Source organism: Enterobacter cloacae complex sp. P24RS, assembly GCF_014982165.1.
GTDB lineage: Bacteria > Pseudomonadota > Gammaproteobacteria > Enterobacterales > Enterobacteriaceae > Enterobacter > Enterobacter quasihormaechei.
Genome location: NZ_JADCKU010000012.1, coordinates 1 through 114,801 on the forward strand (window position 1 = coordinate 1; position 114,801 = coordinate 114,801).

General features: G+C 56.2%; 104 protein-coding genes, 1 other RNA gene, 3 pseudogenes and 1 other annotated feature. Of the genes and pseudogenes, 53 read left to right on the plus strand and 55 right to left on the minus strand.

Translation table 11 applies throughout. The features are described from left to right. Positions 1 to 143 precede the first annotated feature (143 nt). The 4 genes from INF58_RS13680 to xseB form a co-directional block, all read right to left on the minus strand. Positions 144 to 1,118 carry an aldo/keto reductase gene (locus INF58_RS13680; RefSeq protein WP_193527882.1) on the minus strand — a complete coding sequence of 325 codons (975 nt, stop codon included), beginning with the start codon at positions 1,116 to 1,118 and terminating at the stop codon, positions 144 to 146. Between the two features lie 62 nt (positions 1,119 to 1,180). Continuing rightward, the gene (gene dxs / locus INF58_RS13685) at positions 1,181 to 3,043 is read right to left on the minus strand and encodes a 1-deoxy-D-xylulose-5-phosphate synthase (protein WP_193527883.1); all 1,863 of its coding nucleotides are present in this window, start codon (positions 3,041 to 3,043) and stop codon (positions 1,181 to 1,183) included. Positions 3,044 to 3,067: 24 nt separating this feature from the next. Next, on the minus strand, positions 3,068 to 3,967 hold the full coding sequence (gene ispA, locus INF58_RS13690) for a (2E,6E)-farnesyl diphosphate synthase (RefSeq protein WP_112791899.1): 900 nt from the start codon (positions 3,965 to 3,967) through the stop codon (positions 3,068 to 3,070). Further along, the gene (xseB, locus tag INF58_RS13695; protein ID WP_193527884.1) at positions 3,968 to 4,210 is read right to left on the minus strand and encodes an exodeoxyribonuclease VII small subunit; all 243 of its coding nucleotides are present in this window, start codon (positions 4,208 to 4,210) and stop codon (positions 3,968 to 3,970) included. 178 nt (positions 4,211 to 4,388) lie between these two features. Here xseB and thiI point away from each other — a divergent pair, with 178 nt between their 5' ends. Then, positions 4,389 to 5,837 carry a tRNA uracil 4-sulfurtransferase ThiI gene (thiI, locus tag INF58_RS13700; protein WP_112791900.1) on the plus strand — a complete coding sequence of 483 codons (1,449 nt, stop codon included), beginning with the start codon at positions 4,389 to 4,391 and terminating at the stop codon, positions 5,835 to 5,837. Positions 5,838 to 5,924: 87 nt separating this feature from the next. On the opposite strand, the gene yajL is transcribed toward thiI, so the two are convergent. Continuing rightward, complete coding sequence (gene yajL, locus INF58_RS13705; RefSeq protein WP_193527885.1) at positions 5,925 to 6,515, minus strand: protein deglycase YajL; 591 nt, start codon at positions 6,513 to 6,515, stop codon at positions 5,925 to 5,927. After that, entirely contained in the window at positions 6,478 to 7,389 is a 912-nt protein-coding gene (panE, locus tag INF58_RS13710) for a 2-dehydropantoate 2-reductase (RefSeq protein WP_193527886.1), read from the minus strand. Before panE ends, yajL begins: the two co-directional genes overlap by 38 nt. Positions 7,390 to 7,514: 125 nt before the next feature. Between panE and INF58_RS13715 the strand changes: the two genes are divergently transcribed. Beyond that, the gene (locus tag INF58_RS13715; protein WP_063451798.1) at positions 7,515 to 8,006 is read left to right on the plus strand and encodes a YajQ family cyclic di-GMP-binding protein; all 492 of its coding nucleotides are present in this window, start codon (positions 7,515 to 7,517) and stop codon (positions 8,004 to 8,006) included. 32 nt (positions 8,007 to 8,038) lie between these two features. Here INF58_RS13715 and INF58_RS13720 read toward each other — a convergent pair whose 3' ends face one another. From INF58_RS13720 to INF58_RS13755, 8 genes are all read right to left on the minus strand, one after another. Next, positions 8,039 to 9,400, minus strand: coding sequence for an MFS transporter (locus INF58_RS13720; protein WP_107534797.1), 1,362 nt, complete (start codon positions 9,398 to 9,400; stop codon positions 8,039 to 8,041). 148 nt (positions 9,401 to 9,548) lie between these two features. After that, the gene (gene cyoE / locus INF58_RS13725) at positions 9,549 to 10,436 is read right to left on the minus strand and encodes a heme o synthase (RefSeq protein WP_003859062.1); all 888 of its coding nucleotides are present in this window, start codon (positions 10,434 to 10,436) and stop codon (positions 9,549 to 9,551) included. 11 nt (positions 10,437 to 10,447) lie between these two features. Then, positions 10,448 to 10,774 (minus strand): cytochrome o ubiquinol oxidase subunit IV, encoded by a 327-nt coding sequence (locus tag INF58_RS13730; protein ID WP_006809888.1) that lies wholly within the window; start codon positions 10,772 to 10,774, stop codon positions 10,448 to 10,450. Beyond that, positions 10,774 to 11,388, minus strand: coding sequence for a cytochrome o ubiquinol oxidase subunit III (locus INF58_RS13735; protein WP_063451697.1), 615 nt, complete (start codon positions 11,386 to 11,388; stop codon positions 10,774 to 10,776). The genes INF58_RS13730 and INF58_RS13735 overlap by 1 nt, the downstream gene beginning before the upstream one ends. Then, on the minus strand, positions 11,378 to 13,369 hold the full coding sequence (cyoB, locus tag INF58_RS13740; protein WP_063869066.1) for a cytochrome o ubiquinol oxidase subunit I: 1,992 nt from the start codon (positions 13,367 to 13,369) through the stop codon (positions 11,378 to 11,380). The genes INF58_RS13735 and cyoB overlap by 11 nt, the downstream gene beginning before the upstream one ends. 16 nt (positions 13,370 to 13,385) lie before the next feature. After that, on the minus strand, positions 13,386 to 14,333 hold the full coding sequence (cyoA, locus tag INF58_RS13745; protein ID WP_003859054.1) for a cytochrome o ubiquinol oxidase subunit II: 948 nt from the start codon (positions 14,331 to 14,333) through the stop codon (positions 13,386 to 13,388). Between the two features lie 478 nt (positions 14,334 to 14,811). After that, entirely contained in the window at positions 14,812 to 16,287 is a 1,476-nt protein-coding gene (gene ampG / locus INF58_RS13750; protein ID WP_063451695.1) for a muropeptide MFS transporter AmpG, read from the minus strand. Between the two features lie 45 nt (positions 16,288 to 16,332). After that, the gene (locus tag INF58_RS13755; RefSeq protein ID WP_006809883.1) at positions 16,333 to 16,911 is read right to left on the minus strand and encodes a lipoprotein; all 579 of its coding nucleotides are present in this window, start codon (positions 16,909 to 16,911) and stop codon (positions 16,333 to 16,335) included. Between the two features lie 303 nt (positions 16,912 to 17,214). Here INF58_RS13755 and bolA point away from each other — a divergent pair, with 303 nt between their 5' ends. From bolA to ppiD, 7 genes and pseudogenes are all read left to right on the plus strand, one after another. After that, positions 17,215 to 17,532: a transcriptional regulator BolA gene (gene bolA, locus INF58_RS13760; protein ID WP_003859051.1), complete on the plus strand. Its 318-nt coding sequence runs from the start codon at positions 17,215 to 17,217 to the stop codon at positions 17,530 to 17,532. Between the two features lie 331 nt (positions 17,533 to 17,863). Further along, on the plus strand, positions 17,864 to 19,162 hold the full coding sequence (gene tig, locus INF58_RS13765; RefSeq protein ID WP_063869062.1) for a trigger factor: 1,299 nt from the start codon (positions 17,864 to 17,866) through the stop codon (positions 19,160 to 19,162). Positions 19,163 to 19,422: 260 nt separating this feature from the next. Continuing rightward, positions 19,423 to 20,046, plus strand: a complete 624-nt coding sequence (gene clpP / locus INF58_RS13770) for an ATP-dependent Clp endopeptidase proteolytic subunit ClpP (RefSeq protein ID WP_063451693.1) — start codon at positions 19,423 to 19,425, stop codon at positions 20,044 to 20,046. Between the two features lie 127 nt (positions 20,047 to 20,173). Further along, positions 20,174 to 21,448: an ATP-dependent protease ATP-binding subunit ClpX gene (clpX, locus tag INF58_RS13775; RefSeq protein WP_006809879.1), complete on the plus strand. Its 1,275-nt coding sequence runs from the start codon at positions 20,174 to 20,176 to the stop codon at positions 21,446 to 21,448. A gap of 184 nt (positions 21,449 to 21,632) precedes the next feature. After that, positions 21,633 to 23,987, plus strand: a complete 2,355-nt coding sequence (lon, locus tag INF58_RS13780; protein ID WP_063451692.1) for an endopeptidase La — start codon at positions 21,633 to 21,635, stop codon at positions 23,985 to 23,987. A gap of 210 nt (positions 23,988 to 24,197) precedes the next feature. Continuing rightward, positions 24,198 to 24,470 carry a nucleoid-associated protein HU-beta gene (gene hupB / locus INF58_RS13785; protein WP_002444653.1) on the plus strand — a complete coding sequence of 91 codons (273 nt, stop codon included), beginning with the start codon at positions 24,198 to 24,200 and terminating at the stop codon, positions 24,468 to 24,470. A gap of 215 nt (positions 24,471 to 24,685) precedes the next feature. After that, a pseudogene (gene ppiD, locus INF58_RS13790) lies at positions 24,686 to 26,485 on the plus strand (peptidylprolyl isomerase); the annotation flags it as partial. Here ppiD and INF58_RS21105 read toward each other — a convergent pair. Then, positions 26,441 to 26,632: pseudogene (locus INF58_RS21105) on the minus strand (hypothetical protein); the annotation flags it as partial. The pseudogenes ppiD and INF58_RS21105 sit on opposite strands and share 45 nt — an antisense overlap. Positions 26,633 to 26,702: 70 nt before the next feature. Between INF58_RS21105 and INF58_RS13795 the strand changes: the two are divergent. From INF58_RS13795 to INF58_RS13810, 4 genes are all read left to right on the plus strand, one after another. Then, positions 26,703 to 27,083 carry a helix-hairpin-helix domain-containing protein gene (locus tag INF58_RS13795; protein WP_063869058.1) on the plus strand — a complete coding sequence of 127 codons (381 nt, stop codon included), beginning with the start codon at positions 26,703 to 26,705 and terminating at the stop codon, positions 27,081 to 27,083. Positions 27,084 to 27,180: 97 nt separating this feature from the next. Beyond that, on the plus strand, positions 27,181 to 27,579 hold the full coding sequence (locus tag INF58_RS13800; RefSeq protein WP_063451689.1) for a YbgC/FadM family acyl-CoA thioesterase: 399 nt from the start codon (positions 27,181 to 27,183) through the stop codon (positions 27,577 to 27,579). Positions 27,580 to 27,626: 47 nt separating this feature from the next. Next, positions 27,627 to 28,007 (plus strand): type II toxin-antitoxin system RelE/ParE family toxin, encoded by a 381-nt coding sequence (locus tag INF58_RS13805; protein WP_193527887.1) that lies wholly within the window; start codon positions 27,627 to 27,629, stop codon positions 28,005 to 28,007. Next, positions 27,964 to 28,293 carry a DNA-binding protein gene (locus INF58_RS13810; RefSeq protein WP_193036431.1) on the plus strand — a complete coding sequence of 110 codons (330 nt, stop codon included), beginning with the start codon at positions 27,964 to 27,966 and terminating at the stop codon, positions 28,291 to 28,293. The genes INF58_RS13805 and INF58_RS13810 overlap by 44 nt, the downstream gene beginning before the upstream one ends. Before the next feature lie 2 nt (positions 28,294 to 28,295). Here the strand turns inward: INF58_RS13810 and queC are convergent, their stop codons facing one another. Both queC and INF58_RS13820 read right to left on the minus strand, forming a co-directional pair. Further along, entirely contained in the window at positions 28,296 to 28,991 is a 696-nt protein-coding gene (gene queC / locus INF58_RS13815) for a 7-cyano-7-deazaguanine synthase QueC (protein WP_045142053.1), read from the minus strand. Between the two features lie 66 nt (positions 28,992 to 29,057). Continuing rightward, on the minus strand, positions 29,058 to 30,758 hold the full coding sequence (locus INF58_RS13820) for an SgrR family transcriptional regulator (RefSeq protein ID WP_193527888.1): 1,701 nt from the start codon (positions 30,756 to 30,758) through the stop codon (positions 29,058 to 29,060). Between the two features lie 101 nt (positions 30,759 to 30,859). Here INF58_RS13820 and cof point away from each other — a divergent pair, with 101 nt between their 5' ends. After that, entirely contained in the window at positions 30,860 to 31,678 is an 819-nt protein-coding gene (gene cof, locus INF58_RS13825; RefSeq protein ID WP_063451685.1) for an HMP-PP phosphatase, read from the plus strand. 40 nt (positions 31,679 to 31,718) lie between these two features. Here the strand turns inward: cof and INF58_RS13830 are convergent, their stop codons facing one another. Continuing rightward, positions 31,719 to 32,765, minus strand: a complete 1,047-nt coding sequence (locus INF58_RS13830) for a PLP-dependent cysteine synthase family protein (RefSeq protein WP_131636081.1) — start codon at positions 32,763 to 32,765, stop codon at positions 31,719 to 31,721. 115 nt (positions 32,766 to 32,880) lie between these two features. Here INF58_RS13830 and INF58_RS13835 point away from each other — a divergent pair, with 115 nt between their 5' ends. The 5 genes from INF58_RS13835 (at position 32,881) to amtB (ending at position 38,770) form a co-directional block, all read left to right on the plus strand. Continuing rightward, a complete protein-coding gene (locus INF58_RS13835) occupies positions 32,881 to 33,339 on the plus strand; it encodes an Lrp/AsnC family transcriptional regulator (protein WP_022647254.1) in 459 nt (152 codons plus the stop codon). 30 nt (positions 33,340 to 33,369) lie between these two features. Further along, positions 33,370 to 35,124 carry a SmdA family multidrug ABC transporter permease/ATP-binding protein gene (locus tag INF58_RS13840; RefSeq protein WP_112791906.1) on the plus strand — a complete coding sequence of 585 codons (1,755 nt, stop codon included), beginning with the start codon at positions 33,370 to 33,372 and terminating at the stop codon, positions 35,122 to 35,124. Next, positions 35,117 to 36,898 carry a SmdB family multidrug efflux ABC transporter permease/ATP-binding protein gene (locus tag INF58_RS13845; RefSeq protein ID WP_193527889.1) on the plus strand — a complete coding sequence of 594 codons (1,782 nt, stop codon included), beginning with the start codon at positions 35,117 to 35,119 and terminating at the stop codon, positions 36,896 to 36,898. Before INF58_RS13840 ends, INF58_RS13845 begins: the two co-directional genes overlap by 8 nt. A gap of 211 nt (positions 36,899 to 37,109) precedes the next feature. Beyond that, positions 37,110 to 37,448, plus strand: a complete 339-nt coding sequence (gene glnK, locus INF58_RS13850) for a P-II family nitrogen regulator (RefSeq protein ID WP_006809867.1) — start codon at positions 37,110 to 37,112, stop codon at positions 37,446 to 37,448. 35 nt (positions 37,449 to 37,483) lie between these two features. After that, the gene (gene amtB / locus INF58_RS13855; RefSeq protein ID WP_193032652.1) at positions 37,484 to 38,770 is read left to right on the plus strand and encodes an ammonium transporter AmtB; all 1,287 of its coding nucleotides are present in this window, start codon (positions 37,484 to 37,486) and stop codon (positions 38,768 to 38,770) included. A 94-nt stretch (positions 38,771 to 38,864) separates the two neighbouring features. Here the strand turns inward: amtB and tesB are convergent, their stop codons facing one another. Continuing rightward, on the minus strand, positions 38,865 to 39,725 hold the full coding sequence (gene tesB / locus INF58_RS13860) for an acyl-CoA thioesterase II (protein ID WP_193527890.1): 861 nt from the start codon (positions 39,723 to 39,725) through the stop codon (positions 38,865 to 38,867). A gap of 203 nt (positions 39,726 to 39,928) precedes the next feature. Here tesB and INF58_RS13865 point away from each other — a divergent pair, with 203 nt between their 5' ends. Further along, positions 39,929 to 40,456, plus strand: coding sequence for a YbaY family lipoprotein (locus tag INF58_RS13865; protein ID WP_063869041.1), 528 nt, complete (start codon positions 39,929 to 39,931; stop codon positions 40,454 to 40,456). Positions 40,457 to 40,493: 37 nt separating this feature from the next. On the opposite strand, the gene INF58_RS13870 is transcribed toward INF58_RS13865, so the two are convergent. Continuing rightward, on the minus strand, positions 40,494 to 40,805 hold the full coding sequence (locus INF58_RS13870; RefSeq protein WP_063869039.1) for an MGMT family protein: 312 nt from the start codon (positions 40,803 to 40,805) through the stop codon (positions 40,494 to 40,496). Positions 40,806 to 40,975: 170 nt separating this feature from the next. On the opposite strand from INF58_RS13870, the gene ffs reads away from it, so the two are divergent. Further along, an RNA gene (gene ffs / locus INF58_RS13875) (signal recognition particle sRNA small type) lies at positions 40,976 to 41,072 on the plus strand. 114 nt (positions 41,073 to 41,186) lie between these two features. Here the strand turns inward: ffs and INF58_RS13880 are convergent. After that, positions 41,187 to 43,676: a BsuBI/PstI family type II restriction endonuclease gene (locus INF58_RS13880; protein WP_227415094.1), complete on the minus strand. Its 2,490-nt coding sequence runs from the start codon at positions 43,674 to 43,676 to the stop codon at positions 41,187 to 41,189. Positions 43,677 to 44,088: 412 nt separating this feature from the next. On the opposite strand from INF58_RS13880, the gene INF58_RS13885 reads away from it, so the two are divergent. Beyond that, positions 44,089 to 44,340, plus strand: coding sequence for a hypothetical protein (locus INF58_RS13885; protein WP_063451676.1), 252 nt, complete (start codon positions 44,089 to 44,091; stop codon positions 44,338 to 44,340). Beyond that, positions 44,337 to 44,552 (plus strand): hypothetical protein, encoded by a 216-nt coding sequence (locus INF58_RS13890; RefSeq protein WP_015571263.1) that lies wholly within the window; start codon positions 44,337 to 44,339, stop codon positions 44,550 to 44,552. The genes INF58_RS13885 and INF58_RS13890 overlap by 4 nt, the downstream gene beginning before the upstream one ends. A 70-nt stretch (positions 44,553 to 44,622) precedes the next feature. On the opposite strand, the gene INF58_RS13895 is transcribed toward INF58_RS13890, so the two are convergent. Next, on the minus strand, positions 44,623 to 46,044 hold the full coding sequence (locus INF58_RS13895; RefSeq protein ID WP_193527891.1) for a PLP-dependent aminotransferase family protein: 1,422 nt from the start codon (positions 46,042 to 46,044) through the stop codon (positions 44,623 to 44,625). Between the two features lie 84 nt (positions 46,045 to 46,128). Between INF58_RS13895 and INF58_RS13900 the strand changes: the two genes are divergently transcribed. The 3 genes from INF58_RS13900 to INF58_RS13910 all read left to right on the plus strand — a co-directional run bounded on the left by INF58_RS13900 (position 46,129) and on the right by INF58_RS13910 (position 51,081). Continuing rightward, on the plus strand, positions 46,129 to 46,740 hold the full coding sequence (locus INF58_RS13900; protein WP_193527892.1) for a YitT family protein: 612 nt from the start codon (positions 46,129 to 46,131) through the stop codon (positions 46,738 to 46,740). A gap of 77 nt (positions 46,741 to 46,817) precedes the next feature. Then, a complete protein-coding gene (locus tag INF58_RS13905) occupies positions 46,818 to 47,888 on the plus strand; it encodes a LacI family DNA-binding transcriptional regulator (protein WP_193527893.1) in 1,071 nt (356 codons plus the stop codon). Between the two features lie 103 nt (positions 47,889 to 47,991). After that, positions 47,992 to 51,081: a beta-galactosidase gene (locus INF58_RS13910; RefSeq protein WP_193527894.1), complete on the plus strand. Its 3,090-nt coding sequence runs from the start codon at positions 47,992 to 47,994 to the stop codon at positions 51,079 to 51,081. Positions 51,082 to 51,100: 19 nt separating this feature from the next. Here INF58_RS13910 and INF58_RS13915 read toward each other — a convergent pair whose 3' ends face one another. Continuing rightward, a complete protein-coding gene (locus tag INF58_RS13915; RefSeq protein ID WP_193527895.1) occupies positions 51,101 to 52,669 on the minus strand; it encodes an EAL domain-containing protein in 1,569 nt (522 codons plus the stop codon). A 226-nt stretch (positions 52,670 to 52,895) separates the two neighbouring features. Here INF58_RS13915 and INF58_RS13920 point away from each other — a divergent pair, with 226 nt between their 5' ends. Next, positions 52,896 to 53,156: a type B 50S ribosomal protein L31 gene (locus INF58_RS13920; protein WP_063451670.1), complete on the plus strand. Its 261-nt coding sequence runs from the start codon at positions 52,896 to 52,898 to the stop codon at positions 53,154 to 53,156. Between the two features lie 2 nt (positions 53,157 to 53,158). Then, a complete protein-coding gene (ykgO, locus tag INF58_RS13925; protein WP_063451669.1) occupies positions 53,159 to 53,299 on the plus strand; it encodes a type B 50S ribosomal protein L36 in 141 nt (46 codons plus the stop codon). A 37-nt stretch (positions 53,300 to 53,336) separates the two neighbouring features. Here ykgO and INF58_RS13930 read toward each other — a convergent pair whose 3' ends face one another. From INF58_RS13930 to acrA, 6 genes are all read right to left on the minus strand, one after another. After that, positions 53,337 to 53,804 (minus strand): YlaC family protein, encoded by a 468-nt coding sequence (locus tag INF58_RS13930; RefSeq protein WP_063869025.1) that lies wholly within the window; start codon positions 53,802 to 53,804, stop codon positions 53,337 to 53,339. A 116-nt stretch (positions 53,805 to 53,920) separates the two neighbouring features. Further along, positions 53,921 to 54,472 (minus strand): maltose O-acetyltransferase, encoded by a 552-nt coding sequence (gene maa, locus INF58_RS13935; protein WP_193527896.1) that lies wholly within the window; start codon positions 54,470 to 54,472, stop codon positions 53,921 to 53,923. 207 nt (positions 54,473 to 54,679) lie between these two features. After that, positions 54,680 to 54,898 (minus strand): HHA domain-containing protein, encoded by a 219-nt coding sequence (locus INF58_RS13940; RefSeq protein WP_010428174.1) that lies wholly within the window; start codon positions 54,896 to 54,898, stop codon positions 54,680 to 54,682. Between the two features lie 27 nt (positions 54,899 to 54,925). After that, complete coding sequence (gene tomB / locus INF58_RS13945) at positions 54,926 to 55,300, minus strand: Hha toxicity modulator TomB (RefSeq protein ID WP_006809850.1); 375 nt, start codon at positions 55,298 to 55,300, stop codon at positions 54,926 to 54,928. Positions 55,301 to 55,809: 509 nt separating this feature from the next. Next, entirely contained in the window at positions 55,810 to 58,956 is a 3,147-nt protein-coding gene (acrB, locus tag INF58_RS13950; RefSeq protein WP_063451666.1) for a multidrug efflux RND transporter permease subunit AcrB, read from the minus strand. A 22-nt stretch (positions 58,957 to 58,978) separates the two neighbouring features. Continuing rightward, positions 58,979 to 60,172: a multidrug efflux RND transporter periplasmic adaptor subunit AcrA gene (acrA, locus tag INF58_RS13955; protein WP_063451665.1), complete on the minus strand. Its 1,194-nt coding sequence runs from the start codon at positions 60,170 to 60,172 to the stop codon at positions 58,979 to 58,981. Positions 60,173 to 60,313: 141 nt separating this feature from the next. On the opposite strand from acrA, the gene acrR reads away from it, so the two are divergent. Together acrR and mscK are read left to right on the plus strand one after the other, a co-directional pair. Beyond that, entirely contained in the window at positions 60,314 to 60,967 is a 654-nt protein-coding gene (gene acrR, locus INF58_RS13960; protein ID WP_193527897.1) for a multidrug efflux transporter transcriptional repressor AcrR, read from the plus strand. A gap of 113 nt (positions 60,968 to 61,080) precedes the next feature. Next, complete coding sequence (mscK, locus tag INF58_RS13965) at positions 61,081 to 64,428, plus strand: mechanosensitive channel MscK (protein WP_063869022.1); 3,348 nt, start codon at positions 61,081 to 61,083, stop codon at positions 64,426 to 64,428. 1 nt (position 64,429) lies between these two features. Here mscK and rsmS read toward each other — a convergent pair. Both rsmS and priC read right to left on the minus strand, forming a co-directional pair. Next, positions 64,430 to 64,616 (minus strand): annotated as a pseudogene (rsmS, locus tag INF58_RS13970) (pleiotropic regulatory protein RsmS). 14 nt (positions 64,617 to 64,630) lie between these two features. Then, a complete protein-coding gene (priC, locus tag INF58_RS13975) occupies positions 64,631 to 65,158 on the minus strand; it encodes a primosomal replication protein N'' (RefSeq protein ID WP_193527898.1) in 528 nt (175 codons plus the stop codon). A 50-nt stretch (positions 65,159 to 65,208) separates the two neighbouring features. On the opposite strand from priC, the gene INF58_RS13980 reads away from it, so the two are divergent. The 9 genes from INF58_RS13980 to INF58_RS14020 all read left to right on the plus strand — a co-directional run bounded on the left by INF58_RS13980 (position 65,209) and on the right by INF58_RS14020 (position 74,576). After that, a complete protein-coding gene (locus INF58_RS13980) occupies positions 65,209 to 65,586 on the plus strand; it encodes a DUF454 family protein (RefSeq protein ID WP_063451660.1) in 378 nt (125 codons plus the stop codon). 151 nt (positions 65,587 to 65,737) lie between these two features. After that, positions 65,738 to 66,289, plus strand: a complete 552-nt coding sequence (gene apt / locus INF58_RS13985) for an adenine phosphoribosyltransferase (protein WP_000127359.1) — start codon at positions 65,738 to 65,740, stop codon at positions 66,287 to 66,289. An 88-nt stretch (positions 66,290 to 66,377) separates the two neighbouring features. Beyond that, positions 66,378 to 68,306 (plus strand): DNA polymerase III subunit gamma/tau, encoded by a 1,929-nt coding sequence (dnaX, locus tag INF58_RS13990; protein WP_063869016.1) that lies wholly within the window; start codon positions 66,378 to 66,380, stop codon positions 68,304 to 68,306. Then, positions 67,636 to 67,700, plus strand: a sequence feature (DnaX frameshifting element). (Overlaps the previous gene by 65 nt.) A 53-nt stretch (positions 68,307 to 68,359) precedes the next feature. After that, entirely contained in the window at positions 68,360 to 68,692 is a 333-nt protein-coding gene (locus INF58_RS13995; RefSeq protein ID WP_003858972.1) for a YbaB/EbfC family nucleoid-associated protein, read from the plus strand. Then, positions 68,692 to 69,297 (plus strand): recombination mediator RecR, encoded by a 606-nt coding sequence (gene recR, locus INF58_RS14000; RefSeq protein ID WP_006809843.1) that lies wholly within the window; start codon positions 68,692 to 68,694, stop codon positions 69,295 to 69,297. The genes INF58_RS13995 and recR overlap by 1 nt, the downstream gene beginning before the upstream one ends. A gap of 110 nt (positions 69,298 to 69,407) precedes the next feature. Then, positions 69,408 to 71,282 carry a molecular chaperone HtpG gene (htpG, locus tag INF58_RS14005; protein WP_193527899.1) on the plus strand — a complete coding sequence of 625 codons (1,875 nt, stop codon included), beginning with the start codon at positions 69,408 to 69,410 and terminating at the stop codon, positions 71,280 to 71,282. Between the two features lie 195 nt (positions 71,283 to 71,477). Continuing rightward, the gene (gene adk / locus INF58_RS14010; protein ID WP_006809841.1) at positions 71,478 to 72,122 is read left to right on the plus strand and encodes an adenylate kinase; all 645 of its coding nucleotides are present in this window, start codon (positions 71,478 to 71,480) and stop codon (positions 72,120 to 72,122) included. A gap of 124 nt (positions 72,123 to 72,246) precedes the next feature. Further along, positions 72,247 to 73,209, plus strand: coding sequence for a ferrochelatase (gene hemH / locus INF58_RS14015; protein WP_063451657.1), 963 nt, complete (start codon positions 72,247 to 72,249; stop codon positions 73,207 to 73,209). A gap of 62 nt (positions 73,210 to 73,271) precedes the next feature. Beyond that, positions 73,272 to 74,576 carry an inosine/guanosine kinase gene (locus INF58_RS14020; protein WP_063451656.1) on the plus strand — a complete coding sequence of 435 codons (1,305 nt, stop codon included), beginning with the start codon at positions 73,272 to 73,274 and terminating at the stop codon, positions 74,574 to 74,576. Between the two features lie 80 nt (positions 74,577 to 74,656). On the opposite strand, the gene ybaL is transcribed toward INF58_RS14020, so the two are convergent. Beyond that, positions 74,657 to 76,333, minus strand: coding sequence for a YbaL family putative K(+) efflux transporter (gene ybaL, locus INF58_RS14025; protein ID WP_112791913.1), 1,677 nt, complete (start codon positions 76,331 to 76,333; stop codon positions 74,657 to 74,659). 232 nt (positions 76,334 to 76,565) lie between these two features. Continuing rightward, positions 76,566 to 77,786: an MFS transporter gene (locus tag INF58_RS14030; RefSeq protein ID WP_063451654.1), complete on the minus strand. Its 1,221-nt coding sequence runs from the start codon at positions 77,784 to 77,786 to the stop codon at positions 76,566 to 76,568. A gap of 164 nt (positions 77,787 to 77,950) precedes the next feature. Between INF58_RS14030 and ushA the strand changes: the two genes are divergently transcribed. Next, positions 77,951 to 79,603, plus strand: a complete 1,653-nt coding sequence (gene ushA, locus INF58_RS14035) for a bifunctional UDP-sugar hydrolase/5'-nucleotidase UshA (protein WP_193527900.1) — start codon at positions 77,951 to 77,953, stop codon at positions 79,601 to 79,603. Positions 79,604 to 79,691: 88 nt separating this feature from the next. Here the strand turns inward: ushA and ybaK are convergent, their stop codons facing one another. The 3 genes from ybaK to copA form a co-directional block, all read right to left on the minus strand. Continuing rightward, on the minus strand, positions 79,692 to 80,171 hold the full coding sequence (gene ybaK, locus INF58_RS14040) for a Cys-tRNA(Pro)/Cys-tRNA(Cys) deacylase YbaK (RefSeq protein WP_193527901.1): 480 nt from the start codon (positions 80,169 to 80,171) through the stop codon (positions 79,692 to 79,694). A 198-nt stretch (positions 80,172 to 80,369) separates the two neighbouring features. Beyond that, positions 80,370 to 81,164 carry a TraB/GumN family protein gene (locus INF58_RS14045; protein ID WP_193527902.1) on the minus strand — a complete coding sequence of 265 codons (795 nt, stop codon included), beginning with the start codon at positions 81,162 to 81,164 and terminating at the stop codon, positions 80,370 to 80,372. A gap of 50 nt (positions 81,165 to 81,214) precedes the next feature. Beyond that, complete coding sequence (gene copA / locus INF58_RS14050) at positions 81,215 to 83,713, minus strand: copper-exporting P-type ATPase CopA (RefSeq protein ID WP_193527903.1); 2,499 nt, start codon at positions 83,711 to 83,713, stop codon at positions 81,215 to 81,217. A gap of 108 nt (positions 83,714 to 83,821) precedes the next feature. On the opposite strand from copA, the gene cueR reads away from it, so the two are divergent. Then, the gene (gene cueR / locus INF58_RS14055) at positions 83,822 to 84,232 is read left to right on the plus strand and encodes a Cu(I)-responsive transcriptional regulator (protein ID WP_063869000.1); all 411 of its coding nucleotides are present in this window, start codon (positions 83,822 to 83,824) and stop codon (positions 84,230 to 84,232) included. Here the strand turns inward: cueR and INF58_RS14060 are convergent. The 3 genes from INF58_RS14060 to INF58_RS14070 form a co-directional block, all read right to left on the minus strand. After that, the gene (locus tag INF58_RS14060; RefSeq protein ID WP_063868998.1) at positions 84,229 to 84,681 is read right to left on the minus strand and encodes an NfeD family protein; all 453 of its coding nucleotides are present in this window, start codon (positions 84,679 to 84,681) and stop codon (positions 84,229 to 84,231) included. The genes cueR and INF58_RS14060 overlap by 4 nt on opposite strands. Further along, complete coding sequence (locus tag INF58_RS14065) at positions 84,678 to 85,592, minus strand: SPFH domain-containing protein (protein WP_063451647.1); 915 nt, start codon at positions 85,590 to 85,592, stop codon at positions 84,678 to 84,680. The genes INF58_RS14060 and INF58_RS14065 overlap by 4 nt, the downstream gene beginning before the upstream one ends. A gap of 154 nt (positions 85,593 to 85,746) precedes the next feature. Next, positions 85,747 to 86,601: a hypothetical protein gene (locus INF58_RS14070; protein ID WP_063451646.1), complete on the minus strand. Its 855-nt coding sequence runs from the start codon at positions 86,599 to 86,601 to the stop codon at positions 85,747 to 85,749. A 142-nt stretch (positions 86,602 to 86,743) separates the two neighbouring features. Here INF58_RS14070 and fetA point away from each other — a divergent pair, with 142 nt between their 5' ends. Continuing rightward, positions 86,744 to 87,415, plus strand: coding sequence for an iron ABC transporter ATP-binding protein FetA (gene fetA / locus INF58_RS14075; RefSeq protein ID WP_193527904.1), 672 nt, complete (start codon positions 86,744 to 86,746; stop codon positions 87,413 to 87,415). Next, positions 87,408 to 88,190, plus strand: coding sequence for an iron export ABC transporter permease subunit FetB (fetB, locus tag INF58_RS14080; protein ID WP_047051105.1), 783 nt, complete (start codon positions 87,408 to 87,410; stop codon positions 88,188 to 88,190). Before fetA ends, fetB begins: the two co-directional genes overlap by 8 nt. A gap of 49 nt (positions 88,191 to 88,239) precedes the next feature. On the opposite strand, the gene INF58_RS14085 is transcribed toward fetB, so the two are convergent. From INF58_RS14085 to tesA, 3 genes are read right to left on the minus strand one after another with little or no spacing between them, the layout of a single operon-like run. Further along, positions 88,240 to 89,094 (minus strand): co-chaperone YbbN, encoded by an 855-nt coding sequence (locus INF58_RS14085; RefSeq protein ID WP_063451644.1) that lies wholly within the window; start codon positions 89,092 to 89,094, stop codon positions 88,240 to 88,242. Positions 89,095 to 89,152: 58 nt separating this feature from the next. After that, positions 89,153 to 89,962 carry an SDR family oxidoreductase gene (locus INF58_RS14090; RefSeq protein WP_107534829.1) on the minus strand — a complete coding sequence of 270 codons (810 nt, stop codon included), beginning with the start codon at positions 89,960 to 89,962 and terminating at the stop codon, positions 89,153 to 89,155. Further along, positions 89,943 to 90,575, minus strand: a complete 633-nt coding sequence (tesA, locus tag INF58_RS14095; RefSeq protein ID WP_063451796.1) for a multifunctional acyl-CoA thioesterase I/protease I/lysophospholipase L1 — start codon at positions 90,573 to 90,575, stop codon at positions 89,943 to 89,945. The genes INF58_RS14090 and tesA overlap by 20 nt, the downstream gene beginning before the upstream one ends. Here tesA and ybbA point away from each other — a divergent pair. The 3 genes from ybbA (at position 90,546) to INF58_RS14110 (ending at position 94,971) form a co-directional block, all read left to right on the plus strand. Next, complete coding sequence (ybbA, locus tag INF58_RS14100) at positions 90,546 to 91,232, plus strand: putative ABC transporter ATP-binding protein YbbA (protein ID WP_063451642.1); 687 nt, start codon at positions 90,546 to 90,548, stop codon at positions 91,230 to 91,232. The genes tesA and ybbA overlap by 30 nt on opposite strands. Further along, positions 91,229 to 93,643, plus strand: a complete 2,415-nt coding sequence (gene ybbP / locus INF58_RS14105; protein WP_193527905.1) for a putative ABC transporter permease subunit YbbP — start codon at positions 91,229 to 91,231, stop codon at positions 93,641 to 93,643. Before ybbA ends, ybbP begins: the two co-directional genes overlap by 4 nt. A gap of 182 nt (positions 93,644 to 93,825) precedes the next feature. Continuing rightward, positions 93,826 to 94,971, plus strand: a complete 1,146-nt coding sequence (locus INF58_RS14110) for a porin (RefSeq protein WP_063451640.1) — start codon at positions 93,826 to 93,828, stop codon at positions 94,969 to 94,971. 73 nt (positions 94,972 to 95,044) lie between these two features. Here the strand turns inward: INF58_RS14110 and mnmH are convergent, their stop codons facing one another. The 5 genes from mnmH to ppiB all read right to left on the minus strand — a co-directional run bounded on the left by mnmH (position 95,045) and on the right by ppiB (position 99,113). After that, positions 95,045 to 96,115, minus strand: a complete 1,071-nt coding sequence (gene mnmH / locus INF58_RS14115) for a tRNA 2-selenouridine(34) synthase MnmH (protein ID WP_193527906.1) — start codon at positions 96,113 to 96,115, stop codon at positions 95,045 to 95,047. Between the two features lie 84 nt (positions 96,116 to 96,199). Next, entirely contained in the window at positions 96,200 to 97,267 is a 1,068-nt protein-coding gene (gene purK / locus INF58_RS14120; protein ID WP_193527907.1) for a 5-(carboxyamino)imidazole ribonucleotide synthase, read from the minus strand. Continuing rightward, positions 97,264 to 97,773 carry a 5-(carboxyamino)imidazole ribonucleotide mutase gene (purE, locus tag INF58_RS14125; RefSeq protein ID WP_193527908.1) on the minus strand — a complete coding sequence of 170 codons (510 nt, stop codon included), beginning with the start codon at positions 97,771 to 97,773 and terminating at the stop codon, positions 97,264 to 97,266. The genes purK and purE overlap by 4 nt, the downstream gene beginning before the upstream one ends. Positions 97,774 to 97,892: 119 nt before the next feature. Continuing rightward, positions 97,893 to 98,615 (minus strand): UDP-2,3-diacylglucosamine diphosphatase, encoded by a 723-nt coding sequence (gene lpxH / locus INF58_RS14130; RefSeq protein WP_193527909.1) that lies wholly within the window; start codon positions 98,613 to 98,615, stop codon positions 97,893 to 97,895. A gap of 3 nt (positions 98,616 to 98,618) precedes the next feature. Further along, positions 98,619 to 99,113 carry a peptidylprolyl isomerase B gene (gene ppiB, locus INF58_RS14135; protein WP_000256009.1) on the minus strand — a complete coding sequence of 165 codons (495 nt, stop codon included), beginning with the start codon at positions 99,111 to 99,113 and terminating at the stop codon, positions 98,619 to 98,621. Positions 99,114 to 99,288: 175 nt separating this feature from the next. Between ppiB and cysS the strand changes: the two genes are divergently transcribed. Further along, positions 99,289 to 100,674 carry a cysteine--tRNA ligase gene (cysS, locus tag INF58_RS14140; protein WP_193527910.1) on the plus strand — a complete coding sequence of 462 codons (1,386 nt, stop codon included), beginning with the start codon at positions 99,289 to 99,291 and terminating at the stop codon, positions 100,672 to 100,674. Positions 100,675 to 100,762: 88 nt separating this feature from the next. On the opposite strand, the gene INF58_RS14145 is transcribed toward cysS, so the two are convergent. From INF58_RS14145 to folD, 5 genes are all read right to left on the minus strand, one after another. Next, positions 100,763 to 101,284 (minus strand): metal-dependent hydrolase, encoded by a 522-nt coding sequence (locus INF58_RS14145; protein WP_063451634.1) that lies wholly within the window; start codon positions 101,282 to 101,284, stop codon positions 100,763 to 100,765. 73 nt (positions 101,285 to 101,357) lie between these two features. Then, entirely contained in the window at positions 101,358 to 102,374 is a 1,017-nt protein-coding gene (gene malI, locus INF58_RS14150; protein ID WP_193527911.1) for a Mal regulon transcriptional regulator MalI, read from the minus strand. 83 nt (positions 102,375 to 102,457) lie between these two features. Continuing rightward, positions 102,458 to 103,957 (minus strand): PTS transporter subunit EIIC, encoded by a 1,500-nt coding sequence (locus INF58_RS14155; protein WP_063451632.1) that lies wholly within the window; start codon positions 103,955 to 103,957, stop codon positions 102,458 to 102,460. Positions 103,958 to 104,239: 282 nt separating this feature from the next. Further along, on the minus strand, positions 104,240 to 104,452 hold the full coding sequence (ybcJ, locus tag INF58_RS14160) for a ribosome-associated protein YbcJ (protein WP_063451631.1): 213 nt from the start codon (positions 104,450 to 104,452) through the stop codon (positions 104,240 to 104,242). Positions 104,453 to 104,454: 2 nt separating this feature from the next. After that, positions 104,455 to 105,321, minus strand: a complete 867-nt coding sequence (folD, locus tag INF58_RS14165; protein ID WP_063451630.1) for a bifunctional methylenetetrahydrofolate dehydrogenase/methenyltetrahydrofolate cyclohydrolase FolD — start codon at positions 105,319 to 105,321, stop codon at positions 104,455 to 104,457. Positions 105,322 to 105,630: 309 nt separating this feature from the next. On the opposite strand from folD, the gene fimA reads away from it, so the two are divergent. From fimA to sfmF, 6 genes are all read left to right on the plus strand, one after another. After that, entirely contained in the window at positions 105,631 to 106,194 is a 564-nt protein-coding gene (gene fimA, locus INF58_RS14170) for a type 1 fimbrial major subunit FimA (RefSeq protein WP_074161078.1), read from the plus strand. Positions 106,195 to 106,263: 69 nt separating this feature from the next. Continuing rightward, positions 106,264 to 106,806, plus strand: coding sequence for a type 1 fimbrial protein subunit FimI (fimI, locus tag INF58_RS14175; RefSeq protein ID WP_063451628.1), 543 nt, complete (start codon positions 106,264 to 106,266; stop codon positions 106,804 to 106,806). A 34-nt stretch (positions 106,807 to 106,840) separates the two neighbouring features. Then, entirely contained in the window at positions 106,841 to 107,533 is a 693-nt protein-coding gene (fimC, locus tag INF58_RS14180) for a type 1 fimbria chaperone FimC (protein ID WP_193527912.1), read from the plus strand. 14 nt (positions 107,534 to 107,547) lie between these two features. Beyond that, entirely contained in the window at positions 107,548 to 110,106 is a 2,559-nt protein-coding gene (locus tag INF58_RS14185) for a fimbrial biogenesis usher protein (protein ID WP_193527913.1), read from the plus strand. After that, on the plus strand, positions 110,099 to 111,106 hold the full coding sequence (fimH, locus tag INF58_RS14190; RefSeq protein ID WP_063868959.1) for a type 1 fimbria D-mannose specific adhesin FimH: 1,008 nt from the start codon (positions 110,099 to 110,101) through the stop codon (positions 111,104 to 111,106). The genes INF58_RS14185 and fimH overlap by 8 nt, the downstream gene beginning before the upstream one ends. 9 nt (positions 111,107 to 111,115) lie before the next feature. Continuing rightward, a complete protein-coding gene (gene sfmF / locus INF58_RS14195) occupies positions 111,116 to 111,637 on the plus strand; it encodes a fimbria assembly protein (RefSeq protein WP_063868955.1) in 522 nt (173 codons plus the stop codon). Positions 111,638 to 111,687: 50 nt separating this feature from the next. Here sfmF and fimZ read toward each other — a convergent pair whose 3' ends face one another. The 3 genes from fimZ to INF58_RS14210 form a co-directional block, all read right to left on the minus strand. Then, positions 111,688 to 112,320, minus strand: a complete 633-nt coding sequence (gene fimZ, locus INF58_RS14200; protein WP_063451623.1) for a fimbria biosynthesis transcriptional regulator FimZ — start codon at positions 112,318 to 112,320, stop codon at positions 111,688 to 111,690. Between the two features lie 808 nt (positions 112,321 to 113,128). Continuing rightward, positions 113,129 to 113,845, minus strand: a complete 717-nt coding sequence (locus INF58_RS14205) for a response regulator transcription factor (protein WP_193527914.1) — start codon at positions 113,843 to 113,845, stop codon at positions 113,129 to 113,131. Positions 113,846 to 113,869: 24 nt separating this feature from the next. Then, the gene (locus INF58_RS14210; protein ID WP_193527934.1) at positions 113,870 to 114,532 is read right to left on the minus strand and encodes an EAL domain-containing protein; all 663 of its coding nucleotides are present in this window, start codon (positions 114,530 to 114,532) and stop codon (positions 113,870 to 113,872) included. Positions 114,533 to 114,801: the final 269 nt, after the last annotated feature.

The following is a 114,801-nucleotide window of genomic DNA, read 5'->3' on the forward strand; positions in this document are numbered from 1 at the left end:
CAGAGTGTGCTCCGGATAGACTAAAAGTGTTACCTATGTTCCCGGTCTGATCTGTCACCTATGTATCCGGTCATACACTACGCTTACCCGGCCTACAAATAGTGTGCGATCGTAGGCCGGGTAAGCCGCCACCCGGCAAGTGTTTACTTAAACCCCACCACCGGATGCTGCTGATACGGTGTCTCCAGCTCGGCAACCTGCTCCGGGGTCAGCGATAAATCCACCGCGCTTAACAACTCATCCAGCTGTTCTTCCCGCGATGTACCAATAATCGGTGCGGCGACACCCCGCTTGCCCAGCAGCCACGCCAGCGCCACCTGCGCGCGCGTTGCGCCGATATCGTCGGCGATGCCGGCTAAACGTTCGGCAATCAGCGCATCGCTGGCTTCCGTGTTATCGTACAGATTTTTACCCACTTCATCCGATACCAGCCGCGCCGTGGTTTCTCCCCACGGACGGGTTAAGCGTCCGCGCGCCAGTGGGCTCCACGGGATCACCGCCACGCCTTCCTGGTCGCAGAGCGGCAGCATTTCGCGTTCTTCTTCCCGATAAATCAGGTTGTAATGATCCTGCATGGTGACAAAGCGCGCCCAGCCGTGCTGCGCCTGGAGATCGAGCGCCTGAGCAAACTGCGACGCGTGCATGGACGACGCGCCGATATAGCGCGCTTTACCCGCTTTTACGACATCGTTCAGCGCTTCAAGCGTCTCTTCAGTCGGCGTGTTGTAATCCCAGCGGTGGATTTGCAGCAGGTCGACGTAATCCATGTTCAGGCGTCTGAGGCTGTCATCGATGGAACGGAGGATCTGCGCGCGAGAAAGGCCTTCAGTCAGATCGCCTGACGGGTAGTAAACCTTGGTGGCGACCACAATCTCATCCCGACGGGCAAAATCACGCAGGGCGCGGCCCACAATCTCTTCGCTGCTGCCGTCAGAGTAGCTGTTGGCGGTATCGAAGAAGTTGATGCCGCCGTCTATGGCGCGCTTGATGATAGGGCGGCTGCTCTCTTCCGGCAGCGTCCAGGCGTGATTTCCCCGGTCAGGCTCGCCAAAGGTCATGCAGCCCAGGCAAAGCCGGGACACCCTGAGGTCCGTTTTTCCTAATGTCGTGTATTGCATGGTTCCGCTCCTGCTGTTTAAACAATACGTTTAAGCATAGCAGGAGCAGAAAAGGGGAGGGATCAGGCCAGCCAGCTGCGGATTCTGGCTTCGATACCGGCGGCGTCCAGGCCGATGTCGGCACGCGCCTCGTCCTGAGTACCTTGCGGGATAAAGTGGTCCGGCAGGCCGAGATTCAGCACCGGAACCCATTTACGGTTCGCCATCAGTACCTCGTTCACGCCGCTACCCGCGCCACCCATGATGGCGTTCTCTTCCAGCGTGACCAGCACGTCATGGCTTTCCGCCATGCTCAGAATCAGAGATTCATCGAGCGGCTTCACAAAGCGCATATCCACCAGCGTCGCGTTCAGGGTTTCAGCAACTTTTGCCGCTTCCGGCATCAGCGTACCAAAGTTCAGGATCGCCACTTTTTCGCCGCGACGTTTCACCAGACCTTTACCGATGTCCAGCTTTTCCAGCGGCTGAAGTTCAACGCCAAGGGCATTGCCGCGCGGATAACGTACCGCGCAGGGGCCGTCCTGATAGTGGTAGCCGGTATACAGCATCTGACGACACTCGTTTTCGTCGCTTGGCGTCATGATGACCATGTCCGGGATGCAGCGCAGGAAGGAGAGATCAAACGCCCCCTGGTGCGTCTGACCGTCGGCCCCCACGATGCCCGCGCGGTCGATAGCAAACAGCACCGGCAGCTTCTGGATGGCAACGTCATGGATCACCTGATCGTAGGCGCGTTGCAGGAAGGTGGAGTAAATCGCCACCACCGGCTTGTAGCCGCCAATCGCCAGCCCTGCCGCGAAGGTAACCGCATGCTGCTCGGCAATGGCGACGTCGAAATACTGGTCCGGGTATTTTTTGGAGAACTCGACCATACCGGAGCCTTCACGCATGGCAGGCGTGACCGCCATCAGCTTGTTATCTTTTGCCGCCGTTTCGCACAGCCAGTCGCCAAAGATTTTTGAGTAGCTCGGCATTCCGCCGCTGCTTTTCGGCAGGCAGCCGCTGGTATGGTCAAATTTGGGCACCGCGTGGAAGGTGATCGGATCTTTTTCCGCCGGTTCGTAGCCACGCCCTTTTTTGGTCATGATGTGCAGGAACTGCGGGCCTTTCAGATCGCGCATGTTTTTCAGCGTGGTCACCAGACCCAGCACATCGTGCCCGTCCACCGGGCCAATATAGTTAAAGCCCAGCTCTTCGAACAGCGTGCCCGGCACGACCATGCCTTTGATGTGTTCTTCGGTACGCTTGAGCAGCTCTTTGATCGGCGGCACGCCGGAGAAAACTTTTTTCCCGCCTTCCCGCAGGGAGGAGTAAAGCTTGCCGGAAAGCAGCTGCGCCAGATGGTTATTCAGCGCGCCGACGTTTTCGGAGATCGACATTTCGTTATCGTTGAGGATAACCAGCATGTCCGGCTTGATATCGCCCGCGTGGTTCATGGCTTCAAAAGCCATCCCGGCGGTGATCGCCCCGTCGCCAATGACGCAGACGGTACAGCGTTGCTTATTCTCTTTTTCGGCGGCAACGGCAATCCCGATGCCCGCGGAAATGGAGGTGGAGGAATGACCGACGCTTAACACGTCAAACTCGCTCTCGCCGCGCCACGGGAACGGATGCAGGCCACCCTTCTGGCGAATGGTGCCAATTTGATCGCGACGTCCGGTCAGAATTTTGTGCGGATAGGCCTGGTGGCCCACATCCCAGATCAGCTGATCGAACGGCGTGTTATAGACGTAATGCAACGCCACGGTCAGCTCAACCGTGCCAAGCCCGGAGGCGAAGTGGCCGCTGGAGCGGCTAACGCTGTCGAGCAGGTAGCGACGCAGCTCGTCACACAGCTTCGGCAGACTCTCTTTCGGCAACAGACGTAACTCCTGAGTGGAGTCAACTAACGCCAGTGTCGGGTATTTGGCAATATCAAAACTCATCAAAGGCTCATCGAGATATATAGTTTATTTATCACGCTGGATTATGTAGTCCGCTAGCGCTTCCAGTGCCGAGGTATCCAGCGATTGCGCGGCCAGCTCATTCAGCGACCGGCGGGCATCGTCTATCAGATCCCGGGCTTTACGTTGGGCATGCTCAAGGCCCAGCAGGGCGGGGTAGGTACTTTTGCCAAGCTGCTGATCCGCACCCTGACGTTTTCCCAATGTTGCAGTATCGCCCACCACATCCAGAATGTCATCCTGAACCTGGAATGCCAGACCGATACTTTCTGCGTATCTGTCCAGAATCGGCAGGGCTTTGCGCCCACGTTCACCCGCGCTCAGCGCGCCCAGGCGAACGGCTGCCCGAATCAGTGCGCCCGTTTTGTGACGGTGGATGCGCTCCAGCTGTTCCAGCGTCACCTGACGACCTTCAGCTTCTAAATCCAGCGCCTGGCCGCCGCACATGCCGGCGACGCCGCTGGCCATCGCCAGCTCGGACACCATCGCCAGACGATCGCGATCGCTTACCTCAACCATCGGCGCATCGCTCAGAATTGAGAACGCCAGGGTTTGCAGAGCATCGCCCGCCAGAATGGCATTCGCTTCGCCGAACTTAATGTGGCAGGTCGGCTGACCGCGACGCAGATCGTCATCGTCCATCGCCGGGAGATCGTCGTGGATCAGCGAATAGGCGTGAATACACTCCACGGCGGCTGCCGGGGCGTCCAGCGTGTTATCGCTGATGCCAAACATGTTGCCCGTGGCATACACGAGGAACGGACGCAGGCGTTTACCTCCTAAGAGTGCGCCATAGTGCATGGCTTCAACCAGTGGAGTGTTCTGAAAAGGCTGCGGCTCAATAAAACGGCGCAGGGCGTCGTTGGCGCGAACGACGCGCGCCTGAAGCGCGTTGGAAAAATCCATTTACTCGGCGTCCGGTGTGAATGGCGTGGTTTTAGCGTCTTCGCTGTCGGAAAGCAGGATCTGCACACGCTGCTCGGCCTGCTGGAGCTTTACCTGCCCCTGGCGCGCAAGCTGCACACCGCGTTCAAATTCGTTAAGGGCATCTTCCAGCGGTAATTCGCCGCTCTCGAGGCGGGTAACAATCTGCTCAAGCTCACTCAGCGCAGTTTCAAAACTGGCCGGTGCGTCGTTCTTCTTCGGCATAGTGAATTAACTCTTATATTCTTCGCCCCAACATGGTAACGGACTCGGGGCAATTATCAAATAACGCGAGTGGCGCGATGGTGGTATACTTGCGCGCCTGGATGCAGCCACGGGTGTGGGCTGCTGTATCATTTTCCACTACAAGCCTTTATAAGCTTGCCTAAGAAACATTGCCGCCATGAAGTTTATCATTAAATTGTTCCCTGAAATCACCATCAAAAGCCAATCTGTGCGTTTGCGCTTTATTAAAATTCTCACCGGGAACATTCGTAACGTATTAAAACACTACGACGAAACGCTCGCCGTGGTGCGTCACTGGGACCACGTTGAAGTCCGCGCGAAAGACGAAAGCAAACGTCTTGATATTCGCGACGCGCTGACCCGTATTCCTGGTATTCATCATATTCTGGAAGTGGAAGACGTTCCGTTCAGCGATATGCACGATATCTTCGAAAAGGCGCTGGTACAGTACCGCGACCAGATCGAAGGCAAAACCTTCTGCGTACGCGTGAAGCGTCGCGGTAAGCACGAGTTTAGCTCGATTGAAGTTGAGCGCTACGTCGGCGGCGGTCTGAACCAGCACGTTGAGACGGCGCGCGTGCGCCTGACTAACCCGGACGTCACCGTTAACCTTGAGATCGAGAACGATCGTCTGCTGCTGGTTAAGGGTCGTTATGAAGGTATTGGCGGTTTCCCGATCGGCACGCAGGAAGATGTGCTGTCGCTGATCTCCGGCGGCTTCGACTCCGGCGTCTCCAGCTATATGCTGATGCGTCGCGGCTGCCGCGTACACTACTGCTTCTTCAACCTGGGCGGCGCGGCGCATGAAATTGGCGTCCGTCAGGTGGCGCATTACCTGTGGAACCGTTTCGGCAGCTCCCACCGCGTGCGTTTTGTGGCGATCAACTTTGAGCCGGTAGTGGGCGAAATCCTTGAAAAAGTGGATGATGGCCAGATGGGCGTGATCCTCAAACGTATGATGGTACGCGCGGCGTCCAAAGTGGCCGAGCGCTACGGCGTGCAGGCGCTGGTCACTGGCGAAGCGCTGGGCCAGGTCTCCAGCCAGACGCTGACCAACCTGCGTCTTATCGACAACGTATCAGATACGCTGATCCTGCGTCCGCTGATCTCGCACGATAAAGAGCACATCATCGATTTGGCGCGCAAAATCGGTACTGAAGATTTTGCCCGTACCATGCCGGAATATTGCGGTGTGATCTCAAAAAGCCCAACCATCAAGGCGGTGAAGGCGAAGATCGAAGCGGAAGAAGAGAACTTCGATTTCAGCATTCTGGAAAAAGTGGTGGCGGAAGCGTCCAACATTGATATCCGCGAAATTGCCCAGCAGACCGAGCAGGATGTGGTTGAGGTGGAAACCGTCAGCGGATTCGGCGCTAACGATGCCATTCTGGATATCCGCTCGATTGACGAGCAGGATGACAAGCCGTTGCAGGTGGAAGGCGTGGACGTGGTTTCTCTGCCGTTCTACAAGCTGAGCACCCAATTTGGCGATCTCGACCAGAGCAAAACGTATCTGCTGTGGTGTGAGCGCGGGGTGATGAGCCGTTTGCAGGCGCTGTACCTGCGTGAGCAGGGCTTCGCGAACGTGAAGGTGTATCGCCCGTAGCCTATTGCCCGGTGGCGCTTCGCTTACCGGGCCTACGGTACCGTGCACTTGTAGGCCGGGTAAGGCGTAGCCGCCACCCGGCTTTTTTTACTCGTAGTAGTTATAAATCCCCGCCGCCATCACCAGCGATGACGCCACTTCGTACGCTTTCTCGCGACCGACCAGCAGGTCAATAATCTTTAAGCCAAAATCAATGGCGGTGCCCGGCCCCTGGCTGGTGAGCAGGTTAACCCGCGGATCCCAGACCACGCGCTTATCCACCCACTGCTCTTGCGGAATGGTGTCCTTAAGGCCGGGGAAGCCGGTCATATTGCCGATGGGGAAGATGTCGTGTGGAACCAGCACCGTACCAGCGGCAGCACAGATCGCCGCAACGATACGCCCGGAAAGATGAAACTGACGAACGGTTTCAACCAGCAGCGGGCTGTCGCGGAAACACTCCGCGCCCTTCAGCCCACCCGGCAGGACAATAATGTCGTAATCGCCGTCTGCCACCTGTACAAGCGGTGCATCCGCCAGGATCTTCATCCCACGGGAACAAACGATCGTCAGATCGCCGTCGCTGGCGACGCTGGCGGTGGTAACCTTAATACCGCCGCGCACCATTAAATCAATGGCGGTGACCGCTTCTGTCTCTTCGCTACCAGGGGCGAGGCATACCAGTGCCGATGCGCTCATACTCACTCTCCTTTCGTTTTACTGACTCAAACAGACGGCTGTTTTCGGCAACGGTAATGCCGTGTGCCCGGGCGCGTTTTAACAGATAACCGGTAATGTAATCAATTTCGGTATGCCGCATCGCCCGGACATCCTGCAACATTGAAGAGATATTTTCTGCCGTACTCTCAATGACCTGGTCGACATAATAACGTAAATCGGTTTCTGAGGTGTGGTAGCCTTCGCGCTCAATCACGTCGGCAACTTCCCGGCAAATCAGCGCCACCTGATCCGAATGCTGACGCAGTTCACCGTTAGGGCAGTCCAGCAGGGCGGTCAGGGGGTTGATCGCGCAGTTGACCGCCAGCTTGCGCCACAGTTCCGCACGAATGTTATTGTGCCAGGCGACGTCAGGCAGCGTGCATTGCAACGTATCGGCAAGATAGCTGTAATCGCCGGGCTGCTCACGCGCAGGACCGATATGGGTGATACCGCTGGCAACGTGGATAATGACGCTACCGTCGCGACGTGCCGCGTGGGTGGTTGTCCCTATTAGCAGCGGTTGCCGGACAGTTTTTAGCTCTTCAATGGTACCCATGCCGTTGTGGATCAGCAGGATTGGCGTGCTTTCAGGTAACTGGGCGGCCAGGCTTTTCACCGCATCGGAGACCTGCCAGGCCTTCAGCGTGACCAGCAGCAGATCGCTGGTGGCGAGAAATTCCGGATCGTTTGCCGTCAAAGACTCGTTAAAAATTGAACCGTCGGTACCCATCACGTTCACACTGCAATAGGGCTGAGGAATGCGCAGCCAGCCCTGTACGTCGTGTCCCTGTTTGCATAGCGCTGTAAGCCAGAGTTGGCCAAGGGCTCCGCATCCAAGCACTGTTACTTTCATTGTTCCTCCTCACCTGCAACGGTGCCAGGTGCTGTGACACTAAGTATAGCGGCATCAGCTAAGCTTCTCGTTATGCCTCGTTGCGGGTATTATGCAACGCAACAAAAATGAAGGGAGAAGAAAAGATGCCATCTTTCGATATTGTTTCTGAAGTTGATTTGCAGGAAGCGCGTAACGGCGTAGATAATGCTGTCCGTGAGGTTGAGTCACGTTTCGATTTTCGTGGCGTTGAGGCGACGATTGAACTGAACGACGCTAACAAGACGATCAAAGTCCTGAGCGAGTCTGATTTCCAGGTCAATCAGCTGCTGGATATCCTGCGCGCCAAGCTGCTCAAGCGCGGCATCGAAGGGACCTCACTGGATGTGCCGGAAGATTTCGTTCATAGCGGTAAAACCTGGTTTGTGGAAGCGAAGCTGAAGCAGGGCATTGAAAGTGCCGTGCAGAAGAAAATCGTGAAGCTGATTAAAGACAGTAAGCTGAAGGTGCAGGCGCAGATCCAGGGCGAAGAAATTCGCGTAACCGGAAAATCTCGCGACGATCTCCAGTCCGTCATGGCGCTGGTGCGCGGCGGCGATTTAGGTCAGCCATTCCAGTTTAAAAACTTCCGCGATTAAGACAATAATGCCCGGCTAAACCGGGCATTTTTTCAGGCCTTCAGCGCCTGCTCCACCTCAAAGCGGTTCGTCACTTTGCTGTCAATTTTGACGTACGCACTGCGCTCTTCCGGGACAATCAGCACTTCGCTCACGCCTTCTGTCGCTTCCAGACGCTGTTTTAACGCATCACCGATTGTCACCTCATCAGGAATTTCTACCCGCAGGCTACTCACATAGCGCGGCTCTTTCATGGTGCTGGCCACAAACAGCCAGAGCATCGCCAGCAGCGCACCGGCGAGAAAAACGGTCTGGGAATCAAACAGACCGTCCACCCAGCCGCCGAGCGAGCCGCCGATCGCCACGCCGAGAAACTGGCTGGTGGAGTAAATGCCCATCGCGGTGCCTTTGTATCCTGCCGGAGACTCTTTGCTGATAAGCGAGGGCAGCAGGGCTTCCATCAGATTAAACGCCAGGAAGAACAGCTGCACGCCTGCGATCAGCTCCCAGAAGTGCGGGCCGGCGCCCCACAGCACAATCTCGGCAATCAGCAGTAATGCCACGCAGCCCACGAAGACGCGTTTCATTTTGCGCTTCACTTCGGCGTAAATAATGAAGGGCACAACGGAGACAAACGAGATTAGCATTGTGACCAGATAAATTTTCCAGTGCTCGGCCGCCGGGAAACCTGCTGCGGCAAGCTGGCCGGGCAGGGCGACGAAGGTGGACATCAGCAGAATGTGCAGACACATAATGCCGAAGTTAAGCTTAAGCAGACGCGGCTCGGCGATGACTTTACTAAAGCAGCCTTTAACCATCCCGGATTCACGGTTGAGAACGTGATTTTTACTGTCTGGCACAACCCACAGCGTGAGTGCGATCCCGATGGTCGCCAGCACCGCAATCATCCAGAACAGAGCGTGCAGGCCGAGCGCATGCGTGATAATCGGCCCCAGCACCATTGCAATGGCAAAAGTGACGCCGAAGCTGACGCCAATAAACGCCATGGCTTTGGTGCGGTTTTGCTCGCGGGTTAAATCTGACAGCAGCGCCATCACGGCAGCAGCAATGGCACCGGACCCTTGCAGGGCGCGGCCAAGAATAATGCCCCAGATGGAGTGGGAGAGGGCGGCAATGACGCTGCCGAGGATAAATACCAGCAGACCGCCGACAATCAGCGGTTTGCGACCCACGCGGTCGGAGAGCAGGCCAAAGGGGATCTGGAATATTGCCTGCGCCAGGCCGTAGATACCGATCGCCAGACCAATCAGCGCTTCGCTGGCACCCTGTAACGCCATGCCATACGTGGTCAGAACGGGCAGGACCATAAACATGCCAAGCATCCGCAGCGAGAAAACAGTCCCTAAACCCCAGGTCGCACGCAGCTCGCCTGGCGTCATTTTATAATCGTTCATTACCACCTCAGTTCAAAAGCAGGCCATAGTGTAGTGCGGGGAAGGGGCGGGGTAAATAAAGGCTTATTTAACAAATATTACATGCGTGATTAATGGATTTGGTGAATAAAAAAGGGTGCCGAAGCACCCTTTTCATCATCACATAAACTTACCAGACGTAAGTCAGCAGGTTTTGCGAGTCCGGCACCATAAAGTCTACGGACATCATCACGGACAGGGAGGTGATGGCGACAATCGAAAACACAAACAGCTTGCGTGCCCAAACTTTGTCGTCTTCCACCTTGTAGCCGCGCAGGGCCATGCCGAGCCACCAGACGCTCACCGCGGCCGCTACCACCAAATATTTATATCCGGCGTAACCGCCCAGAGAGAGCATCAGCGTTGCCACGGCAAAGGCGATGATGTACAGCGTGATGTGGTTCTTGGCAACCGAGATACCTTTCACGACCGGGAGAACCGGAATGTTCGCCGCCTGATAATCCTTGAAGCGGAAAATCGCGATGGCGTAGGAGTGCGGCATCTGCCACAGGCTAAAGATAGCCAGCAGGATGAGCGCACCGCTGTCGAACTCGTTCGTGACGGCGCAGTAGCCAATCACCGGCGGCGCAGCGCCGGAGAGAGAACCAATCAGCGTGCCGTAGACGGAGTGACGTTTCATATACAGGCTGTAGACGCCTACATACACTACGAACCCCATCACCCCCAGCCAGCAGGCCAGCGGGTTAGCACCAAACCACAGCAGCATAAAGCCAGCAATACCCAGCAAGGTGGCGTACACCAGCGAGACGGAAGGGGCAATCAGGCCTTTAACCAGCACCCGATTTTTGGTCCTTTCCATCTTCTTGTCGATATCCATGTCGATGTAGTTGTTAAATACACAACCGGACGCAACCACCAGTGACACACCGACCAGCGTGTAAATAAAGAGGGTGTAATCAATGCTGCCTTTAGAGGCCAGCAGGAACCCTCCGATTACGGAGATCAGGTTGCCAAAGATGATGCCTGGTTTCGTGACTTGCAGGTATTGCTTAAACATACTCGCCGCTCTTAGTGAACCATCATGTTGTAGTTAAGGTTCCACATAATCCAGATGGAACCGACTACCAGGATAGCGATGATAATCACGGTAAAGATAAAGGCCGTCATGTTCCAGCCTTCATCGGACTTGGTGTTCATGTGCAGGAAGCAAACCAGATGCACCAGAATCTGAATCACTGCGGTCACCAGGATTGCTCCCAGGATAACCGGCTTGGATGCAGAACCGTTCATCACCATCCAGAACGGGATCACCGTCAGGATGATCGACAGGATGAAACCTGTCATGTAGGTTTTTACGCTGCCGTGGGAAGCGCCATGATCGTTAGAATGACTCATTACATCGCCCCCATCAGATAGACAACAGAGAACACACAGATCCATACCACGTCAAGGAAGTGCCAGAACAGGCTCAGGCACATAATACGGGTACGGTTAGTACTGGTCAGGCCACGACGGGAGATCTGGAACATTAGAACCGCCATCCAGATCAGGCCCGAGGTCACGTGCAGACCGTGGGTGCCGACCAGCGCAAAGAACGCCGACAGGAAGCCGCTGCGATCCGGACCGAAACCTTCCGCAATCAGGTGATGGAATTCATAGATTTCCATCCCGATAAAGCCAGCACCAAACAGCCAGGTCAACGCCAGCCAGGAGACAACCTGGCTCTTGTTGTTCTTGTACATGGCGATAGCCGCCATGCCGTAGGTGATGGAGCTGAATAACAGCAGTGCGGTTTCAACCAGAACGAACGGCAGCTCAAAGATGTCCTTACCGGTCGGGCCGCCCGCTGTGCCGTTCACCAGAACGGCATAGGTTGCGAACAGACAGCAGAACAGGATGCAGTCGCTCATCAGGTAGATCCAGAAACCGAAAACTTTATTCGGTCCTGCATCATGGTGCGCATGCTCATGCGCGTGGGCAGTTGAGTGCGCCAGAGTATCAGTTGCCATTTTTCAGCCCCGCTTTAGAAATCTCGTCAAAATGCTGATTTTCCAGCTTTTCAACTTCACGGACTGGTACGTAGTAGTCCACGTCCTCGTCAAAGCTCTTCACAATCCAGCTGATTACGATGCCAGCGAAGCCAACAATCGCCATCCACCAGATGTGCCAGATCATTGCGAAACCAAATACCGTCGCGAAAGCGGCAATCACAATGCCCGCAGCGCTGTTTTTCGGCATGTGGATCTCTTCGTAATGCTCAGGCTGCTTGTACGCTTCACCTTTTTCTTTCATTTCCCAGAATGCGTCGCGTTCATGGATCTGCGGCACAACGGCGAAGTTATAGAAAGGAGGTGGAGAAGAGGTTGCCCACTCCAGCGTACGGCCACCCCACGGGTCACCGGTCAGGTCACGGTTCTGGTCGCGGTCGCGAATAGAAACGTAGAACTGAATCAGCTGAGACGCGATACCGCAGGCAATCAGAACCGCACCGCCCGCTGCAACCATCAGCATTGGGTGGAACTGCGGGTCAATCTGCTGGCTCAGGCGACGGGTCATACCCATGAAGCCCAGCACGTACAGCGGCATAAACGCCACGAAGAAGCCGATGATCCAGAACCAGAACGCGCGTTTACCCCAGGTTTCGTTCAGCGTGAAGCCAAACGCTTTAGGCCACCAGTAGGTCACACCTGCGAAGCAGCCGAAGACGACGCCGCCGATGATAACGTTATGGAAGTGCGCAATCAGGAACAGACTGTTGTGCAGAACAAAGTCAGCACCTGGTACCGCCAGCAGTACGCCGGTCATCCCGCCTACGGAGAAGGTCACGATGAAGCCGATAGTCCACAGCATGGCTGAGTGGAACTGGATACGGCCCTGGTACATAGTGAACAGCCAGTTGAAGATCTTAACCCCGGTTGGGATCGCGATAATCATGGTGGTAATACCGAAGAAGGCGTTTACGTTCGCGCCCGCACCCATGGTGAAGAAGTGGTGCAGCCAGACGATGAACGACAGAACGGTAATACATACGGTTGCCCACACCAGCGAGGTGTAACCAAACAGACGCTTACGCGAGAAGGTTGCCGCGATTTCGGAGAACACACCGAACACAGGCAGAACCAGAATGTACACTTCCGGGTGACCCCAGGCCCAAATCAGGTTGATGTACATCATCATGTTGCCACCCATATCATTCGTGAAGAAATGGGTACCCAGATAGCGATCCAGGGTCAGCAGCGCGATGGTGACGGTCAGAATTGGGAACGACGCGATAATCAGTACGTTGGCGCACAGAGATGCCCAGGTAAATACTGGCATCTTGAACATCGTCATACCTGGTGCACGCATCTTCAGGATGGTCACGAAGAAGTTAATACCGGTCAGGGTGGTACCGACACCGGAGAGCTGAAGCGCCCAAATCCAGTAGTCAACGCCGACGCCCGGACTGTACTCAATTCCCGAAAGCGGCGGGTAAGCCAGCCAGCCGGTCTGAGCAAACTCGCCCACGCCCAGTGACAGGTTAACCAGGATAACGCCGACAACGGTGAACCAGAAGCTCAGGTTGTTCAGGAACGGGAACGCAACGTCACGCGCGCCGATTTGCAGCGGAACGACAACGTTCATCAGACCGATAACCAGCGGCATCGCCACGAAGAAGATCATGATAACGCCGTGGGCGGTAAAGATCTGGTCGTAGTGGTGCGGCGGCAGGAAGCCTGCTTCACCCGCAGAAGCGAGCGCCTGCTGGCTACGCATCATGATCGCATCCGCAAAGCCACGAATTAACATGACGATACCGACGATGCAGTACATGATGCCGAGTTTTTTGTGGTCGACCGAAGTCAGCCACTCGTTCCACAGGTAGCTCCACTTACCGAAGTAAGTGATAAGGCCCAGTAAGGCCGCGCCACCAATGATAATTGCAGCAATCGTAACCATGATAATGGGTTCATGGTACGGCACCGCATCCAATGTCAATTTTCCGAACATTTTCTTCCTCGGCCCCTTAGTGAGCGGTTTCCGCGTGGCTCATGTCCATGCCTTCCATACCCTGGTGCGTGTTGTGCTCGCCTTCAGGCTGGGTCATGTCCATGCTCATGCCGTGATCCATAAATTTGCCAATAACATCTTTGAACAGATTCGGTTTCACGTTAGAGAAGTACTCCACCTTGTTATATTCGCTAGGTGCAGCCACTTTTTCGAACGCCGCCATGTCAGACATGGTGTTGGTAGACTGCTTCGCTTTTGCAACCCACTGGTCGAAAGTCGCGCGGTCTGGCGTAGCGATAGCTTTGAACTTCATACCCGAGAAGCCCGGGCCACTATAGCTGGCGGAGATACCGTCGTAGGTGCCTGCTTCATTCGCGATCAGGTGCAGGTTAGTCTGCATACCGGCCATCGCGTAAATCTGGCTGCCCAGACGTGGGATGAAGAAGGAGTTCATTACGGAGTTGGAGGTCACTTTGAACTGAACCGGAGTGTTCGCCGGGAAGGCGATTTCATTCACGGTAGCAATGCCCTGCTCTGGATAGATGAAGAACCATTTCCAGTCCATGGAGACCACTTCAATGGTAATCGGTTTTTCATCGTGAACCAGCGGCTTGCTTGGCTCAAGTGCGTGAGTGGTTTTCCAGGTCAGCACGGCAAGGAACAGGATGATCAGAATAGGCACCGTCCAGACCACAGCTTCCACTTTATTGGAGTGTGACCAGTTAGGGCTATACTTCGCATCTTTATTGCTCGCACGATACTTCCAGGCGAAACCAACAGCCATCAAGATGGCAGGAATAACCACAATCAACATCAGGCCAAAAGCCGTCAGTATCAATGAACGTTGTTCCAGTCCAATCTGTCCTTTGGGGTCTAGTAGTGCAGAATCGCAGCCACTGAGTAATACAGTGCCTGCGAATAATGACAACCATCCCAAACTTTTATTGTATTTCCTGAGTCTCATTTAACGACCTCAATTCCACGGGAGTCTGGTGGCGTTTAAAGTGTGGGGGCATTTTACGGGAAGGTTACATTACTGTAAACATCATTAGCCCTGTGTCAGGAAGGTGTTACCGGGTTCTGCCGCACATGTCACAAGTGTTGCAAATTATGTCGCGTTTCAGGAGGGAAGCCGCACGGTGTGGGCGTTATAACGAAAGGGTGCCCCAGCATACCTTAAAAGGGACAATTGGTATAACCATTGTTGAAAATACACAAATAATTAACAATTAATTATCAATAAAAAGACAACTAAAAAACGAAAATTCAATCTTTCAAAAGCTGAATCGTTTAATGGAAAATAGCGTAGCGAAATAAGCTCCAATAATTTCCGAATGCTATCCCGCACAAAACAACAAATATTTTTTTTACCGAGGGCGGTTATTTCACCGTTATAATTTCGGGTCGTTATTACAACGGGAAATAACCTTTCGCTTTTTTCTTCAGGTCATCCGGGTTTTACGCAGCGACATGAAATCCAGCGTGCCGCCCGTCAGGATGCCCGCAAGGGCCAGTAGCGCGCCAATATCCAGCAGCAGCGCTTCAAAAGGCAGCGATAGACCGGTCGTTGCATTAATAATGAGCACCACCAGCCACAGTACCAGCGCAAGGCAGCCTACCATCATCAGACGCAGCGCAAACCGATAGGCGGCCTGATATTCCGTGCGCGGCATGAAATGTTCCGTCCGCTGGGTATATTCCAGCGTCTGACGACAAATCAGCAGCAATAAAATTCCCGGCACGGCCGCGACCACCGAGAAAAGATAAAACGTCGGCCAGCCGTGAGCTTCAACAAACCAGCCTGCGACAGGGCCAACGTAGACGCGCCCGACGGCGGAAAGCGCTGAGAGCAGCGCAAACTGGGTAGCGGAAAATGACTTATTGCACAGCGTCATCAGCAGGGCAACAAAGGCCGCGGTGCCCATACCGCCGCACAGGTTTTCAAAGAATACGGCCGTCGCCATGCTGATCATATTCTTGTCGGTTACCGACAGCAGCCAATAACCGGCATTCGATGCGCCCTGAAGAATGCCGAAGATCAGCAGAGCCCGGAACAGCGTCAGGCGCTGCATCAATACGCCGCCGTACAGCGCGCCGACGATGGTGGCAAACAGCCCCAGGGTTTTGTTCACCACGCCGACCTCGCCCGCATCAAAACCGACGCCGCGGATCAGGAAGGTGGTGGTCAGGCTCATGGCGAAAGCATCGCCGAGCTTATAAAGGACAATCAGCAGCAGGATCAGCCAGGCATTATTGCGACCGAAGAAGTCGCGGAGCGGTGCTACGACGGCCTGCTCCAGCGAGCGGGGGACCGGAATAACATCGCTCGGTTCAGGCGCAAATAGCGTGGCAATAATGCAGGGGATCAGCAGAGCGGCCATCAGCCAGTACATTCCCTGCCAGCCGAGATAGCGGTCGGCAAGCCAGAGTGCCAGGCCGCCGGAAACCAGCATACCCAGGCGGTAGCCCAGCACGCTGATTGCCGCACCGGCACCACGCTCTTCCGCGGGCAAGACGTCCGTTTTCCAGGCGTCAAAAACAATGTCCTGGGACGCGGAACAGAAGGCGATGACCACCGCAAGCGCGGCCATCCAGCGCAGCTGCGTTGACGGCTCAAGGAAACCCATTGCGGCGATCGCGATCAGCAGGAAAACCTGCGTCATTACGAGCCAGCCGCGACGGCGACCGAGGAACGGCGGGGTATAGCGGTCCATCACCGGCGACCACAGGAACTTGAAGACGTAGGCCTGACCGACAAGCGAGAAGAAACCAATGGTTTTAAGATCGATGTTCTCGACCGTCATCCACGCTTGTAACGTGCCGGAGGTGAGCGCAAGCGGTAAACCGGAGGCGAAACCAAGGATCAGCAGAATAGCTGATTTGGGTTGCTGGAAAATGCGTAAGTAGTGACTGGACATATTCTTATGAGCTGACCCGGTGAAGCACCGGGTCAGTCAGCAGGATTAACGGGCGTTCTGCTTGATGAAATCGTGAATGCTGGTGTCCTGTGCCATGTCGGCAATGGTATCAGTCAGCACGCTGTTAACCGCGTCAGCGATATTTTTGTTGGACGCCTGGAATGCGCCTTCAACAGAATAGCTTGCACGGTAGTTTTTATTCATTTTGTTGCCGTTCTTCGCGGTAGCGATGATGGCGATATCGGCTTTCGTCGCGATGTTGTAGCGAACGTTGCCCTGGGAAACGTCAGCGTACAGGTTGTTCACGATGATTTGCAGATCAACCGCGCCGCTCGGGCCAATCATGTAGCCACGGGAGGTCATCTGTTTCTCCAGCACTTCCTGCAACAGGAAGCGCAGATCGCGGGAGGCGGTCAGGGTGACCTGCTGGTTGTCGCGGGTCACTTTCGCCAGCGCCTGATCCTGACGCTGATCGGCACCATTAATGCTGACCGTGACGCCCATCAGGCTTGGGTCCTGCTGAGGCAGGGTAATTTTTGGTGAAACGTCGATCGTCGTCGGCGGGGTCGCGCAGCCGGCGAGCATAAAGAGTGCTACCAACGGAAAGAAGATTTTTTTTAACATTTTTGGGTTCTCAACGAATCGTAAGCAAATAGAGAAAAATTGCCGCCATCATAACATCGCCAACGGCCAGTGGAAGTGGTCAACGCATGTAAATTCATCGCCTTGTCCGAAAACTGACCAGCTTTCCGCTTTTCTCTGCCTGTGAGTGACAAAACGTATGAACTTCATAGTGAACTTCATTCGTTTGACTGAGAAAATCAGACGAAAGCTAAATATTTGTTGTCAAGGTGTAATGGAAACGGTAAAAGCGGCTAATATTTAAAGGGATGGGTGACATCTTAGCGTTGTCGGAGGAGTGATTTCATGATGATACGTGAACAGATAGAAGAAAAATTAAGGGCAGCGTTCAACCCTGTGTTTCTCGAAGTTGTCGACGAAAGCTATCGTCATAACGTGCCGGCAGGTTCTGAAAGCCACTTCAAAGTGGTTCTGGTCAGCGATCGCTTCACGGGAGAACGTTTCCTGAACCGACACCGCCTGATCTACAGCACCTTGACGGAAGAACTCTCCACAACCGTACATGCCCTGGCGCTGCACACTTACACCATTAAGGAGTGGGAAGGGCTACAGGATACGGTATTCGCATCTCCGCCTTGTCGCGGTGCAGGCACCATCGCCTGATAAATCGGATTTGCAACCGCCGGAGTTTTTCCAGTATGTTGCATACAGATTTCGTCAAAACGGCCTTCGGGCCGTTTTGTTTTGTCTGAGTTTTGAGCGGATGGTGCGTTTTTGAGGCTAAAAATAGCCTTAAAGTGTGAAAAAAGCCGCAGCTACATACGCCAACCGTTCTCGACTCACCTAAGTGATGCCGCTATAATGCCGCGTCTTAATGAATGTCTTCGGGATGATTCTGGCGACAGGGAATGTGAATCTGCACATAAGAGAGCATCCCGGTATAACAGACAGATTCAGAGTTGACCGAGCACTGTGATTTTTTTGAGGTAACAAGATGCAAGTTTCAGTTGAAACCACTCAAGGCCTTGGCCGCCGTGTAACGATTACTATCGCTGCTGACAGCATCGAAACTGCTGTGAAAAGCGAGCTGGTCAACGTAGCAAAAAAAGTACGTATTGACGGCTTCCGCAAGGGCAAAGTACCAATGAATGTTGTTGCTCAGCGTTATGGCGCTTCCGTGCGTCAGGATGTGCTGGGTGAACTGATGAGCCGTAACTTTATCGACGCGATCATCAAAGAAAAAATCAATCCAGCCGGCGCGCCGAACTACGTTCCAGGCGAATACAAGCAGGGCGAAGACTTCACCTACTCCGTAGAGTTTGAAGTGTACCCGGAAGTTGAGCTGAAAGGTCTGGAATCTATCGAAGTTGAAAAACCGATCGTTTCCGTGACCGATGAAGACGTTGACGGCATGCTGGACACCCTGCGTAAGCAGCAGGCGAACTGGAAAGAAAAAGAAGGCGCTGTTGACGCGGAAGACCGCGTAACCATCGACTTCACCGGTTCTGTAGACGGCGAAGAGTTCGAAGGCGGTAAAGCGTCTGATTTCGTACTGGCGATGGGCCAGGGTCGTATGATCCCAGGCTTCGAAGACGGTATCAAAGGCCACAAAGCGGGCGAAGAGTTCACCATCGACGTGACCTTCCCTGAAGAGTACCACGCTGAAAACCTGAAAGGTAAAGCAGCGAAGTTCGTCATCAACCTGAAGAAAGTGGAAGAGCGCGAACTGCCAGAACTGACTGAAGAATTCATCAAGCGTTTCGGCGTGGAAGATGGTTCTGTTGCGGGCCTGCGTACCGAAGTGCGTAAGAACATGGAGCGCGAGCTGAACGGCGCTGTACGTAACCGTGTGAAATCTCAGGCGATTGAAGGTCTGGTAAAAGCGAACGAGATCGACGTTCCTGCTGCCCTGATCGACAGCGAAATCGACGTTCTGCGCCGTCAGGCTGCACAGCGTTTCGGTGGCAACCAGCAGCAAGCGATGGAACTGCCGCGCGAGCTGTTTGAAGAGCAAGCGAAACGCCGCGTTGTAGTTGGCCTGCTGCTGGGTGAAGTGATTCGTACCCACGAGCTGAAAGCTGACGAAGAGCGTGTGAAAGGCCTGATCGAAGAGATGGCGTCTGCATACGAAGATCCATCAGAAGTGATCGAGTTCTACGGTAAGAACAAAGAGCTGATGGACAACATGCGCAACGTCGCACTGGAAGAGCAGGCTGTTGAAGCGGTACTGGCGAAAGCTAAAGTGACCGAAAAAGAGACCTCTTTCACCGAACTGATGAACCAGCAGGCGTAATTTCGCCCCAACGGTTTAAAGTTTGAACAAAAAACCCGTTGCCCTCCGGCGACGGGTTTTTTTTATCGCAGCTTGAGTCCTGGAAGGGTGCTAAAACGCCCTTTCAGTGTTAGCGTTACAACAAAACGTTGTTATGCTTGAAATAGGGCGTGGCGACCCCCATTAGTAAGTAATCACGATGATTGAGACTGGCTGATAATCCGTCCATAAGGTTACAATCAGTACAGCAGGTGTTTTCAATTTTGAACCAGGAGACGGAAATGTCATACAGTGGCGAACGAGATAACTTTGCACCCCATATGGCGCTGGTGCCAATGGTTATTGAACAGACCTCACGCGGTGAGCGTTCTTTCGATATCTATTCCCGTCTGCTCAAGGAACGCGTTATCTTTCTGACCGGCCAGGTGGAAGACCATATGGCTAACCTGATCGTGGCGCAGATGCTGTTCCTGGAAGCGGAAAACCCGGAAAAAGACATTTACCTGTACATCAACTCGCCAGGCGGTGTGATTACGGCGGGCATGTCTATTTATGACACTATGCAATTCATCAAGCCGGACGTCAGCACCATCTGTATGGGGCAGGCGGCGTCCATGGGTGCCTTCCTGTTAACCGCAGGGGCGAAAGGTAAGCGTTTCTGCCTGCCAAATTCCCGCGTGATGATTCACCAGCCGCTGGGTGGTTACCAGGGTCAGGCGACGGATATCGAAATCCACGCCCGAGAAATTCTGAAAGTAAAATCGCGCATGAATGAACTTATGGCGCAGCATACGGGTCAACCTCTTGAGCAGATCGAGCGCGATACCGAGCGCGATCGCTTCCTCTCTGCACCAGAGGCAGTTGAGTACGGCTTAGTCGACTCCATTTTGACCCATCGTAATTGATGCCCGCGACGCGAGTGTGCCGCTATACTAAGGTAGGGCGGCACGTTGCCAGTAAGCAGCTTGCGTCTGAGAATGGCATTTGCGTCGTCATGTGCGGCACATAGAACTTAAAAAGAGGTTTGGACTCATGACAGATAAACGCAAAGATGGTTCGGGCAAACTGCTGTACTGCTCTTTTTGCGGCAAAAGCCAGCATGAAGTGCGTAAACTGATTGCCGGGCCGTCCGTGTATATCTGCGACGAATGCGTCGATTTATGTAACGACATCATTCGCGAAGAGATTAAAGAAGTCGCGCCGCACCGTGAGCGCAGCGCGTTGCCAACGCCACACGAAATTCGCCACCACCTCGACGACTATGTCATTGGTCAGGAACAGGCGAAAAAAGTGCTGGCGGTGGCGGTATACAACCACTACAAACGTCTGCGTAACGGCGATACCAGCAATGGCGTGGAACTGGGTAAAAGTAACATTCTGCTGATCGGGCCGACCGGCTCCGGTAAAACGCTGCTGGCGGAAACCCTGGCGCGCCTGCTGGATGTTCCGTTCACCATGGCGGATGCCACCACCCTGACCGAAGCCGGTTATGTGGGTGAAGACGTTGAAAATATCATCCAGAAGCTGCTACAGAAGTGCGATTACGACGTGCAGAAAGCCCAGCGCGGGATCGTCTATATTGATGAGATCGACAAAATCTCTCGTAAGTCAGACAACCCGTCCATCACCCGTGACGTATCGGGCGAAGGCGTGCAGCAGGCGCTCCTGAAGCTGATTGAAGGTACGGTTGCGGCTGTTCCACCACAGGGTGGGCGTAAGCATCCGCAGCAGGAGTTCTTGCAGGTTGATACCTCCAAGATCCTGTTTATCTGCGGTGGTGCGTTTGCAGGCCTGGATAAAGTGATTTCTCACCGTGTTGAAACCGGCTCCGGCATTGGTTTTGGCGCAACGGTGAAAGCCACGTCTGAAAAACCAAACGAAGGTCAGCTGCTGGCGCAGGTGGAACCGGAAGACCTGATCAAATTTGGTTTGATCCCAGAGTTTATCGGCCGTCTGCCGGTGGTGGCGACCCTGAATGAACTGAGCGAAGACGCGCTGATTCAGATTCTGAAAGAGCCGAAAAACGCGCTGACCAAGCAGTATCAGGCGCTGTTCAATCTGGAAGGCGTTGAGCTGGAATTCCGTGACGAAGCGCTGGACGCGATTGCCAAGAAAGCGATGGCGCGTAAAACCGGCGCGCGTGGTCTGCGTTCTATCGTAGAAGCAGCGTTGCTCGACACGATGTACGATCTGCCTTCTATGGAAGACGTCGAAAAAGTCGTGATCGACGAGTCCGTCATTGGTGGCCAGACCAAGCCGTTGCTGATTTACGGCAAACCGGAAGCGCAGCAGGCATCTGGCGAATAATTCACCAACTCATACAATCAGTTAATCAAAAAGGGGGGATTTTATCTCCCCTTTACTTTTTCCGTATTCATGGCGTTGAATGTATGGGAAACATCCCCATATACTGGATTACATGTTAATGGTTGTGTGAAGCACAGTGACATGACCAGCTTACCTGGCGGACACTAAACTAAGAGAGAGCTCTATGAATCCTGAGCGTTCTGAACGCATTGAAATCCCCGTATTGCCGTTGCGCGATGTGGTGGTTTATCCGCACATGGTCATACCCTTATTTGTAGGGCGGGAAAAATCTATCCGTTGCCTCGAAGCCGCCATGGATCATGATAAAAAAATCATGCTGGTGGCGCAGAAGGAAGCATCAACGGATGAGCCGGGTGTAAACGATCTTTTCACCGTCGGGACCGTGGCCTCTATTTTGCAAATGCTGAAGCTGCCGGACGGCACCGTGAAGGTGCTGGTGGAAGGCTTACAGCGTGCGCGTATTACCACTCTGTCAGATGATGGCGAGCACTTCTCTGCGAAGGCGGAGTACCTTGATTCACCGGAACTGGATGAGCGCGAGCAGGAAGTGCTTGTACGCACCGCGATCAGCCAGTTTGAAGGCTATATCAAGCTGAACAAGAAAATCCCACCTGAAGTGCTGACGTCGCTGAACAGCATCGACGATCCTGCACGTCTGGCGGATACCATCGCTGCACACATGCCGCTGAAGCTGGCTGACAAACAGTCCGTGCTGGAAATGTCCGACGTTAACGAACGTCTGGAATACCTGATGGCGATGATGGAGTCTGAAATCGATCTGCTCCAGGTTGAGAAGCGCATTCGCAACCGCGTCAAAAAGCAGATGGAAAAATCGCAGCGTGAGTACTATCTGAACGAGCAAATGAAAGCCATTCAGAAAGAGCTCGGCGAGATGGACGACGCGCCGGACGAAAACGAAGCGCTGAAGCGTAAGATTGACGCGGCGAAAATGCCGAAAGAGGCAAAAGAGAAAGCCGAAGCCGAGTTGCAGAAGCTGAAAATGATGTCTCCGATGTCGGCGGAAGCGACCGTTGTACGCGGCTACATTGAGTGGATGGTACAGGTTCCGTGGAATGCCCGCAGCAAGGTCAAAAAAGACCTGCGTCAGGCCCAGGAGATCCTGGATACCGACCACTACGGCCTGGAACGCGTGAAAGATCGCATTCTTGAGTACCTCGCGGTACAGAGCCGTGTGAATAAAATCAAAGGCCCAATCCTGTGCCTGGTAGGACCGCCAGGGGTGGGTAAAACCTCTCTGGGTCAGTCCATCGCCAAAGCGACAGGACGTAAGTACATCCGTATGGCGCTGGGCGGCGTGCGTGATGAAGCGGAAATCCGCGGCCACCGTCGTACCTATATTGGTTCGATGCCGGGCAAGCTGATTCAGAAGATGGCGAAAGTGGGCGTTAAAAACCCGCTGTTCCTGCTCGATGAGATCGACAAAATGTCTTCGGACATGCGTGGCGATCCGGCGTCGGCGCTGCTGGAAGTGCTTGATCCAGAGCAGAACGTCGCGTTCAGCGATCACTATCTGGAAGTCGACTACGACCTGAGCGATGTGATGTTCGTGGCGACCTCCAACTCCATGAACATTCCGGCACCGCTGCTGGACCGTATGGAAGTGATCCGTCTGTCCGGCTATACCGAAGACGAGAAGCTGAACATTGCTAAGCGGCACCTGCTGCCGAAGCAGATTGAGCGTAACGCGCTGAAAGCTAACGAGCTGACCGTTGAGGACAGCGCCATTGTGGGCATCATTCGTTACTACACCCGTGAAGCGGGCGTGCGTAGCCTTGAGCGTGAGATCTCCAAGCTGTGCCGTAAGGCGGTGAAACAGCTGCTGCTGGATAAGAGCCTGAAACACATCGTGATTAACGGCGACAATCTGCATGCTTACCTCGGCGTCCAGCGCTTCGACTATGGTCGCGCGGACAACGAAAACCGCGTGGGTCAGGTGACCGGACTGGCATGGACGGAAGTGGGCGGCGATCTGCTGACCATCGAAACCGCCTGCGTGCCGGGCAAAGGCAAGCTGACCTACACCGGCTCGCTCGGTGAAGTGATGCAGGAGTCCATTCAGGCGGCGCTGACCGTGGTGCGCGCACGCGCGGAGAAATTGGGCATCAACGCTGATTTCTACGAAAAACGCGACATTCACGTTCACGTTCCGGAAGGGGCGACGCCGAAAGACGGTCCAAGCGCGGGTATTGCCATGTGTACGGCGCTGGTTTCCTGCCTGACGGGTAACCCGGTTCGTGCCGATGTGGCCATGACCGGTGAAATCACCCTGCGTGGCCAGGTTCTGCCAATCGGCGGGTTAAAAGAAAAACTGCTGGCGGCACACCGCGGTGGGATCAAAACCGTATTGATCCCTTACGAGAATAAACGCGATCTGGAAGAGATTCCGGACAACGTTATTGCTGATTTGCAGATCCATCCGGTGAAACGCATTGAGGAAGTTCTGACTCTCGCACTGCAAAATGAACCGTCCGGAATGCAGGTTGTAACCGCAAAATAGTGACCTCGCGCAAAGAGCGTCAATAAAAACAAGGCTGGTAAGTCATTTCGTACTTGCCAGCCTTTTTTTGTATAGCTAATTTAGATTGCTGATTGGGTAAGCCATCAACAACGGGTGTTGTAAGGTCATAGCAGGACTGATATAACTGCTGCGCGGTCGCGCTGTGAAGGATTCAGGTGCGATATAAATTATAAAGAGAGGAAGAGAACAGTGAATAAATCTCAACTGATTGACAAAATTGCTGCGGGTGCTGATATTTCTAAAGCTGCAGCTGGACGTGCTTTAGATGCTTTAATTGCTTCTGTTACTGAATCTCTGCAAGCTGGGGACGACGTTGCACTGGTAGGCTTCGGTACTTTTGCGGTTAAAGAGCGCGCTGCCCGTACTGGCCGCAACCCTCAGACCGGTAAAGAGATCACCATTGCTGCCGCTAAAGTGCCGGGTTTCCGTGCAGGTAAAGCGCTGAAAGACGCAGTAAACTGATTGCTTTCCCGCTTCAGGGAAGCTGAAAAGTACAAGGGCGCATCGTTTGATGTGCCTTTTTTGTTTGTCCAGGCCTGATTTGTGCGAGTTTATGCGAGTTGTGGGCTGACAATTGCCCTGTTTTCTTGTCACAATACGCCTTTACGCGCGACGGTCAGGATTTTCCGTCAGCGTCAGGTAACCAGTCACCTACAGCGGAGTGTTGTTACACCATGATGGACAGCTTACGCACGGCTGCTAACAGTCTCGTGCTCAAGATTATTTTCGGTATCATTATCGTGTCGTTCATATTGACCGGTGTGAGTAGTTACCTCATCGGCGGTGGCGCGAACTACGCCGCAAAAGTGAACGGCCAGGAAATTAGCCGTGGGCAGTTCGAGAACGCTTTTGCTGGTGAACGTAACCGCATGCAGCAGCAGCTGGGCGACCAATACTCTGAACTCGCAGCCAACGAAGGCTATATGAAAAACCTGCGTCAGCAGACGCTGAACCGCCTTATCGACGAAGCGCTGCTGGACCAGTACGCGAAAAGCCTGGGTCTGGGCATCAGCGATGAGCAGGTTAAAAAAGCCATCTTCTCGACGCAGGCTTTCCAGTCTAACGGGAAGTTCGACAACGCGCGCTATAACAGCATTGTTAACCAGATGGGTATGACGGCTGACCAGTACGCGCAGGCGCTGCGTAACCAGCTGACCACGCAACAGCTGATCAACGCTGTGGTGGGTACCGATTTCATGCTGAAAGGCGAAACGGAAGAGCTGGCGGCGCTGGTGGCGCAGCAACGCGTGGTGCGCGAAGCGACGATTGACGTCAACGCGCTGGCGGCGAAACAGCAGGTCAGCGACGCTGAAGTTAATGCTTACTACGAGCAAAACAAGAACAACTTCATCTCTCCTGAACAGTTCCGCGTAAGCTATATCAAGCTGGACGCGGCGGCGATGCAGGAAAACGCGACTGACGCGGAAATACAGTCTTATTACGATCAGCATCAGGATCAGTTCACCCAGCCGCAGCGTAACCGCTACAGCGTGATCCAGACCAAAACGGAAGCAGAAGCTAAAGCCGTGCTGGACGAGCTGAACAAAGGCGCAGATTTCGCGACCGTGGCGAAAGCAAAATCCACCGACATTATTTCTGCTAAAAACGGCGGGGATATGGGCTGGCTGGAAGACGCAACCACCCCGGACGAGCTGAAAAACGCCGGCCTGAAAGAGAAAGGCCAGCTGTCTGGCGTGATCAAATCCTCCGTTGGTTTCCTGGTGGCGCGCCTTGACGATATCACTGCGGCAAAAACCAAGCCGCTGGCTGAGGTGCGGGATGATATCGCTGCGAAAGTGAAGCAGGAGAAAGCGCTTGACGCCTTCTATGCGCTGCAACAGAAAGTGAGCGATGCCGCAAGCAACGACAACGAATCACTGGCGGGCGCGGAGCAGGCTGCCGGCGTTAAAGCGGTTGAGACGGGCTGGTTCAGCCACGAAAACCTGCCGGAAGAACTGAACTTCAAACCGGTTTCTGATGCCATCTTCAATGGGGGTCTGGTGGGCGAGAACGGTACGCCGGGCAGCAACTCAGACATCATTACCGTCGACGGTGACCGTGCGTTTGTTCTGCGCGTCAGCGAGCACAAAGCCGAGGCGGTGAAACCGCTGGCGGAAGTGAAAGATCAGGTGGTGGCGCTGGTGAAACATAATAAAGCGGCACAGCAGGCAAAACTGGATGCAGAGAAAATTCTGGCCGATCTGAAAGCCGGTAAGAGTGATGCGATGAAGGCGGCTGGCCTGAGCTTTGGCGAAGCCAAAACGCTGAGCCGTACCGGTCAGGATCCTGTCAGCCAGGCGGCGTTTGGTCTGAGCCTGCCGGCGAAGGACAAACCTGTCTTTGGTACCACGACCGATATGCAGGGTAATGTGGTTCTTCTGGCGCTGGATGAAGTGAAAGCCGGCACGCTGCCGGACGCGCAGAAGAAGGCTATGGTTCAGGGTATTACCCAGAACAATGCGCAGATTGCTTTCGAAGCGATGATGAGCAACCTGCGTAAAGAAGCCAAAATCAAGCTGGGTGATGTGGTTACCCAGGAGCAATAATTTCGTACCTGCTCGCAGATTTTCGTAACGCTCTGCAAAAACTAAAGGCCGCTTTCGCGGCCTTTTCCATTTCTGCAATCTGCTGTTTGTGCCTGTTTCCCCGTGCGGCTATCGTGGCGTGGCTGTCAACAAACAAGGAGAAAGCAGCATGAAATCTGGAATCAAAGCACTGTTAATTACCCTGGCGATTGCCACTTCCGGGATGAGTGCGGGAGCGCTGGCTGCAACCCCCGCCGCTAAAGCGCAGGCTGTACAAAACCAGGCGGATGCGACGTCGCAAGGTCATGTTAAAGCCAACGCGACGGCCAGCACCAAAGCGGCCGAGGACGAGGGTACGCGGGTCAGTATCAATACTGCCTCTGCGGAAGATCTGGCCCGGGCGATGAATGGCGTGGGGCTAAAAAAAGCGCAGGCGATCGTCAGCTATCGCGAAGAGTATGGCCCCTTTAAAACCATTGACGATCTCAAGCAGGTCCCGGGTATGGGCAGCGCGCTGGTTGAGCGCAATCTCGCACACCTGACGTTGTAATCGCGTAATCACTTGCACTGCGGCAAAAATTTGCCAGGATAAAGAGGTCATACCAGTTATGACCTCTGATCCTATAACAACGAAAGGCTATTGCGCTATGCAAACACAAATCAAAGTCCGTGGTTATCACCTCGATGTTTACCAGCACGTCAATAACGCCCGCTATCTGGAGTTTCTTGAAGAGGCGCGCTGGGACGGCCTGGAGAACAGCGAAAGTTTCCAGTGGCTGACTGCACACAACATCGCGTTTGTGGTCGCCAACATCAACATTAACTACCGACGTCCGGCCGTGCTGGGGGATGTGCTTACCGTGACCAGTCAGGTACAGCAGCTGAATGGCAAAAGCGGCGTGCTGAGCCAGGTCGTCACGCTGGAGCCTGAAGGACAGGTGGTGGCAGACGCGCTGATCACCTTTGTCTGCATCGATCTCAAAACCCAGAAAGCGTTGCCGCTTGAAGGGGAATTGCGCGAAAAGCTGGAGCTGATGATCGCGTAGACTTTTGTCTTTTATAAAAGACAAAAAGGATTTTCAGGGATAAAATAATGAACAGGGACTACGTTGTTGAACGCTACCGGACCCGTGACGGAAAAGTGCCGTTTGAGGATTGGGTAACAAAAATGAGGCGAAAGGATCCGGAGCTGGCGTTTCGGATCCTTCTGCGAATCGACCGCGCGGAGAAGGGAAACTTCGGTGATTACCGTTATCTCAGAGAGGGCGTCTGGGAACTGAAGATTGATTGTGGTCCCGGTTATCGAGTCTATTTTGCAGTACAACATCGGGAAATCTTATTGTTGCTGATCGGCGGTGACAAAAAGAGCCAGAAAGCGGATGTAAAGCTGGCAATAGACTACTGGAAGGATCATCAAAAGGATAAACCCAATGAGCAAAAGCGAGCGAAAATTCTCGAGTACCGTCAGCCATGATGAAGCCGTAGTGAAGATGCTGCGCGAAAATCCTTCTTACGCACAGCTGTATCTGCAAATTGCACTGGATGAAATTTACGAAGACCAGGGAATCCCGGCCTATTTGATTGCTCTTAGACGTGTCATCGAAGCGCGCGGCGGTATCGGAGAAATTTCAGCCAAAGCGGGACTCTCACGTCAGCAGCTATATCGAACCCTGTCCGAAGATGGCAACCCAACGCTGTCTACTCTGATGAAAATTACCCGTGCTGCCGGCGTAAAACTATTCGACAGCACGGTCAGGTAGCCCTATTTCAGCCCGGTCTTTTTCTGCATTGCGGCCATCACGCCCGCTTTATCCGCAAGATAATGATTCAGCCCGTTTGCGCGCAGGTTACAGGCGGCACACTGGCCGCAGCCGTCTCCTTTAATGCCGTTGTAGCAGGTCAGGGTCTCGTTGCGAACCACATCCAGCTTGCCCCAGTAGTCGGCCAGCGCCCAGGTCTCAGCTTTATCCAGCCACATCAGCGGCGTTTCGAAGCGGGTCTCTTTTGCCATTCCCAGATCCACGGCGTGATTGAGTGCTTTCACGAACTCATCCCGGCAGTCCGGGTAACCAGAGAAGTCGGTCTCACACACGCCGGTAATTACCGCTTCGGCTTTTACCTGGTAGGCATAGATTGCCGTCAGGGTCAGGAACAGAATGTTGCGGCCCGGTACGAAGGTATTCGGAATGCCGCTGGCATCCGGCTCGTAATCAGGGACCGGAATACTGTCACGGGTGAGGCTGCTGACGGCCAGTTCATTTAACAGCGTCACGTCCAGCACTTTATGCGCGCGGGCGCCCAGTTTCAGGGCCAGTTCACGAGCGACATCAATTTCAGCGCGATGACGCTGTCCATAATCAAAAGTGACGCAGTGAACTTCATCATACTGGTGAAGCGCCTGAATCAGGCAGGTTGTGGAATCTTGTCCTCCGCTGAACACGACGACGGCACGTTTCATAGATCATCTCGACAGTTACGGTAAAAGCGTCATGTTAACGCCTGGCTACAGCGGCGACCAGCTTCTTCACACGTTTGGGGGAGGGAGCCAGGCTTCGGTGAAGTCAAACCAGCCGCGGGTGTTAAGGCGTATCCCGTTGACGCCCGGAGGCGCGCTGATTTGATACTGATAGTTAAAGAGCGGCGTCAGGACGGCGGTTTCCATTAACCGGCTGAATATGGCCTGAAGCCCTGCGTGTCGGTCACGATCGTCGGCCTGCATCTGCACCGCATCCAGCGTGGCCTGTAAATGGGCGTATGCCGGTGCGCTCAGCAGATGCGGCCAGAGTGCATCGCAGCGGAGCCACTGCTCAAGCGTGTACGCCGGCGCTTCGCCAATCAGTCTGTCTCCCATCATTATGTCTGCCTCGGCAAGCGGCTGGCACCCGTCCCACGTCTTGGCGTCGTGAAAGATGACGGTCAACTCGCAACCCTGCCGCGCAAGGTATGCCTTTAACTGGCTGGCCATGGTGTGAAGCTCAACCGGCAGGTGGTAGACCAGCGTCAATGCCTCTGGCAGCGCAACGTCGGTTAAATCAGGCCATTGGGGGATCGCCCAGCCGGGAAGCAGTTCCCCGGTAGGCGTGATAAGCCCTTCGTTCAGCGGAAGCGTGTGCAGAAGCGTTGAGAGATGAATGATATTAATCAGCCGCTTTGCCTGAAGCTCGCTCAGGCGCGCGCTCTGCTTCAGCGTGAGGTAGCAGAAGCCCAGGCTGGTGCTGTTACTCACCAGCCGCAGACTGGCCAGCTCGTCGGCCTGACCAATGGCGATTTGCACCGGGTGGCGGCAGCTGGTGCCCAGGCTGTAGTCAAAAAGCTGCGGTGTGATCCAGTACTCTATAGCCTTAAGCAACGGATGGCAGATGTGATACTGCTCGTGGCTTTCCAGACGCACCAGCTCGGGCTCAAAAACGCTCAGACGGAAGGGGCCGCTGCCAACCCCGGGGAGACGGGGATGCGCCAGACGGCTACAGTAGGTCGCCAGCCTGTGCGCCAGCCAGTAGTCAGGCTGATGCAAAATAAACGTCAGGCACTGTGGATGCGTGGTTTCGATGCGAAGGACGCTCCGGAAAAGCGTGCCCATGCCGGGTTGCGATAACAGCGCCGTCAGGCTTTGCTGGAGCTGCGACGTCTCTATTTTATCGCCGTTATGCCAGTGCAGGGTGGAGCGAATATAGAAATGCCAGCGCAGGCCGTCAGCAGAAACGTCCCAGTGATGCGCCAGATCGCCCGTAGGTTCGCTGCTGTTACCGTTGAAACGCGTCAAGCCAGAGAACACCTGTCCCGCAAGATGCTGCTCCGCCCGGCCAGGTAAAAACCCCGGCTGAAGCGGCTCCAGCGAGCGATAGTAGGGGATACGCAGCGTCGGCGTATCGTTCTGCCACTGCCCGCCCAGAAACGGATGCAGCAGCGATCGCAAATCTTCAGGCGCGAGCTGGGCCAGCTCCAGGGCGTTATGCTGCTGCCCGCTTTTCAGCGCCTCTTCCATCATCGTATTACGCAACGAATCCGGGGTGACGTGAAAGAGTAACTCCCCTCGCTTTCCTCGTCCGGACCGGGCGTGCCAGCTTAGCCAGCCCGCCTCCTGCGCCTGACGCAGCAGGGTGCGAATGTGGCGCTCGCTGCAAAAGCAGCGGCTGGCAAGTTCACTGATGGTCACCTGCTGCGGTGCGCCGGCGGAGGGTTGCCACAGACGTTGATACTGGTTAAGACGGTTAAGCTGGCGCATGGAAAACCCGGAACAATAATTATCATCTATTCACTATTACTTCCGTATATCTCACGTAATACTGATGCACAAGTTAACCGCATCACATTTCGGGAGTAATCATGGCTCGGCTCGCTGCATTTGATATGGACGGCACGCTGTTAATGCCGGATCACCGTTTAGGGGAGAAAACCCTCAACGCCCTTAAGCGCCTGCACGAGCGTGAAGTCACCCTGACGTTTGCCACCGGTCGTCATGTCCTTGAAATGCGCCATCTGCTGGGAACATTTTCCCTCGATGCGTTCCTGATCACCGGCAACGGGACGCGCATTCACTCCGTCGACGGCGAGGTGCTGCACCGTCAGGATCTGAACCCGGAAGTGGCCGATATTGTCCTTCACAGCGCCTGGGATACCCAGGCCAGCGTGCACGTTTTTAACGATGAAGGCTGGTTTACCGGGCGTGAGATCCCGGACTTGCTGCACGCGCACGTCTACAGCGGCTTTAAGTATCAGCTTATCGATTTGCGCCGTATTCCGGCACACAAGGTGACCAAGATCTGCTTCTGTGGCGATCACGACGACCTCTGCCGCCTGCGCATTCAGCTTAACGAGGCGCTGGGCGACCGGGCACATTTGACCTTCTCAGCGGTGGACTGTCTTGAAGTGTTGCCGGTGGGCTGTAACAAAGGTTCTGCGCTGGCGGTGCTGAGCGACCATCTGGGGTTGACGATGCAGGACTGTATGGCCTTTGGCGATGCCATGAACGACCACGAGATGCTGGGCAGCGTTGGCCGTGGGCTGATCATGGGGAACGCGATGCCGCAACTTATCGCTGCGCTCCCTCATTTACCGGTTATCGGACACTGTCGTAACGAAGCGGTGTCCCATTTTTTGACACATTGGCTGGACAAAAATAACCTCCCATATTCCCCCGAATAGCGAGATCCTTCCAGCAAGCCAGGCTTAAGTCTGGCTTTTTTTATTTCACCAGCTGAGAAATCTGCGCTTTCCACGGTTCAACATCGCCAATATTGGCCTGTACCCATTGCGCGTTGTAATAGGTCTCCAGGTAGCGCTCTCCGCTGTCGCACAGCAGCGTGACGACAGAGCCGGTACGGCCTTCTTCACGCATCCTCACCGCCAGCTGTAGCGCGCCCCACATATTGGTGCCGGTTGAGGCCCCGACCTTACGGCCAAGCTGTGTCTCCAGCCAGTGCGCCGTCGCGACGCTGGCAGCGTCCGGTACGCGAAGCATCTCATCCACGACGTCCGGAATGAACGACGGTTCCACGCGCGGGCGGCCAATCCCTTCGATTTTGCTACCCACGGGGCTACGCAGGCCGGCATCGCGGGATTGCCAGTAATCAAGGAACACCGAGTTCTGCGGATCGACCACCATCAACTGGGTATCGTAGCCCTGACAGCGAATGTAGCGTCCGATAGTGGCGGAGGTTCCGCCCGTACCGGCGCTCATCACAATGTACGACGGAACCGGATGCGGTTCGTGGGTCATCTGGCGGAAAATACTGTCCGCAATATTGTTATTGCCGCGCCAGTCTGTGGCGCGCTCGGCGAAGGTGAACTGGTCCATATAGTGGCCGTTCAGCTCGCGGGCCAGCATTTCGGAGGCCGCATAAATTTCGCAGGCGCTTTCCACAAAGTGGCAGCGTCCGCCGTAAAATTCGATCTGTTCGACTTTGCGTTTCGCCGTGCAGGAAGGCATCACGGCGATAAACGGCAGGCCCAGCAGGCGGGCAAAGTAGGCCTCGGAGACGGCAGTAGAGCCGGATGAGGATTCAATAATCGTGGTGCCTTCTTTAATCCAGCCGTTACATAAACCGTATAAAAAGAGTGAACGCGCCAGGCGATGCTTCAGGCTACCGGTAGGATGGGTACTTTCATCCTTCAGATAGAGCTGAATACCGGGAAATCCCGGCAGAGGCAGGCGGATTAAGTGGGTGTCTGCCGAGCGCTGATAGTCGGCATTTATTTCGCTGATGGCATGTTTAACCCAGGTGCTATTCATCGTAGTTATCCGTTTGTCATTTTGTGCCCAGCATAGCGAAAAGCACAGAAAAAATTGTTGCTATCTGGCCTTTAAAATAGAATGCATGGAGAATAATTATCTCTGCGAGGTGGGTATGCTAGATAAAATTGACCGCAAGCTGCTTTCTTTGCTGCAAAGCGACTGCACCCTCTCTTTGCAGGCGCTGGCAGATGCCGTTAATCTGACCACCACGCCGTGCTGGAAGCGCCTCAAGAAGCTGGAAGATGATGGCATTCTGCTGGGACGCGTGGCGCTGCTGGATCCCGAAAAACTGGGGCTTGGGCTGACCGCCTTCGTCCTGATAAAAACGCAGCATCACAGCAGCGAATGGTACAGCCGCTTCGTCACGCAGGTTTCCGATATGCCCGAGGTGCTCGGCTTCTGGCGCATGGCGGGGGAATACGACTATCTGATGCGCGTTCAGGTGGCGGACATGAAGCGCTACGATGATTTTTACAAGCGGCTGGTCAACAGCGTACCGGGCTTGTCCGATGTCACCTCCAGTTTTGCCATGGAACAGATTAAATACACCACAGCATTACCCATTGAATAACATCATAAAATACCTTCAGGAAAATACCGCGTGCGATTATTTGCCCAATTAAGCTGGTACTTTCGTCGGGAGTGGCAACGCTACCTCGGCGCGGTGGCCCTGCTTATCATCATTGCCATCCTGCAACTGCTCCCGCCCAAAGTGGTGGGATACGTCGTGGATGGCGTTACCGAACAACATTACACCGCCGCACGGGTGATGATGTGGGTTGGCACGCTGGTGCTGACGGCCGTGGTGGTTTACCTGCTGCGCTATGTCTGGCGCGTGCTGCTGTTCGGCGCGTCCTACCAGCTTGCCGTGGAGCTGCGCGAAGATTTTTACCGCCAGCTGAGCCGCCAGCACCCTGAGTTTTATCTGCGTCACCGTACCGGGGATCTCATCGCCCGCGCCACTAACGACGTGGATCGCGTGGTGTTTGCCGCCGGCGAAGGGGTATTAACGCTGGTGGATTCCCTGGTGATGGGCTGTGCGGTATTGATTGTGATGTCTACGCAAATTAGCTGGGAGCTCACTCTGCTGGCGCTACTGCCGATGCCGCTGATGGCGCTGGCGATTAACCGCTACGGCGAGCAGCTCCATGAACGCTTCAAGCTGGCGCAGGCGGCGTTCTCGTCGCTGAACGATCGCACCCAGGAGAGCATGACCAGCATCCGCATGATCAAAGCGTTTGGTCTGGAAGACAGGCAGTCCGCGCTGTTTGCCGCAGACGCCGCCGACACCGGCGCGAAAAACATGCGCGTGGCGCGGATTGACGCCCGTTTCGATCCGACAATTTATATTGCGATTGGCATGGCGAACCTGCTGGCGGTTGGCGGCGGCAGCTGGATGGTGGTGCAGGGCACGATGACCCTCGGTCAGCTAACCAGCTTTGCGATGTACCTCGGGCTGATGATCTGGCCGATGCTGGCGCTGGCCTGGATGTTTAATATCGTTGAGCGCGGGAGCGCCGCCTACAGCCGTATCCGCGCCATGCTGGCGGAAGTGCCGGTGGTGAACGATGGCAGCGAGCCGGTACCGGAAGGTCCGGGTATCCTGAAGGCTGACGTTCGCGCCTTTATCTACCCGCAAACGGAACACCCGGTGCTTGAAAACGTCAGCTTCACGCTGCGGCCTGGTCAGATGCTGGGCATCTGCGGCCCGACGGGGTCCGGAAAAAGTACCCTCCTGTCACTCATTCAGCGCCATTTTGACGTGAGCGAAGGCGATATCCGTTTCCACGACGTCCCCCTGCCGCGCCTGCTGCTGGATGACTGGCGCAGCCGCCTGGCGGTCGTCAGCCAGACGCCGTTTTTGTTTTCCGACACCATTGCCAACAATATCGCGCTCGGGTGCCCGACGGCGACGCAGGACGAGATCGAGCACGTAGCGCGCCTGGCCAGCGTCCACGAGGATATTTTGCGCCTGCCGCAGGGCTACGACACGGAAGTGGGGGAGCGGGGCGTGATGCTCTCCGGTGGACAAAAGCAGCGTATCTCCATCGCCCGCGCGCTGCTGCTGAACGCTGAGATCCTGATTCTGGATGATGCGCTGTCGGCGGTTGACGGGCGTACCGAGCATCAAATTCTGCATAACCTTCGCCAGTGGGGAGAGGGGCGCACGGTCATCATCAGCGCGCACCGTCTGTCGGCGCTTACCGAAGCCAGTGAAATTCTGGTGCTTCAGCACGGACATATTGCCCAGCGTGGTCAGCATGAGCAGCTCGCCGGACAGACCGGCTGGTATCGGGATATGTACCGCTATCAACAGCTTGAAGCCGCGCTGGATGAGGAGGTGGCCGATGCGTAAGTTTGGACAGATGTGGCCGACGTTAAAACGGCTGCTCGCCTATGGCTCACCGTGGCGCAAACCGCTTTCCATCGCCGTGCTGTTGCTGTGGATCGCCGCGATTGCGGAGGTGACCGGCCCGCTGCTAATCAGCTATTTCATCGATAACATGGTGGCGAAGCGCTATCTGCCGCTGGGGCTGGTGGCGGGGCTGGGCGTGGCGTATGTCGGGCTACAGCTGACGGCGGCGGGGCTACACTATGCGCAGTCGCTGCTGTTTAACCGGGCCGCCGTGGGCGTGGTTCAGCAGCTACGCACGGATGTGATGGATGCCGCGCTGCGCCAGCCGCTGAGCGAGTTTGATACCCAGCCGGTCGGACAGGTTATTTCGCGCGTCACTAACGACACCGAAGTGATCCGCGACCTGTACGTCACCGTTGTCGCAACGGTTCTGCGCAGCGCCGCGTTGATTGGCGCGATGCTGGTGGCGATGTTCAGCCTGGACTGGCGTATGGCGCTGGTGGCGATCGCTATTTTCCCGGCAGTGCTGATTGTGATGGTGATTTACCAGCGCTACAGCACGCCGATTGTTCGTCGCGTGCGCGCTTATCTTGCGGATATAAATGATGGCTTCAACGAAGTGATCAACGGCATGAGTGTTATCCAGCAGTTTCGCCAGCAGGCGCGTTTTGGCGAGCGAATGGGGGAAGCCAGCCGCTCGCACTATATGGCGCGGATGCAGACGTTACGTCTGGACGGCTTCCTGTTACGCCCGCTGCTGAGCCTCTTCTCTGCGCTGGTGCTGTGCGGGCTGTTGATGCTGTTTGGCCTGACGACGCGCGGAACCATTGAGGTGGGGGTACTGTACGCGTTTATCAGCTACCTCGGACGCCTCAACGAACCGCTGATTGAACTCACCACGCAGCAGTCGATGCTGCAACAGGCGGTGGTCGCGGGCGAGCGTGTGTTCGAGCTGATGGACAGGCCGCGTCAAACCTATGGCGATGACGACCGCCCGCTGGAAAGTGGATCTATCGCGTTCGATCATGTTTCGTTTGCCTATCGCGACGACCAGCTTGTCTTGCAGGATATCAACCTGGATGTGCCGTCGCGCGGTTTTGTCGCCCTGGTTGGGCATACCGGCAGCGGCAAAAGCACGCTCGCCAGTTTGCTGATGGGCTACTATCCGTTGACGCAGGGGGAGATCCGTCTGGACGGACGGCCTCTTGCCGCGCTTAGCCACAACGCGTTGCGCAAGGGAGTCGCGATGGTGCAGCAGGATCCGGTGGTGCTGGCCGATACCTTTTATGCCAACGTGACGCTGGGGCGACCGTTCACGCCTGAGCAGGTCTGGGAGGTGCTGGAGACGGTACAGCTGGCGGATCTGGCGCGCGGGTTAAGCGAGGGGATCTATACCCGGCTGGGCGAGCAGGGCAACAATCTCTCCGTCGGGCAAAAGCAACTGCTGGCGCTGGCGCGCGTGCTGATTGAGACGCCGCAGGTGCTGATTCTGGATGAAGCGACCGCCAGCATCGACTCCGGTACCGAGCAGGCGATCCAGCAGGCGCTGTCTGCCGTGCGGGATCGCACCACGCTTGTAGTGATCGCCCACCGCCTCTCAACCATCGTCGATGCCGATACCATCCTGGTGCTGCACCGTGGTCAGGCCGTTGAACGGGGAACGCACAGGGAGTTGCTTGAGGCAAAAGGGCGCTACTGGCAGATGTATCAGTTGCAGCTGGCAGGCGACGAGCTGGCCGCCAGCGTACGCGAGGATGAGTCACTCAGCGCCTGATGCACCATTCCAAGGCAATGTGCTAACAGACATACCTGTTGGTGCAAAACGGAAACGCACCCTGCACCGTCATGGTGCGTTTTTTTTCACCCGTTCTCTGAGCATGCGCGCCGCGCCGCTTTCCTTCTCACATTTCACTTCTGGCACACCCTTTGCAATGTCCCTTTCGTGTTAGCTGCGGCCATTACCGAATTCTGACTGGAGGGGATTTATGAAGCTGGTTACGGTGGTAATCAAACCATTCAAACTCGAAGACGTGCGTGAAGCGCTGTCTTCCATGGGTATTCAGGGGCTGACCGTCACCGAAGTGAAAGGCTTTGGGCGTCAGAAAGGTCATGCCGAGCTTTATCGCGGGGCGGAATACAGCGTTAACTTCCTGCCAAAAGTGAAGATTGACGTGGCGATTGCCGACGATCAGCTTGATGAGGTGATTGATGTGGTCAGCAAAGCGGCCTACACCGGCAAAATTGGCGACGGCAAAATTTTCGTTGCTGAACTACAGCGCGTCATTCGCATCCGTACCGGCGAATCTGACGAAGCGGCGTTGTAAGTAACTCCTGGCACACAGTGATAGGGATCGAGAAAATGAAGAGAACAACAATGAAAACAGCTCTGGGGTCGCTGGCACTGCTGCCGGGCCTGGCAATGGCTGCACCTGCCGTGGCAGACAAAGCCGATAACGCGTTTATGATGATTTGCACCGCGCTGGTGCTGTTCATGACGATCCCGGGCATCGCGCTGTTTTACGGCGGCCTGATCCGCGGCAAGAACGTGCTCTCCATGCTGACGCAGGTTGCCGTCACGTTCGCGCTGGTGTGCGTGCTGTGGGTGGTTTACGGTTACTCGCTGGCCTTCGGCGAGGGTAACGCCTTCTTCGGCAACGTTAACTGGGTGATGCTGAAAAATATCGAGCTGACTGCGGTAATGGGCAGCTTCTATCAGTATATTCACGTCGCGTTCCAGGGCTCGTTCGCCTGCATCACCGTGGGGCTGATTGTGGGCGCGCTGGCCGAGCGTATCCGTTTCTCTGCGGTACTGATTTTTGTAGTGGTCTGGCTGACGCTCTCCTATATCCCGATTGCGCATATGGTCTGGGGCGGCGGTCTGCTGGCTTCCCATGGCGCGCTGGACTTTGCGGGCGGTACCGTTGTGCACATCAACGCCGCGGTAGCAGGCCTGGTCGGCGCATACCTGATTGGCAAACGCGTGGGCTTCGGGAAAGAAGCGTTCAAACCGCACAACCTGCCGATGGTCTTTACCGGCACAGCCATCCTCTACTTTGGCTGGTTCGGCTTCAACGCCGGTTCAGCCAGTGCCGCTAACGAAATCGCCGCGCTGGCCTTCGTGAATACCGTAGTGGCAACCGCCGGCGCTATCCTCTCGTGGGTATTTGGCGAGTGGGCCGTTCGCGGCAAGCCTTCGCTGCTGGGCGCCTGTTCAGGGGCGATTGCCGGCCTGGTGGGTATCACGCCAGCGTGCGGTTACGTGGGCGTGGGCGGCGCGCTGCTGATCGGCATCGTCGCCGGTCTGGCGGGGCTGTGGGGTGTTACTGCGCTGAAACGTATTCTGCGCGTTGACGATCCGTGCGACGTGTTCGGCGTGCACGGCGTGTGCGGCATCATCGGCTGCGTGATGACGGGTATCTTCGCGGCGCAGTCTCTCGGCGGCGTGGGCTACGCGGAAGGCGTGACCATGATGCACCAGGTGCTGGTCCAGCTGGAAAGCATTGCCATTACCGTTGTCTGGTCGGGCGTGGTGGCCTTTATCGGCTACAAGCTGGCCGATATGACCGTCGGGCTGCGCGTGCCGGAAGAGCAGGAGCGCGAAGGTCTGGACGTCAACAGCCACGGCGAGAATGCTTATAACGCATGATTTGCGTGCTTTGCCGGGTGGCGGCTTCGTCTACCCGGCCTGCAAAAACAGGATCCTCAGGCCCGGTAAGCGTAGCGCCACCGGGCTTTTTACATCATCCTCTGTTACGCATGACCCCTTCCTGGACCGTCGAGGCCACCAGCACGCCAGCCTGGGTATAAAACTCCCCGCGTACAAAGCCGCGCGCGCTGGACGCAGAGGTACTCTCCACGCTGTAAAGCAGCCATTGGTTCATATCGAACGGACGGTGGAACCACATAGAATGGTCAATCGTGGCAACCTGCATCCCTTTTTCCAGGAATCCCACGCCGTGCGGCTGTAGCGCAACCGGCAGGAAATTGAAATCCGACGCATACCCGAGCAGATACTGGTGCACACGCAAATCTGCCGGAACGCTGCCGTTGGCGCGGATCCACACCTGACGGGTGGGCTCGGAAGCGTGACCCTTCATGGGGTTATGAAATTCTACCGGGCGGATCTCCAGTGGCTTATCGCACAGAAACTTCTCTTTTACCTGCGGCGGCAGCAGATGCGCGAGCGCGCGCGCGATGTCGGTTTCCGATTTCAGATCGTCCGGCGACGGGGCAGGGGGCATCGTTTTTTGATGCTCATACCCCGGCTCTGGCGCCTGGAACGAGGCGGTCATGTAGAAGATGGGTTTACCGTGCTGGATGGCCGCCACGCGGCGGGCGCTGAAGCTTTGGCCGTCACGCAGAACTTCCACGTCGTACACAATCGGTTTAGCGCTGTCGCCAGGGCGTAAAAAGTAGCTGTGGAACGAATGCACCAGACGGTCTGCCGGGACGGTCTCCTTTGCGGCATACAGCGCTTGCCCCACGACCTGGCCGCCAAAAACCTGGCGTAAGCCTAAATCTTCGCTCTGTCCGCGAAACAGCCCTTCTTCTATTTTTTCCAGGTTCAGCAATGTCAGCAGATTGTTCAGTGCCTGACTCATAGTGGTCCTCAATAAACGCCGTGGCGAAAGATACGCAGAGTATAACGCAGAAACGAGAGTGGTCCGATGGGTGGAATTATCTTAATACCAGGCCAAAATTAGGCATTAATCCGTGATTTGTGCCACACTTGTTTACGTTATGTGAATAAAACGACATCGGATGGGATCGATCCCGCCGGTGCATTGATGATAAGGAGACTTCAATGAAACTCGTGCCTATGTTAAGCGGTGTTGCAATGGCGGTAGCGCTGTCCGCCTGTGCGGATAAGAGTGCCGATGTCCCGGTGCCAACGGCAACCCCAAACGGGATTAACACCCTTTCACAGCAAGCTATTCGACAGCCTAACGTATCCGGTACTATCTGGATCAAGCAGAAAGTTGCTCTGCCGCCGGACGCGGTACTCACGGTTACGCTGTCCGATGCCTCTCTGGCGGATGCACCGTCGAAAGTGCTGGCCCAGCGCGCGGTTCGTACAGAAGGTAAACAGGCACCGTTCAGCTTCGTGCTGCCGTATAACCCGTCTGACGTGCAGCCTAACGCACGTATCCTCCTGAGCGCGGCGGTAACGATCAACGATAAGCTGGTCTTTATCACCGATACCGTGCAGGAAGCGGTTAATAAAGGCGGTACCAAAATCGACCTGACCCTGGTTCCTGTCCAGCAAACGGCAGTGCCCGTTGCGCCACAGACCAACCAGCCGACTTTGCCAACAGCACCGACTCAGCTGTAATTTTCTTTCGCCCTCTTCAGGCCTCCTGAAGAGGGCGTCAGTACTCCCACCGATACTTCTGCATATCAATCTGTCCTGACCCGGACACCTGAACCCCTTCTGAGAGTAATGCCTGACGCTGGCGCTGCAAGTCTGGCCCGGTGAGAGAGATCGCGCCATGGCGGTTGACGACCCGATGCCATGGTAACGTGCTCCCCTCCGGTAGTCTTCTTAGCACACCGCCAACCTGACGCGCCGCGCGTGGAGAACCTGCGAGTCGGGCAACTTCACCGTAGGTAGTGACATAACCTTCCGGAATTGAGGCCACAATTTGCCACACTCGCTGTGGGAAAGTGTCATGTTCGTCCATTGTTTCTCCTGCGGAAAATCAGCGAAGGGGTAGGGTAAACGAAGATAAAGCAGATTGCCGGGGCAGTTTGCGCAATAATCCAGCATCCGGTTGCCAGCGGCTTGCAATTGTAGTGCTCCACAGGGATAATGCGCCAGCGCGTTGGTTATCAACGCTCTCAATGGGGGCTCTGTTGGTTCTCCCGCAACGCTACTCTGTTCACCAGGTCAGGTCCGGAAGGAAGCAGCCAGGGCAGACGACGTGGGTGCCGGGATGTAGCTGGCAGGGCCCCCACCCATTTGTGCTAACGCTATGGCTTAATAGCGCATTTCTTTGCCGACAATCGCTCTGATGCAGAGCCGATTATATCCGGCTCCACTAATCATAGATGACGCTTCAAGCTTAAGTATGGGGTCCAAGGAACCGATCGCCGTTCAGGTGGATCATATGCGTTGGCGCGTCAGCTACCCAAACCTCTGTTTCCCAGGATAATTCCATAAGATATTTCGCCATCACCTTCCGGTCTGGGAAGGCCGTAACGTATACCAGTCCAGGTTTAGCATTCGCAAATAATTTTGCTAACTCACCGTGACGCTTTCCATCGACGGGCCCATGCGAAGTGACCGATTCAATTAACAGTAACCAGTTGCGTTTTTGCCAATAAAGAACAACATCGGGCAGTTTACCTTTTCGATCAACGATAACGCCCAGTTCCGCAAGCCGCTCTTTTCTAAAATGATCATCCTTCGCACCCGTATCTCCGATGTAAATAACTTCTGCTTCAGGAGCGAAACGAGGACCAAACTCAACGATGATATCCTTGATAAGCTGGCTATGTGCGCCGGGGCTTAATTCTAATTCTGTACCGTCATTCAGTTTTAATGGCACCATTTCCATTTTTCGCGCCATAGCATACTGCTCAACTAAGGTTGGTACGTTGCCCCTGTGTTCCTCAAGCGCTTTTTCCCATTTAGCGGAACCATAGTTGAGTAACACTGTATGCAGTTCAGGCGCTATCTGATAGCAAGCCTTAGGTGAGTTGACAGGGCGATCGGGCTTATCCGGGTTATATATTGCTATTCCGCCATCACAAAACTGATGCAGCGTTTGTCGCCGGAAGGTTTCGCGCGTGTTTGGGGCGTACTCTTTGCCGTAGACGTCTCTACACCAATCCATGATCGGTGTCACACCCATCATCGGGCGTTCAATTTTCTCCCAATCGCCATCGGGATGAAGATCGAGCAATGCAAGCAAAGTTAAAGCTGAACGTTCGTTTATTTGCGCACGAGGCATTCCCAGTTGACGCAACACATCAAGCGCTTGCTCAATCTTTTCCTGCGCTTTCAGTGGGTCAGCTATTTTTCCTTTGGTCATGAGGTTCAACTCCCTGTTAATGATTTCGTCTATCTGATTCTGACTGAGCACTTCATCACCGAACTCACCACCCATCTTTCGCAGAACTTCCAGTGATGGATAATGAATTGCTCTTAAATCAGAGGCATTTATCTGAGTGTGCCCGCCAAACTGACGGTAATACTTGTCCAGCAAAGTGCAGTTCAGATAGACATAAAGCCCGCGGGCAAGATCCGCATCCATACCCGTCTTCTGCACATGGAAAACATTGGTCTTATTGTCGAAACCGATCAGCTCACCCGGTAAAGAGGAGTCATATAAGGTTGCTACAATGCGACGTTTTTCTTCTTTGCTGCTAAATCTTTTTACAATCAGGAAATTACCATGGTTTTTCCATAACCAGGGTCTTGATGAATCGGAAACCCTGATTGCATTAGGTTTTTTGCCATCAAGGGGCCAATTAACTTTTCCATGCAAATGCTGAGGAAAAAGAAGCGGCACTGATTCAGAATCCATGCTTTCTCTGAGATCTTCTCTAAGACGAAAGTCAACTACCGGTCCTGTACTAACCTGAACGCCAAGCTCGCCCAGAGTAGATGTAAAAGGGGATAATCTCTCGATTATGTCCTGTTCTCTGGGGCTGGCGGCGATATGAATGAACTTTTGCTTGTCCTCTGGGTTAACTATTTTGTCTATCGACACCTTGCGTTGCGTCATATCGGTGGCAGTGGTTTGCCCGGATTCTTCATCCAGATGAAAATCAGACGTTGGGCTGGATGTAATGATAACCTGCCCCTGCGGAACACCTTTTACACAGTGAATAATAATATTTTCCTGAAGCACTTCATCTTCAGAAAATGCCGCATTACGGGAGTCGAAAATGTGGATGTGCTTAATAGACGTTTCCGACAGTAATTGCTTACGAAAAGGCTGGTAGTACGGACCATTACAGAAAGAGCGTGGAATAATTGCCACTAACTCTCCTCCCATTTTCAGCTGTTTCAAAGCTAAGGCAACAAATCCAGAGTATAAGTTGACCGTTTCTATGCCAGCTTTGCGTAAAGAGTCCCGGTGTGCGCTCGAAGAGAGAATTTTTTTATAGGGTGGATTCATAATCACATGGCTATAAACCCCCGGCTCTTCACGGGTCGATATACTTTTGGCCGCAAGACTTGCCTCGAGTATATAATCTACCTTTCTGATTTTATGGGATAATTTCCCATTTGCAGCCTCATTGCAGGCTCTCAGCGTCTTTCTAAGATACGTCAGCATCACATCTTCAATGTCGATGGCGTCAAGCTCAATCTTTTCGACTTCAGCCATCAATGCCCGTTCTATGAAAGCCGCAGAGAGCGACCCCACTCCACAGCCTGGGTCAAGTAGCGTTATGTCACCTTTTATGTCGTCAAACAGGCTTGCCATGAACAGACAAATCGGAGCCGGGGTCATAAACTGACCAAATGCAGATTTTGTCTTTGGATTTAATAGCTTATTCGCTTCTTTTCTATGCTGATCGGCCAATTCCAACAAGCGCATCATATTTCCACTGGGTAACAAAAAAGTTCAAATTGCATACCGCTCCTGTGTAGCCCGGAAGTGTATCAAGAGTCAGAATGCTTTACATGCCGGCAATGTTACTACAAACAGAGAAGCGATCTGGAAGTCTTTGGTCTGTAGGAGGTTGCTTTGCAGACCGCTAACCTTCCCTGCACCACGGCTGGTCGCCAACTGTCCCATAACTGTTCAACGACTGCTTTACCAGGCCCGTTATTCTGTCGTGCAATATATCCTTCATTTAACTGAAATAATATTGTCATGAACCTGTAATAATAGACTGTCATTTTATTATCGGGCGTCTTTTTGTTGTCATAAGCAAAAAAATATATATCTGGATAACATACATATCTTCGTGTATTAAATTAAACACGTGTTCCGAAAGGATGTGACAATCATGGTTACTGCGGTTTTAAACGTTAAAATTGATGAAGCGCTAAAAGAAAGACTTCGCCACTATGCGGAAGATAATAATGAGAATTTAAGCGTGACCACAGAGAAACTGCTGCTGCTGGCATTTGAAGCGGTAGAAGAGGCGGGAGTATCGGAAGAGGATATTGATAATCAGCATACGGAAGAAGAGAGCGTAACTCCATTTACTCCTAAAGAAATCAAAGCACTACGTAAACTTCTGAAGAAGAGAAAATGAAACAACAACTATCGACGGCCAGCGACTACAACGAGGCCTGTAATCTGTTACGTTCCGGCTACGTGAAACATGTTCGTCTTGGCTGGAATGTAGGAAGTGACGAGTTCTTTCGAATTGCATCTGACTGGTGTGATACCGGTGCAAAAATAAAGAAAGAAGGGGATAATTTCATTATTTCACTGAAAGGCTTCCCGATTCCTCCTCAACATTAAGTTGTTCTTCATGAAAACTGCTGACTGCATGCGTTACAGTCAGCAGTTTTTATTGTTTCTGGCGAAAAATTTACACCAGGCTCCGTTTTACTGGCGGTGTACTTCTGTTTAAGGCAAGCCACAGCGGTTTGATCCGCAATAATGCCTCTTCAAGTTCTGGCGGATTGAGGGAGAAAGGCATGCGCAGGTAGCGGTCGAACGCGCCTGAAAGCCCAAAGCGCGTGCCGGTGCCCATAATGATGCCCGTCGTCTCGGCGCGTGCCGCCAGCTGCGTCGCCAGCATGCCGGGTAACTCTATCCAGTATGAAAGTCCTCCCTCCGCTTCCTGGAACCGCCATTCGGGAAAATGTTCCCGCAGCATCTGGCCGCAGCGGTCGCGCCGTTCTGCCAGCATTTTCCGGCGAGCGGGCAGAAAAGTTTCACTGTTTTCGATAAGCCACAGCGTGGCCAGCTGTTCCAGCACCGGTGAGCCCAGATCCAGCGTGTCGCGCGTCTGCGCGAGCGTGGCGATAGTGCGGGACGAGGCGCGGATCCAGCCGAGACGAAGCCCACCCCAGAAGCTTTTTCCAGCGGAACCCAGCGTTATGACGGCGGCCTCCGGGTTAAAGGCGGCCAGCGGCGGCGGCGGGGGAGCATCGAACCAGAGATCGACCATGGTTTCATCCACGACCAGCGTGGTGCGGGTTTGCGCGGCAATGTGGGTTATGGTCTGGCGCGTTGCGGCATCCATACAGCGCCCCGTCGGATTATGAAAATCCGGCATCAGATAGGCCAGACGCGGGGCGGTCTGGGCAAGCGTTGCGGCAAAACCGTCGGTATCCCAGCCCGTTTCAGGCAGCGAGACGCCCACGGGCCGGCAGAGCGCCCCCTGAATGGCGGCGATCGCCAGCGGGTAGGTAGGATGATCCACCACCACGCGATCCCCGGGACCGGTCATCATTCTTAAGATCAGGGCGAAGCCGCTGACGGCGCCGTTCACCACCATCACTTCGTCTGCCCGGGTCGGCAAACCCCGTGCGGTGTAGCGGGTGGCAATGGCTTCACGCAGGGCCGGGAGCCCGAGCTGATCGTACCCGGTTAGCGCCAGGTTCGGTGTGAGGGCCGTCAGCGCGTGGGCGTAGGCCTGGTGGATCTCGGGCCCCGCGTTGAGCGCGGCGGTAGAGAGATCAAGCGCCGCGCTGGCAGTGGAAAGGGTGGGCACCGCGCGGCTGTCGGGCAGGATCGCGCGCGAACCGCTGCCCTGACGGCTCTCCAGATACCCCTCTTCCCGCAGATGTGCCAGCGCGCTGCTGATGGTGGTGCGGCTGACGTCCAGTGCGGCGGCCAGCTCCCGCTCTCCGGGCAGGCGAGTGTTTAGCGCCAGCCTGCCATCCAGAATCAACAGGCGTAGCGCGTCAGCCAGCTGGCGCCACAGCGGGGTGCGGGAAGAGGCTTGCTGCCAGTGCCCTAACAGGCGAACCAGAGACTGGCTACCAAAACGACGTGATGACATGAGCAGTCCACTATTTGAAAACTGGACATTAATCATAGTGCCATTTTCACCGAAGATGGAACCGGGTTCTTCGGAGAAGAGAAAATGGTACGTCGTCTGGTACAACTTTATGTCGGTTTAGGCCTGTACGGGCTTTCAACCGCGATGTTTATTCGTTCGGATCTGGGGGTAGACCCCTGGAATGTCTTTCACCTTGGCGTCGCCATCCAGACCGGGATGAGCATCGGCACGGTGATTATTTTAACCGGAGCAGCGGTGCTGCTGCTGTGGATCCCGCTGCGTCAGCTTCCGGGGCTGGGTACGGTCAGTAACGTGATTTGTATCGGCCTGGCGGCTGATGCGTCAATGGCGCTGATCCCGGAACTCACCTCGCTGCCCGTGCGCATTATCCTGCTGGTTTCGGGCATTGTGGTTAACGCCCTTGCCACCGGGATGTATATCGGGGCGGGTTTTGGTGCTGGCCCGCGCGACGGCCTGATGACCGGTATACACGCCCGGCTGGGCTGGTCGATTCGCAGCGTGCGTACCGCGATCGAGGTGAGCGTGTTAATCATCGGCTATCTCCTCGGGGGAGCGTTTGGCGTTGGAACCGTGCTGTATGCGTTAACTATCGGCCCGCTGATCCAGCTCTGTTTGCCGTGGTTTCGCCACCGGCCGCGCGTTCAGAAAGCACCGCAGCCGGAGCGGATTGTCTAATTTTGCGAAGCGCTCACAGGCTATAATGGCGTAACTGTGTCAGAATAGTGGCTACACTTTTTGCGACGCCAGAATGTATGAAAGCGATCACTCTCTATGACGTTGCCCGCGAGGCGGGCGTTTCTTATCAGACCGTTTCCCGGGTGATTAACGACGCGGAACACGTTTCTGCCCGCACGCGGGAAAAGGTCCGCCAGGCCATGGCGGCGCTACACTATGTGCCTAACCGTGGCGCGCAGCAGCTGGCCGGGAAACGCACCCGCACGCTCGGGTTGATAACGACCGATCTGGCGCTGCATGCGCCGTCGCAAATCGTCTCAGCCGTAAAATCCCGGGCAGTGGAGCAGGGGGCAAGCGTGCTCATCTCTATGGTGGAACAGCCCGCGCAGTGTCAGGCTGCTTTGCAGGAGTTACTGGCGCAGCGCGTGGAGGCGCTGCTGGTGAACGTTCCGCTGGAAGATGCACAGGCAGAAATGCTTCAGGAAATGGCTTCGCCGATCCCGGTTCTTTTTCTCGATGTTTCCCCCTTAGCCAGGGTGAACAGCCTCGTGTTCAATGCCGAACAGGGGGCTGGTCTGGGGGCGGAGCATCTGCTTTCGCTGGGGCACCGGCGAATTGCGCTGCTCGCCGGTCCGGAAAGTTCCGTCTCTGCTCGGGCGCGTCTGGCGGGATGGAAAACCGCGCTCGCTCAGTCCGGCGTTGAGGCGTTTGCAGTGGCGCAGGGCGACTGGAGCGCGGCCTCCGGCTACGAGAAAGGGCATCAGCTTTTATCGGGCCCGGCGCTGCCCGACGCGATCCTCGTTGCGAACGATCAGATGGCGCTCGGCGTTATACGCGCCTGTGCGGAAAAAGGGATTGCGGTACCGGGTCAGATCTCGGTGGTCGGATTTGATGATACGGCCGACAGCGCATGGTTTTCACCCCCGCTGACCACCATTCGGCAGGCGTTCCGCGAGGCCGGTGAGCGCAGCGTGGAGTGGCTCCTGGCGCCCACTCCTCACGACGAACGCTGGCAAAAACAGCTTCCCGTTACGCTGATCGTTCGTCACTCCACCGCGCCGCACGCGACGCAGCAGGCCGATCGTGAAGATCTGGCGCAGCAGCTACGAACGCTGGCGCTGCTGGCGGAGAAACTGGCGCGCAGCTAGCGCTTTTGTGATCGGGCTCGCCTGGTGACGATCAAAGTCTTTACCACCACCGTTTACCAGGGCATGTTGACTAAAATTGTGAGCGCTTCGCAAAGAGGTTGATATGTCTTCTGCATTACTGCTGACCCTCAGCGCACTTCTGGCTCGTCGTGACTGGGAAAACCCCGGCGTGACGCAATGGAACCGTCTGGCCGCACACGCGCCTTTTCATAGCTGGCGCGATGAAATTCTCGCCCGGGAGGATAAGCCTTCGCTGAGCAAGCGCACGCTTAACGGCGTCTGGCAATTCAGCTTTTTCGCCGCGCCAGAGCAGGTTCCCGAGGCCTGGGTAGCGGACGAACTTGCTGACGCCGTTGAGATGCCCGTGCCGTCGAACTGGCAGATGGAGGGATTTGATACCCCCATTTATACCAACGTCACCTATCCGATAAATGTGAACCCGCCGTATGTTCCGGCTGAAAACCCTACCGGCTGTTACTCGCTCACATTTGAGGTGGATGACGCCTGGCCGCGCAGCGGACAGACCCGCATTATTTTCGACGGGGTCAATTCCGCTTTTCATCTGTGGTGTAACGGCCAGTGGATGGGCTATTCGCAGGACAGTCGTCTGCCCGCGGAGTTTGACCTTAGCGCGGTGCTGCGACCGGGGCAGAACCGCCTGGCGGTGATGGTGTTACGCTGGTGCGACGGAAGCTACCTGGAAGATCAGGACATGTGGCGGATGAGCGGCATTTTCCGTGACGTTTCGCTGCTGCATAAGCCGGAAACGCGGATTGCCGATTATCAGGTCGTGACCGATCTGAATGCCGAATGCGATCGGGCGATACTCCGGGTTGACGTGGCGCTGGAAGGCTCACGCTACGCCGAATGCGAGGTGGCGTTTACCCTGTGGCGTAACGGCGAAGCCTGCGCGCAAACCACGCAGCAGCCAGGATCGGCCATCGTTGATGAACGCGGCAGCTGGGCGGAGCGGCTCACGGTTGCGATACCCGTGAACGATCCCGCGCTGTGGAGCGCCGAAACACCAGAACTCTATCGTTTGACAATGTCGCTTCGTGATGCGCAGGGCAGTGTGCTGGAGACCGAAGCCTGCGATGTCGGCTTCAGGCGCGTCGAAATCAGCAATGGTTTGCTGAAGCTCAACGGCAAGCCGCTGCTGATCCGCGGCGTGAACCGTCACGAACATCATCCTGAGAAGGGGCAGGTGATGGATGAGGCGACCATGCGCCGCGACATTGAACTGATGAAGCAGCATAACTTCAACGCCGTGCGCTGCTCGCATTATCCGAACCATCCTCTATGGTACACGCTTTGCGATCGCTATGGCCTGTACGTGGTTGATGAGGCGAATATCGAGACCCATGGCATGGTGCCGATGAGCCGCCTGGCGGACGATCCGCGCTGGCTGCCCGCCATGAGCGAGCGCGTAACGCGTATGGTGCAGCGGGACCGGAACCATCCGTCAGTCATCATCTGGTCTTTGGGGAACGAATCTGGTCATGGAGCGAACCACGATGCGCTGTACCGCTGGCTGAAAACCACCGATCCCACGCGTCCGGTGCAATATGAAGGCGGCGGCGCCAGTACGGCGGCAACCGATATTATTTGCCCGATGTATGCCCGCGTCGATCAGGATCAGCCGTTCCCGGCGGTGCCAAAGTGGTCGATTAAAAAGTGGATCGGCATGCCGGACGAAACCCGTCCGCTGATCCTGTGCGAGTATGCCCACGCGATGGGCAACAGCTTTGGCGGCTTTGCCAGCTACTGGAACGCATTCCGCAGCCATCCCCGGTTGCAGGGGGGCTTTGTCTGGGACTGGGTCGATCAGGCATTAACCAAAAAAGAGGAAAATGGCGCGGCATTCTGGGCCTACGGCGGCGATTTTGGCGATAAGCCCAACGATCGTCAGTTCTGCCTCAACGGGCTGGTGTTCCCCAATCGCACCCCGCATCCCGCCCTTTTCGAGGCGCAGCGTGCCCAGCAGTTCTTTACCTTTACGCTGGTGAGCACCTCTCCGCTGGTCGTCGAGGTACAGAGCGATTATCTGTTCCGTCATACCGACAACGAACGTCTGCAATGGTCGGTGGCGCGTGACGGTGCGGTAGTGGTTTGTGGCGGCATGACGCTTTCTGTCGCGCCCCAGGAGGCGCAACGCATTGAGATCCCGCTGCCTGAATTTGCCGCTGAGCCGGGTGAGGTCTGGCTCAATTTGGAAGTCGTCCAGCCGCAGGAGACGCCGTGGTCGCCGTCCGGCCACCGTTGTGCCTGGGATCAGTGGCCGCTCCCGGCCCCGCTGTACGTTGCGCCCGCGAATGTGGAAGGTACGGCCCCGCAGCTAACCACGTGCGGCGAGGCGCTGGAGATTGTCCATCAGCAGCAGCGCTGGCAGTTTAGCCGCCTTACCGGAAACCTGACCCAGTGGTGGAACGCGGGGGCTGAAACGCTCCGTTCTCCGCTAACGGATAACTTTACCCGCGCGCCGCTGGACAATGATATCGGCGTCAGCGAGGCGACCCGCATCGATCCGAACGCATGGGTGGAGCGCTGGAAGGCGGCGGGGATGTATGAGATGTCGCCGCGCCTTCTCCAGTGTGAAGCGGAGGAGCACGCCCGTGAGGTGGTGGTGACCACGCAGCACGTCTGGGAATCCCGGGGGAAAGCGCTGTTTGTCAGCCGTAAGATCTGGCGGATTGACGATCGCGGCGCGCTGCACGGTGACGTGCAGGTGACGGTAGCGTCTGATATTCCCGAGCCTGCTCGCGTGGGCCTGAGCGTTATGCTGGTGGATATCCCGGAAACCGTGCGCTGGCTGGGGCTGGGGCCGCTGGAAAATTATCCGGACAGAAAGCTGGCGGCGCAGCAGGGGCGCTGGACGCTTCCGCTGGAAGCCATGCACACGCCGTATATCTTCCCGACGGAGAACGGCCTGCGCTGCGACACCCGCGAGCTGGCGTTTGGCGCGCATCGGTTGCAGGGGCGGTTCCATTTCTCCGTGAGCCGCTACAGCCAGCAGCAGCTGCATGAGACAACGCATCAGCATCTGCTACGGAAAGAGCCGGGTTGCTGGTTGAACCTGGACGCCTTCCACATGGGCGTAGGGGGAGATGATTCCTGGAGCCCGAGCGTGGCGCCGGACTTCCTTCTGCAAAACCGGCAGCTGCGCTACACCTTCTGCTGGCAGCAGAACGGCTGAATAAAAGCACCGGCTCCGCTCAGGCGGAGCCGCTGTTGAGATTGCGCTCGGCCCAGAGAATGAATTCCGCCTCAGGCAGCGCCTTGCTGTAGTACCAGCCCTGTCCGTACTGCACGCCGTGGCGATGCAGCCAGGCAATCTGTCCTTCCGTTTCGATGCCTTCTGCCACCATCGCCAACTCGAGCGATTTTGCCATTTCGATAATGTGCGGAGTGACGTTTTTATACTCCAGCGCGTGCACGAAAGATTTATCGATCTTCAGGGTATCGACATCCAGATCCTGGAGATAGCTCAGGCTGGAGTAGCCTGTACCAAAATCGTCAATGTAGACGGCGTGTCCGGCACGGCGAAACGCCGCGATGGCCGGGGCGCTGACGGCGGGATCGGCGAAGCCGCGCTCGGTTAACTCCAGCGCAATCTGCTGCGGGTGGACTTTCCATTTGTTCAGCAGCTGGCTCAGCAGGCGCGGCAGCTCCACGGACGTTAAATCGGCTGGGGCCAGGTTAACGGAAATGTGCAGCTCCGGATGATGATGCAGCCAGTCGCCCAGCTCGTCGAAAATCTTATCGATTGCCAGCAGCGTTAACTGGGAAATCAGCCCCGTTTGCTCAGCCAGAGGGACAAATATATCTGGCGACAGGTTGCTGCCATCCGGCTGCGGCCAGCGCATCAGCGCTTCGGCTCCTACCAGTTTGCCGCTGCACAGCGCCACGATGGGCTGATAGTGAACCTGGATCTCCCGGTTGTTTATCGCGTCCATAAGGCGGTTACGCGGAGACTGTAGCCGGCGGAGGATCCGCAGAACAATCAGGGCCGCCGCCAGGCTAATCAGCACGCCAGCCGGCAGCCAGATGAGCAGCTGCTGGTGCCAGGCTTCCGCCAGCGGCTTCAGCGAGGCCCAGGCAATGACGGTAAACCCCAGCTCGGGCACGGGCTTCAGAATGTACATCGAGCCGTTGTACTGAACGCTCGTCATCTCCTGCCGATCCTTAACAATCGAGAGGATATGCGGATCGAGGACATGACTTCTGGCAAATATGCGCTGTGTCGTGTTGCCCACCAGGGCGGCATCCATCGAGATTTCGCCGAACGGAACGACATCTACAAGCGATGCCGGATCGACCATCACCAGATAATGCCCTTTCCCGATCACCACCATATAGCGGTGAATGCCGAGGTCGTTTTGCGAGGTGAGCCACGTGCTGTAACCGTCCTCGGTGATGCGCACCGGAGGCGGCAGAGCATCCGTATTACTCGACTGTTCCAGGGAAGAGCAGAGCGGCTTCAGGTTATCGACATACATCACTTCCTGAACATAGCGCCAGGAGAACGCGACCCGGCGCATTTCACGTAAATGCAAGGGAGTGCAGGGCGGGGCGTTGAACGACTGTAGGTGCGTGAGCGCCTGTTTAGCCTGCACGACAACTCTGTCGGTACGGATCAGGACGCGCGAGGCATAGCCGTCCAGCGCCTCCACAAACTTTTCCTCTGCCTGACGATGCGCCAGCCAGATACTGAGGCAAACGGGGACCAGCACAGAAATGATCAGTACGCCCGTGACCAGGCTCACCAGATGTCGGGTTCGCATGCCGTTTTTCCTTCCCATTTTCCCATGAAGGGCAGTGAGTTTGCGCGCCAGAGGAGAAAGATTTTAGTGCTAAATGATATAGTTATAGCATGCGAAAGTCGCAGGCAGGTATCTGAATCCGCCTTTGTATAAAAGCCAAAAGTGCGCTGGATCGTCCTGGGGGTTGTTTTTGCAGCAAGGCTCGGCTAGTATTTTGTTATGTTATAACAATACACGAGAGTCAGATATGAAACCGAATATCCATCCAGCCTATCGCACCGTTGTGTTCCACGACACCACGGCTAATGAATACTTCCGCGTTGGCTCAACCATCAAGACGGACCGGGAAATCGAGCTCGACGGCGAAACGTATCCTTACGTCACCCTTGATGTCTCATCAAAATCGCATCCGTTTTATACCGGGAAGCAGAAGACCTTCTCCACGGACGGCAGCGCGGCGCGCTTCCGCAAGCGTTTTGGCGGCTTTCTTGATGCGAAGCGAGGCTAACCATGCAGGTACTTAACTCGCTGCGTAGCGCAAAGCAACGGCATCCGGATTGCCAGATCGTCAGGCGCAAAGGGCGTCTGTACGTTATTTGCAAATCCAATCCGCGCTTTAAGGCCGTACAGGGACGTAAAAAAAGGCGCTAAGCGGATGCTTAGCGCCTCTTCTCCGGCAACAGCCCTGCTAGCCGTTAGCAGGGCGAGAGAGCGTGAAAACGTCATAAAACGAAAGCTCTCCCTTCCTCGCCACCATTTTTTGCAGCTTCTCTTTAAGCCCGGCCTCGACTGAAGGTGAGCGCATGATGCTGTCAATAAGCTCGGGCGGCACGTAGCGCGTGTTGTACCACTCGCCGTTGTAGCACACGCGGAAATCTAGCACGTCGATATCTTCATACCGGTAGCGCGGGTTAACGTCGAAAAAGAAGAACGCGTTAAACACCACGAACAGCACAACCAGCAGCCAGACGGAATCGACCAGCGTTTCAGACCGCAGCATGACGATAAGCGTCGCCAGCCAGGCGGCGTACATCGCAACGAACAGTCCGGGGTGTTTACGGATAAAGCTGATGCTAAAGCGCGGGCGATTGTCGCGCTTTTCGCGGGCATTGAGATCGTCGATGGTGGCGGTAAGCAGGCGCTGTATCTCTGTCATTTTTTGCCTTTATACATATTGAAAATACAGGTGATCTGCCTATTTTATGAGAGGGGGTCAGGCGTGGAAAGTAACAGTTATGCCGGGAAAAAGCATAACAGTTACTCAGGGGGGCCTTAGAGCATTTTAATGATTTTCGCGGGATTTCCGCCCACGACCGCATTGGCCGGCACGTCTTTGGTCACAACCGCACCGGACGCGACAACCGCATTATCACCAATGGTCACGCCCGGGTTAATGACCGCCCGTCCGCCAATCCAGACGTTGTGGCCTATGGTGACCGGTTTGCCATATTCAAGTCCGCTGTTACGCGCGGTCGCGTCCAGGGGATGCGTGGCCGTATAGATGTGCACTCCCGGCGCGAGCATACAGTTATCGCCAATGCGGATAGGGCAGACGTCCAGCATAACGCAGTCGAAGTTAGCGTAAAAATTGTTGCCCAGGTAGATGTTATAGCCGTAGTCGCAGCGGAAGCTCGGCTCTATGTAGGCGCCTTCGCTTTGACCCAGCAGGTCAGCTAACAAGGCGCGTCGTTCGGCTTTCTCATCGGGGGCGGTATGGTTATAGCGGTGAATAAGATGACGCGCGCGTAAACGGTCAGCCCTTAACGTGTCGTCGCCAGGGCGGTAATATTCACCTGCAATCATCTTCTGTTTTTCGTCACTCATGGGAACCTCACTGGAATCGTTTTACGTAGCGTAAAGAGGATTAGCCAGAAAGGGAACGTTCCCTAAAAAGGGCTGTGACGGTAGTCACAACATTCTTGAGCATAGATACGTTTTACACGGGAACCTGGTGTTTGCACTTGAAGCGTAGTTCGAAGGTAAATTCAGCTTAACAACGGGCGTAGTGCCTTTACAGTCTCTTTTCAACGATTAACGAACAAATTTCCACACCGAAGTGGGGATCTTGTCATACAGTTTATTCATGGTCAGTTCAGCAAGACGATGGTCGGCAGCTGAATAAAATACCGCCAGTTCATTATCGGACAGCTCGTATTTATTTTTCTCAATAACCCGCTCGAGTGTGTCAATTGACTGGCAGCGTCGCAGGCGCATCAAATAATCGACTTTAGTTAATGGTTTATCAGACATAAATTCACCTTAGTAATTGTAATAATTTTAACAGGAAAGACTAACCGGATTAGCTCTGCTGACATTCGTGAAGCAGCGAAATAGACGGTTTCCTGATTTACGCCATTTCTGCAAATCCTGTGCGTTAATGCCGTAGCTGCTGAACAACATAAAGGTGTCGTCCAGGTATTCATCAATTTGCTCTATCAACTTATTATCTTCATTGTACTTAATTTTATAATTAAGTGCGAAGGTAGCGATATGCTCAATCAGCTCGTTTAGCTGTAAATTGATAGCAGACGTTGGATCGTTCACCCAGCCATGGTTACTTTCTTCAAGATTGGCGAGGCAGTCATGGTACAAGGATTCGCAGAGAAATTTCAACTGCGCGATATCATGCCTTTTTGGCGAGTACTCGTCCATAGCGCATCCCCTTCTGAGTGATTTTTTACTCACCGAACATCATGTCGGGATGGATACAACTTGCTTAGCTACACGGGAGCTGTGTTCCTGATAACTCTAACTATAAGCCACTCTGATCAAGATTTCATCGCGCTATTACGAAAAATTACAATTAAAACGTTACTGTGCGAGCCTTTACGCAAATGTTCCTTTAGCAGGGAACGCGTTAATCAGTAAAAAACGCAGTTTTTTATCGGTTCCTTAAAATTCATTGAGTTAGCGCAAAGTTTGATGTGAAGTCCGGAACCAGATATCTCAGATATTTTCTCTGAGTTAGGAATAGTCCGAATAATTTACGCCGCGAAATGATAATAAAAGAATGCTGAGTTCTTCGTATTGATTTTCGGCCTATTATGCCAGGCCTTATAAAAAAGAAGAAAATAAATAGAACGACAATAGGTCTATTTTATGATCTTTTCTGAAAATGAAAAAGGCCGCAAATGCGGCCTTTTTATCATGTGAAACCGGTATCAGTGATGTTCTACCGAATGATTGTGCTCAACATCTTCATTCTTACGACTGAAGCGGCGACGAACCACCACAAAGAACACCGGTACGAAGAAGATCGCAAGCACCGTCGCGGTGACCATACCGCCCATAACGCCTGTACCTACCGCGTTCTGCGCGCCGGAGCCTGCACCTGAACTGATAACCAGCGGCATAACGCCCAGGATAAACGCCAGGGACGTCATCAGGATTGGACGCAGACGCATACGAACCGCTTCCAGAGTAGCTTCAATCAGGCCTTTACCTTCTTTCTCCATCAGATCTTTGGCGAATTCGACGATAAGTATCGCGTTCTTCGCCGACAAGCCAATGGTTGTCAGCAGGCCCACCTGGAAGTATACGTCGTTGGTCAGCCCACGGAACGTTGCGGCAAGCAGCGCACCGATAACCCCCAGCGGAACCACCAGCATAACGGAGAACGGAATCGACCAGCTCTCGTACAGTGCCGCCAGACACAGGAACACCACAATCAGTGAAATGGCGTACAGGGCAGGGGCCTGGTTACCGGACAGACGTTCCTGATAGGACATGCCGGTCCAGTCGTAGCCGATACCCGCAGGCAGTTTGCTGGCCAGCTCTTCCATCAGGTTCATGGCTTCACCGGTGCTTCGACCTGGCGCTGCCTGACCGAGGATTTCCATCGATGGCAGACCGTTATAACGCTCCAGACGCGGCGAACCGTATTCCCAGTGTGACGTTGAGAAGGATGAGAACGGCACCATCTGACCATCGCTACCGCGAACGTACCAGTTGTTGATATCGTTCGGCAGCATGCGGTACTGCGCTTCGGACATGACGTACACTTTCTTCACGCGACCGCGGTCGATGAAGTCGTTGACGTAGCTACCGCCCCAGGCTGCACCCAGCGTGGTGTTGATGTCGCTGATGGACACACCCAGCGCCTGCGCTTTTTCCTGGTCGATATCGATTTTGTACTGCGGCGTATCTTCCAGACCGTTAGGACGCACGCCCACCAGCAGGTCAGGGTGTTTTGCCACCTCGCCAAACAGCTGGTTACGCGCCTGAGTCAGTTTTTCGTGGCCCAGACCGCCCTGGTCAATCAGCTGGAAGTCGAAGCCGGTCGCCGTACCCAGTTCCACGATCGCTGGCAGGTTAAAGGCGAAGACCATCGCGTCTTTAATCTGCGAGAAGGTAGCCATTGCACGGCCGGTAATCGCTTCAACTTTGTTCTCGTCGCCCGGACGTTCAGACCAGTCTTTCAGGGAAACGAAGGCAATACCGGTGTTCTGACCACGACCCGCGAAGCCAAAGCCGTTAACCGCAAACACGGATTCGACGTTGTCTTTCTCTTTAGTCAGGAAATAGTCGGTCATCTCATCCAGCACTTTCTGCGTACGCTCTTGCGTCGCACCGGCCGGAAGCTGAGCCATACTCAGGAACACGCCCTGGTCTTCATCTGGCAGGAACGAGCTTGGCAGACGAACGAACAGGAAGGCCATCCCTACCACGATGATGATGTAGAGCAGCAGGTAACGACCGGTGCTGCGCAGAATGTTCCCTACGCTGTCGGTGTAGTGGTGCGTGCTCTTATCAAACATGCGGTTAAACCAGCCGAAGAACCCTTTGTGCTCGCCGTGACCGCCTTTCTGAATCGGCTTCAGCATCGTCGCACACAGGGCTGGCGTCAGGATCAGCGCAACCAGCACCGACAGCGCCATCGCTGACACGATGGTGATGGAGAACTGACGGTAAATCGCACCCGTTGAGCCACCGAAGAAGGCCATCGGGATAAACACCGCAGACAGTACCATCGCGATACCGACCAGCGCGCCCTGGATCTGACCCATCGATTTACGGGTCGCTTCCTTCGGCGGTAGGCCTTCTTCCGCCATCACACGCTCGACGTTTTCGACCACCACGATGGCGTCATCCACCAGCAGGCCGATGGCGAGCACCATCCCGAACATCGTCAGGGTGTTTATTGAGTAGCCAAATATCGCCAGAACCGCGAAGGTCCCGAGCAATACAACCGGTACGGCGATGGTTGGGATCAGCGTCGCGCGGAAGTTTTGCAGGAACAGGTACATAACCAGGAAGACGAGGATGATCGCCTCAACCAGGGTTTTTACCACTTCGTGAATCGAAATTTTTACGAATGGCGTCGTGTCATACGGATAAACGATTTTCAGACCTGACGGGAAGAACGGTTCCATCTTCTTCAGCTCGGCACGGATAGCCGTCGCGGTGTCCAGGGCGTTCGCGCCGGTCGCCAGTTTGATACCCAGACCAGATGCCGGCTTGCCGTTGAACTTCGCGATAACGTCGTAGTTCTCGCCGCCCAGCTCCACTTTCGCCACGTCACGCAGGCGAACCTGAGAACCGTCCTGATTCACCTTCAGCAGAATTTTGCTGAACTCATCCGCAGAGGTCAGACGCGTTTGCGCGATGATAGACGCGTTAAGCTGCTGGCCTTTCACCGGCGGCGTACCGCCTAACTGACCGGCGGCAACCTGGGCGTTCTGTGCTTTGATGGCGTTGATCACGTCAACCGGCGTCAGCTGGAAGTTGTTCAGCTTATTCGGATCCATCCAGATACGCATCGCGTACTGAGAACCGAACAGCTGAACGTCACCCACACCGGACGTACGGCTGATGGCATCCTTCATGTTGGCGCCCACGTAGTCGGAAATATCCTCCTGCGTCATGGTGCCGTTGGTGTTGATCACGCCGACAACCATCAGGAAGCTACTGGACGATTTCTCGACGCTCACGCCCTGCTGTTGCACTTCCTGCGGGAGCAGGGGCATCGCCAGCTGCAACTTGTTCTGCACCTGAACCTGCGCAATGTCCGCATCCGTACCGGATTCAAAGGTAAGGGTGATCTGAACCGTACCGGTTGAGTCACTGTTTGAGGACATGTACATGAGGTTATCGATACCGTTCATGTTCTGTTCGATAACCTGCGTAACGGTATCCTGCACCGTTTTTGCATCAGCGCCCGGGTAGGTTGCGGAGATCGTTACTGCTGGTGGCGCAATCGTTGGATATTGCGCAACAGGCAGCTTCAGGATCGCAAGTCCCCCGGCCAGCATGATGATAATGGCGATCACCCACGCAAATATGGGGCGATCGATAAAGAAATTAGGCATGTCTTAACGGCTCCTGTTTAAGTTAAGACTTGGTTTGTTCTGACTGGCCAGCGGCGGACGCTTGTTGTTTGTCGTCAGATTTCACTTCCTGAGCTTTGACCTGCGCGCCAGGACGAACTTTTTGCAAACCGGTTACAATCACGCGATCGCCATCTTTCAGACCTTTCGTTACCAGCCACTTGTCGCCAATTGCCTGCGTTGCGGTGATATTGCGCGTTTCGACTTTGTTATCGGCTCCCACAACCAGCGCGCTCGCATCGCCGCGTGGCGTACGGGTCACACCCTGCTGAGGAACCAGAATGGCGGTTGGGTTCGTCCCTTCTTCCAGACGCGCGCGTACGAACATACCCGGCAGCAGCGTTTTATCCGGATTCGGGAAAATGGCCCGGATGGTGATTGAGCCGGTGGTCTGATCGACGGTCACATCAGAAAATTCCAGTGTACCGGTCTGCGAGAACTCGATACCGTCGTTGGTAACCAGTTCAACCTTGGCTTTACCGTTTTCCTGTTTCAGTTGACCGCTGGCCAGCTCCTGTTTGAGACGCAGGAAATCGTTGCTGGACTGGGTAACGTCAACGTAGATCGGGTCAAGCTGCTGCACGGTGGCCAGCGCGTTGGTCTGACCGTTCTGCACCAGCGCACCTTCGGTGACGGCAGATTTACCAATACGACCGCTGATAGGGGAGGTCACTTTGGTGTAGGCCAGGTTGATACGCGCGGTTTCTACCGCCGCTTTCGCCGCCACAACGGCCGCGTTGGCTTGCTGAGCATCGGCCAGGGCAGAATCATAATCCTGTTGGCTGATGTACTGCGTGCCGAGCAGTTTCTTGTAACGATTCAACGTCAGCTGCGAAATTTTGGCTGCCGCTTCTGCTTTCGCCAGATCGCCTTTAGCGCTCTCATAAGACGCCTGGTAGGTTGCTGGATCAATCTGATACAGAGACTCACCTGCTTTGACATCACCGCCTTCGGTGAAGTTACGTTTCAGGATAATACCGCTCACCTGCGGACGCACTTCCGCAATGCGGTAGGCGCTGGTGCGGCCCGGTAGTTCTGTTGTCATCTGGAGAGGTTCGGATTTGAGCGTCACCACGCCAACTTCTGGCACCTGCTGAGCTCCTTGTTGAGCCTCTTTGTCGTCACATCCTGTAAGCGCTAAGCTGCCTGAGAGCATCAGAACGACCGCCAGAGGCGTTAACCCTCTGTTTTTGTTCATATGTAAACCTCGAGTGTCCGATTTCAAATTGATCAAGGGTCCTGAGTCTAAAAACCCATTGCTGCGTTTATATTATCGTCATGCTATGGTACATACATTCATAAATGTATGTAAATCTGACTCCTGTAAATTCATCAACGTATGGCACGAAAAACCAAACAACAAGCGCTGGAAACCCGACAACACATTCTGGATGTGGCAATGCGTTTGTTCTCACAGCAGGGTGTTTCGGCAACCTCGCTGGCGCAGATTGCTCAGGCCGCGGGCGTCACGCGGGGAGCGATTTACTGGCATTTTAAAGACAAGTCAGATCTGTTTGGTGAAATCTGGGAGCTTTCAGAGTCCAGCATTAGCGATCTTGAGACTGAGTATCGGGCAAAATTCCCTCACGATCCACTCTCAGTATTAAGAGAAATATTAGTATATATCCTTGAAGCGACCGTTGTGGAAGAACGCCGACGTCTGATGATGGAAATCATTTTCCATAAATGTGAATTCGTTGGCGAAATGGCGGTGGTTCAGCAGGCACAGCGCGACCTGTGTCTGGAAAGCTACGATCGCATCGAGCAGGTTCTTAAGGAATGTATGCAGGCCGACATGCTTCCCGCCACGCTGTTAACGCGCCGGGCGGCGATCCTGATGCGCAGCTATATTTCCGGCCTGATGGAAAACTGGCTTTTTGCCCCGCAGTCGTTTGATTTGAAAGCAGAGGCGCGCAGCTACGTCGCGATCTTCCTTGAGATGTGCCAGCTTTGTCCGACTCTCCGCAGCAAGGAACCGCCGCTGACTGCCTGAACCTGTCCAGGAAATGTCTTAGAGGATAACCTTCCCGCTATTCTGCTTCAGGCGGGCGTGATATTCTTCACGCCCGACTATTTTCGGTCATTTCTCAGATCACATTCACGACTATGCTGCACACCTATCGCTCGACACATTCTGTTCTGGCCGTTTTTTTGATCCTGCTGTTTTTCTTTGCAGCCGCACCGCATTCCTGGGCCCGTGCAGACAACGGCAGTGACGTTCCGACGCGTGCCGAGGTTCAGTCGCAACTCGACACCCTGAATAAACAGAAAGATCTCTCCGCTCAGGAAAAGCTCGTTCAGCAGGACCTGACGGAAACCCTGGAAACGCTGGATAAGATCGATCGTATCAAAGCCGAAACGGCCCAGCTACGGCAGAAGGTTGCTCAGGCACCGGAGAACATGCGTAAAGCAACGGAGGCGCTGAACGCGCTCAGCGACGTTGATAACGATGATGAAACCCGGAAAACGCTCGCCACCCTGTCGTTGCGCCAGCTTGAGTCGCGCGTGGCGCAGCTGCTGGACGATTTGCAAACGGCGCAGTCCGATCTCTCGACCTACAACAGCCAGCTGGTTTCACTGCAAACCCAGCCTGAGCGCGTGCAGAACGCCATGTACTCCGCATCGCAACAGCTCCAGCAGATACGTAACCGTCTGAATGGCATCACCGTGGGGGAAGGGGCGCTTCGTCCGAGCCAGCAAACGCTGCTGAACATTCAGCAGACACTGCTGAACGCGGAGATTGAACAGCAGCGTAAGAGTCTGGAAGGCAACACGGTGTTGCAGGATGCGCTGCAAAAACAGCGTGACTACGTGAACGCGAATATCAACCGGCTCGAGCATCAGCTTCAGCTGTTGCAGGAAGCGGTGAACAGCAAGCGCCTGACGCTGACCGAAAAAACGGCGCAGGAAGCGGTCTCGCCAGACGAAACGGCGCGCATCCAGGCCAATCCGCTGGTGAAGCAGGAGCTGGAGATTAACCACCAGCTGAGCGAACGCCTGATTCAGGCAACTGAAAGCGGCAGCGCGCTGGTGCAGCAGAATATTAAAGTCAAAAACTGGCTGGATCGCGCTTTGCAGGCCGAGCGTAATATCAAAGAGCAGATTGCCGTCCTGAAGGGCAGCCTGCTGCTGTCGCGCATTCTCTACCAGCAGCAGCAGACGCTGCCGTCCGCCGACGAGCTGGAAGACATGACCAACCGCATTGCGGATTTACGTCTTGAACAGTTTGACGTTAACCAGCAGCGCGATGCCCTGTTCCAGAGCGACACGTTTGTTGCCAAAGTGGAAGAGGGCCATTCAAGTGAAGTGAACGGTGAAGTTCACGATGCGCTATTGCAGGTGGTGGATATGCGCCGCGAACTGCTCGATCAGCTTAATAAGCAGCTGGGCAACCAGCTGATGATGGCGATTAACCTGCAAATCAACCAGCAGCAGCTGATGAGCGTATCTAAAAGCCTACAGGAGATCCTGACCCAGCAGATTTTCTGGGTGAACAGCAACAAACCCATGGACTGGGACTGGTTTAAATCTTTCCCTGAAACGCTGAAATCCCAGATCAAAAGCATGAAAATTACCGTGAACTGGGAGAAAGCCTGGCCTGCGGTGATGATTGCCTTCCTGGCGGGCCTGCCTTTGCTGCTCATCGCCGGCGTGATCCGCTGGCGTTTGAAATGGCTGAAACAGTATCAGGCGAAGCTGGCCTCGGAAGTGGGGCAACTGCGTAACGACAGCCAGCTGCACACGCCGAAAGCGATCCTGATCGATCTGATCCGCGCGCTGCCGGTTTGCCTGCTGATCCTCGCCGTCGGCCTGATCCTGCTGACCATGCAGCTCAATATCAGCGACCTGCTGTGGGCGTTCAGCAAAAAGCTGGCGCTGTTCTGGCTGGTGTTTGGCCTGTGCTGGAAAGTGCTGGAAAAAGATGGCGTCGCCGTCCGCCACTTCAACATGCCGGAGAAACTTACCAGCCACTGGCGTCGCCAGATAGTGCGCATTAGCCTCGCGCTGCTGCCGCTGCACTTCTGGTCCGTTGTGGCCGAGCTTTCTCCGCTGCATCTGATGGATGACGTGCTCGGACAGCTGGTGATTATGCTGAACCTGCTGCTGATTGCCGTCCTGATGTGGCCGATGTGCCGCGACAGCTGGCGTGATAAAGAGTCCCACAATCTTCGTCTGGTTACCGTAACGGTGCTGGCGTTCATTCCGCTGGCGCTGATGGTGCTGACGGCAACGGGTTACTTCTATACCACGCTTCGTCTGTCAGGCCGCTGGATTGAAACGGTCTACCTGGTGATTGTGTGGAACCTGCTGTTCCAGACCGTGCTGCGTGGTTTGAGCGTGGCGGCGCGCCGCATCGCTTATCGTCGTGCTGTTGCCCGTCGACAGCATCAGGTTAAAGAGGGGGCTGAAGGGGCTGAGCCGCAGGAAGAGCCGACCATTGCCCTGGAGCAGGTCAACCAGCAAACGATGCGTATTACCATGCTGGTGATGATCGCCCTGTTTGCGGTGATGTTCTGGGCCATCTGGTCTGATCTCATTACCGTCTTCGCCTACCTCGACAGTATCACCCTCTGGCAATACAACGGCACCGAAGCGGGCGCTGCGGTAATGAAAAGCGTCACCATGGGCAGCCTGCTCTTTGCGCTGGTGTCGTCAGTGGTTGCCTGGGCGTTGATTCGCAACCTGCCTGGCCTGCTGGAAGTGCTGGTGCTCTCAAGGCTGAACCTGCGTCAGGGGGCGTCGTATGCCATTACCACCATCCTGAACTACGTCATTATTATTGTCGGGGCGATGACGGTATTCGGCTCGTTGGGCGTCTCGTGGGATAAGCTTCAGTGGCTGGCGGCGGCGCTGTCGGTGGGTCTGGGCTTCGGCTTGCAGGAGATTTTCGGTAACTTTGTCTCCGGCCTGATTATCCTGTTCGAACGTCCGGTGCGTATCGGAGATACCGTCACCATCGGCACCTTCTCCGGGACCGTCAGCAAGATCCGTATCCGTGCGACCACCATCACTGACTTCGATCGTAAAGAGGTGATCATCCCGAACAAAGCCTTCGTGACCGAGCGACTGATCAACTGGTCGCTCTCCGACACCACCACCCGCGTAGTGATCCGCCTCGGGGTGGCCTACGGCTCAGATCTGGATAAGGTCAAAGAGGTGCTGCTGAAAGCGGCTAACTCGCACCCGAAAGTGATGCACGATCCTGCCCCTGACGTATTTTTCACCACGTTTGGGCCGAGCACGCTGGATCATGAGCTGCGGTTATACGTGCGTGAGCTGCGCGATCGCAGCTACACCGTCGACGAGCTGAACCGCACCATCGACCGCCTGTGCCGTGAAAACAACATCAATATTGCCTTCAACCAGCTTGAGGTGCATCTGCGCAACGAGAAAGGTGACGAGCATACGGAAGTGAAGCGCGAGATTAAGGGTGACGATCCGACTCCCGCCTAAACTATTTTCCCTCTCCCTCAAGGGAGAGGGCCAGGGTGAGGGCAACCGGCCTTCACCTTTCCCTCAAAATCTCGCCGCACAATCTCCAGCGCCTTCAGCACCGTCTCCGGCGGGATCTCATGATTCTCCAGCAGCATAATTAAATCGACGGCCAGCTTGACCTCGTCGGGGGCATTTTCCAGTGACATCAGTGTGGCTCCTGTTAACGGGTCAGGCGTTCAATGATGCGCTCAATGTCGTCCAGCGCCTGACGGCAGCGGACGATACGGCCTTGCAGCGCGCTGATTTCACGCATTAAGAGCTGCTGCTCTTCCAGCGTTTCGCTGTTGTTCAGGCGGGCTTCACGCTCGCGCTTCATCTCAAACAGACGCCGCTCAAACTCCTGGGTCTCAAGCCGCTTGCGCTGCCATTTTTCCAGACCAGGCGAGGCGCTGTCCCACGCCCGTAGCGGCCAGGCGGCGAGTTCGCGGTGCAGGGCGGTGATCTGCTCGGTAAGATGCGCTGCAAGCCACGCCACCTGTTCCTGCTGTTCATGCTCAACCGCGTGGCGAAGCTCATCGAGGTTGGCCTGCATCTCAGCAAGGTAATCCTGAATGAGAGTGCTGCGGGTGCGGAAAAGCTGCCGGTCAAAGCGCGGTTTCAGCGTGGCGTGTCCCATCAGCGGCGTGGCCTGCGCCCGCAGAGCGATCAGCTGATTTTGCAGCTTCTCAAGAAGCAGTGCTGTTTTCAATGCGCTCTCCAGTGGTAAAGTAGCCGTTCAGTTTGATAACGATTCGCATTATGCAGCGTACTATTTTAATCATCATTGGCTGGCTCGCGGTAGTGCTGGGTACGCTAGGTGTGGTTTTGCCCTTGCTGCCGACCACGCCGTTCATCCTGTTGGCCGCCTGGTGCTTCGCCCGCTCATCGCCGCGTTTTCACCACTGGCTCCTGTACCGCTCGTGGTTTGGCGGCTACCTGCGCTACTGGCAAAAACACCGGGCCATGCCGCCTGGGGCCAAGCCGCGCGCCATTGCCTTTATCCTGATCACCTTCGCCGTTTCGTTATGGCTGGTGAAAATGATGTGGGTGCGTATTCTGCTGCTGGCGATCCTGGCCTGCCTGCTGATCTTCATGTGGCGGATCCCCGTGGTTGATGAAAAGCAACAAAAGCACTGAAGCCTCATCATGGCGGTTGCAATTATGGCGCGCAGCCAGTAAATTCGACCGTTTTCGAGCACAGGTGCGCCTGGTCAAAGGTTAAACAACTGTTACTTTGACCGACTCGTCGCGCGCCGTGAGTAACACTGTTTCATTTAGGCACAAACCGATGACCGCAACTGCACAGCAGCTTGAATATCTGAAAAATAGCATCAAAAGTATCCAGGACTATCCAAAGCCTGGCATTCTTTTCCGTGATGTCACCAGCTTGCTGGAAGACCCGAAAGCGTACGCGCTCAGCATTGAACTGCTGGTCGAGCGTTATAAAAACGCCGGGATCACCAAAGTAGTAGGTACCGAAGCCCGCGGCTTCCTGTTTGGCGCACCGGTTGCGCTGGCGATGGGCGTGGGTTTTGTGCCGGTGCGTAAACCGCGCAAACTGCCGCGTGAAACCATCGCCGAGAGCTATGAGCTGGAATACGGCACCGATCAGCTGGAAATTCACGTTGATGCCATCAAGCCTGGCGACAAAGTGCTGGTGGTGGACGATCTGCTGGCTACCGGCGGCACCATTGAAGCGACCGTCAAGCTGATCCGTCGTCTGGGTGGTGAAGTGACCGACGCGGCATTCATCATCAACCTGTTCGATCTCGGCGGCGAGCAGCGCCTGGAAAAACAGGGTATTACCAGCTACAGCCTGGTGCCTTTCCCGGGTCATTAATCCCGTATCTCACAACCTCGCTCAATGGGTTAGGTTGTGATAGCATTCCCCTCCATTAATTCACCTTCCAGCGTTGCAGAGCCTGCCCATGAGTTATCAGGTGTTAGCCCGTAAATGGCGACCACAAACCTTTGCTGACGTTGTCGGTCAGGAACATGTGCTGACGGCCCTGGCGAACGGCTTGTCGCTAGGTCGCATCCATCACGCCTATCTTTTTTCCGGCACCCGCGGCGTCGGTAAAACCTCTATTGCCCGTCTGCTGGCAAAAGGTCTGAACTGCGAAACCGGGATCACCGCCACCCCGTGCGGCGTGTGTGACAACTGCCGCGAGATCGAGCAGGGGCGGTTTGTCGATCTGATCGAGATCGACGCCGCCTCGCGCACCAAGGTGGAAGACACCCGCGATCTGCTCGACAACGTGCAGTACGCCCCGGCGCGCGGCCGCTTCAAGGTCTATCTGATCGATGAAGTGCACATGCTGTCGCGCCACAGCTTCAACGCCCTGCTGAAAACGCTGGAAGAGCCGCCTGCGCACGTTAAATTCCTGCTGGCAACCACCGATCCGCAAAAGCTGCCGGTCACGATCCTGTCGCGCTGCCTGCAATTCCATCTGAAGGCGCTGGACGTTGAGCAGATCCGCGCTCAGCTTGAGCATATTCTCGATGAAGAGAACATTGTTCATGAACCGCGCGCGCTGCAACTGCTGGCCCGTGCGGCGGACGGCAGCCTGCGCGATGCGCTAAGCCTGACCGATCAGGCGATTGCCAGCGGTGACGGTAAGCTCTCCACCGACGCGGTCAGCACCATGCTCGGCACGCTGGATGACGATCAGGCGCTGTCGCTTATCGAAGCGATGATCGCCGCCAACGGTGAGCGGGTGATGACGCTCGTCAACGATGCCGCCGCCCGTGGCATTGAATGGGAAGCGCTGCTGGTCGAGATGCTCAGCCTGCTGCACCGCGTGGCGATGCTGCAACTGTCCCCGTCGGCCATTGGCGCGGACATGGCAACCATAGAGCAGCGGATGCGTGAACTTGCGCGCACCGTGCCGCCGGCTGACGTGCAGCTTTATTATCAAACCCTGCTGATTGGCCGCAAAGAGCTGCCGTTTGCGCCGGATCGCCGGATGGGCGTTGAGATGACGCTGCTGCGCGCGCTGGCTTTCCATCCGCGTATGCCCTTGCCGGAGCCGGAAACGCCCCGACAGTCCTTTGCGCCGGTTGCGCCGACCGCGGTAATGTCACCGCAGCAGGTGCCACCGCAGCCGGCATCGCCGCCGCCGCAAAACGTGCCGCTGTCGGATGCCACCAGTTCGGTGCTTGCCGCACGAAGCCAGTTGCAACGTGCGCAGGGAGCAACCAAACCAAAAAAGAGTGAACCGGCAGCGCCAGGAAGAGCGCGGCCGGTGAACAACGCCGCGCTTGAACGACTGGCTTCGGTAACGGAGCGCGTACAGTCGCGCCCGGCACCGTCCGCGCTCGAGCAGAAAGCCCCGGCTAAAGAAGAGGCTTACCGCTGGAAGGCGACCACCGTTGTTGAGACGGTCAAGGAAGTGGTCGCCACGCCGAAAGCGCTGAAAAAGGCGCTGGAGCATGAAAAAACGCCGGAGCTTTCCGCCAGGCTTGCCGAAGAGTCCATCGCGCGCGACGCCTGGGCCGCTGAGGTCAGCAAACTGCAACTGCCGAAGCTGGTGGAGCAGGTCGCGCTGAACGCCTGGAAAGAGCAGGAAGGCAATCAGGTGCGTCTGCACCTGCGTCCCGGCCAGCGGCACCTCAACTCCCCCGGCGCGCAAAAGGCGCTGGCCGAGGCGCTCGCCGCTTTACAGGGCATGCCGGTTGAATTGACTATCATTGAAGATGATAATCCGGCGGTGAAAACGCCGCTCGAGTGGCGACAGGCGATTTATGAAGAGAAGCTCGCGCAGGCGCGCGAGTCGATTATCGCGGATAACAACATCCAGACCCTGCGCCGGTTCTTCGACGCCGATCTGGATGAAGAGAGTATTCGCCCCCTTTGATCGTGAGTCTGACTTACGGTTGTAATCCTTAACGTGAAAGAAGAGAGAAGCCTATGTTTGGTGGAAAAGGCGGTCTGGGTGGCCTGATGAAGCAGGCTCAGCAGATGCAGGAAAAAATGCAGAAGATGCAGGAAGAGATCGCTCAGCTGGAAGTCACGGGTGAATCCGGTGCCGGTCTGGTCAAGGTGACCATCAACGGTGCGCATAACTGCCGTCGCGTTGAAATCGACCCGAGCCTGCTCGAAGACGACAAAGAGATGCTGGAAGATCTGGTTGCAGCCGCGTTTAACGATGCCGCTCGCCGTATCGACGAAACCCAGAAAGAGAAAATGGCCTCTGTTTCCAGCGGTATGCAGCTGCCGCCGGGCTTTAAGATGCCGTTCTGATGCAAACCAGTCCGCTGCTCACGCAGTTAATGGAAGCTCTGCGCTGCCTGCCGGGCGTTGGCCCGAAGTCGGCGCAGCGTATGGCGTTTACGCTATTGCAGCGCGACCGCAGCGGCGGGATGCGCCTGGCGCAGGCTTTGACTCGCGCCATGTCAGAAATTGGTCACTGTGCGGATTGCCGGACCTTTACCGAGCAGGACGTCTGTAACATCTGCACGAACCCGCGTCGTCAGGAAAACGGCCAGATTTGCGTGGTGGAGAGTCCGGCGGACATCTACGCCATCGAACAAACCGGGCAGTTCTCCGGCCGCTATTTCGTGCTGATGGGGCACCTCTCCCCGCTGGACGGCATTGGCCCGGACGATATCGGTCTCGATCGCCTTGAACAGCGTCTTGAGTCCGAGACGATCAAAGAGGTGATCCTCGCCACCAACCCCACGGTGGAAGGGGAGGCAACCGCCAACTATATCGCCGAGCTGTGCGCGCAGTACGGCGTTGACGCCAGCCGCATCGCCCACGGCGTGCCGGTCGGCGGCGAGCTGGAGATGGTCGACGGCACCACGCTGTCGCACTCTCTGGCCGGACGTCACAAGATTATTTTCTGACCAAACGGAGGCTGCGTGCGCGGCCTCCGCTTGAAAATTTCCCCCCTTATCCCCATCTCTCACTCAACGTTTTACAACCCCATTAAATGGCATTGTTGAGGTCGACTTAGATGAAAGGACAAGAAACCCGTGGTTTCCAGTCAGAAGTGAAACAGCTTCTGCACCTGATGATCCATTCCCTGTATTCCAACAAAGAAATTTTCCTGCGTGAGCTGATTTCCAACGCCTCCGATGCGGCGGACAAGCTGCGCTTCCGCGCGCTGTCCAACCCGGATCTGTATGAAGGCGACGGCGAGCTGCGCGTGCGCGTCTCTTTCAATAAAGAGAACCGCACCCTGACGATTGCCGATAACGGCATCGGGATGAACCGCGACGAGGTGATCGACCATCTCGGCACCATCGCTAAATCCGGCACCAAAGCGTTCCTGGAGTCCATGGGCTCTGACCAGGCGAAAGACAGCCAGCTGATCGGTCAGTTCGGCGTGGGCTTCTACTCGGCGTTCATCGTGGCGGACAAAGTCACCGTGCGCACCCGCGCGGCAGGCGATAGCGCCGAGAACGGCGTGCTGTGGGAATCCAAAGGGGAAGGCGAATACACCGTTGATGACATCACCAAAGCGGATCGCGGCACCGAAATCACCCTCCACCTGCGCGAAGGCGAAGATGATTTCCTGAACGACTGGCGCGTACGCTCCATCATCAGCAAATATTCCGACCACATCGCGCTGCCGGTAGAGATTGAAAAACAGGAAGAGAAAGACGGTGAAACCGTGGTTTCCTGGGAGAAAATCAACAAGGCGCAGGCGCTGTGGACGCGTAACAAGGCTGAAATCAAAGACGACGAGTACAACGAGTTTTATAAGCACATCGCTCACGACTTTACCGACCCGCTGACCTGGAGCCACAACCGCGTGGAAGGGAAGCAGGAGTACACCAGCCTGCTGTACATTCCGGCGCAGGCACCGTGGGACATGTGGAACCGCGATCACAAGCACGGCCTGAAGCTGTACGTGCAGCGCGTCTTCATTATGGACGACGCCGAGCAGTTCATGCCGAACTATCTGCGCTTTGTTCGTGGCCTGATAGACTCCAACGATCTGCCGCTGAACGTCTCTCGTGAAATCCTCCAGGACAGCACCGTCACCCGTAATCTGCGTAACGCCCTGACCAAACGTGCGTTGCAGATGCTGGAAAAACTGGCGAAAGACGACGCGGAAAAATACCAGACCTTCTGGAAACAATTCGGCCTGGTGCTGAAAGAAGGTCCGGCGGAAGACACCGCGAACGTGGAAGCTATCGCTAAGCTGCTGCGCTTCGCCTCTACGCACACCGACTCCTCCGCACAGACCGTGTCGCTGGAAGAGTACGTCTCCCGCATGAAGGAAGGGCAGGAGAAGATCTACTACATCACCGCCGACAGCTATGCGGCAGCGAAGAGCAGTCCGCACCTGGAGCTGCTGCGTAAGAAAGGCATTGAAGTGCTGCTGCTGTCTGACCGCATCGACGAGTGGATGATGAACTACCTGACCGAGTTCGACGGTAAGGCGTTCCAGTCCGTTGCCAAAGCTGACGAGTCCATCGACAAGCTGGCGGATGAAGTGGACGAAAGCGCGAAAGAAGCCGAGAAGGCGCTGGAGCCGTTCGTTGAGCGCGTGAAAACCCTGCTGGGCGACCGCGTGAAAGAGGTGCGCTTCACGCACCGTCTGACCGATACTCCGGCGATTGTCACCACCGATGCGGACGAAATGAGCACCCAGATGGCGAAACTGTTCGCTGCGGCGGGCCAGGCCGTGCCGGAAGTGAAATATATCTTTGAGCTTAATCCGGATCACTCGCTGGTGAAACGCGCGGCGGATACTCAGGACGAAGCCCGCTTCGCCGAGTGGGTTGAGCTGCTGCTGGATCAGTCCCTGCTGGCCGAGCGCGGCACCCTGGAAGATCCTAACCTGTTCATTAAACGTGTGAATGCGCTGCTGCTGGCGTAACTGACCACGTCTCCCCTGGTCTTCTCCCTCTCCCCGTGGGAGAGGGCCGGGGTGAGGGCACCAGACCGCACTCTCCCAAATTATCTCCCCTCATTAACCGTTTCAGCCTCCCCGCCTTCCTTGAGCGATACCCATTCTGGTGGTATTGTTTAGCGCTTTTGAAAAATTGAATCGACATTTGAGGGGATTTTCGCAATGCGTATTATTCTGCTTGGCGCTCCGGGCGCGGGTAAGGGAACTCAGGCTCAGTTCATCATGGAGAAATACGGTATTCCGCAAATCTCTACCGGTGACATGCTGCGTGCCGCTGTTAAATCTGGCTCCGAGCTGGGCAAACAAGCTAAAGACATCATGGATGCAGGCAAGCTGGTGACCGACGAGTTGGTTATCGCGCTGGTCAAAGAGCGCATTGCTCAGGAAGACTGCCGCAACGGTTTCCTGCTGGACGGCTTCCCGCGCACCATTCCTCAGGCTGACGCCATGAAAGAAGCGGGCATCAACGTGGACTACGTGCTGGAGTTCGACGTGCCGGACGAGCTGATCGTTGACCGTATCGTTGGCCGTCGCGTACACGCTGCCTCTGGCCGCGTTTACCACATTAAATTCAACCCGCCGAAGGTTGAAGGTAAAGACGACGTGACCGGCGAAGAGCTGACCACCCGTAAAGACGATCAGGAAGAGACCGTGCGTAAGCGCCTGGTGGAATACCATCAGATGACCGCGCCGCTGATCGGCTACTACACCAAAGAAGCGCAGGCGGGTAACACCAAATACGCAAAAGTTGACGGCACCAAAGCCGTGGCTGACGTACGTGCAGAGCTGGAAAAAATCCTCGGCTAACCGCACCTCTCTCACCCGGAATCCCGGGTGAGAAAAATTCTCATCTTACCTATTACAGCAATGGGTTTCGTTTAAACGCATTTCCGCTACAATTGACAACCTATCAAATGGTTAAGAGGCGTGAATGAGTCAGGCGAAAACCGGCATCCTGCTTGCCAATCTGGGCACCCCAGAAGCACCTACTCCAGCGGCGGTAAAACGCTACCTGCGACAATTTTTAAGCGACACGCGCGTCGTGGATACCCCAAGACTGCTGTGGTGGCCACTGCTGCGTGGCGTTATTCTGCCGATTCGTTCTCCGCGTGTGGCAAAGCTCTATCAGTCCGTGTGGATGGAAGAGGGCTCGCCGCTGATGGTTTACAGCCGTCGTCAGGAAAAAGCGCTGGCCGCCCGTCTGCCGGACATGCCCGTTGCGCTCGGCATGAGCTACGGTAAGCCTTCGCTGGCCAGCGCCGTCGATTCTCTGCTGGCGCAGGGCGTTGAGCACATCGTGGTGCTTGCCCTTTATCCGCAGTATTCGTGCTCAACGGTGGCTGCCGTCTGGGACGAACTGGCGCGCATTCTGGCGACCCGCCGCCGTATTCCCGGTATTACCTTTATCCGCGACTACGCCGATAACGAGCTGTATATTCAGGCGCTCGCCAGCAGCGTGCGCGCGTCGTTTGAAAAACATGGCGAACCGGATCTGCTGCTGCTTTCCTATCACGGTATTCCGCAGCGTTTCGCCAACGAAGGGGATGATTACCCCCAGCGCTGCCGCGATACGACCCGCGAGCTGGTCTCTGCGCTCGGCCTGCCGCCGGAGAAGGTAATGATGACCTTCCAGTCGCGCTTTGGCCGCGAGCCGTGGCTCACGCCGTATACCGATGAAACGCTTAAAATGCTGGGCGAGAAGGGCGTGAAGCATATTCAGGTGATGTCGCCGGGCTTCTCGGCGGACTGTCTGGAAACGCTGGAAGAGATTGCCGTCCAGAACAAAGAGTTCTTCATGGAGGCGGGCGGAACGAAATACGAATACATTCCGGCGCTTAACGACTCCCCTGAACACATCGACATGATGGTGTCGCTGGTCACCACTCGCCGCTGATCGCGTTACGGGCCGGGTTTGTGCTACCATTCCCGGCCCGTATTCTTTGCACAGTTCAGACCATGAAATTTCCCGGTAAACGTAAGTCCAAACACTATTTCCCCGTCGATGCCCGCGATCCGCTGCTACAGCAAATCCAGCCGGAAAGCGAAACTAGCGCAGCCTGGGTGGTGGGTATCGATCAGACGCTGGTGGACATTGAAGCCAAAGTGGATGACGCGTTTGTCGCACGTTATGGTCTGAGCGCCGGGCACTCGCTGGTGATTGAGGATGACGTTGCCGAAGCGCTGTATCAGGAGCTAAAGCGCGACAATCTCATCACCCACCAGTTTGCCGGCGGCACCATCGGTAACACCATGCACAACTACTCCGTGCTGGCAGATGACCGCTCGGTCCTGCTTGGCGTGATGTGCAGCAACATCGAAATCGGTGGCTATGCCTACCGCTACCTGTGCAATACCTCCAGCCGCACCGATCTGAACTATTTGCAGGGCGTTGACGGGCCGATTGGCCGCTGCTTTACGCTGATTAGCGATTCCGGCGAACGGACCTTCGCCATCAGCCCAGGCCATATGAACAAGCTTCGCGCCGAAAGTATCCCGGAAGAGGTGATCGCGGGCGCGTCTGCGCTGGTGCTGACCTCCTACCTGGTGCGCTGCAAGCCGGGCGAGCCGATGCCTGAAGCGACCATGAAGGCGATTGAGTACGCGAAGAAATACAACGTGCCGGTGGTCCTGACGCTGGGCACCAAATTCGTGATTGCCGACAACCCGGAGTGGTGGCAGGCCTTCCTGAAGGAGCACGTCTCCATTCTGGCGATGAACGAAGAAGAGGCCGAAGCGCTGACCGGCGAAAGCGATCCGCTGCTGGCGTCCGATAAAGCGCTGGACTGGGTGGATCTGGTGCTCTGCACCGCCGGTCCGGTCGGGCTGTATATGGCGGGGTTCACGGAAGAAGAGAGCAAGCGCAAAACCCAGCACCCGCTGCTGCCGGGGGCGATTGCCGAATTCAACCAGTACGAATTCAGCCGCGCCATGCGTCATAAAGACTGCGTAAACCCGCTGCGCATCTTCTCCCACATCGCACCGTATATGGGCGGTCCTGAGAAGATCATGAACACCAACGGCGCGGGCGACGGCGCGCTGGCCGCGCTGCTGCACGACATCACCGCTAACGCCTACCACAAAACCAACGTGCCGAACTCCAGCAAACACAGGTTCACCTGGCTGACCTACTCCTCGCTGGCGCAGGTGTGCAAGTACGCGAACCGCGTGAGCTATCAGGTGCTGAACCAGCATTCGCCGCGCTTAACGCGAGGGCTGCCGGAACGGGAAGACAGCCTCGAAGAGGCGTACTGGGATCGTTGATTGTTAAAAGAAAACCCCGGTGGCGCTACGCTTACCGGGGCTGCTTGTAGGCCTGCTAAGCGTAGCGCCAGCAGGCTTTTTTAACCCGTCACCGCCTCTTCAACCGGCGGCTTCGTCAGCAGCGTCAGCATGGTGTTTGCAATCTCACGCTCGCCCATCACCACCTGATTCGCGCCGCGCTCGGTGATGTAGTCCACCTCGTCGTCATAGTGCGCTCGGGCGATGATCTCAATACCCGGGCACTTCTCGCGCGCGGACGCCACGATCTCACCGGCCTCGTACCCGTTCGGGATCGTCAGCAGCAGCCAGCGGGCGCAGTCCAGATGCGCAAGCTCCATAATCTCTTCGTTAGCCGCGTTGCCCAGCACCGCACGAATGCCGCGCTCGCGAAGCTCATCCACGCGCGTGCGTGACGTCTCAATCACCACCAGCGGAATGCCCTGCGCCATCAGCTTCTCGCCGAGCAGACTGCCGACGCGGCCAAAGCCGACCAGCAGCGCGTGGTTGCAGATATCCACCGGGATCTGCTTCTCATCTTCCGTTGCCTCTTCCAGCGTCTGCTCTTCGAGGGTTTCAGTCTTCTCGAGGTATTTTTCCAGCAGGGCAAACAATACCGGATTCAGCATGATGGAGAGGATCGCCCCCGCCAGCACCAGATTTTGCCCCGCCTGCGGTAGCAGGTTCAGGGCCATGCCCAGACCGGCCAGAATAAAGGCAAACTCACCAATCTGCGCCAGGCTGGCGGCGATGGTCAGCGCCGTGCGCGGCGAGTGGCCGAACATCCGCACCAGGAAGAAGGCCGCCAGCGACTTACCGAAGATGATGATTGCCAGCGTGCCCAGCACGGCCAGCGGCTGATGAATCAGGACCATCGGGTCGAACAGCATCCCGACGGAGACAAAGAACAGCACCGCGAACGCATCGCGCAGCGGCAGGGTATCGTGCGCGGCACGGTGGCTCAGTTCGGACTCGTTCAGCACCATCCCGGCGAAGAACGCACCCAGCGCAAAGGAGACGTCGAACAGCTCGACAGCGCCAAAGGCAATGCCCAGCGCCAGCGCAAGGACCGAAAGCGTAAACAGTTCACGCGAGCCGGTAGCGGCGCTGCGGGACATGATCCACGGCACCAGACGACGGCCCACCAGCATCATGATGGCGATAAAGGCCACCACCTTACCGATGGTGATGCTCATATCCAGCGCCAGCGAGGCGAAGCCGATATTCTCTTTTTCCATCATCCCGGCGACGGCGGGCAGCAGCACCAGCGTCAACACCATCACCAGATCTTCTACAATCAGCCAGCCGATCGCGATTTGCCCGCGCTGGCTGTCTATCAGCTGTCTCTCTTCAAGCGCGCGCAGCAGCACCACGGTACTGGCGGTTGAAAGACACAGCCCAAATACGATGCCGGTCATGATTGACCAGCCCAGCACCGCCGAAAGCGCCATGCCCAGCAGCGTCGCCACCCCTATCTGGGCGATCGCTCCCGGTATGGCGATCGACTTTACCGCCATCAGATCCTTCAGCGAAAAATGCAGACCGACGCCAAACATCAGCAGGATAACGCCCAGTTCCGCCAGCTCCGGTGCAAGTTTGGTATCTGCGACAAAACCAGGCGTAAACGGTCCTGCCAGCACGCCCGCTAACAAATAGCCTACCAGGGGCGAAATACGCAGTTTGTTGGCAATCATGCCGAGGATAAAAGCGAGCACAAGTCCACCAACAATGGTGGTGATAAGCGGTGTGGCGTGGTGCATTCCGTCTCCTTTCGCGATGGGTGATCCATTTTTGGTGCAAATACCAAAAAGCCGATTAATAGTTTATGACAATTTTTACCCTTATGTTTATGAATAATTGTTGAAACAGGAATAAAAGGGCAATAAGCGTGAAAAAGGGCAGGTTTTACTAAGTTTGCGGGGAGGAGTCAGAGGAAAGCCTTATGGCATCAGGTTATCCGGCTGCCAAAGTTTAACTTTGGCAGCCGTGAAATTACGCTTTATGGCGGTTGTCAGGCAGGAATATGGTCAACATCCCCAGAAGTGGCAGGAAAGCGCAGATTTTATAAACCAGGAAGATGCTGGTGTGGTCTGCAACCATCCCTAACACGGCTGCGCCAAGGCCGCCCATGCCAAAGGCAAAACCGAAAAAGAGGCCGGAAACCATACCGATACGTCCCGGCAGCAGCTCCTGCGCATAGACCAGGATGGCTGAGAATGCCGATGCGAGAATAAAACCAATAATTACCGTCAAAATCCCGGTCCACTCCAGACTTGCGTACGGTAAAAGAAGGGTAAACGGCGCGACGCCGAGGATAGAGCCCCAAATCACATATTTACGCCCAATTTTATCGCCAACAGGCCCGCCAATCACCGTGCCTGCCGCCACCGCAAACAGGAAGGCGAAGAGGTGAAACTGGGCGTTTTGTACCGATAATCCGAATTTTTGCATCAGATAGAAGGTGTAATAGCTGCTGATGCTCGCCATATAGAAATATTTCGAGAAAATCAGCACCAGCAGCACGCTGACGGCCAGGATCACCTTGTTGCGCGGAAGCGGGTTGATAACCTTCGCCACAGGCTTACCCTTATTTACGCGATGCTGCGCGGCATACCAGCGGCTGATTTGCGCCAGCACGACAATCGCCAGCAGCGCGGCCAGCACAAACCACGCCACGTTGCCTTTACCGTAGGGCGCAATGATTACCGCCGCCAGCAGGGGACCAAGGGAGCTACCAAAGTTGCCCCCCACCTGGAACAGAGACTGCGCCAGCCCGTGACGTCCGCCGGAGGCCATACGCGCCACGCGGGACGACTCCGGATGGAATACCGATGAACCGGTACCCACCAGCGCCGCGGCAACCAGTACCGCCTCAAAGCTGCCCGCCATCGCCAGCAGCACCAGCCCGCTCAGGGTGAAGCACATACCAATGGGCAGCGACCATGGCATCGGGTATTTGTCCGTCCAGTAGCCCACCACCGGCTGTAGCAGTGAAGAGGCCAGCTGGAAGGTCAGGGTAATCATCCCGATCTGCACGAAGGTTAATGAGAACTCGGACTGCAACAGCGGATAGATCGCCAGAATCAGCGACTGGATCATGTCGTTGAGCAGGTGAGAAAGACTGATTGCGCCTAATACTTTAAAGGAAGTGCGCGATTTCGGCGGCGACGCCGGAGCGCCCTGAACAGGCTGGGTTGATTCACTGATTGCCATAAATACCACGTCAATTTGTTATTAGAGATGCAGGGAGTAATTATTATCCGACTAACATACTCGTCCGTGACATTTGAAGAAAGTCGCAAATCTGAAAACTTATTTGTCTATTCTTGTGAGTCACTGTAATTTTTGCGTTTGTCTATGGGTCAGGGAGAGAGAAGATGAAGTTAATAAAGCGTGGCGTCGCGCTGGCGCTCATTGCCGCGTGGGGGCTGACAAGCCTGCCCGCGCAGGCGTATGAGAAAGATAAAACCTATAAAATTACCATTCTCCATACTAACGATCATCACGGCCATTTCTGGCGCAGCGAATATGGTGAATATGGCCTGGCGGCGCAAAAAACGCTGGTGGACGGCATTCGCAAAGAGGTCGCGGCCCAGGGCGGCAGCGTGCTGCTGCTGTCGGGCGGGGATATTAATACCGGCGTACCGGAATCGGATTTACAGGATGCCGAGCCTGATTTTCGCGGCATGAATCTAATCGGCTACGATGCGATGGCGGTCGGAAACCACGAGTTTGATAATCCGCTGAGCGTGCTGCGCCAGCAGGAGAAGTGGTCCAAATTCCCGTTCCTTTCCGCCAATATTTATCAGAAAAGCACCGGCGAGCGCCTGTTTAAACCGTGGGCGCTGTTTAAGCGTCAGGATCTGAAGATTGCGGTCATTGGCTTAACCACTGACGATACGGCCAAAATTGGCAATCCTGAATATTTCACCGACATTGAATTCCGTAAACCGGCGGACGAAGCGAAGCTGGTGATCCAGGAGTTGCAGCAGAATGAAAAGCCGGATGTGATTATCGCGACCACCCACATGGGGCATTACGATAATGGTCAGCACGGCTCCAACGCGCCGGGCGACGTGGAAATGGCGCGCAGCCTGCCAGCGGGCTCGCTGGCGATGATTGTGGGCGGCCATTCGCAGGATCCGGTCTGCATGGCTTCCGAGAATAAAAAGCAGGTGGACTACGTGCCGGGCACGCCGTGCGCGCCGGACCGTCAGAACGGGATCTGGATCGTGCAGGCCCACGAGTGGGGGAAATACGTTGGCCGCGCGGATTTTGAATTCCGTAACGGCGAGATGAAGCTGGTGCACTATCAACTCATCCCGGTGAACCTGAAGAAGAAAGTCACCTACCCGGACGGCAAAAGTGAGCGTGTACTCTACACGCCAGAGATCGCTGAAAACCAGCAGATGCTCTCCCTGCTGACGCCGTTCCAGAGCAAAGGGAAAGCGCAGCTGGACGTGAAGATTGGCACGCTTAACGGTCGTCTGGAAGGGGACCGCAGCAAAGTCCGCTTCGTGCAGACCAACATGGGGCGTCTGGTCCTGGCCGCGCAGATGGCGCGCACGAATGCGGATTTTGGCGTGATGAGCGGCGGCGGTATTCGTGATTCCATCGAAGGCGGAAACATCACCTATAAAGACGTGCTGAAGGTACAGCCGTTTGGCAACGTGGTGGTGTATGCGGACATGAGCGGGAAAGAGGTGACTGACTACCTGACGGCCGTGGCGCAGATGAAGCCGGACTCGGGGGCGTATCCGCAGTTTGCTAACGTCAGCTTCGTGGCGAAGGACGGCAAGCTAAACGATCTCAAGATCAAAGGCGAGCCTGTTGATCCGGCGAAAACCTACCGCCTGGCAACGTTAAGCTTCAATGCCACCGGCGGCGACGGCTATCCGCACATTGATAACAAACCGGGCTATGTGAATACCGGCTTTATTGATGCGGAGGTGCTGAAGCAGTTTATTCAGCAAAATTCACCGATTGACGTGAACGCGTATGAGCCGAAGGGCGAGGTGAGCTGGCAGTAGTGGTTTTGTTGCCGGGTGGCGGCTACGCCTTACCCGGCCAACGATTCGAATGTAGGCCCGGTAAGCGCAGCGCCACCGGGCTTGTTATTCAATCCCGGCGCGCAATATCCGCAAACGTCGCGTCCAGCATTTTCGCCAGATCGCCCGCGGCCAGTTCGATATCCAGCCCACGCTTGCCGCCAGAAATGTAGATCGTCTCAAATTCCTGCGAAGGCGCATCGATCAGCGTCGGCAGACGCTTTTTCTGGCCGAGCGGGCTGATCCCGCCGACAAGATATCCGGTCGTGCGTTGCGCAACCATCGGGTCGGCCATATCGACCTTTTTCGCCCCCAGCGCTTTGGCCACTTTTTTCAAATCGAGTTGATCGGCGACGGGCGTCACCGCCACGGCGAGGTGCTTCATATCGCCATTCACCGCGACCAGCAGCGTTTTGTAGACCTGGTCCGCGTTCAGCCCCAGCTTGCGCACCACTTCATCACCAAAGTTGGTTTCGTTCGGATCGTGATCGTAGGTGTGGATCCGGAAAGAAATTTTGTTTTTTTCGAGTAATTTAACGGCGGGAGTCATGGCTATCCTTCTTACGACAGACGATTCATACCAGCAGCATACGCCTGACGTTTGTCTAAAAAATAGCACCATCTTGCGCAATAGTATTGGCAGTGATGGTCACTTTGAGCGACAATCGGCTCAACCGAAGGTCACTTCGGTATAATAAAAACGATGAAATTCCTCTTTGACGGGCCAATAGCGATATTGGCCATTTTTTTACTTCAGCAGCGACGGCAAATTCCCTTCGCCGTACAAATGCAACGCGCCAACCGCGACGACATAACGACCGGCAGGCAGGGCATACAGCGTCTCCCGCCACGCCTGGTTACGCGCGTTCATCAGCACATCATACAACGATTCACTGAACGTCGACGGTAACGCCAGCTTGCCGTCTGCCGGCGGCGCGTCCAGCCACCAGCCAATCATGGTTTGCAGAAGCCGCGCATTGGTGTGCCAGTGGGTCAGGGTATCTTCCAGCAGCATACGTCCGTCGTCCGGGAGCTGACGCAAGAGCGCTATCTGGCTGTCCGTCCCTTCCAGTTCGATGACGGGCATAGTGCGTGCCCGTGCGATATTCAGCAGCTGATAATCAATGCCGTAATCGCCGCGCAGGCCCAGGCGCTGCGCCTGCGTGGCCTGTAACACCATCGCGATTTGCCACAGCGGCAGGGTATCAATCATGGATAGCGATACGCCCGTCTCGTTGGCAATGCGCGTCAGCTCCGCGAGTTGGGCATCGTCCAGCCGTTCCGCCAGTGGGTGATCGCTTTCCAGCCCGGCAAACGGCGACTCGTGGCCGGAGATGTCGGCCTCTACGATCAGCGCGTCGGCGCGCTTCAGCAGTTTAATCAGGCCGGCGGGCAGGGGTGACATATCCTGCGTGCCCATATGGATGCTTCCCACCAGGTGCAGATGCCGTCCGCCCGGAAGCGTAATATCCATGCCAGGCCAGGCATAACGGCGGGGAAAGAGGGCGCGAAACGATGCTTTTATACGGCTAAACAGACTCATACGCGCTCCATGATCGGAAAGGGTCATGCTAGCGCGTACGAGAACAAGGTTCAATCCTTCGGTTTAAACCGCAGCAGGCGGTTGGCGTTGCTCACCACGGTAATGGACGAGAGCGCCATCGCCGCACCCGCGACCACCGGGTTCAGCAGGGTGCCGGTCAGCGGCCACAAAATCCCGGCGGCAACCGGAATGCCGAGTGAGTTGTAAATGAATGCCCCCAGCAGGTTTTGCTTCATGTTGCGCAACGTGGCTTTCGAAATCGCCAGCGCGTCGGCCACGCCCATCAGGCTGTGCCGCATCAGGGTGATCGCCGCAGTCTCAATGGCAACATCGCTCCCGCCGCCCATCGCAATGCCTACGTCAGCCTGCGCCAGCGCCGGGGCGTCGTTGATACCGTCGCCGACCATCGCCACCTGACGTCCTTCACGTTGCAGTTTCTGGATGGCGTCCGCTTTGCCATCCGGCAGTACGCCGGCTATCACCTCATCAATCCCGGCTTCTCTGGCGATGGCGTTAGCGGTCGTCGGATTATCACCGGTTAACATCACCAGGCGGTAGCCCGCGCGGTGCAGGCGCTGTAGGGCATCCACGCTGTCCTGGCGTAACGGATCGCGCACGGCCAGCAGCGCCGCCGCCTGTCCATCCATCGCCAGCAGAACCGGTGTCGCCCCCTGAGAAGCCTGCGCGTTAAGCTCAGCTTCCAGCGCGGACGTATCAACGCCGTTTTCATTCAACAGTGCCTGGTTACCCAGCAGCAGCGTATGCCCTTCGGCTTCCCCGCTGACCCCTAAACCGCGCAGGGTGCGGAAGTTGCTTACCTGCGGCAGGCGGGCATCGCCGGCTTTCTCAAGGATGGCGCGCGCCAGCGGGTGGCTGGAACCTTGTTCCAGCGCCGCGGCAAGGCGCACGGCATCCGCTTCCGTACAGCCCGCGGTTTTGACAGCCACCACCTGGGGTTTGCCCTCGGTGAGCGTACCGGTTTTATCGAAGACAAGGGTGTCCAGCGTGCTTGCCCGCTGTAGCGCGTCGGCGTCACGGACCAGCACGCCAAACTCGGCGGCGCGACCGACGCCGGAGATAATCGACATCGGCGTGGCCAGGCCAAGCGCACAAGGGCAGGCGATGATCAGCACCGTGGTGGCAATCACCAGGGTGTAGACAATCTGCGGTGCCGGGCCGAAGAAATACCAGATCGCCGCGCTGAGCAGCGCAATACCGACCACCACGGGGACAAAAATAGCGGAAATTTTATCGGCAAGCTGGCCGATTTCCGGCTTGCTGCTCTGGGCCTGGCGGACCATGCGGATGATGCGCGACAGGGTGGTATGGCTGCCAACGGCGCTGGCGCGGAACAGCACGCTTCCGTCCTGCACCACCGTACCCGCATGCACCGCATCGCCCGGGGATTTCTGCTGGGGGATCGGCTCGCCGGTCAGCATGGCTTCATCAAGCCAGGCGTCGCCCTGGATAATTTCACCGTCTACGGGCACGCGGTCACCGGTGGTCAGGCGCAGCGTCATACCCGGCTGCACCTCCGAAAGCGGAACGCTTTTCTCCCCGTCGTCCGTCACCACGCGGGCCGTCGGCGGGGTTAAATCGAGTAATCTTTCCAGCGCTTTCGACGAGCGCTGGCGAGCGCGGGCTTCGAGCATGTGGCCTAAGTTAATCAGACCAATAATCATCGCGCTCGCTTCATAGTAGAGGTGGCGAGCTTCCATCGGGAACCACTGCGGCCAGACGTTAACGCTCATTGAATAGAGCCACGCGGCCCCCGTCCCGAGCGCGACCAGCGTGTCCATCGTCGCCGTGCGGTTTTTCAGGCTCTTCCAGGCGCTGGTGTAGAAATGCCCGCCTGCAAACACCATGACCGCAAGGGTAATGACACCAATCACCAGCCACAGGGTGCGGTTATCGGCGGTGACCATCATGTTGTCACCCATCATGCCCCACACCATCACCGGAATACCAACCAGCAGGGCGACGATCGCCTGCCAGCGGAAGCGCTTCATGGTGGCGATAGCCGTTTCCTGCTGGCGCTCGCGGCGCTCGGCATCATCTTCGATGGCCTCCGCCCCGTAGCCCGCTTTCTCAACGGCCTGTACTAAATCTGCGGCGGAGGCGCTGCCCATCACCAGCGCAGTACGCTCCGCCAGGTTTACCCGTGCCTGCGCTACGCCCGGGACCGCCTGCAAGGCATTCTGTACCCGTGAAACGCAGCTGGCGCAGCTCATGCCGTTGATCAGCAGCTGTTGGCTGTCATCAATGTCATCCGCTACCGGAAGCTCAGGAGTGGCCGCTGTCAGTGCTTCCGACGGGGATGATGACTCTGCCAGCGGTTTAGCCTTTGGGTGGCTTAACTCCGCCCCGTAACCGGCCTGTTTGATAGTATCAATCAGCGCGTCGGCGCTGGCGCTGCCGGTCACGGCGGCATGATCGATAGTCACCTCAGCGCTTTCCACGTCAGGGCGCTGTTCCAGACTTTCTTTAACGCGTTTGACGCAGTGGCCGCAGGAGAGGCCGTCAAGCGTCAGGTCAATAGTGTGAGACATAACAAAACTCCCGTATAATGTTCTGGTCAATTGTTGACCTTCACTCTGCTTTTCGCTAACTGTTATGAAGGTTAAACCTTCCATCAAGGGGAAGGTCAAGGGGGAAATGTGAATATCAGCGATGTTGCGAAAAAAACCGGCTTAACCAGCAAAGCGATTCGCTTTTATGAAGAGAAAGGGCTGGTGACGCCACCGTTGCGCAGTGAGAACGGCTACCGCAGCTATACGCAACTGCATCTTGATGAACTGACGTTACTGCGCCAGGCCAGACAGGTTGGATTCAACCTGGAAGAGTGCGGGGAGCTGGTAAACCTGTTTAACGATCCGAAGCGCCACAGTGCCGACGTGAAAAAACGTACGCTGGAAAAAGTGGCGGAGATCGAACGCCATATTATCGAATTACAGGCAATGCGTGAGCAGCTGTTACAGCTGGCGGAATCCTGCCCGGGAGATGACAGCGCCGACTGCCCGATTATCGACAATCTTTCCGGCTGCTGCCACCGCAAAACCCACGCCTAACAGGCTTTAACCCGCAGGGTAATACCTTCCACCGCAATGACCTCAACCCGCGTTCCGGCGCTGAGGTCATCATCGGCCACGACCGGCCACGAACTGTCCCCCACGCGCATATGGCCGCGTCCGTTGATCAGCGCGTTATCAAGCGTGAAACGTTTACCCACGATCTGCTGCCCACGCTGGTTGAGATGCGCGTCGACTGGCTTCTGCTCCTGAACGCGTTTGTTCAGCCAGCGCCACCACAGCCAGGCGGCCACCAGCGTCAGTACGGCAAACAGCGCGCCCTGCCACTCCCAGCCGACAGGCAGCAGCCAGACGACCAGCCCGGTAATCACCGCGGCAATGCCGCTCCACAGCAGATAACCGTTGCCGCCCAGCATCTCGGCGGCCAGCAGCAGGCCGCCAAGGCTTAGCCAGAACGCATGTGGATGTGCAACGATGAGTTCAATCATTTTTTACGCTCGTTTCCGCCGTCTTTAATCAGTTCGGCAATCCCGGCGATAGATCCCATCAGGCTGCTGGCATCCAGCGGCATCATCACCACTTTGCTGTTGTTCGCAGAGCCGATCTCCTTCAGCGCATCGGTATATTTTTGCGCGACGAAGTAGTTCACGGCCTGGATATCCCCGGCGGCAATCGCCTCGGATACCATTTGCGTCGCGCGGGCTTCCGCCTCTGCTGAACGTTCACGCGCTTCCGCCTGGAGGAAGGCAGACTGACGGTCGCCCTCGGCTTTCAGGATCTGCGACTGTTTTTCCCCTTCCGCTTTCAGGATCTCGGCCTGGCGCACCCCTTCGGCTTCAAGGATATAGGCACGCTTGGTACGCTCGGCCTTCATCTGCGCGTTCATGGAAGCGATCAGCTCTGCCGGTGGGCGCACGTCGCGGATCTCAATGCGGGTTACCTTGATCCCCCACGGATTGGTAGCTTCATCCACAATGTGCAGCAGGCGGGTATTGATGCTGTCACGCTGGGAGAGCATTTCGTCCAGCTCCATCGAGCCCAGCACGGTACGGATGTTGGTCATCGTCAGGTTGACGATCGCCAGCTCCAGGTTGCTTACCTCATAGGCCGCTTTCGGCGCGTCTATCACCTGGATAAAGCACACCGCATCAATGGTAACGTTGGCGTTATCCTTCGAGATGACTTCCTGGGAAGGGATATCCAGGACCTGCTCCATCATGTTGATCTTGCGCCCAATTCTGTCCATGAAAGGGACGATCAGGCTTAAACCTGGCTGAAGGGTATTGGTGTAGCGACCGAAGCGTTCGACGGTCCACTGGTAACCCTGCGGGACAATTTTGATGCCTGCGCCCACGATAACCAGCGCAACGAAAATAAGGACAGGGACAACGATGAGCATAAAAACCTCCTGTTTTGCATGCCGTAGCGGGAAAAATTGCGTAATTGTTGAACGTTAGTATATCGGTTAACGGGCGGGATTTCGCCCCTGTAAAGAGGTGGGAACCGGACTGGTAAAATTAAAATGCCCCGCCAGGAGAGCAGGGCGCAGACGCTTAGTCTTCTGACCAGGTGTAGCTGAAGTCGGTGATAAACCCATCCCCGGCGTCAGCGATGGCTTTCGATAAGCCCTGATAGTATTTTTCCAGGCCAATAGCCTCTATCTGCTGGATCTGCTCGCGGATCGGGGCGCAGAACAGCACTGCATTGCCCGCTCCGACACGTTTGTTGTTCGGGGGCAGATCGCCGGTGATCGCTTTAAACCAGGTTCTGATCCCTTGCTTTAGGCTGTGCGGCGCTTTGGCAAGATTCTCCTGGCCGGTCAGCACCTGTAGCGTTGGGAATGCATTAGCGTTGACGGCGGTTTTCATGCGCGCAAAGAAGGCGGTAAAAAGCTCAAAAGAGCCGAGATCCGTGACGCGAGGCTTGGTGGTTTTTCCGTTCTTATTGCCCATTTTTCCCACAGGCGCGGCGGGCGCCGGAACCACATTGACCTTATGCAGATCCAGACCAAACAGCAGATTGCAGTGCGCCCGGCGTTCTTTTAGCGGGTAGGACATTAGCACGTCAATAAACGCCGTCGCCTTCACATCGGCCAGGTCATGGTTGATCAGCCATTGCGAGCGGGCAAATTCAGCAGGCGAAACGAACCAGTCCGGCACCTCGGTAAAGCGTCTGGATTTACCCTTGCTGTCAAATTCGAGAAAGTAAGCCCCGTCATCGAAAGCAAAATAGCAGTTCTTAAAGCTGCCAATCGTGGTGTTAACGATGAGTGCCTTCTTAACAAAATCGACAACCTCTGCACCCATAACAAAACGCGTGAGTTCCGACGAATTGATGACTTCCATTAATGTTTCGACATCAGGCACGCCTGGCTTCAGGGAGGAAAACTCATAAAAAATATGTGTCATGCGGCTTACTACCTGTAGTGATAGAGGTGACAATGAGCAAACAAAAAGTTTAACACTAGCCATAGCTTAAGGCTATTCGCACTGTGAACCTGAAAGGATTATGCTACAGGCTGTTCTCTTAAAAGCGTTAAATGGAATCGGAATGAATAATAAAAAAAATCTTCTGGATATCAGGGATGTTGGCTTTCGCGTGGGTGACAACACGATCCTTCAGCACGTCAATTTTTGCCTTTCATCGGGCGAATTTAAGCTGATAACCGGCCCCTCCGGCTGCGGCAAAAGCACGCTTCTGAAAATCGTGGCCTCGTTACTGAGCCCAACGGAGGGAACGATCCTGTTTGAAGGGAAGGATATCGCCACGCTTTCACCGGAACGCTACCGCCAGCAGGTGTCCTACTGCGTGCAGACGCCGTCCCTGTTTGGCGATACGGTGTACGACAATCTGGTGTTCCCCTGGCAAATCCGCAACCAAACGCCTGAACCTGAAATGTTTGCCGACGATTTGGCCCGGTTTGGGCTTTCGCCGGAGACGCTGACCAAATCGATTGCCGACCTGTCAGGCGGGGAAAAGCAGCGCGTATCGCTGATCCGTAATCTGCAATTCCTGCCGAAGGTGCTGCTGCTGGACGAGATCACCAGCGCGCTGGATGACGCCAACAAGCGCAACGTGAATGAGATTATTCATCGCTACGCCCGTGAACAGGATATTGCCGTGCTGTGGGTGACGCACGATTCAAACGAAATTAGCCATGCGGATGATGTCATCACGCTCAGGCCGCAGGGCGGGAAAATGCAGGAGGCTAACCGTGGGTGAACATAATATAACGAACGAATCGCTGGCGCTGTCGATGGTACTGGTGCTGGTGGCGATTGTGGTCAGCTACCGGGAAAAGCTGGGGCTGGAGAAAGATATTCTGTGGAGTATCGCCCGCGCGGTCATCCAGCTCATCATTGTCGGCTACGTGCTGAAATACATCTTCAACGTCAACCATGCGGTACTGACGCTGCTGATGGTGCTGTTTATCTGCTTCAACGCGGCGTGGAATGCGCAAAAGCGCAGTAAATACATCGATAAAGCGTTCATCTCGTCGTTTATCGCCATTACCACCGGGACCGCGTTAACGCTGGCGGTGCTGGTGCTCTCCGGCTCGATAGAATTTACGCCGATGCAGGTGATCCCCATTTCCGGGATGATTGCGGGTAACGCGATGGTGGCGGTGGGGTTGTGCTACAACAATCTGGGGCAACGCTTCAGCAGCGAGCAGCAGCAGCTTCAGGAAAAGCTAAGCCTGGGGGCAACGCCGAAGGTGGCCTCGGCGCGGTTGATTCGCGACAGCATTCGTTCTTCGCTGATCCCCACGGTGGATTCAGCAAAAACCGTGGGGCTGGTCAGTCTGCCGGGCATGATGTCGGGGCTGATTTTTGCCGGTATCGATCCGGTTAAAGCGATTAAGTACCAGATAATGGTGACGTTTATGCTGCTCTCCACCGCAAGCCTGTCGACGATTATTGCCTGCTACCTGACCTATCGGAAGTTCTACAACGCACGCCACCAGCTGGTGGTGACGCCGTTGAAAAAGACGGGGTAATATCGGCTTTTGTAGGCCCGGTAAGCGTTAGCGCCACCGGGCATTTTTGTTAGTAGAGCAGCGCGTACAGCTGACGACGATATTTTGACGCCAGGGCGTCACCGGTACCGAGCGCGGCCAGGATCTCCTGGAACATCTTCCGCGCCTGACCGTCTGCGGCACCCAGGTCTTTCTGAAGATGGCTAAAAAGCAGTTCCAGCGCCTCTTCGTTACGCCCCACCTGATGCAGCTGGAGCGCGAGCTGGCTTGCCAGCGCCGCATCCGCCGGGTTGTCCGCAACCTGCTGCTGAAGCTGCTGAATTTCAGGGGTATCCGCCGCCTGTTTCAGCAGGTCAATCTGCGCCACCAGGCCCTGATAACGGGTATCCTGATCCTGCATCGGAACGGTTTTCAAAACGGCTTCTGCGTCTTCAGGGCGGTGCAGCGCAATCTGGGTCTCTGCCAGCAGCAGACCAATCTGGCTGTTTTGATTCGACAGTTGCCACGCGTCTTTTAACAGCGGCAGCGCCTCGTCGTATTTGCCTTCCTGCATCAGCGCCATCGCTTCCTGCGCCTTCAGCTCTTCTTCACGCGGCAGGACTTTATCCAGCAGGGCACGGATTGCCTCTTCCGGCTGCGGGCCCTGGAAGCCATCGACGGGCTGACCGTTCTGGAACAGGTAGACGGTCGGGATCGCACGCAGGCCAAACTGGGATGCCACCATCGGTTCGGCGTCACAATCCAGTTTCGCCAGAATGAACTGGCCGTTGTATTGCGCAGCAAGGCTTTCCAGGACCGGCGTCAGTTGCAGACAGTGTTGGCTGCGTTCAGACCAGAAGTAGAACAGCACCGGTTTAGCCATTGACTGTTCGAGCGTTTGTTGCAGGTTAGCTTCAGTAATATTGACGATATTCTGTACGGACATGCGGCATTCTCTTTTGTCGGTTTACTCTTTACATGGGGGTAAGCGTCATCGCTTCAACTCAACCCTGCAAAATTTTGTCCATCATCCGTCCCGGTAGCAGGCGTTTTAACCAGCCGACGGCATGGGTCACCAGCGTGACCGGATAGCGCGTTTTGGGGTTGTCGCTCTCAAAGGCGTGACGCACTTTGGCGACCACCGCCTCCGGCCCCAGCGTGAAGCGTGCGGCAATACCGGGGTTTTCGACCGGCTTGTCCGCCTGCGTCTGGTTAACGTTTTCCGTGAACCGGGTGCGGATGGGGCCGGGCTCAATCAGGCTGACCTTAATGCCGCTGTGGCGCAGTTCCATGCGTAGCGCATCGGACCACGCCTCCAGCGCGTATTTGCTGGCGGCATAAGCTCCGCGGCCCGGTGTGGAGATCAGGCCCATCACCGAGGAGGTCATGACGATGCGCCCTTCGCCGTGCGGTAGCATGGCGGGAAGCAGGCGCATGGTGAGCTGATGCGCGCCGAAAACGTTAGCGGAGAACTGCTGTTCCAGCTGTTCCCGCGAGATGGTCTGTAGCGGGCCGTAGACGCCATAGCCCGCATTGTTGAACAGGCCGTAAAGCCGGTTGTTGGTCAGGGCGATAACCTCATCGGCGGCCTGCTCCACGCTTTCCGGCGAATCCAGATCCAGCAGGATGCCGGTAAAACCGAGCCCTCTCATGCGTTCGACATCTTCGGGTTTACGGCAGGCTGCCAGCACCCAAAACCCCTGGCGCTTCAGCTCAAGGGCGCTTTCAAGGCCAATTCCGCTGGAACATCCTGTTATTAAGACCGATTTTTGCATAACTTTACCTGTCAGGTTCTCAGCTGTTTGACGAGTCATGTTTTACTAAAGGTGCCAGCCGGGTTGCCATCCAGTCGGCAATAAACGGCTGGGCATCGCGATTGGGGTGAATGCCGTCGTCCTGCATCCACTGGGGCTTGAGATAGACCTCTTCCATGAAAAATGGCAGCAGCGGAATATCAAACTCTTTGGCAAGCTTAGGATAGATCGCGCTAAACGCCTCATTATACCGACGGCCGTAGTTAGCGGGCAGGCGAATTTGCATCAGCAGCGGCTGGGCGTTAGCGGCCTTAATGGTCTGCAAAATGGTCCGCAGCGTTTGCTCGGTTTGCTGCGGCGGGAAGCCTCGCAGGCCATCGTTGCCGCCCAGTTCAACCAGCACCCAGCGCGGCTGATGCTGCTTGAGCAGGGCAGGCAGGCGCGACAGGCCCTGCTGCGACGTATCGCCGCTGATGCTGCCGTTAACGACAGACGTCCCGGACTGCCATTTATCATTGAGCAGCGCGGGCCAGGCCGCGCTGGCGGCCATACGATAGCCCGCGCTCAGGCTGTCGCCCAGCACCAGTAACGTGTCCGCAGCCGCCGCGCGGAAGGTCATCAGCATCAAAAACAGGAAGGGCAAATGCCAGCGGAAAACATTGTTGAAGTTCATCGTCTTAAGAAGTCCGTCGGTCAGGGAGAACACGAGCTTTCCATCCTTACCGGAGTTGAACTCGTTGTCAAACGCGCCGAAAGCATCGCGCTGATTGGCGAATCCGGTTCCGGTAAGTCCACGCTGCTGGCGATCCTGGCCGGCCTGGACGATGGCAGCAGCGGCGAGGTGAACCTGGTCGGCCAGCCCCTTCACGCGCTTGATGAAGAGGCGCGCGCCGCGCTGCGCGCCCGGCATATCGGGTTTGTCTTTCAGTCCTTCATGCTGATCCCAACCCTCAACGCGCTGGAAAACGTCGAGCTGCCGGGCCTGCTGCGCGGCGAAAATACCCGCGAAAGCCGCGATCACGCCAAAGCGTTGCTGGAACAGCTTGGGCTGGGGAAGCGGCTTGACCACCTTCCGGCGCAGCTGTCCGGCGGCGAGCAGCAGCGCGTGGCGCTGGCGCGGGCGTTTAACGGACGCCCGGAAGTGCTGTTTGCCGATGAGCCAACGGGCAACCTCGATCGTAAAACCGGGGATAAAATTGCCGATCTGCTGTTTTCGCTCAACCGCGAGCACGGCACCACGCTGATTCTGGTTACCCACGATCCGCAGCTGGCCGCCCGCTGCGACCGCCGCCTGCGGCTGGTGAACGGTATTCTTCAGGAGGAAGCATGATTGCCCGCTGGTTCTGGCGCGAATGGCGCTCGCCCTCGCTGCTGATTGTCTGGCTGGCGTTAAGCCTGGCGGTGGCCTGCGTGCTGGCGCTCGGCAGCGTCAGCGATCGCATGGAAAAAGGGCTTAGTCAGCAGAGCCGCGAATTTATGGCGGGGGACCGGGCGCTGCAAAGTTCCCGACCCGTCCCGCCGGGCTGGATCGAAGAAGCGCGTAAGGAAGGGCTGAAGGTAGGGGAGCAAATCACCTTCCAGACCATGACCTTTGCGGGCGACACGCCGCAGCTTGCCAGCGTGAAGGCCGTGGATGACATCTACCCGATGTACGGCGAGCTACAAACCAGCCCGCCGGGGCTAAAACCGGCCTCCGGTACGGTATTGCTGGCTTCGCGTCTGATGGCGCTTCTTAACCTGAAGCCCGGCGACAGTATTGACGTTGGCGATGCCACCCTGAAAATTGCCGGGGAAGTGGTGCAGGAGCCCGATTCCGGCTTTAACCCGTTCCAGCTCGCGCCGCGCCTGCTGATGAACACCGCCGATGTCGCGAAAACCAACGCCGTCCAGCCGGGAAGCCGCGTCACCTGGCGCTATAAGTTTGGCGGTACGCCCGCACAGCTGGAGGCGTATGAAAAATGGCTTCTGCCGCAGCTCAAGCCGGAACATCGCTGGTACGGGCTGGAGCAGGATGAAGGGGCACTCGGCAAATCTCTTGAACGTTCCCAGCAGTTCCTGCTGCTGTCGGCGCTGTTAACCCTGCTGCTGGCCGTTGCGGCCGTCGCCGTGGCGATGGGGCACTACTGCCGCAGCCGTTACGATCTGGTGGCGAACCTCAAAACCCTCGGCGCGGGTCGGGCGCAGCTGCGCAAGCTGATTGTCGGCCAGTGGCTGATGGTGCTGGCGCTGTCGGCCATTACCGGCGGAGCGATCGGGCTGCTGTTTGAAAAACTGCTGATGGTGCTGCTCAAACCGGTACTGCCCGCCGCGCTGCCGCCTGCCAGCCTCTGGCCATGGCTGTGGGCCATTGGCGCGATGACGGTGATCTCCCTGCTGGTGGGGCTGCGCCCGTACCGGCTGCTGCTCGCCACCCAGCCGCTTCGCGTGCTGCGCCGCGACGCGGTGGCCAACGTCTGGCCAATGAAGTTCTACCTGCCGGTGATTATTGCGGTGGCGGTCGGGCTGCTGGCCTGGCTGATGGGCGGCAGTACGCTGCTGTGGGCGGTGCTGGCGGGGGCGGTCGTGCTGGCGCTGCTGTGCGGCGCGCTGGGCTGGGTGCTGCTCAGCCTGCTAAAAAAGCTGACGGTGAAATCGCTGCCGGTGCGTCTGGCCATTAATCGTCTGCTGCATCAGCCGTGGTCCACGCTCAGCCAGCTTTCGGCGTTCTCGCTGTCGTTTATGCTGCTGGCGCTCCTGCTGGTGCTGCGCGGGGATCTGCTGGATCGCTGGCAGCAGCAGCTTCCGCCGGAAAGCCCGAACTATTTTCTGATCAACATCGCGCCCGAGCAGGTGACGCCGCTGAAGGGCTTCCTGTCCGAGCATCACATTATTCCCGAGTCGTTCTATCCGATCGTGCGTGCCCGCCTGACGCAGATCAACGGCCAGTCGACGGAAGGAAACAAAGACGAATCGCTCAACCGAGAGCTGAACCTGACCTGGCAGGAGAAGCGTCCGGACCATAACCCGATCGTCGCCGGCACCTGGCCGCCAAAGGCGGGGGAAGTGTCGATGGAGGAGGGGCTGGCGAAGCGTCTGAACGTGGGGCTGGGCGACAGCGTGACCTTTACCGGCGACACGCAGGATTTCAGCGCCAAAGTGACCAGCCTGCGCAAGGTGGACTGGGAAAGCCTGCGGCCAAACTTCTTCTTCATCTTCCCGCCGGGCGCGCTGGACGGACAGCCCCAGAGCTGGCTGACCAGCTTCCGCTGGGAAAACGGCAACGGCATGCTGACGCAGCTTAACCGGGAGTTCCCGACAGTGAGCCTGCTGGATATCGGCGCGATCCTCAAACAGGTCGGGCAGGTGCTGGAGCAGGTGAGCCGCGCGCTGGAGGTGATGGTGGTGCTGGTGACGATCTGCGGCATATTGCTGCTGCTGGCGCAGGTGCAGGTCGGCATGCGCCAGCGGCATCAGGAGCTGGTGGTCTACCGCACGCTGGGCGCCGGTAAGCGACTGCTGCGCGCCACGCTGTGGAGCGAGGGCGTGCCGCTGGGGCTGGTGGCGGGGCTGGTGGCGGCCATCGGTGCGGAAACCGCGCTGGCGGTGCTCCAGACGAAAGTCTTCGACTTCCCGTGGGAGCCTGACTGGCGGCTGTGGGTAACGCTGCCCGTCTGCGGCGCCGTGCTGCTGTCCCTGTGCGGCGGCTGGCTCGGCACCCGGCTGTTGAAAGGTAAAGCGCTGTTCCGCCAGTTTGTCAGCTAGTTTACTGACGTGATGATGACGTACCGGCATATCTGCTGGTGCGTCACCGCTTAACGGCACAAATCGTTAATGACCCTGCATTTAGTAGCACAAAACATTAAAAACCCGCCCACACAGCCCGAATATTTCCGGTTAATATTCACCAGCTAAATATTTAGCAGCGTGTCTATCAAGGAAAAAGAATGACTATAAGAAAAACAGCGCTGGCGACAACGATCGGCGCAGCAGTGGCATTGGCTTCTTTCGCATCCCAGGCGGAAATCACTCTTCTGAAACAGGATCCGCAGGCGGGTAACCCGCTGAGCCGCCTGAACTTCACCGTTGGCGGCAGTATTCGTCCTCAGTTCCAGAACATGACCGGCGATGACGGCAAAAACGGCTACAAGCGTAACGGCTTTGACGGCGGTACCCGCTTCCGTTTCGCGGCAGACTACTACCTGTTCGATGACATCAGCTGGATCACTTACTACGAGCTGGGTGTGAACATTCCGGCGCAGTTTAACTGGGATAACCACTACGCCGACGGTGCGCACGACACCTCACGTCGTATGCTCTACACCGGCCTGAAGAGCGACACCTGGGGCACGCTGACCTTCGGCCAGCAGAACAGCGTGTACTATGATGTGGTGGGCGCGAAAACCGATATCTGGGACTACGACATGATCGGCCAGGCGCCGGGTAACGGGATCAACGGCGACTACGACGGCTCTTACCGTTCACGCCAGATGCTGAAGTACAAGAAAACCGTGGGTGATGCGGATATCTATGCATCCTACCTGTTTGAGGACAGTGAATACCTGCCGGGCAACGGCCTGCGCTACAAGCGTAAAGGCGGCGGCTCGCTGGGTATCGATTACCACCTGACCACCGATCTGACCTGGGGCGCAGCGTGGAACTACACCCGCGCGGACATGCGTAACCCGGACAACGGCGACAGCAAATCCTACGACCAGAACATTGTCGGTACTGCGCTGAGCTGGACCCCGGATAACTGGACCTTCTCCGCGGGCGGCGGCTGGTATCAGAACTTCATGACCACCAAAAAAGTGTCCGTTAACGACTACTTCGCCGGTGACGCATGGGGTATTGAATACTTCGCAGGGTACAAATTCCCGGTCGGCCAGTATGCGGTGAAATCCATCCAGCCTTACTTCATGGGTGACCGCATTGAGTACGTGAACGGCCGTAATTACCAGCGCATCGACAACGGCGTGGGTATCAGCTTCCAGCTGGACTACGGTTTCCGCGTGGATTACGAACACGTGTTCACCTCCAGCACCGACAACCTGGGCGACATGAACCTGGTGCGTCTGCGTTACGACTTCTAAGTTGTTTGTTCCCCGGTGGCGCTGCGCTTACCGGGGCTACAAAAGCACGCGTAGCCGCCACCCGGCTTTATTTTCAGCGATTAAGCCATTCGGCAATGTCTTCGAACGTCCCGCGATACACAATTTTCTCCGCCTTTTTCTCCAGCTGATAGCCGTACATCGGGTCGTAATAGTCGTTCAGCAGCGGCACAAGCCAGCTGAAGTGTGCGTCAGTGCTGCCAGTTCGCTGTTGCTCGACGAGCGCGGCGTCCAGCAGGGCGGTAAACTCCGCGAAGCGTTGCAGCCCCAGACGGCGACGAATGGCAAAAAGTCCGTGATGCAGGTATTCGCTGTACGCTTTCCAGCCCGCGTCTTCACCGTAGGCGGCAGAAAAGTCCGTCCACATATGGTCGAAGTACTCTTCACGCAGGCGCTCAAGACGAACGTCAAACGGATCCTCGACCACCACGATAGGCGCTTCAGCCATGCGGTCACGCAGGCACTCCGGCAGATGGTTGGAGCCAATCATCCGGCCCTCATCTTCCAGCACCCAGCGCGCCGCGTCTTTTTTCAGCAGCTCAACGGCAAGGTGATTTTCAAAGCTCGCCTGGGAAAGCTGCGGCGTGAGCGTGCGGCCAAACGACGAACCGCGATGGTGCGCCAGCCCTTCCAGATCGATGCCCTGCGCGTGCTGCTTCACCAGCAGCGTTTTACCGTTGCCGGTACAGCCGCCGATAAGCACCATCGGCTTTTGCGACTGCTCGACCGTGATCTGAATGGCCGTCTGACGCAGAGCCTTATAGCCGCCGCGGATCAGCGGGTAATCGACACCCGCCTCCTTAAGCCAGGCCTGGGAGATATGCGAGCGCTGCCCGCCGCGGGCGCAGCAGAGATAGCCCTCGGGGTGAGCAAGGCTGGCTTCGCGCCAGGCGTTAATGCGCGCCTCCCGCGTCTCGCCGCTCACCAGGCTATGGCCGAGCGCCAGCGCGGCGTCGGGTCCCTGGCGTTTATAGCAGGTCCCCACGGCGGCACGTTCGTCGTCGTTCATTAAGGGCAGGTTGAGTGCGGCGGGCATCGCACCCTGGGCAAATTCGATCGGCGCGCGAACGTCGATTAAAGGGGTATCGGACGCGAGGATCGCGCGATAGTCCGTTCCATCGTTCATGGTGATTCCAGAAGAAAACTGAGCAGCAATGGGCGGGAATTGTACGCCGGGGAAGGGGAAGGTCAACTCCCCGGCGCAGATGTCTTAGTTGAGCTTTGACTGTGCCCAGACAATACCGCTTGCGTATTCCGGCGGCAGGAGAGGGACGATCGCTTCCAGCGTAGCGCTCAGGCGATCCGTGTCGGTATCGTTCAGGTTCAGGTGACCGACCTTACGACCCGGGCGCACCTCTTTGTCATACCAGTGCAGGTGCACCAGCGGCAGCTTCAGCCAGTCGTAATTCAGATCGGTGCCGATCAGGTTGATCATCACCGACGGGCTGGTCACTACCGGCTGCGGCAGAGGCAGATCAGTGATAGCGCGCAGGTGCAGCTCGAACTGGCTGATGGAGGCGCCGTTTTGCGTCCAGTGGCCGCTATTGTGCACGCGCGGCGCCAGCTCGTTGATCAGCAGGCCCGACGGCGTGACGAAGCACTCCATCGCCATCACGCCCACGTAGCCCAGCTCGTGCATGATGGCGGAGAGCATCTCTTCCGCCTGCGCCTGCTGGCCAGCGTTTGCCTGCGGGAAGGCAACGCTGGTACGCAGAATGCCGTCCTGATGCAGGTTATGCGTCAGCGGATAAAACACCGTGCGGCCATCATGCGCGCGCGCGCCAACCAGCGACACTTCGCCGCTGAAGTTGATGCCCTGCTCAACGATGCATTCGCCGTAGCAGTCGTCCGGCAGCTCGGCGGTGTCGCTAGCGCGCAGGCGCCACTGGCCGCGGCCGTCGTAGCCACCCACGCGGCGCTTCACGATCGCCAGTTCGCCCAGCATGGCGAAGACGTCATTCCACTCGCTTTTATCAGACAACAGCTGCCACGGGGCGGTTGCGAGGCCCAGCTTGTCGAACAGCTGCTTCTGCGTCAGACGGTCGGCAATGATCGGGAACACGTCGCGGTTCACAAAGGCGTTATGGCGCGCCAGCTCGCGGGTCAGGGCGGTTTCCGGCCAGCGTTCAATTTCGGCGGTGATCACGCTCTGATGGAACGGCACGGCTTCCGGCTCGGCGTCCAGCCCGACGGGCCAGACGGTAATACCCAACGGTTCGCCAGCCTGACGCAGCATGCGGCCAAGCTGACCATTACCCAGAACGCAAACCTGCTTCATGCTGCACCCCGCGGATCCGGGTTATCCAGCACCTCGTCGGTCTGGGCTTTACGCCACTCCGTCAGGCGTTGATGTAACGCTGTATCGTGCGTCGCCAGGAACTGCGCGGCGAGCAGCGCGGCGTTGGCGGCGCCCGCTTTGCCAATCGCCAGCGTACCGACGGGAATACCGCGCGGCATCTGCACAATAGAGTAAAGGCTATCGACACCGCTTAACGCAGCGCTCTGCACCGGCACGCCCAGCACCGGCACCAGGGTTTTGGCGGCAATCATGCCCGGCAAATGTGCTGCGCCGCCCGCACCGGCAATAATCACCTCATACCCGTTCTCTTCGGCGCTTTCGGCGAAGCTGAACAGTTTGTCCGGCGTGCGGTGTGCGGAAACCACTTCTACGTGGTGCGGAACATTCAGGATTTCAAAGATTTCGGCGGCGAACTGCATGGTAGCCCAGTCGCTTTTGGACCCCATCACGATGGCGACACGCGCCGGATTATTGCGGGAAGACATGCGTCTTAAAACTCCTGTGGTGCGGAACACACTGCTTTCGAGGGCACAGAGAATAGCATGTAATACCGGCAAGGAAAACGGTTGCGTGGTCGAGAAATGGGCGAAAAGACGGGAAGACGTTAAAACGGGAAGGCGATCAGTTCCACCCCTTCCGGCGTGACTTTTACCATCGAACCTTCGCTGTGCCATGCCCCTAAAACCACGCGGTGAGCGGGCTCGCCGTTGGCGATAAGGGAGTGCACGTCCGGGCGATGGGTATGGCCGTGGATCAGCCACTGAACGCGATGCTTTTCCATCACGTTAACCACTGCCTGCGGGTTGACGTCCATAATGGTCATCGATTTGCTGCTGTTGGCGGCTTTACTGCCCGCGCGCATTCTGGCGGCAATGCGGTTACGGATAAACAGCGGCAGGGCGAGGAACACTTTCTGGATCCACGGGGTGTGGACTTTGGCGCGAAACGCCTGGTAGCCGGTATCGTCGGTGCAGAGCGTGTCGCCGTGCATGATCAGCACCTTGCGACCGTAGAGATCGAGCACCTGCTCTTCCGGCAGCAGCGTCATGCCGCTCTCGCGGGCGTAGCGCTGGCCTATCAGGAAATCACGGTTGCCGTGAATGAAATAGCAGGGCACGCCGGAATCCACCAGCGCGTGAATGGCGGCTGCCATTTCACGGTGCAGCGGGTTCGGGTCGTCGTCGCCGATCCAGGCCTCAAACAGGTCGCCCAGAATGTACAGCGCGTCGGCGCCTTTCGCTTCGCCGCGTAAAAAACGCAGAAAACCGGCGGTTATCGCCGGTTCTTCTGTTTGCAGATGCAGGTCTGCAATAAAGAGTGTCGCCACGAATTACTCGCTGACGGTCACGCTTGTAATCACAACGTCTTCTTTAGGAACGTCCTGGTGCATACCGCTGCGGCCAGTAGAAACGGCTTTGATCTTGTCGACCACGTCCATCCCTTCAACCACTTCTGCGAATACGCAGTAGCCCCAGCCTTGCAGGCTTTCGCCAGAGAAGTTCAGAAAGTCGTTGTCCGCTACGTTGATGAAGAACTGCGCGGTTGCAGAGTGTGGCGCCTGAGTACGGGCCATTGCCAGCGTACCACGGGTGTTTTTCAGGCCGTTGTTCGCTTCGTTCTTGATCGCTTCTTTGGTCTCTTTCTGGCGCATACCAGGCTCGAAACCGCCGCCCTGGATCATAAAGCCGTTGATCACACGGTGGAAAATAGTGTTGTTATAGAAACCTTCGCGGCAGTAGTCCAGGAAGTTTTTAACTGTTTCAGGCGCTTTATCATCAAAGGTTTTGATTACGATATCGCCATGATTAGTGTGGAAAGTAACCATTTTTGCATCCTGTTCCGTTATTGTGGTGCGTCGACCCGTGCTCGGGTCACATATAGGGGCTTGTTATAGCATAACCACAGGACACGATCACCTTGCATTGTGTGCTGACCGTGCTTCCAATTATGGGTATTATAAGGAACAAACAATCCACACACGTGTTTACATGGAATCTTCGATGTTAAAAATCTTTAATACAATGACGCGCCAAAAAGAGGAATTTAAACCTATCCATGCCGGGGAAGTCGGCATGTACGTGTGTGGTATTACGGTTTACGATCTCTGTCATATCGGCCATGGCCGTACCTTTGTCGCGTTCGACGTGGTGTCACGCTACCTGCGCTTCCTGGGCTATAACCTGAAGTACGTGCGCAACATCACCGACATCGACGATAAAATCATCAAGCGCGCTAATGAAAACGGCGAAAGCTTCGTCGCGCTGGTGGATCGCATGATCGCCGAAATGCACAAGGATTTTGACGCCTTAAATATTCTGCGCCCGGACAGCGAGCCGCGCGCGACCCACCATATCCATGAAATCATCGAGCTCACTGAAAAGCTGATCGAACGCGGTCACGCCTATGTGGCGGACAACGGCGACGTGATGTTCTCGGTGCCGACGGACCCAACCTACGGTGCGCTTTCCCGCCAGGATCTGGACCAGCTTCAGGCCGGCGCGCGCGTGGATGTGGTTGACGTGAAGCGTAACCCGATGGACTTCGTGCTGTGGAAGATGTCCAAAGAGGGCGAGCCGAGCTGGCCATCCCCGTGGGGCGAAGGGCGTCCGGGCTGGCACATTGAATGTTCAGCGATGAACTGCAAGCAGCTGGGCAACCATTTCGACATTCACGGCGGCGGTTCGGATTTGATGTTCCCGCACCACGAAAACGAAATCGCGCAGTCCACCTGCGCCCACGGCGGCGAGTACGTGAACTACTGGATGCACTCCGGGATGGTGATGGTTGACCGCGAGAAGATGTCTAAATCGCTGGGCAACTTCTTCACCGTGCGCGACGTGCTGAAGTATTACGACGCGGAAACCGTGCGCTACTTCCTGATGTCTGGTCACTATCGCAGCCAGCTGAACTACAGCGAAGAGAACCTGAAGCAGGCGCGCGCTGCGCTGGAGCGTCTGTACACCGCGCTGCGCGGCACCGACAAATCTGTGCCTGCGGCGGGCGGCGAAGCGTTCGAAGCGCGCTTTATTGAGGTGATGAACGACGACTTCAACACGCCGGAAGCCTACTCCGTGCTGTTCGACATGGCGCGTGAGGTGAACCGCCTGAAGTCAGAAGATATGGCGGCGGCGAATGCGCTGGCGTCTCATCTGCGTAAGCTCTCTTCCGTGCTCGGCCTGCTGGAGCAGGAGCCGGACGCGTTCCTGCAAAGCGGCGCGCAGGCAGACGACGGCGAAGTGGCAGAAATTGAAGCGCTGATTAAAGCGCGTCTGGAAGCGCGTCAGGCGAAAGACTGGGCGGCGGCGGATGCGGCGCGTAACCGACTGACCGAGATGGGCATTATTCTGGAAGACGGCCCGCAGGGGACGACCTGGCGTCGTAAGTAAGTCTTTAACGCCCGGTGGCGCTTCGCTTACCGGGCCTACAAAAGCACGACCGTAGGCCGGGTAAGGCGTAGCCGCCACCCGGCTTTTTTTACCTTCGTTTCCACCACAACATCCCCATCAGCACCGCCCCCGGCAGCCACACCCACAGCAGTTCCGAGATAATGACCTCATGCCCGTACGGCGTGGTATAGCGCGACAGCGCAAACGGCGCAACCTTGATCACCTGCCACGGCGCAAAGAAGCGCTCGTCTGACCACGGCCACAGCCAGCCGACGCCTTTCCCGCCGGTGGTAACGGAGTCCAGCAGGCTGTGCGACAGCAACGACACGGTTAAAAACAGCCAGCAGCGCGTCAGGCTGGCCCTGAACCATCGTCGCCCGGCCAGCACGCAGAGTATCGGCACCACAAAGGCAAACAGCAGCGAATGAGTGAAACCGCGGTGGCCAAAAATATTCCCGTAGGCGACGCCGAATTTAAACGCCAGTACGTCGGCGTCGGGCAGCATGGCGAGGACGATCCCGGCAAACAGCAGGCGGGGTGGGATGACGCGGGTTCCGAGCCCTAAGCCGAGACACAGAGGAACGGCAGCGTGGGTGATAACGGTAGGCATTGCATGTATCCATGGCAAATCATGGGAATATAGCAGTGGATCCGCCTCAATAAACCCGTGTCAAATTCTGATTTTACGCCGATTCCCGCGCGATAAGCTGCCCAGAGAGGGTGATGCGCTGGGTTTGCAGATCTGGCTCTTTCAGCCTGCGGATCATCAGCCCCGCCGCCTGGCGGCCTGTCTCTTCGCTGGCAGACGAAACGTAAGTCAGTGACGGCGACGTGAGGTTTACGTGAAGCATATCTTCAAAGCCGATCAGCGCCACCTGCTGAGTCAGGAAAACATCTTTACCCACCGTGCGCCCCACCTGGTGAATGCCGGAGATTGAACCGAGCATCGCATCCGGCGAGTGGCAGAGCAGGGCGGTAATGGTATTGTTCTTCTCCAGCAGCTGGCGGGTCGCCATGGCCGCCGCCTGCGTGTCATCGGTACAGGCGGGAGAATATTCCTCACGCCAGACCAGCCCGTTCTGCGTCATCGCGCTGCGAAAACCGAGCAGGCGCTGCTCGCGGATACGACACCCGTCGTGCCCGCCGATGTAGGCGATGTTGCGGTGCCCGCGCTCGATAAGATACCGCGCGGCCAGGTTCGCCGCCTGACGGTTATCGCGCATCACCAGGTTGCATTTCTCTTCCAGCAACGACTGCGAAACCGCGACAAACGGCAGCGGGCAGTGGCGAATGCGTTCCGGGAGAGCGGCGGCGCGGGTATCCGACGCCAGGTAGATGACGCCCGCGACGCCCTGCTGCTTAAACGACAGCAGGGTACGTTCCAGATGTTCGCCGTCGTTCAGCGGCTGACCGAGAAAAACCATATAACCCTGTTTCTCCAGCTCCTGAACGATGCTCGCCATCACTTTGATGGAAAAGCTGTCGCTGAAGTCGCGCAGGATCAGGCCGATTAAGTTGGAGGTGTTGGCGCGAAGGTTGGCAGCGGCGACGTTATGAACATAGCCCAGCGTTGTGATGGCGGCATTGACCTTCCCGATCGTCGCCTCTGAGATCTTCCCTTTCTGGCGCAGCACCAGCGAAACGGTAGAAACCGACACGCCCGCATGCTTTGCAACATCAATAATGCTGACTTTCTTCAAAACCGCTCCCTGAAATTTACCGATTATCAGCCAGATAAGAGGCGTCCCCCAGCGTACATGAGACGCCTTCTTCAGGCATCTTATTATTTGCCAATCATGGTGGACATGGTCTGGGCGATAAACTGTGCTCTGGCCCCGAAAATCACCTGTATACCGTTGTCGCCCACGAACACCACGCCGCGCGCGCCAAGCCCGTTCAGGCCCTCTCTGTCCACCGCATCGCTCTTCGCCACTTCCAGACGCAGGCGGGTGATGCAGGAGCCGACGGAGTCAATGTTCTGCGCGCCGCCCAGCAGGCCGATGATTTCGGTGGCAAGTTCGGAATCGGACTTGTCATTCGCACTGGCGGTGACTTCGGTGCGCCCCGGCGTTTTTACGTCGAAACGGCGGATCACGAAGCGGAAGGTGAAGTAGTAAATCAGCGCCATCGGAATGCCGATGATAATGGCGCTCAGGAAGTTGGTCTGATAGCCGTTAAACGACGGCAGGATCCCGAACGAGAGGTAGTCGATAAAGCCTGCGGAGAACGATTTGGCAATATGCGCATGCATCAGGTACATGGCCATATACGCCAGCCCCGCCATGATGGCGTTGAAAACGTAAAGGATGGGGGCCACGAAGATAAAGGTGAATTCCACCGGCTCGGTGATCCCCGTCAGGAAACAGGTCAGCGCCGCAGAGAACAGTATACCGGCCGCGATTTTCTTATTCTTCGTGTGCGCTTCGTGGTACATCGCCAGGCAGGCCGCTGGCAGCGCGAACAGCATCAGCGGGAACTCGCCCTGCATGAATTTCCCGGCGTTCTGGTAGGTGTCGCTGCTGAAGGATTTTACCCCCTCTTCGAGCATCTTGAACCAGATGGTCTGGTCACCGTGGATCACCTGACCCGCCTGAGTGGTGTAATCCCCAAACGAATACCAGAAGGAGGGATACCAGATATGGTGCAGGCCGAGCGGGATCAGCGCGCGCTCCACCAGCCCGAAAATAAAGGTCGAGGCCGCCTGGTTATCGCCGTTCACCACCACGGACAGGGCGTCGATCCCGGACTGAATATGCTGCCAGACGTAGGGCAGCAGCAGGCCGAGCAGGAACGACAGAAACGCCGTCGCGATCGCCACAAAGCGCTTCCCGGAGAAGAAGCCAAGGAACTCCGGCAGCTGCATGGTGTGGAAGCGGTTATAGCACCAGGCCGCGAGAATGCCGCAAATAAGGCCGCCGAAGACGCCCATCTGCAACGTCGGGATGCCGACCACCATGGCGTATTTCCCGCCCTGAGAGGCCATTTCCGGCGTAATGCTCAGCACCGTGCTGATGGTGATATTGGTGACAAACACCGAGACCGCCGCAGAGAGTGCGGCAATACCGGATTCCGAGGCCAGACCGACAGCAGAGCCGATGGCGAACAGCATCGGCAGGTTATCAAAGATAACCCCGCCGGCGTTCATCATCAGCGGCAGGTGGAACTTATCGCCGAAGGCCAGCAGCAGGCCCGCAGCGGGAAGCAGTGAAATTGGCAGCATTAAGGCGCGGCCAATCATCGACAGCTTAGACAACGATTTAACAAACCCTGATATCAGACTCATGCTGATTTCCCCCGAATAGCGCTTTTTTCGCGCTGTTATTATGAGTAGAACGTTTTAGTAGAACGTTCTACTTATCGTGGGGAAAGTCTGAAAAGCGCGCAACTGAATTCTCACCTTTCAACAGATGAAATAGTGATTATTTGAAGTTGATCGATAAATAACCTTGATGGATGTGAGGGGATAGAGACAGAAATTGCCGGGTGGCGGCTTCGCCTTACCCGGCCTGCAACCGAAGACAGTACGTAGGCCCGGTAAGCGCAGCGCCACCGGGCATCAAACGGCTTACGCCGTCACGGTCACGCTTTGTCCTGCAAAACTCACGGTCTGACCCGCGACAATTTTGCAGCGCTTGCGGGTTTCCACCACGCCGTCCACTTTCACCTGCCCGTCGGCGATCACGATTTTCGCCTGCGCGCCGCTTTCGCTCCAGCCTTCCAGCTTCAGCAGATCGCACAGCTCAACGTGCGGGTGTTTACCTAAAGAAAAAGTTGCCATGATTACGCATCCTCTACGTCGTGATACTCCTCGCACGCCTGCAAGGTATTCTGAATCAGTGTTGCTACCGTCATCGGGCCTACGCCGCCCGGGACCGGGGTAATGTAAGACGCGCGCGCCGCGGCATCTTCATACACCACGTCGCCGACCACTTTGCCGTTTTCCAGACGGTTAATACCCACGTCCACGACGATGGCGCCCTCTTTGATCCACTCGCCCGGAATAAAGCCCGGCTTGCCGACCGCGACGATCAGCAGATCGGCGTTTTCTACGTGGTGACGCAGGTTTTTGGTGAAGCGGTGGGTCACGGTGGTGGTGCAGCCCGCCAGCAGCAGCTCCATGCTCATCGGGCGGCCCACGATGTTGGAGGCGCCAATCACCACGGCGTTCAGGCCGTAGGTGTCGATGTTATAACGCTCCAGCAGCGTCACGATGCCGCGCGGAGTGCACGGACGCAGGCGCGGCGCGCGCTGGCACAGGCGGCCCACGTTATACGGGTGGAAACCGTCAACGTCTTTGTCCGGTGCGATGCGCTCCAGCACCTTTACGTTGTCAATGCCCGCAGGCAGCGGCAGCTGAACCAGGATGCCGTCGATTGCTTTATCGGCATTCAGGGTGTCAATCAGTTCCAGCAGCTCCGCTTCGCTGGTGGTTTCCGGCAGATCGTAGGAGCGGGAGACGAAGCCTACCTCTTCACACGCTTTGCGCTTGCTGCCGACATAAATTTGCGAAGCCGGGTTGCTGCCAACCAGCACAACGGCCAGCCCTGGCGCGCGAAATCCAGCGGCTGTACGCGCCTTCACTTTTTCCGCAACCTCAGAGCGCACCTGCTGCGCAATCGTTTTACCGTCAATAATCTTTGCTGCCATCAGAGAGAAGATTCCGTCTGTAACGTTAGAAGGGGGGATTGCCTGTATTTTGTCAGAAGCGAGCGCCGCTGTCAGTCACCCTTTACGAGATTTCACCGATAGCCTGCAAAACCCCTTCTCAGGGCATGGCCAATTTCTTAGGGGGGATTAGGATGTGACCTGGCAAAATGGCAGCGTTTTGACATATTACAAAATAGATTACTGAGCTACTTTGTCTTCTCCGAAATAAGCCTTCAATTTTTTAATTGAACGTATTTCTTATTCCCGAATATGTGCGGGAAGGGTTATTTACATTTTAAAGGAATAGACATGAAACTCAGCAACATTGCTTCTACTGTTATTGCAACTCTGGCCCTGGTCGCGGGTGCCGCTCACGCAGAAGATCCTGTAACGCCTGTATCTGTTAACGGTGGTACGGTGCATTTTAAAGGTGAATTAGTCAATGCCGCGTGTTCAGTAAATACGGACTCTTCTGAGCAGACCGTTAATCTCGGCCAGTACCGTACCGCGAAATTCACTAAAGTGGGTGACACCACCTCCAATATTCCGTTCACCATCGAACTGAACGACTGCGATCCTGCGGTAGCGAAAACCGCTGCTGTTGCGTTCACCGGCCAGATCGACGCCACCGACAAAACCCTGCTGGCGGTAACCTCAGGTAACAACGACAACTCCGCGAAGGGCGTGGGCATTGAGATCCTCGACAGCAAATCCACCACGCTGACCCCGGACGGTGCCACCTTCTCTGCGGCACAGAGCCTGATTGAAGGGACTAACACCCTGAACTTCACCGCGCGCTATAAAGCTACGGCTGCGACCACCCAGCCAGGCCAGGCAAACGCGGACGCAACTTTCGTAATGAAATACGAGTAATGCCTTTGTACAGGGATGTGGTTGGCCTCAGGGAAGAGGTCTTTTAATCGCTTATACCGGGAGCGAAGGATGACAAGGACTGGGATATTGCTGTGCGCCCTTGCCGTTGCCTCAGCGGTAAACGCACATACCGTGGTGATCGACGGCGGCAAAGTTCACCTCAGAGGAGAGCTGGTCAACGGCGGCTGCGCGGTGGCCCCGGACAGCCAGAATATGCGCGTGGATATGGGGCAATACCGCACAAACGCCTTTTCCGGCGTCGGCAGCTTTTCCACGGTTAACGTGCCTTTCACCGTACGTCTGCTGGATTGTAGCGTGGACGTCTCCCGCACCGTGGGGATCCAGTTCCAGGGCGTCACACCGGCAGAAGATCCGCAGGTTTTCCTGGCGACATCGCGGCCAGGGGAAAACGCGGTCAGCAGCGGTGTCGGGCTGGCGCTTTTTGACGAACAGCAACGGCAAATCATCCCGAACGCGACGGCGGTGAGCTGGTTACCCATTGATACCCGCGAACTGGCATTTCATTTTAGCGCCCGCTATCGGGCTATTTCCGAACACCTGGTACCAGGCACTATTCAGTCGAATGTCTGGTTTACGTTGATTTATCCCTGACGCCTGCGAACTAATTATTAAAGGTACGGTTGTGATGAACACCCTGATTAAACCTGGACTGTTTTTAACTTTTATTTTGATGATGATGTCTGCCTGCGCAAATGCGTCCGGCGGAATTGCGCTGGGCGCGACGCGCGTTATTTATCCGGCCGATGCAAAACAAACGTCGCTGGCGATCACCAACAGCAATAAACAAGAGCGCTATTTAATTAACGCGTGGATAGAAAACGCCAGCGGGCAAAAGGAAAAATCCTTTGTCGTCACGCCGCCGCTGTTTGTCAGCGAGCCGGCCAGCGAAAACACCCTGCGCATTATTTACGCAGGCCCGGCGCTGCCCGCCGATCGCGAATCCCTCTTTTACATGAACGTCAAAGCGATTCCATCGGTCAGCAAAACGCACCAGGACGGCAACAACGTCCTGCAACTGGCCATTTTGTCACGCATCAAACTGTTTGTACGCCCGGCTAACCTGGCGATGCCGCCGGAAGAGGCGCTCTCGCAGCTTCGCTTTGAGCGCGTCGGCAACCACCTTAAGGTGAGCAATGCCTCGCCGTATTACGTTACGCTGGTTAACCTGAAGCTCGGCGGCAAGACGCTCGATAACCTGATGGTTGCGCCTAAAAGTTCGGCACAGCAGGTACTGCCCGCCGCCGCGAGCGGCACGTTCTCCTGGCAGAGCGTGAACGACTACGGTGCCATTACGCCGGCGCGTAGCGTCAGCCTGTGAGCAGAGACAGGGCGATGAACACTCAATGGCGTTACTGCCCGGTTGCGCTGGCGCTGATGGCAACGCTCTGGCCACACGCTGGCTGGGGCGACAGCTATTTTAACCCGGCGTTTCTCTCCGATGACGCGGCGAACGTGGCGGATTTGTCGCGTTTTGAAAAGGGCCACCAGCAGGCACCGGGCGTCTATCGCGTCGATATCTGGCGTAACGATGAATTTATCGGCACCCAGGACGTGCGGTTTGAGCAAGCCGACAACACGCCGCCGGTCGCGGGCGGGTTGTCGCCGTGTATTACGCGCGCGATGCTCGATCGCTTTGGCGTGAATATCGCCGCCTTCCCGGAGCTCAGCAACGTGCAGGGCGACACCTGCGTTCCGCTTACCACGGCTATTCCCGGCAGCGAAACGGCGTTCAACTTCGCCTCGTTGCGCCTTAACGTCAGCCTGCCTCAGGTGGCGATGCAAAACAGCGCCCGGGGGTATATTCCGCCTGAACAGTGGGATGAGGGCATCCCCGCCGCGCTGGTGAACTACAGCTTTACCGGCAACCGGGGCAGCGAAGACGACAGCTATTATCTGAACCTGCAAAGTGGGCTGAACTATGGCGCGTGGCGATTACGCAATAACGGCGCGTGGCGCTATACCGAAAGCAACGGCCAGCGGCACAGCAGCTGGCAAAATATCGGCACCTGGGCGCAGCGTACGGTCATTCCACTGAAAAGCGAGCTGGTGCTCGGCGACAGCAATACCGGCAACGATGTCTTCGACAGCGTCGGTTTTCGCGGCGGTCGGCTCTATTCTTCCGACAGCATGTACCCGGACAGCCTGCAAGGCTACGCGCCTAACGTGCGCGGAATCGCCCGCACCCCTGCCAAAGTGGTGATCCGTCAGAACGGCTATGTGATTTACCAGAGCTATGTGCAGCCGGGTGCTTTCGCCATTACCGACCTTAACCCCACCTCCTCCAGCGGTGACCTTGAGGTGACGGTGGAAGAGAAGGACGGCAGCCAGCAGCGCTACACCGTACCGTATTCCACCGTACCGCTGCTCCAGCGTGAAGGACGCTGGAAATACGATCTGGTGGCGGGGGATTATCGCAGCGGCAACAGCGAGCAGGACACGCCGTTCTTTACGCAGGGAACGATGATTGCCGGCCTTGCCGACGGCTACACGCTGTACGGCGGTACGCAGCTGGCCTCGCGGTATACCGCAATCGCCATTGGCGCGGGGAAAAACCTCGGTGACTGGGGCGCGGTCTCACTTGACCTCACGCACGCCCGCAGCCAGCTGGCGGATGACAGCCGCCATGAAGGCCAGTCCCTGCGTTTCCTGTACGCAAAATCCCTTAACGGATTCGGCACCAACTTCCAGCTGCTGGGCTATCGCTATTCGACCAAAGGCTTCTACACCCTCGACGATGTGGCCTGGCGCACAATGGAAGGCTATCAGTATGGCGACGATAAGGATGATGACGGCGTGCCGGACGTGCAGAGCTATCACAACCTGACGCTGAATAAAAAAGGGCGTTTCCAGCTCAATATCTCCCAGTCTCTCGGCGATTACGGCTCGGTGTACGTTTCAGGCAGCCAGCAGAGTTACTGGGGCACCAGCGAGTCCAACGTCTGGTACCAGCTCGGCTATGCGGGCGGGGTGAAAGGGGTCAGCTATGCCTTATCCTGGTCGTGGAACAAAGCCGTCGGCATTGACGGAACCGACCGCATCGCCTCGTTCAACGTCTCCGTACCGTTCAGCCTGTTCACCCGTCACGGCTTCCGTCGCGATAGCGCGATCGACAGAGCCTATGCCACGGCCTCTTCCAGCCGAAACAGCAACGGTGATACCAGCTGGCAGACCGGGATAAGCGGAACGCTGCTGAAAGATCGCAACCTGAACTATAGCGTCACGCAGGGCCACGCCAGCAATAACGGCGCAAGCGGCAGCGCCAGCGCCAACTGGCAAGCCACCTACGGCACGCTGGGCGTGGGCTACAACTACACCCGGGATCAGCACGATTTCAACTGGCAGCTTTCCGGCGGCGTGGTAGGGCATTCCGACGGCGTAACGTTCAGCCAGCCGCTGGGCGATACCAACGTGCTGATCAAAGCGCCGGGCGCGTCGGGCGTGAGCGTCGAAAACCAGACCGGGGTGAAAACCGACTGGCGTGGCTATGCGGTGATGCCGTACGCCACGGTGTACCGTTACAACCGCGTGGCGCTTGATACCAACACCATGAGTAACAACACCGACATTGAAAATAACGTGTCCAGCGTCGTGCCGACGAACGGTGCGCTGGTGCGCGCCAGCTTCGATACCCGCATCGGCGTGCGCGCGCTGCTGACCGTGAAGCGCGATAACCAGCCCGTACCGTTTGGTGCGGTGGTGCGTGAGACGCAGAGCGGCGTAACCAGCATGGTGGGCGATGACGGGCAGATTTACCTGAGCGGGCTGCCGCTGGAAGGGGAACTGCTGATTCAGTGGGGAGACGGAAAGCAGTCCCAGTGTCGTGCGCCCTACAGCTTGCCAGAACAGAGCCTGCAACAGGCGATCACACTTAAGGGGATCCGCTGTGAATAAAATCCATTATCTGGGGTTATCCCTTCTGGCGTTTTTGCCGGTAACTGACGCGCTCGCCACCGTCTGCGTCAATGAAAATGGCGTGCCGACGGAGGTCTATTACGACCTGACGGATAAATTCAACAGTTCCAATAACCAGGTGGGGCAGGTGGTGACGCTCAGCGAGAAATCCCAGTGGGTGGGCGTGAACGCCGTCTGCCCTAAGGGAACGTCCGGGAACACCACCAAGCGCAGCTATGTGACCGATTTCCCGGTCACGGGCACCAGCGATGGCTACCAGTATCTGAAGCTTAACGACTATCTGGACGGGGCGATGAAAATCACCGACAGCTACGCGGGCACGTTTTATCCCCCCAAAAACTACATCCAGATGGGGAGCCACCCGAATGTGTCTAAAAACAAACCGTTTGGCGTTCAGGATTCCAGCCTCGTCTTTCGGCTTAAGGTGACCCGGCGCTTTATCAATATGGTGGTGATCCCGCGAGCGACCATGTTCCGGGTTTACGTTACCACCACCTCTTCGGATCCGCTCACCACGCCGGTCTATACCATCAGCTACAGCGGGACCATTCAGGTGCCTCAGAGCTGTGAGATTAATGCCGGGAATGTGGTGGAGTTCGATTTCGGGGACATCGGCGCCTCCTTGTTCAGTAAAGCGGGCATCGGGAATAAGCCGGAGGGGGTCTCAGCGCAAAGCAAAACCATCGGCATAAAATGCACCAACGTGGAGGCGAACGCCATGCTCACGATGCGCGTCGAAGCGGAGAAGGTTTCAGGCAGTACGCTGGTCTCCGATAACGCGGATGTGGGCTTTGTGATTGCCAACAGCAATGGCGTGCCGCTGACGCCGAACAACCTGACCAGCAAAATTCCGTTCCGCCTGGACGACAGCGCGCAGGCGCAGGTTGGGATCCGTGCATGGCCCGTCAGCGTGACCGGTAAAAAACCTGCCGAGGGGCGTTTTACCTCTCGCGGCTATCTACGCGTCGACTACGACTAAGGAGCGGGAATGCGAAACGGGATGCGGTATCTCTCTCTGGCGCTCCTGACGCTTTGCGCGCATGCGCATGCAGAGACGGCGCTTGGGGAAATTAACATTCAGCTTTACGGCAATATTGTGGACTTTACCTGCGTGGCGGAGGGGGACGACAGCAATAAGACCGTCACGCTCGGCACCTGGCCAACGAAACAGCTTCGCACTACGGGAAGCCGGACGCAGCCCGTGCCGTTCACCCTCAAGCTGACCGGATGCCCTCCCGGGGCGGCTTCGGTCACGTTTACAGGAAAGGTTGACGGGCATGATAACAGCCTGCTGGCGCTGAATGATGCCAGCGCGGCCAGCAACGTGGCCGTGGAGATCCTCGACCGGGATAAAACGCGCCTCGCCTTGCAGCAGGCCAGCAAGACGGTATCGGTGGATGCGCAGGGAAATGCAGAGCTGTCGTTTTATGCCAATTATATCGCCACGGCGGATAATCCGCAGCCGGGCCGGGCTGACGCCGATGCAACGTTCATGATTAACTATAATTAATTATATCCACTCTCCCTGTAACGGTTATCCGTTGCAGGGAGAGTGTCGGGTTACAATAATTCGTGCGCTTTCGCGTAATCAATTAATTCAACGATACTCTGCACGCCCAGCTTCGAAAAGATATTAGACTTATGGGCGCTAATTGTTTTGTTGCTAAGTAATAATTGATCGGCAATCTCCTTATTAGATAATCCGTTCGCCAGATACCGCAAAACCGTCACCTCACGATTCGATAAAGGCATATCCACAGCGGCGCCTGTCCGGGAGCCCAGATGATTTATAAAACTCAACGTTTCTGACGGGAAAAAAGAATAGCCCATCAGTATCATTTCCACTGCGTTATAAATTTCTCCCAAATCTTTTCGCTTGCTGACAAAACCATTGGCCCCGGCGCGAATGGCGCGGCCGGCATAGAAGGCTTCTGATTTTGAAGAGAGGAAAAGCACCTTAATGTCTTTGTTTAAGTTCCTGATTCTTTTCAATAATACGAACCCATCCGTGCCCGTCATTTCAATATCCAGAATGACCAGGTCGATAGGGTGGTTGCGTATACAGTCAAGCACTTCGTGGCTGTCGCCTGACTTCAGTTTTACCTGGATGTTTTTATTTTTCTGTAGCAGGACTTCTATCGACATTCTGACGATAGGGTGTTCGTCCATAATGATAACGGATGCCGGTTTCATTTTTTATGCCTCAGATTGTTAAAAGCGTTATGCTGAGTTTTGTAAAAACTCTCGAAAAGCCGGAAGGATAATTGCGCAGATCCTTCTACGGTAAATGTCCCGGGGAAGAGCGAAAGCATCCTTGTTTACGTAGTGTGATATCGATGCCTCAGCGCAGTTATCTCATAAGGCTGGTTATGGCAAAATGATTTTTCTTATTAGTGTGTCAAACACGTCTTATTATACCGTTTAAGTAATGTCCGAAAAGCCTGTAAATTAATATCCATATATTGCTGATTATTATCTTCTGGATCTGAATCGCTACCTTTTTAAATTTAGCAAAAATGTCCTGATATTGCATTTACCACACACTTTCATCTTTATGTAATAACAAAAAATAAACGATATTACTGTATGTTGCTAAAATGTTAACAGTACGCAGTCTGTGACGGAGGTCATCCTGCCCGCTCGCCACCCCTGATATCCGCGCTTTCGCACGTCATCGCCCCTTTATAAACACCTCAGGCCAGGCTTAAGATCCCGGCGTATGAACAGCACTATCTGCTGTTTTTTTCACCTCTCATTGCGTTTGTTTACACGTAAATCGCTTGTTTTTACACCATTATCACTCTGTTAACGAAAACGTCAGGTCCTTAACCCCTGGATAAAAGTACTCTGATTGAGCAGATAAACAGCATTTCGCGCGGTTGAGGGCGAAGAATTAGGAATAGTTATAAAATCGAAAGTTTTGTTAAAAAACACAAAAATTTAACATATATCCTAAGTATTTTCCTAAAGGTCTTTAGGAATTAAGGGGTTATTGAATACGTTAATACGTGAAATCTGAGAGGTTGTTGAGAAGATGTAGCAACTCGTGACGATGGTTCAGCCCAAGTTTCGCCAGGATGCAGCTGAGACGGTAAATAATGCGGCTATAGGGGCGGTTCTGTAACTGCGCGATCTGACGCAGGGAGCTGCCCTGCGACAGCGCCTGTAAGATTGGCCATTCTTCCCTGGAAAACCACTCTTTCCGGTGGCCGACGGGAGACGGCGGCTCCAGCAACGTTTGTTGCATAGCCAGCGCCGAAAGCTGCCGTTCAAGCACGTGAAAAGGGCCAGCCGCTTTGCAAAACAGGCGTGTATCGTAATCATCGGCGCGGATGAGCAGGTAGGGGGTCAGGAAGGGAGGGTACAGACTGTGGCGTCGTAATCGGTCCAGCAGGTCAATCAGCGGCGAGGCGCGGCTCTCTACGTCTACCACCAGACGTGATGAAGGCCATTGATTCAAATCGCTGAGGGCTGCTTCCAGCGTGGAGTAGTCGCAGCAATTGCTCAGGGGCGAATGCCCGCTCAGAAATCCGGAACGGAAAAAGTTATCCTGTGTGACCAGAACGATAAAGGGAGCATCGGTTTTGCGGGTCTGGTTGATTGACTGGCTCAAATATTCGAGACGATCAAAAAATGGGAGAGCAAAAGGCGAGTGCGTTGAACCCAGTGAATCACTTCCTGTCCGACGACGCCGGTAACGGCGTACTGTCATTCGCATAGCTTCCCTCTTGGCGATGACCGTTCAGTCCTCCTGCCATCTCCAGGATGGCCAATAATATCCCTGACCGAAGCGCGCGCCAGCCTGAAGCGCACACTCACGATCCTTTTCTGTTTCAATGCCTTCTATAAGCACATTGGCAGCAATTTTTGAACAAAGACCGACCAGCTGCGTCAGCGCTGGCGTTGCACGTAGTCGCCAGAAAGCCATCTTATCGATTTTGATTCCGCTTAACGGCAGACGGCAGGATAAAAATGCGCGCCCTGACGCTTCATCAATATCATCCAGCCAGATCCGATGCCCCTGCGCCGTCAACTGCTGAAGCGCACAACTTACCCTCAGACGTGTCGGGTCTGAGAGGGAAAAGAACGAGGCGGGATCCACGAGTTCAATGTTCAGCGGCGGGCTGTTAAGTTGCAGTAAACGCTGGAACATATCCGGGATGGTCAGAACGGTTATCGGCACATTTATGAAAAGGTTGTCACAGGGAGAGGGGTTTTTTAACGCAGCGATCTGGGCTTCCAGCAGCATAAGCGCCCGGGCGGCGGACCAGTCGCGGAAAAAGTCTTCACTTTGCTGATGCGGTGACAGCACGCTGAGCACTTCGGCCCCAATTGTGCGGGAAGAGGAGAGGGCGACAATGGGTTCAAGCTTGATGCCTGCAATGTCGCGTGAGATGTGCTGCACGCACGAGGGGAAACCTGTCTGGTCTGGCGCTGTCACTCCGTCGTCCTGTTTACTTCCAGCCTCCAGGTGGCCGGGATACCGCAAGACAGTGTGACGGCGAAGTAAACAGGAAAACAGCAGGCGTTACTTAAAAGCGGCTAAGCCTTTTCGCAGCCCGTAAAAGGAGCATAAATGTTGAAAAAACAGCCGTATTTACAATCAGCTAGTCATTATCGGCAGAGAAGGCGGAAAAGGCATTGACTCACTACGCATTGACCGTATAATTCCAG

Bases quoted from the DNA above. Each gene is read 5' to 3' on its own strand.
- INF58_RS13895 (WP_193527891.1), bottom strand. From the start codon at position 46,044: ATGTCATCACGTCGTTTTGGTAGCCAGTCTCTGGTTCGCCTGTTAGGG.
- INF58_RS14205 (WP_193527914.1), bottom strand. From the start codon at position 113,845: ATGCGAATGACAGTACGCCGTTACCGGCGTCGTCGGACAGGAAGTGAT.
- INF58_RS13810 (WP_193036431.1), top strand. From the start codon at position 27,964: ATGAGCAAAAGCGAGCGAAAATTCTCGAGTACCGTCAGCCATGATGAA.
- hemH (WP_063451657.1), top strand. From the start codon at position 72,247: ATGAGTCAGGCGAAAACCGGCATCCTGCTTGCCAATCTGGGCACCCCA.
- purK (WP_193527907.1), bottom strand. From the start codon at position 97,267: ATGAAGCAGGTTTGCGTTCTGGGTAATGGTCAGCTTGGCCGCATGCTG.
- INF58_RS13830 (WP_131636081.1), bottom strand. From the start codon at position 32,765: ATGAATAGCACCTGGGTTAAACATGCCATCAGCGAAATAAATGCCGAC.
- panE (WP_193527886.1), bottom strand. From the start codon at position 7,389: ATGAAAGTAACAGTGCTTGGATGCGGAGCCCTTGGCCAACTCTGGCTT.
- clpP (WP_063451693.1), top strand. From the start codon at position 19,423: ATGTCATACAGTGGCGAACGAGATAACTTTGCACCCCATATGGCGCTG.
- INF58_RS14110 (WP_063451640.1), top strand. From the start codon at position 93,826: ATGACTATAAGAAAAACAGCGCTGGCGACAACGATCGGCGCAGCAGTG.
- sfmF (WP_063868955.1), top strand. From the start codon at position 111,116: ATGCGAAACGGGATGCGGTATCTCTCTCTGGCGCTCCTGACGCTTTGC.
- thiI (WP_112791900.1), top strand. From the start codon at position 4,389: ATGAAGTTTATCATTAAATTGTTCCCTGAAATCACCATCAAAAGCCAA.
- INF58_RS13920 (WP_063451670.1), top strand. From the start codon at position 52,896: ATGAAACCGAATATCCATCCAGCCTATCGCACCGTTGTGTTCCACGAC.
- INF58_RS14045 (WP_193527902.1), bottom strand. From the start codon at position 81,164: ATGAGTCTGTTTAGCCGTATAAAAGCATCGTTTCGCGCCCTCTTTCCC.
- INF58_RS13845 (WP_193527889.1), top strand. From the start codon at position 35,117: ATGCGTAAGTTTGGACAGATGTGGCCGACGTTAAAACGGCTGCTCGCC.
- INF58_RS13680 (WP_193527882.1), bottom strand. From the start codon at position 1,118: ATGCAATACACGACATTAGGAAAAACGGACCTCAGGGTGTCCCGGCTT.
- clpX (WP_006809879.1), top strand. From the start codon at position 20,174: ATGACAGATAAACGCAAAGATGGTTCGGGCAAACTGCTGTACTGCTCT.
- tesA (WP_063451796.1), bottom strand. From the start codon at position 90,575: ATGAACTTCAACAATGTTTTCCGCTGGCATTTGCCCTTCCTGTTTTTG.
- ampG (WP_063451695.1), bottom strand. From the start codon at position 16,287: ATGTCCAGTCACTACTTACGCATTTTCCAGCAACCCAAATCAGCTATT.
- ybaK (WP_193527901.1), bottom strand. From the start codon at position 80,171: ATGACTCCCGCCGTTAAATTACTCGAAAAAAACAAAATTTCTTTCCGG.
- acrR (WP_193527897.1), top strand. From the start codon at position 60,314: ATGGCACGAAAAACCAAACAACAAGCGCTGGAAACCCGACAACACATT.
- INF58_RS13995 (WP_003858972.1), top strand. From the start codon at position 68,360: ATGTTTGGTGGAAAAGGCGGTCTGGGTGGCCTGATGAAGCAGGCTCAG.
- recR (WP_006809843.1), top strand. From the start codon at position 68,692: ATGCAAACCAGTCCGCTGCTCACGCAGTTAATGGAAGCTCTGCGCTGC.
- INF58_RS14090 (WP_107534829.1), bottom strand. From the start codon at position 89,962: ATGACTCGTCAAACAGCTGAGAACCTGACAGGTAAAGTTATGCAAAAA.
- ybcJ (WP_063451631.1), bottom strand. From the start codon at position 104,452: ATGGCAACTTTTTCTTTAGGTAAACACCCGCACGTTGAGCTGTGCGAT.
- ispA (WP_112791899.1), bottom strand. From the start codon at position 3,967: ATGGATTTTTCCAACGCGCTTCAGGCGCGCGTCGTTCGCGCCAACGAC.
- xseB (WP_193527884.1), bottom strand. From the start codon at position 4,210: ATGCCGAAGAAGAACGACGCACCGGCCAGTTTTGAAACTGCGCTGAGT.
- dxs (WP_193527883.1), bottom strand. From the start codon at position 3,043: ATGAGTTTTGATATTGCCAAATACCCGACACTGGCGTTAGTTGACTCC.
- cyoE (WP_003859062.1), bottom strand. From the start codon at position 10,436: ATGTTTAAGCAATACCTGCAAGTCACGAAACCAGGCATCATCTTTGGC.
- INF58_RS13795 (WP_063869058.1), top strand. From the start codon at position 26,703: ATGAAATCTGGAATCAAAGCACTGTTAATTACCCTGGCGATTGCCACT.
- INF58_RS14070 (WP_063451646.1), bottom strand. From the start codon at position 86,601: ATGACACATATTTTTTATGAGTTTTCCTCCCTGAAGCCAGGCGTGCCT.
- INF58_RS13885 (WP_063451676.1), top strand. From the start codon at position 44,089: ATGGTTACTGCGGTTTTAAACGTTAAAATTGATGAAGCGCTAAAAGAA.
- dnaX (WP_063869016.1), top strand. From the start codon at position 66,378: ATGAGTTATCAGGTGTTAGCCCGTAAATGGCGACCACAAACCTTTGCT.
- fimI (WP_063451628.1), top strand. From the start codon at position 106,264: ATGACAAGGACTGGGATATTGCTGTGCGCCCTTGCCGTTGCCTCAGCG.
- acrB (WP_063451666.1), bottom strand. From the start codon at position 58,956: ATGCCTAATTTCTTTATCGATCGCCCCATATTTGCGTGGGTGATCGCC.
- cyoA (WP_003859054.1), bottom strand. From the start codon at position 14,333: ATGAGACTCAGGAAATACAATAAAAGTTTGGGATGGTTGTCATTATTC.
- INF58_RS13880 (WP_227415094.1), bottom strand. From the start codon at position 43,676: ATGATGCGCTTGTTGGAATTGGCCGATCAGCATAGAAAAGAAGCGAAT.
- INF58_RS13930 (WP_063869025.1), bottom strand. From the start codon at position 53,804: ATGACAGAGATACAGCGCCTGCTTACCGCCACCATCGACGATCTCAAT.
- INF58_RS13870 (WP_063869039.1), bottom strand. From the start codon at position 40,805: ATGGACGAACATGACACTTTCCCACAGCGAGTGTGGCAAATTGTGGCC.
- maa (WP_193527896.1), bottom strand. From the start codon at position 54,472: ATGAGTGACGAAAAACAGAAGATGATTGCAGGTGAATATTACCGCCCT.
- queC (WP_045142053.1), bottom strand. From the start codon at position 28,991: ATGAAACGTGCCGTCGTCGTGTTCAGCGGAGGACAAGATTCCACAACC.
- cof (WP_063451685.1), top strand. From the start codon at position 30,860: ATGGCTCGGCTCGCTGCATTTGATATGGACGGCACGCTGTTAATGCCG.
- glnK (WP_006809867.1), top strand. From the start codon at position 37,110: ATGAAGCTGGTTACGGTGGTAATCAAACCATTCAAACTCGAAGACGTG.
- mnmH (WP_193527906.1), bottom strand. From the start codon at position 96,115: ATGAACGATGGAACGGACTATCGCGCGATCCTCGCGTCCGATACCCCT.
- INF58_RS13730 (WP_006809888.1), bottom strand. From the start codon at position 10,774: ATGAGTCATTCTAACGATCATGGCGCTTCCCACGGCAGCGTAAAAACC.
- ybbA (WP_063451642.1), top strand. From the start codon at position 90,546: ATGCCAGCGGAAAACATTGTTGAAGTTCATCGTCTTAAGAAGTCCGTC.
- INF58_RS13900 (WP_193527892.1), top strand. From the start codon at position 46,129: ATGGTACGTCGTCTGGTACAACTTTATGTCGGTTTAGGCCTGTACGGG.
- INF58_RS13890 (WP_015571263.1), top strand. From the start codon at position 44,337: ATGAAACAACAACTATCGACGGCCAGCGACTACAACGAGGCCTGTAAT.
- tomB (WP_006809850.1), bottom strand. From the start codon at position 55,300: ATGGACGAGTACTCGCCAAAAAGGCATGATATCGCGCAGTTGAAATTT.
- INF58_RS13940 (WP_010428174.1), bottom strand. From the start codon at position 54,898: ATGTCTGATAAACCATTAACTAAAGTCGATTATTTGATGCGCCTGCGA.
- INF58_RS13735 (WP_063451697.1), bottom strand. From the start codon at position 11,388: ATGGCAACTGATACTCTGGCGCACTCAACTGCCCACGCGCATGAGCAT.
- INF58_RS13865 (WP_063869041.1), top strand. From the start codon at position 39,929: ATGAAACTCGTGCCTATGTTAAGCGGTGTTGCAATGGCGGTAGCGCTG.
- INF58_RS13800 (WP_063451689.1), top strand. From the start codon at position 27,181: ATGCAAACACAAATCAAAGTCCGTGGTTATCACCTCGATGTTTACCAG.
- acrA (WP_063451665.1), bottom strand. From the start codon at position 60,172: ATGAACAAAAACAGAGGGTTAACGCCTCTGGCGGTCGTTCTGATGCTC.
- folD (WP_063451630.1), bottom strand. From the start codon at position 105,321: ATGGCAGCAAAGATTATTGACGGTAAAACGATTGCGCAGCAGGTGCGC.
- INF58_RS13980 (WP_063451660.1), top strand. From the start codon at position 65,209: ATGCAGCGTACTATTTTAATCATCATTGGCTGGCTCGCGGTAGTGCTG.
- fimA (WP_074161078.1), top strand. From the start codon at position 105,631: ATGAAACTCAGCAACATTGCTTCTACTGTTATTGCAACTCTGGCCCTG.
- yajL (WP_193527885.1), bottom strand. From the start codon at position 6,515: ATGAGCGCATCGGCACTGGTATGCCTCGCCCCTGGTAGCGAAGAGACA.
- fimC (WP_193527912.1), top strand. From the start codon at position 106,841: ATGAACACCCTGATTAAACCTGGACTGTTTTTAACTTTTATTTTGATG.
- INF58_RS13715 (WP_063451798.1), top strand. From the start codon at position 7,515: ATGCCATCTTTCGATATTGTTTCTGAAGTTGATTTGCAGGAAGCGCGT.
- apt (WP_000127359.1), top strand. From the start codon at position 65,738: ATGACCGCAACTGCACAGCAGCTTGAATATCTGAAAAATAGCATCAAA.
- ykgO (WP_063451669.1), top strand. From the start codon at position 53,159: ATGCAGGTACTTAACTCGCTGCGTAGCGCAAAGCAACGGCATCCGGAT.
- bolA (WP_003859051.1), top strand. From the start codon at position 17,215: ATGATGATACGTGAACAGATAGAAGAAAAATTAAGGGCAGCGTTCAAC.
- lon (WP_063451692.1), top strand. From the start codon at position 21,633: ATGAATCCTGAGCGTTCTGAACGCATTGAAATCCCCGTATTGCCGTTG.
- mscK (WP_063869022.1), top strand. From the start codon at position 61,081: ATGCTGCACACCTATCGCTCGACACATTCTGTTCTGGCCGTTTTTTTG.
- INF58_RS14085 (WP_063451644.1), bottom strand. From the start codon at position 89,094: ATGTCCGTACAGAATATCGTCAATATTACTGAAGCTAACCTGCAACAA.
- INF58_RS14155 (WP_063451632.1), bottom strand. From the start codon at position 103,957: ATGAGTCTGATATCAGGGTTTGTTAAATCGTTGTCTAAGCTGTCGATG.
- INF58_RS13905 (WP_193527893.1), top strand. From the start codon at position 46,818: ATGAAAGCGATCACTCTCTATGACGTTGCCCGCGAGGCGGGCGTTTCT.
- INF58_RS13805 (WP_193527887.1), top strand. From the start codon at position 27,627: ATGAACAGGGACTACGTTGTTGAACGCTACCGGACCCGTGACGGAAAA.
- copA (WP_193527903.1), bottom strand. From the start codon at position 83,713: ATGTCTCACACTATTGACCTGACGCTTGACGGCCTCTCCTGCGGCCAC.
- adk (WP_006809841.1), top strand. From the start codon at position 71,478: ATGCGTATTATTCTGCTTGGCGCTCCGGGCGCGGGTAAGGGAACTCAG.
- fetA (WP_193527904.1), top strand. From the start codon at position 86,744: ATGAATAATAAAAAAAATCTTCTGGATATCAGGGATGTTGGCTTTCGC.
- amtB (WP_193032652.1), top strand. From the start codon at position 37,484: ATGAAGAGAACAACAATGAAAACAGCTCTGGGGTCGCTGGCACTGCTG.
- INF58_RS13910 (WP_193527894.1), top strand. From the start codon at position 47,992: ATGTCTTCTGCATTACTGCTGACCCTCAGCGCACTTCTGGCTCGTCGT.
- INF58_RS14060 (WP_063868998.1), bottom strand. From the start codon at position 84,681: ATGATTGAACTCATCGTTGCACATCCACATGCGTTCTGGCTAAGCCTT.
- INF58_RS14145 (WP_063451634.1), bottom strand. From the start codon at position 101,284: ATGCCTACCGTTATCACCCACGCTGCCGTTCCTCTGTGTCTCGGCTTA.
- INF58_RS13720 (WP_107534797.1), bottom strand. From the start codon at position 9,400: ATGAACGATTATAAAATGACGCCAGGCGAGCTGCGTGCGACCTGGGGT.
- INF58_RS13820 (WP_193527888.1), bottom strand. From the start codon at position 30,758: ATGCGCCAGCTTAACCGTCTTAACCAGTATCAACGTCTGTGGCAACCC.
- ushA (WP_193527900.1), top strand. From the start codon at position 77,951: ATGAAGTTAATAAAGCGTGGCGTCGCGCTGGCGCTCATTGCCGCGTGG.
- purE (WP_193527908.1), bottom strand. From the start codon at position 97,773: ATGTCTTCCCGCAATAATCCGGCGCGTGTCGCCATCGTGATGGGGTCC.
- fimZ (WP_063451623.1), bottom strand. From the start codon at position 112,320: ATGAAACCGGCATCCGTTATCATTATGGACGAACACCCTATCGTCAGA.
- INF58_RS14020 (WP_063451656.1), top strand. From the start codon at position 73,272: ATGAAATTTCCCGGTAAACGTAAGTCCAAACACTATTTCCCCGTCGAT.
- cyoB (WP_063869066.1), bottom strand. From the start codon at position 13,369: ATGTTCGGAAAATTGACATTGGATGCGGTGCCGTACCATGAACCCATT.
- tig (WP_063869062.1), top strand. From the start codon at position 17,864: ATGCAAGTTTCAGTTGAAACCACTCAAGGCCTTGGCCGCCGTGTAACG.
- INF58_RS13755 (WP_006809883.1), bottom strand. From the start codon at position 16,911: ATGTTAAAAAAAATCTTCTTTCCGTTGGTAGCACTCTTTATGCTCGCC.
- INF58_RS13835 (WP_022647254.1), top strand. From the start codon at position 32,881: ATGCTAGATAAAATTGACCGCAAGCTGCTTTCTTTGCTGCAAAGCGAC.
- INF58_RS14030 (WP_063451654.1), bottom strand. From the start codon at position 77,786: ATGGCAATCAGTGAATCAACCCAGCCTGTTCAGGGCGCTCCGGCGTCG.
- INF58_RS13915 (WP_193527895.1), bottom strand. From the start codon at position 52,669: ATGCGAACCCGACATCTGGTGAGCCTGGTCACGGGCGTACTGATCATT.
- ybbP (WP_193527905.1), top strand. From the start codon at position 91,229: ATGATTGCCCGCTGGTTCTGGCGCGAATGGCGCTCGCCCTCGCTGCTG.
- INF58_RS14065 (WP_063451647.1), bottom strand. From the start codon at position 85,592: ATGCTCATCGTTGTCCCTGTCCTTATTTTCGTTGCGCTGGTTATCGTG.
- INF58_RS14185 (WP_193527913.1), top strand. From the start codon at position 107,548: ATGAACACTCAATGGCGTTACTGCCCGGTTGCGCTGGCGCTGATGGCA.
- ybaL (WP_112791913.1), bottom strand. From the start codon at position 76,333: ATGCACCACGCCACACCGCTTATCACCACCATTGTTGGTGGACTTGTG.
- htpG (WP_193527899.1), top strand. From the start codon at position 69,408: ATGAAAGGACAAGAAACCCGTGGTTTCCAGTCAGAAGTGAAACAGCTT.
- ppiB (WP_000256009.1), bottom strand. From the start codon at position 99,113: ATGGTTACTTTCCACACTAATCATGGCGATATCGTAATCAAAACCTTT.
- cysS (WP_193527910.1), top strand. From the start codon at position 99,289: ATGTTAAAAATCTTTAATACAATGACGCGCCAAAAAGAGGAATTTAAA.
- tesB (WP_193527890.1), bottom strand. From the start codon at position 39,725: ATGAGTCAGGCACTGAACAATCTGCTGACATTGCTGAACCTGGAAAAA.